Source organism: Paenirhizobium daejeonense (assembly GCF_014280875.1).
Classification (GTDB): Bacteria; Pseudomonadota; Alphaproteobacteria; order Rhizobiales; family Rhizobiaceae; genus Allorhizobium; species Allorhizobium daejeonense.
Genome location: NZ_JACLAL010000001.1, coordinates 568,380 through 681,256, shown reverse-complemented (window position 1 = coordinate 681,256; position 112,877 = coordinate 568,380). Strand labels below are relative to the sequence as shown.

115 protein-coding genes and 1 tRNA gene (1 of these 116 only partly in view) are annotated in these 112,877 nt (G+C 60.5%); 71 read left to right on the top strand and 45 right to left on the bottom strand.

Annotated features, from left to right (window positions below):
* Positions 1-217: 217 nt before the first annotated feature.
* Both fabG and fabD read right to left on the bottom strand, forming a co-directional pair.
* Positions 218-955, bottom strand: coding sequence for a 3-oxoacyl-[acyl-carrier-protein] reductase (gene fabG / locus H4I99_RS03285; protein ID WP_163904535.1), 738 nt, complete (start codon positions 953-955; stop codon positions 218-220).
* Between the two features lie 33 nt (positions 956-988).
* A complete protein-coding gene (gene fabD, locus H4I99_RS03280; RefSeq protein WP_163904534.1) occupies positions 989-1,933 on the bottom strand; it encodes an ACP S-malonyltransferase in 945 nt (314 codons plus the stop codon).
* Between the two features lie 216 nt (positions 1,934-2,149).
* Between fabD and H4I99_RS03275 the strand changes: the two genes are divergently transcribed.
* The 6 genes from H4I99_RS03275 (at position 2,150) to rplI (ending at position 7,083) form a co-directional block, all read left to right on the top strand.
* A complete protein-coding gene (locus H4I99_RS03275) occupies positions 2,150-3,193 on the top strand; it encodes an aldo/keto reductase (RefSeq protein WP_163904533.1) in 1,044 nt (347 codons plus the stop codon).
* Positions 3,194-3,433: 240 nt separating this feature from the next.
* On the top strand, positions 3,434-4,330 hold the full coding sequence (locus H4I99_RS03270; protein WP_163904532.1) for a calcium-binding protein: 897 nt from the start codon (positions 3,434-3,436) through the stop codon (positions 4,328-4,330).
* Positions 4,331-4,621: 291 nt separating this feature from the next.
* Positions 4,622-5,047, top strand: coding sequence for a 30S ribosomal protein S6 (gene rpsF / locus H4I99_RS03265; RefSeq protein ID WP_099057307.1), 426 nt, complete (start codon positions 4,622-4,624; stop codon positions 5,045-5,047).
* Positions 5,048-5,059: 12 nt separating this feature from the next.
* A complete protein-coding gene (rpsR, locus tag H4I99_RS03260; RefSeq protein WP_099057306.1) occupies positions 5,060-5,308 on the top strand; it encodes a 30S ribosomal protein S18 in 249 nt (82 codons plus the stop codon).
* 200 nt (positions 5,309-5,508) lie between these two features.
* Positions 5,509-6,483 carry a DUF2232 domain-containing protein gene (locus H4I99_RS03255; protein ID WP_163904531.1) on the top strand — a complete coding sequence of 325 codons (975 nt, stop codon included), beginning with the start codon at positions 5,509-5,511 and terminating at the stop codon, positions 6,481-6,483.
* A gap of 24 nt (positions 6,484-6,507) precedes the next feature.
* The gene (gene rplI / locus H4I99_RS03250) at positions 6,508-7,083 is read left to right on the top strand and encodes a 50S ribosomal protein L9 (protein ID WP_163904530.1); all 576 of its coding nucleotides are present in this window, start codon (positions 6,508-6,510) and stop codon (positions 7,081-7,083) included.
* An 82-nt stretch (positions 7,084-7,165) separates the two neighbouring features.
* Here rplI and H4I99_RS03245 read toward each other — a convergent pair whose 3' ends face one another.
* From H4I99_RS03245 to H4I99_RS03235, 3 genes are read right to left on the bottom strand one after another with little or no spacing between them, the layout of a single operon-like run.
* Positions 7,166-8,233 (bottom strand): HlyD family secretion protein, encoded by a 1,068-nt coding sequence (locus tag H4I99_RS03245; protein ID WP_163904527.1) that lies wholly within the window; start codon positions 8,231-8,233, stop codon positions 7,166-7,168.
* A gap of 7 nt (positions 8,234-8,240) precedes the next feature.
* A complete protein-coding gene (locus H4I99_RS03240) occupies positions 8,241-9,974 on the bottom strand; it encodes an MFS transporter (RefSeq protein WP_246225582.1) in 1,734 nt (577 codons plus the stop codon).
* Positions 9,967-10,440: a MarR family winged helix-turn-helix transcriptional regulator gene (locus H4I99_RS03235; RefSeq protein WP_163904524.1), complete on the bottom strand. Its 474-nt coding sequence runs from the start codon at positions 10,438-10,440 to the stop codon at positions 9,967-9,969. The genes H4I99_RS03240 and H4I99_RS03235 overlap by 8 nt, the downstream gene beginning before the upstream one ends.
* 336 nt (positions 10,441-10,776) lie before the next feature.
* Here H4I99_RS03235 and H4I99_RS03230 point away from each other — a divergent pair, with 336 nt between their 5' ends.
* Positions 10,777-12,273: a replicative DNA helicase gene (locus H4I99_RS03230; RefSeq protein WP_163904522.1), complete on the top strand. Its 1,497-nt coding sequence runs from the start codon at positions 10,777-10,779 to the stop codon at positions 12,271-12,273.
* 108 nt (positions 12,274-12,381) lie between these two features.
* On the opposite strand, the gene H4I99_RS03225 is transcribed toward H4I99_RS03230, so the two are convergent.
* On the bottom strand, positions 12,382-12,783 hold the full coding sequence (locus tag H4I99_RS03225; protein ID WP_163904520.1) for a rhodanese-like domain-containing protein: 402 nt from the start codon (positions 12,781-12,783) through the stop codon (positions 12,382-12,384).
* 86 nt (positions 12,784-12,869) lie between these two features.
* On the opposite strand from H4I99_RS03225, the gene ftrA reads away from it, so the two are divergent.
* Positions 12,870-13,877: a transcriptional regulator FtrA gene (gene ftrA / locus H4I99_RS03220; protein ID WP_163904518.1), complete on the top strand. Its 1,008-nt coding sequence runs from the start codon at positions 12,870-12,872 to the stop codon at positions 13,875-13,877.
* A 26-nt stretch (positions 13,878-13,903) separates the two neighbouring features.
* On the opposite strand, the gene H4I99_RS03215 is transcribed toward ftrA, so the two are convergent.
* On the bottom strand, positions 13,904-14,761 hold the full coding sequence (locus H4I99_RS03215; RefSeq protein WP_163906220.1) for an AraC family transcriptional regulator: 858 nt from the start codon (positions 14,759-14,761) through the stop codon (positions 13,904-13,906).
* An 89-nt stretch (positions 14,762-14,850) separates the two neighbouring features.
* Here H4I99_RS03215 and alr point away from each other — a divergent pair, with 89 nt between their 5' ends.
* The 6 genes from alr (at position 14,851) to H4I99_RS03185 (ending at position 21,529) form a co-directional block, all read left to right on the top strand.
* A complete protein-coding gene (alr, locus tag H4I99_RS03210) occupies positions 14,851-16,014 on the top strand; it encodes an alanine racemase (RefSeq protein ID WP_163904516.1) in 1,164 nt (387 codons plus the stop codon).
* Between the two features lie 98 nt (positions 16,015-16,112).
* The gene (gene radA / locus H4I99_RS03205) at positions 16,113-17,519 is read left to right on the top strand and encodes a DNA repair protein RadA (protein WP_163904514.1); all 1,407 of its coding nucleotides are present in this window, start codon (positions 16,113-16,115) and stop codon (positions 17,517-17,519) included.
* A 90-nt stretch (positions 17,520-17,609) separates the two neighbouring features.
* Positions 17,610-18,212, top strand: a complete 603-nt coding sequence (locus tag H4I99_RS03200) for a CvpA family protein (protein ID WP_163904512.1) — start codon at positions 17,610-17,612, stop codon at positions 18,210-18,212.
* A gap of 126 nt (positions 18,213-18,338) precedes the next feature.
* Positions 18,339-19,829 (top strand): amidophosphoribosyltransferase, encoded by a 1,491-nt coding sequence (gene purF / locus H4I99_RS03195; protein WP_163904510.1) that lies wholly within the window; start codon positions 18,339-18,341, stop codon positions 19,827-19,829.
* 27 nt (positions 19,830-19,856) lie between these two features.
* Positions 19,857-20,597, top strand: coding sequence for an SDR family NAD(P)-dependent oxidoreductase (locus tag H4I99_RS03190; RefSeq protein WP_163904508.1), 741 nt, complete (start codon positions 19,857-19,859; stop codon positions 20,595-20,597).
* A 44-nt stretch (positions 20,598-20,641) separates the two neighbouring features.
* A complete protein-coding gene (locus H4I99_RS03185; RefSeq protein ID WP_163904506.1) occupies positions 20,642-21,529 on the top strand; it encodes a DMT family transporter in 888 nt (295 codons plus the stop codon).
* A 2-nt stretch (positions 21,530-21,531) separates the two neighbouring features.
* Here the strand turns inward: H4I99_RS03185 and H4I99_RS03180 are convergent, their stop codons facing one another.
* The gene (locus H4I99_RS03180) at positions 21,532-22,284 is read right to left on the bottom strand and encodes a glycoside hydrolase family 25 protein (protein ID WP_163904504.1); all 753 of its coding nucleotides are present in this window, start codon (positions 22,282-22,284) and stop codon (positions 21,532-21,534) included.
* 208 nt (positions 22,285-22,492) lie between these two features.
* Between H4I99_RS03180 and H4I99_RS03175 the strand changes: the two genes are divergently transcribed.
* From H4I99_RS03175 to cimA, 7 genes are all read left to right on the top strand, one after another.
* Positions 22,493-22,897 carry a hypothetical protein gene (locus H4I99_RS03175; RefSeq protein WP_164490792.1) on the top strand — a complete coding sequence of 135 codons (405 nt, stop codon included), beginning with the start codon at positions 22,493-22,495 and terminating at the stop codon, positions 22,895-22,897.
* A gap of 214 nt (positions 22,898-23,111) precedes the next feature.
* On the top strand, positions 23,112-24,533 hold the full coding sequence (gene cysS / locus H4I99_RS03170) for a cysteine--tRNA ligase (RefSeq protein WP_163904502.1): 1,422 nt from the start codon (positions 23,112-23,114) through the stop codon (positions 24,531-24,533).
* The gene (locus tag H4I99_RS03165; protein WP_425314351.1) at positions 24,530-24,925 is read left to right on the top strand and encodes a VOC family protein; all 396 of its coding nucleotides are present in this window, start codon (positions 24,530-24,532) and stop codon (positions 24,923-24,925) included. The genes cysS and H4I99_RS03165 overlap by 4 nt, the downstream gene beginning before the upstream one ends.
* 4 nt (positions 24,926-24,929) lie before the next feature.
* Positions 24,930-25,424 (top strand): GFA family protein, encoded by a 495-nt coding sequence (locus H4I99_RS03160; protein ID WP_163904500.1) that lies wholly within the window; start codon positions 24,930-24,932, stop codon positions 25,422-25,424.
* 125 nt (positions 25,425-25,549) lie between these two features.
* Positions 25,550-26,014, top strand: a complete 465-nt coding sequence (locus H4I99_RS03155) for a GFA family protein (RefSeq protein WP_163904498.1) — start codon at positions 25,550-25,552, stop codon at positions 26,012-26,014.
* 3 nt (positions 26,015-26,017) lie between these two features.
* Entirely contained in the window at positions 26,018-26,977 is a 960-nt protein-coding gene (pip, locus tag H4I99_RS03150) for a prolyl aminopeptidase (RefSeq protein WP_163904495.1), read from the top strand.
* 72 nt (positions 26,978-27,049) lie between these two features.
* Positions 27,050-28,666 carry a citramalate synthase gene (gene cimA, locus H4I99_RS03145; protein ID WP_163904493.1) on the top strand — a complete coding sequence of 539 codons (1,617 nt, stop codon included), beginning with the start codon at positions 27,050-27,052 and terminating at the stop codon, positions 28,664-28,666.
* 24 nt (positions 28,667-28,690) lie between these two features.
* Here the strand turns inward: cimA and H4I99_RS03140 are convergent, their stop codons facing one another.
* Both H4I99_RS03140 and H4I99_RS03135 read right to left on the bottom strand, forming a co-directional pair.
* Positions 28,691-29,725 (bottom strand): aldo/keto reductase, encoded by a 1,035-nt coding sequence (locus H4I99_RS03140; protein WP_163904491.1) that lies wholly within the window; start codon positions 29,723-29,725, stop codon positions 28,691-28,693.
* Between the two features lie 58 nt (positions 29,726-29,783).
* The gene (locus H4I99_RS03135; RefSeq protein WP_163904489.1) at positions 29,784-30,959 is read right to left on the bottom strand and encodes an MFS transporter; all 1,176 of its coding nucleotides are present in this window, start codon (positions 30,957-30,959) and stop codon (positions 29,784-29,786) included.
* 101 nt (positions 30,960-31,060) lie between these two features.
* Here H4I99_RS03135 and H4I99_RS03130 point away from each other — a divergent pair, with 101 nt between their 5' ends.
* Positions 31,061-31,966, top strand: a complete 906-nt coding sequence (locus H4I99_RS03130) for a LysR family transcriptional regulator (protein ID WP_163904488.1) — start codon at positions 31,061-31,063, stop codon at positions 31,964-31,966.
* A 24-nt stretch (positions 31,967-31,990) separates the two neighbouring features.
* On the opposite strand, the gene H4I99_RS03125 is transcribed toward H4I99_RS03130, so the two are convergent.
* On the bottom strand, positions 31,991-32,902 hold the full coding sequence (locus tag H4I99_RS03125; protein ID WP_163904486.1) for a protein-L-isoaspartate O-methyltransferase family protein: 912 nt from the start codon (positions 32,900-32,902) through the stop codon (positions 31,991-31,993).
* A gap of 157 nt (positions 32,903-33,059) precedes the next feature.
* Between H4I99_RS03125 and rarD the strand changes: the two genes are divergently transcribed.
* On the top strand, positions 33,060-33,968 hold the full coding sequence (gene rarD / locus H4I99_RS03120) for an EamA family transporter RarD (RefSeq protein WP_163904484.1): 909 nt from the start codon (positions 33,060-33,062) through the stop codon (positions 33,966-33,968).
* 15 nt (positions 33,969-33,983) lie between these two features.
* On the opposite strand, the gene H4I99_RS03115 is transcribed toward rarD, so the two are convergent.
* The gene (locus H4I99_RS03115; protein ID WP_163904482.1) at positions 33,984-34,604 is read right to left on the bottom strand and encodes an LOG family protein; all 621 of its coding nucleotides are present in this window, start codon (positions 34,602-34,604) and stop codon (positions 33,984-33,986) included.
* Positions 34,605-34,759: 155 nt separating this feature from the next.
* Here H4I99_RS03115 and H4I99_RS03110 point away from each other — a divergent pair, with 155 nt between their 5' ends.
* Together H4I99_RS03110 and H4I99_RS03105 are read left to right on the top strand one after the other, a co-directional pair.
* Positions 34,760-36,736: a LysM peptidoglycan-binding domain-containing protein gene (locus H4I99_RS03110; RefSeq protein ID WP_163904480.1), complete on the top strand. Its 1,977-nt coding sequence runs from the start codon at positions 34,760-34,762 to the stop codon at positions 36,734-36,736.
* Between the two features lie 114 nt (positions 36,737-36,850).
* Positions 36,851-38,737: an ABCB family ABC transporter ATP-binding protein/permease gene (locus H4I99_RS03105; RefSeq protein ID WP_163904478.1), complete on the top strand. Its 1,887-nt coding sequence runs from the start codon at positions 36,851-36,853 to the stop codon at positions 38,735-38,737.
* 19 nt (positions 38,738-38,756) lie between these two features.
* On the opposite strand, the gene H4I99_RS03100 is transcribed toward H4I99_RS03105, so the two are convergent.
* Entirely contained in the window at positions 38,757-39,890 is a 1,134-nt protein-coding gene (locus tag H4I99_RS03100; RefSeq protein ID WP_163904476.1) for a sensor domain-containing diguanylate cyclase, read from the bottom strand.
* A gap of 412 nt (positions 39,891-40,302) precedes the next feature.
* On the opposite strand from H4I99_RS03100, the gene H4I99_RS03095 reads away from it, so the two are divergent.
* From H4I99_RS03095 to H4I99_RS24655, 3 genes are all read left to right on the top strand, one after another.
* The gene (locus H4I99_RS03095) at positions 40,303-41,061 is read left to right on the top strand and encodes a phosphatidylserine decarboxylase (protein WP_280513851.1); all 759 of its coding nucleotides are present in this window, start codon (positions 40,303-40,305) and stop codon (positions 41,059-41,061) included.
* Between the two features lie 23 nt (positions 41,062-41,084).
* Positions 41,085-41,936 carry a CDP-diacylglycerol--serine O-phosphatidyltransferase gene (pssA, locus tag H4I99_RS03090; RefSeq protein ID WP_163904474.1) on the top strand — a complete coding sequence of 284 codons (852 nt, stop codon included), beginning with the start codon at positions 41,085-41,087 and terminating at the stop codon, positions 41,934-41,936.
* Between the two features lie 196 nt (positions 41,937-42,132).
* A complete protein-coding gene (locus H4I99_RS24655) occupies positions 42,133-42,267 on the top strand; it encodes a hypothetical protein (RefSeq protein ID WP_280513849.1) in 135 nt (44 codons plus the stop codon).
* Positions 42,268-42,273: 6 nt separating this feature from the next.
* Here the strand turns inward: H4I99_RS24655 and H4I99_RS03085 are convergent, their stop codons facing one another.
* Entirely contained in the window at positions 42,274-43,038 is a 765-nt protein-coding gene (locus H4I99_RS03085) for an SOS response-associated peptidase (RefSeq protein WP_163906212.1), read from the bottom strand.
* Positions 43,039-43,194: 156 nt separating this feature from the next.
* On the opposite strand from H4I99_RS03085, the gene H4I99_RS03080 reads away from it, so the two are divergent.
* The 9 genes from H4I99_RS03080 to H4I99_RS03040 all read left to right on the top strand — a co-directional run bounded on the left by H4I99_RS03080 (position 43,195) and on the right by H4I99_RS03040 (position 49,338).
* Positions 43,195-43,623, top strand: a complete 429-nt coding sequence (locus H4I99_RS03080) for an NUDIX hydrolase (protein WP_163904472.1) — start codon at positions 43,195-43,197, stop codon at positions 43,621-43,623.
* Entirely contained in the window at positions 43,623-44,120 is a 498-nt protein-coding gene (locus H4I99_RS03075; RefSeq protein WP_163906210.1) for a TIGR02301 family protein, read from the top strand. Before H4I99_RS03080 ends, H4I99_RS03075 begins: the two co-directional genes overlap by 1 nt.
* Positions 44,121-44,212: 92 nt before the next feature.
* Positions 44,213-44,470, top strand: coding sequence for a hypothetical protein (locus tag H4I99_RS03070; RefSeq protein ID WP_099057272.1), 258 nt, complete (start codon positions 44,213-44,215; stop codon positions 44,468-44,470).
* Between the two features lie 21 nt (positions 44,471-44,491).
* A complete protein-coding gene (locus H4I99_RS03065) occupies positions 44,492-45,244 on the top strand; it encodes a hypothetical protein (protein WP_163904470.1) in 753 nt (250 codons plus the stop codon).
* Between the two features lie 188 nt (positions 45,245-45,432).
* Positions 45,433-46,272: a CAF17-like 4Fe-4S cluster assembly/insertion protein YgfZ gene (ygfZ, locus tag H4I99_RS03060; RefSeq protein WP_163904469.1), complete on the top strand. Its 840-nt coding sequence runs from the start codon at positions 45,433-45,435 to the stop codon at positions 46,270-46,272.
* Between the two features lie 2 nt (positions 46,273-46,274).
* Positions 46,275-46,901: an HD domain-containing protein gene (locus H4I99_RS03055; protein WP_163904467.1), complete on the top strand. Its 627-nt coding sequence runs from the start codon at positions 46,275-46,277 to the stop codon at positions 46,899-46,901.
* A complete protein-coding gene (locus H4I99_RS03050) occupies positions 46,898-47,434 on the top strand; it encodes a tyrosine phosphatase family protein (protein ID WP_163904465.1) in 537 nt (178 codons plus the stop codon). Before H4I99_RS03055 ends, H4I99_RS03050 begins: the two co-directional genes overlap by 4 nt.
* Positions 47,431-48,420 (top strand): NUDIX hydrolase, encoded by a 990-nt coding sequence (locus H4I99_RS03045; RefSeq protein ID WP_163904462.1) that lies wholly within the window; start codon positions 47,431-47,433, stop codon positions 48,418-48,420. Before H4I99_RS03050 ends, H4I99_RS03045 begins: the two co-directional genes overlap by 4 nt.
* A gap of 99 nt (positions 48,421-48,519) precedes the next feature.
* Entirely contained in the window at positions 48,520-49,338 is an 819-nt protein-coding gene (locus H4I99_RS03040; RefSeq protein ID WP_163904460.1) for a mechanosensitive ion channel family protein, read from the top strand.
* Between the two features lie 68 nt (positions 49,339-49,406).
* On the opposite strand, the gene H4I99_RS03035 is transcribed toward H4I99_RS03040, so the two are convergent.
* From H4I99_RS03035 to nadA, 4 genes are all read right to left on the bottom strand, one after another.
* Positions 49,407-49,997 carry an EF-hand domain-containing protein gene (locus tag H4I99_RS03035; protein ID WP_163906208.1) on the bottom strand — a complete coding sequence of 197 codons (591 nt, stop codon included), beginning with the start codon at positions 49,995-49,997 and terminating at the stop codon, positions 49,407-49,409.
* A 240-nt stretch (positions 49,998-50,237) separates the two neighbouring features.
* A complete protein-coding gene (gene nadC, locus H4I99_RS03030) occupies positions 50,238-51,143 on the bottom strand; it encodes a carboxylating nicotinate-nucleotide diphosphorylase (protein ID WP_163904458.1) in 906 nt (301 codons plus the stop codon).
* Between the two features lie 17 nt (positions 51,144-51,160).
* On the bottom strand, positions 51,161-52,759 hold the full coding sequence (locus tag H4I99_RS03025; protein ID WP_163904456.1) for an L-aspartate oxidase: 1,599 nt from the start codon (positions 52,757-52,759) through the stop codon (positions 51,161-51,163).
* A 46-nt stretch (positions 52,760-52,805) separates the two neighbouring features.
* Positions 52,806-53,885: a quinolinate synthase NadA gene (gene nadA, locus H4I99_RS03020; protein WP_163904454.1), complete on the bottom strand. Its 1,080-nt coding sequence runs from the start codon at positions 53,883-53,885 to the stop codon at positions 52,806-52,808.
* A 315-nt stretch (positions 53,886-54,200) separates the two neighbouring features.
* On the opposite strand from nadA, the gene H4I99_RS03015 reads away from it, so the two are divergent.
* The 6 genes from H4I99_RS03015 to H4I99_RS02990 all read left to right on the top strand — a co-directional run bounded on the left by H4I99_RS03015 (position 54,201) and on the right by H4I99_RS02990 (position 61,829).
* Complete coding sequence (locus H4I99_RS03015) at positions 54,201-57,005, top strand: DUF2339 domain-containing protein (RefSeq protein ID WP_163904452.1); 2,805 nt, start codon at positions 54,201-54,203, stop codon at positions 57,003-57,005.
* A 176-nt stretch (positions 57,006-57,181) separates the two neighbouring features.
* On the top strand, positions 57,182-58,204 hold the full coding sequence (locus H4I99_RS03010) for an acyltransferase family protein (RefSeq protein WP_163904450.1): 1,023 nt from the start codon (positions 57,182-57,184) through the stop codon (positions 58,202-58,204).
* Between the two features lie 83 nt (positions 58,205-58,287).
* A complete protein-coding gene (locus tag H4I99_RS03005) occupies positions 58,288-58,941 on the top strand; it encodes an HD domain-containing protein (RefSeq protein WP_244624851.1) in 654 nt (217 codons plus the stop codon).
* Between the two features lie 8 nt (positions 58,942-58,949).
* Positions 58,950-59,801 carry an MOSC domain-containing protein gene (locus tag H4I99_RS03000; protein ID WP_163904448.1) on the top strand — a complete coding sequence of 284 codons (852 nt, stop codon included), beginning with the start codon at positions 58,950-58,952 and terminating at the stop codon, positions 59,799-59,801.
* A gap of 158 nt (positions 59,802-59,959) precedes the next feature.
* Entirely contained in the window at positions 59,960-61,183 is a 1,224-nt protein-coding gene (locus H4I99_RS02995; RefSeq protein WP_163904446.1) for an MFS transporter, read from the top strand.
* Positions 61,184-61,577: 394 nt separating this feature from the next.
* Positions 61,578-61,829, top strand: a complete 252-nt coding sequence (locus H4I99_RS02990; protein ID WP_163904444.1) for a hypothetical protein — start codon at positions 61,578-61,580, stop codon at positions 61,827-61,829.
* Here H4I99_RS02990 and recO read toward each other — a convergent pair.
* On the bottom strand, positions 61,757-62,530 hold the full coding sequence (recO, locus tag H4I99_RS02985; RefSeq protein ID WP_163904442.1) for a DNA repair protein RecO: 774 nt from the start codon (positions 62,528-62,530) through the stop codon (positions 61,757-61,759). The genes H4I99_RS02990 and recO overlap by 73 nt on opposite strands.
* Before the next feature lie 155 nt (positions 62,531-62,685).
* Here recO and H4I99_RS02980 point away from each other — a divergent pair, with 155 nt between their 5' ends.
* Positions 62,686-63,786 (top strand): AbrB family protein, encoded by a 1,101-nt coding sequence (locus H4I99_RS02980; RefSeq protein ID WP_163904440.1) that lies wholly within the window; start codon positions 62,686-62,688, stop codon positions 63,784-63,786.
* Between the two features lie 18 nt (positions 63,787-63,804).
* Here H4I99_RS02980 and era read toward each other — a convergent pair whose 3' ends face one another.
* From era to rpoZ, 8 genes are all read right to left on the bottom strand, one after another.
* Complete coding sequence (gene era, locus H4I99_RS02975; protein ID WP_163904438.1) at positions 63,805-64,749, bottom strand: GTPase Era; 945 nt, start codon at positions 64,747-64,749, stop codon at positions 63,805-63,807.
* Positions 64,750-64,758: 9 nt separating this feature from the next.
* The gene (gene rnc / locus H4I99_RS02970) at positions 64,759-65,481 is read right to left on the bottom strand and encodes a ribonuclease III (protein ID WP_163904436.1); all 723 of its coding nucleotides are present in this window, start codon (positions 65,479-65,481) and stop codon (positions 64,759-64,761) included.
* Entirely contained in the window at positions 65,478-66,221 is a 744-nt protein-coding gene (gene lepB, locus H4I99_RS02965) for a signal peptidase I (RefSeq protein ID WP_163904434.1), read from the bottom strand. Before lepB ends, rnc begins: the two co-directional genes overlap by 4 nt.
* A gap of 93 nt (positions 66,222-66,314) precedes the next feature.
* Positions 66,315-66,719 (bottom strand): holo-ACP synthase, encoded by a 405-nt coding sequence (gene acpS, locus H4I99_RS02960; RefSeq protein WP_163904432.1) that lies wholly within the window; start codon positions 66,717-66,719, stop codon positions 66,315-66,317.
* 27 nt (positions 66,720-66,746) lie between these two features.
* On the bottom strand, positions 66,747-67,334 hold the full coding sequence (locus tag H4I99_RS02955) for a DUF2062 domain-containing protein (protein ID WP_163904430.1): 588 nt from the start codon (positions 67,332-67,334) through the stop codon (positions 66,747-66,749).
* A 127-nt stretch (positions 67,335-67,461) separates the two neighbouring features.
* The gene (locus H4I99_RS02950; RefSeq protein ID WP_099057250.1) at positions 67,462-67,614 is read right to left on the bottom strand and encodes a DUF3563 family protein; all 153 of its coding nucleotides are present in this window, start codon (positions 67,612-67,614) and stop codon (positions 67,462-67,464) included.
* A gap of 240 nt (positions 67,615-67,854) precedes the next feature.
* The gene (locus H4I99_RS02945; protein ID WP_163904428.1) at positions 67,855-70,080 is read right to left on the bottom strand and encodes a RelA/SpoT family protein; all 2,226 of its coding nucleotides are present in this window, start codon (positions 70,078-70,080) and stop codon (positions 67,855-67,857) included.
* Between the two features lie 96 nt (positions 70,081-70,176).
* Positions 70,177-70,578: a DNA-directed RNA polymerase subunit omega gene (rpoZ, locus tag H4I99_RS02940; RefSeq protein WP_163904426.1), complete on the bottom strand. Its 402-nt coding sequence runs from the start codon at positions 70,576-70,578 to the stop codon at positions 70,177-70,179.
* A gap of 300 nt (positions 70,579-70,878) precedes the next feature.
* On the opposite strand from rpoZ, the gene H4I99_RS02935 reads away from it, so the two are divergent.
* The 4 genes from H4I99_RS02935 (at position 70,879) to H4I99_RS02920 (ending at position 75,636) form a co-directional block, all read left to right on the top strand.
* Positions 70,879-71,457: a LabA-like NYN domain-containing protein gene (locus H4I99_RS02935; protein ID WP_163904424.1), complete on the top strand. Its 579-nt coding sequence runs from the start codon at positions 70,879-70,881 to the stop codon at positions 71,455-71,457.
* A 355-nt stretch (positions 71,458-71,812) separates the two neighbouring features.
* Positions 71,813-73,327, top strand: coding sequence for a globin-coupled sensor protein (locus H4I99_RS02930; RefSeq protein ID WP_163904422.1), 1,515 nt, complete (start codon positions 71,813-71,815; stop codon positions 73,325-73,327).
* Between the two features lie 98 nt (positions 73,328-73,425).
* A complete protein-coding gene (locus tag H4I99_RS02925; RefSeq protein ID WP_163904421.1) occupies positions 73,426-74,502 on the top strand; it encodes a bifunctional transcriptional activator/DNA repair enzyme AdaA in 1,077 nt (358 codons plus the stop codon).
* Positions 74,503-74,757: 255 nt separating this feature from the next.
* Positions 74,758-75,636, top strand: coding sequence for a LysR family transcriptional regulator (locus H4I99_RS02920; protein ID WP_163904418.1), 879 nt, complete (start codon positions 74,758-74,760; stop codon positions 75,634-75,636).
* 150 nt (positions 75,637-75,786) lie between these two features.
* Here H4I99_RS02920 and smpB read toward each other — a convergent pair whose 3' ends face one another.
* Complete coding sequence (smpB, locus tag H4I99_RS02915; protein ID WP_163904416.1) at positions 75,787-76,266, bottom strand: SsrA-binding protein SmpB; 480 nt, start codon at positions 76,264-76,266, stop codon at positions 75,787-75,789.
* 135 nt (positions 76,267-76,401) lie between these two features.
* Complete coding sequence (gene dapA, locus H4I99_RS02910) at positions 76,402-77,286, bottom strand: 4-hydroxy-tetrahydrodipicolinate synthase (protein ID WP_163904413.1); 885 nt, start codon at positions 77,284-77,286, stop codon at positions 76,402-76,404.
* Positions 77,287-77,505: 219 nt separating this feature from the next.
* Here dapA and H4I99_RS02905 point away from each other — a divergent pair, with 219 nt between their 5' ends.
* A complete protein-coding gene (locus H4I99_RS02905) occupies positions 77,506-79,572 on the top strand; it encodes a lytic transglycosylase domain-containing protein (RefSeq protein WP_244624849.1) in 2,067 nt (688 codons plus the stop codon).
* A gap of 178 nt (positions 79,573-79,750) precedes the next feature.
* Positions 79,751-80,632: an alpha/beta fold hydrolase gene (locus H4I99_RS02900; RefSeq protein ID WP_186663201.1), complete on the top strand. Its 882-nt coding sequence runs from the start codon at positions 79,751-79,753 to the stop codon at positions 80,630-80,632.
* 193 nt (positions 80,633-80,825) lie between these two features.
* On the opposite strand, the gene H4I99_RS02895 is transcribed toward H4I99_RS02900, so the two are convergent.
* Positions 80,826-81,875: a porin gene (locus H4I99_RS02895; protein WP_163904408.1), complete on the bottom strand. Its 1,050-nt coding sequence runs from the start codon at positions 81,873-81,875 to the stop codon at positions 80,826-80,828.
* A gap of 650 nt (positions 81,876-82,525) precedes the next feature.
* Here H4I99_RS02895 and H4I99_RS02890 point away from each other — a divergent pair.
* From H4I99_RS02890 to H4I99_RS02880, 3 genes are all read left to right on the top strand, one after another.
* A tRNA-Ser gene (locus H4I99_RS02890) sits at positions 82,526-82,616 on the top strand.
* Positions 82,617-82,838: 222 nt separating this feature from the next.
* Entirely contained in the window at positions 82,839-83,876 is a 1,038-nt protein-coding gene (locus tag H4I99_RS02885) for a porin (RefSeq protein ID WP_163904406.1), read from the top strand.
* Positions 83,877-84,144: 268 nt separating this feature from the next.
* A complete protein-coding gene (locus tag H4I99_RS02880) occupies positions 84,145-85,071 on the top strand; it encodes a tyrosine-type recombinase/integrase (protein ID WP_163906204.1) in 927 nt (308 codons plus the stop codon).
* Between the two features lie 203 nt (positions 85,072-85,274).
* Here the strand turns inward: H4I99_RS02880 and H4I99_RS02875 are convergent, their stop codons facing one another.
* On the bottom strand, positions 85,275-86,492 hold the full coding sequence (locus H4I99_RS02875; RefSeq protein WP_163904404.1) for an NAD(P)/FAD-dependent oxidoreductase: 1,218 nt from the start codon (positions 86,490-86,492) through the stop codon (positions 85,275-85,277).
* Positions 86,493-86,721: 229 nt separating this feature from the next.
* Entirely contained in the window at positions 86,722-87,165 is a 444-nt protein-coding gene (locus H4I99_RS02870; protein ID WP_163904402.1) for a glyoxalase superfamily protein, read from the bottom strand.
* A gap of 319 nt (positions 87,166-87,484) precedes the next feature.
* Between H4I99_RS02870 and H4I99_RS02865 the strand changes: the two genes are divergently transcribed.
* The gene (locus tag H4I99_RS02865; RefSeq protein ID WP_163904400.1) at positions 87,485-87,838 is read left to right on the top strand and encodes a hypothetical protein; all 354 of its coding nucleotides are present in this window, start codon (positions 87,485-87,487) and stop codon (positions 87,836-87,838) included.
* A gap of 59 nt (positions 87,839-87,897) precedes the next feature.
* Here the strand turns inward: H4I99_RS02865 and H4I99_RS02860 are convergent, their stop codons facing one another.
* Positions 87,898-88,344, bottom strand: coding sequence for a baeRF12 domain-containing protein (locus tag H4I99_RS02860; protein WP_163904398.1), 447 nt, complete (start codon positions 88,342-88,344; stop codon positions 87,898-87,900).
* A gap of 242 nt (positions 88,345-88,586) precedes the next feature.
* Here H4I99_RS02860 and H4I99_RS02855 point away from each other — a divergent pair, with 242 nt between their 5' ends.
* Entirely contained in the window at positions 88,587-88,985 is a 399-nt protein-coding gene (locus H4I99_RS02855) for a PilZ domain-containing protein (RefSeq protein ID WP_425314350.1), read from the top strand.
* Positions 88,986-89,106: 121 nt separating this feature from the next.
* The gene (locus tag H4I99_RS02850; protein WP_163904396.1) at positions 89,107-90,216 is read left to right on the top strand and encodes a pyridoxal phosphate-dependent aminotransferase; all 1,110 of its coding nucleotides are present in this window, start codon (positions 89,107-89,109) and stop codon (positions 90,214-90,216) included.
* Between the two features lie 171 nt (positions 90,217-90,387).
* Here the strand turns inward: H4I99_RS02850 and H4I99_RS02845 are convergent, their stop codons facing one another.
* Positions 90,388-90,654: a sel1 repeat family protein gene (locus tag H4I99_RS02845; protein WP_099057231.1), complete on the bottom strand. Its 267-nt coding sequence runs from the start codon at positions 90,652-90,654 to the stop codon at positions 90,388-90,390.
* 528 nt (positions 90,655-91,182) lie between these two features.
* Between H4I99_RS02845 and H4I99_RS02840 the strand changes: the two genes are divergently transcribed.
* The gene (locus H4I99_RS02840; RefSeq protein WP_163904394.1) at positions 91,183-91,518 is read left to right on the top strand and encodes a DUF2147 domain-containing protein; all 336 of its coding nucleotides are present in this window, start codon (positions 91,183-91,185) and stop codon (positions 91,516-91,518) included.
* A gap of 173 nt (positions 91,519-91,691) precedes the next feature.
* Here the strand turns inward: H4I99_RS02840 and H4I99_RS02835 are convergent, their stop codons facing one another.
* Both H4I99_RS02835 and H4I99_RS02830 read right to left on the bottom strand, forming a co-directional pair.
* Entirely contained in the window at positions 91,692-91,904 is a 213-nt protein-coding gene (locus H4I99_RS02835) for a tautomerase family protein (RefSeq protein ID WP_163904392.1), read from the bottom strand.
* 62 nt (positions 91,905-91,966) lie between these two features.
* Positions 91,967-92,707: an SDR family oxidoreductase gene (locus H4I99_RS02830; protein ID WP_163904390.1), complete on the bottom strand. Its 741-nt coding sequence runs from the start codon at positions 92,705-92,707 to the stop codon at positions 91,967-91,969.
* A 104-nt stretch (positions 92,708-92,811) separates the two neighbouring features.
* On the opposite strand from H4I99_RS02830, the gene H4I99_RS02825 reads away from it, so the two are divergent.
* Entirely contained in the window at positions 92,812-93,705 is an 894-nt protein-coding gene (locus tag H4I99_RS02825; protein ID WP_163904388.1) for a LysR family transcriptional regulator, read from the top strand.
* Between the two features lie 131 nt (positions 93,706-93,836).
* On the opposite strand, the gene H4I99_RS02820 is transcribed toward H4I99_RS02825, so the two are convergent.
* Positions 93,837-94,325, bottom strand: coding sequence for an acyloxyacyl hydrolase (locus H4I99_RS02820; protein WP_163904386.1), 489 nt, complete (start codon positions 94,323-94,325; stop codon positions 93,837-93,839).
* A gap of 277 nt (positions 94,326-94,602) precedes the next feature.
* On the opposite strand from H4I99_RS02820, the gene H4I99_RS02815 reads away from it, so the two are divergent.
* The 3 genes from H4I99_RS02815 (at position 94,603) to H4I99_RS02805 (ending at position 96,601) form a co-directional block, all read left to right on the top strand.
* A complete protein-coding gene (locus H4I99_RS02815) occupies positions 94,603-94,773 on the top strand; it encodes a hypothetical protein (RefSeq protein WP_163904384.1) in 171 nt (56 codons plus the stop codon).
* Between the two features lie 21 nt (positions 94,774-94,794).
* Entirely contained in the window at positions 94,795-94,974 is a 180-nt protein-coding gene (locus tag H4I99_RS02810) for a hypothetical protein (protein ID WP_163904382.1), read from the top strand.
* 124 nt (positions 94,975-95,098) lie between these two features.
* A complete protein-coding gene (locus H4I99_RS02805; protein WP_163904380.1) occupies positions 95,099-96,601 on the top strand; it encodes an AMP nucleosidase in 1,503 nt (500 codons plus the stop codon).
* Positions 96,602-96,634: 33 nt separating this feature from the next.
* Here H4I99_RS02805 and H4I99_RS02800 read toward each other — a convergent pair whose 3' ends face one another.
* Positions 96,635-97,609: a lysylphosphatidylglycerol synthase domain-containing protein gene (locus tag H4I99_RS02800; RefSeq protein ID WP_163904378.1), complete on the bottom strand. Its 975-nt coding sequence runs from the start codon at positions 97,607-97,609 to the stop codon at positions 96,635-96,637.
* A 91-nt stretch (positions 97,610-97,700) separates the two neighbouring features.
* Between H4I99_RS02800 and H4I99_RS02795 the strand changes: the two genes are divergently transcribed.
* Positions 97,701-98,702, top strand: a complete 1,002-nt coding sequence (locus H4I99_RS02795; protein ID WP_342345153.1) for a glycosyltransferase family 2 protein — start codon at positions 97,701-97,703, stop codon at positions 98,700-98,702.
* A complete protein-coding gene (locus H4I99_RS02790) occupies positions 98,699-100,204 on the top strand; it encodes an ArnT family glycosyltransferase (protein WP_163904374.1) in 1,506 nt (501 codons plus the stop codon). Before H4I99_RS02795 ends, H4I99_RS02790 begins: the two co-directional genes overlap by 4 nt.
* 9 nt (positions 100,205-100,213) lie before the next feature.
* On the opposite strand, the gene H4I99_RS02785 is transcribed toward H4I99_RS02790, so the two are convergent.
* On the bottom strand, positions 100,214-100,687 hold the full coding sequence (locus tag H4I99_RS02785) for an OsmC family protein (RefSeq protein WP_163904372.1): 474 nt from the start codon (positions 100,685-100,687) through the stop codon (positions 100,214-100,216).
* A gap of 186 nt (positions 100,688-100,873) precedes the next feature.
* Between H4I99_RS02785 and H4I99_RS02780 the strand changes: the two genes are divergently transcribed.
* Both H4I99_RS02780 and H4I99_RS02775 read left to right on the top strand, forming a co-directional pair.
* Positions 100,874-101,455 (top strand): PadR family transcriptional regulator, encoded by a 582-nt coding sequence (locus H4I99_RS02780; protein WP_163904370.1) that lies wholly within the window; start codon positions 100,874-100,876, stop codon positions 101,453-101,455.
* A 2-nt stretch (positions 101,456-101,457) separates the two neighbouring features.
* Positions 101,458-101,745: a DUF2218 domain-containing protein gene (locus tag H4I99_RS02775; RefSeq protein WP_163904368.1), complete on the top strand. Its 288-nt coding sequence runs from the start codon at positions 101,458-101,460 to the stop codon at positions 101,743-101,745.
* A 59-nt stretch (positions 101,746-101,804) separates the two neighbouring features.
* Here H4I99_RS02775 and H4I99_RS02770 read toward each other — a convergent pair whose 3' ends face one another.
* Positions 101,805-103,175, bottom strand: a complete 1,371-nt coding sequence (locus H4I99_RS02770) for an aspartate aminotransferase family protein (RefSeq protein WP_163904366.1) — start codon at positions 103,173-103,175, stop codon at positions 101,805-101,807.
* 205 nt (positions 103,176-103,380) lie between these two features.
* On the opposite strand from H4I99_RS02770, the gene H4I99_RS02765 reads away from it, so the two are divergent.
* Positions 103,381-104,739 carry a glutamine synthetase family protein gene (locus tag H4I99_RS02765; RefSeq protein ID WP_163904364.1) on the top strand — a complete coding sequence of 453 codons (1,359 nt, stop codon included), beginning with the start codon at positions 103,381-103,383 and terminating at the stop codon, positions 104,737-104,739.
* A gap of 19 nt (positions 104,740-104,758) precedes the next feature.
* On the opposite strand, the gene H4I99_RS02760 is transcribed toward H4I99_RS02765, so the two are convergent.
* A complete protein-coding gene (locus H4I99_RS02760) occupies positions 104,759-105,664 on the bottom strand; it encodes a diacylglycerol/lipid kinase family protein (protein WP_163904362.1) in 906 nt (301 codons plus the stop codon).
* A 339-nt stretch (positions 105,665-106,003) separates the two neighbouring features.
* Here H4I99_RS02760 and H4I99_RS02755 point away from each other — a divergent pair, with 339 nt between their 5' ends.
* On the top strand, positions 106,004-107,176 hold the full coding sequence (locus H4I99_RS02755; protein ID WP_425314355.1) for an MFS transporter: 1,173 nt from the start codon (positions 106,004-106,006) through the stop codon (positions 107,174-107,176).
* An 11-nt stretch (positions 107,177-107,187) separates the two neighbouring features.
* Here H4I99_RS02755 and H4I99_RS02750 read toward each other — a convergent pair whose 3' ends face one another.
* Complete coding sequence (locus H4I99_RS02750; RefSeq protein WP_163904358.1) at positions 107,188-107,610, bottom strand: winged helix-turn-helix transcriptional regulator; 423 nt, start codon at positions 107,608-107,610, stop codon at positions 107,188-107,190.
* Positions 107,611-107,733: 123 nt separating this feature from the next.
* On the opposite strand from H4I99_RS02750, the gene H4I99_RS02745 reads away from it, so the two are divergent.
* Complete coding sequence (locus H4I99_RS02745) at positions 107,734-108,750, top strand: zinc-binding alcohol dehydrogenase family protein (protein ID WP_163904356.1); 1,017 nt, start codon at positions 107,734-107,736, stop codon at positions 108,748-108,750.
* Positions 108,751-108,773: 23 nt separating this feature from the next.
* Here the strand turns inward: H4I99_RS02745 and H4I99_RS02740 are convergent, their stop codons facing one another.
* Positions 108,774-109,250 carry an Lrp/AsnC family transcriptional regulator gene (locus H4I99_RS02740; RefSeq protein WP_163904355.1) on the bottom strand — a complete coding sequence of 159 codons (477 nt, stop codon included), beginning with the start codon at positions 109,248-109,250 and terminating at the stop codon, positions 108,774-108,776.
* Between the two features lie 126 nt (positions 109,251-109,376).
* On the opposite strand from H4I99_RS02740, the gene H4I99_RS02735 reads away from it, so the two are divergent.
* On the top strand, positions 109,377-110,282 hold the full coding sequence (locus H4I99_RS02735) for a DMT family transporter (RefSeq protein WP_163904353.1): 906 nt from the start codon (positions 109,377-109,379) through the stop codon (positions 110,280-110,282).
* Positions 110,283-110,295: 13 nt separating this feature from the next.
* On the opposite strand, the gene H4I99_RS02730 is transcribed toward H4I99_RS02735, so the two are convergent.
* Positions 110,296-110,910, bottom strand: coding sequence for a L,D-transpeptidase (locus tag H4I99_RS02730; protein WP_163904351.1), 615 nt, complete (start codon positions 110,908-110,910; stop codon positions 110,296-110,298).
* A 225-nt stretch (positions 110,911-111,135) separates the two neighbouring features.
* On the opposite strand from H4I99_RS02730, the gene H4I99_RS02725 reads away from it, so the two are divergent.
* On the top strand, positions 111,136-111,531 hold the full coding sequence (locus tag H4I99_RS02725) for a DoxX family protein (RefSeq protein ID WP_163904349.1): 396 nt from the start codon (positions 111,136-111,138) through the stop codon (positions 111,529-111,531).
* Between the two features lie 44 nt (positions 111,532-111,575).
* Here the strand turns inward: H4I99_RS02725 and H4I99_RS02720 are convergent, their stop codons facing one another.
* Entirely contained in the window at positions 111,576-112,508 is a 933-nt protein-coding gene (locus H4I99_RS02720; RefSeq protein WP_244624847.1) for a DMT family transporter, read from the bottom strand.
* Positions 112,509-112,601: 93 nt separating this feature from the next.
* Here H4I99_RS02720 and H4I99_RS02715 point away from each other — a divergent pair, with 93 nt between their 5' ends.
* On the top strand, positions 112,602-112,877 hold the start of the coding sequence (locus H4I99_RS02715; RefSeq protein WP_163904347.1) for an AraC family transcriptional regulator. Its footprint extends 513 nt past the window's final position; the window shows 276 of its 789 coding nt (coding positions 1-276); its start codon is at positions 112,602-112,604; its stop codon lies beyond the right edge, outside the window.

The following is a 112,877-nucleotide window of genomic DNA, read 5'->3' as shown; positions in this document are numbered from 1 at the left end:
ACGGCGTCTTTCTAGCCTGTCGACAAATTTGTTCAGCCCCGTTTCCTTCGACCCAGCCACGCAATCAAAAGCGTGACAGTTTCCCTTTAAAACCGGGCGACTGTTCACAGTCATGGCCCGCTTAACACGGTTTAAGTTCCGCGCAAAGCCTGAAAATCGCCGTCGCCAATTGGTCAACATACAATTGCATGTCGCCGCTTCGCGAGGCGATGCAACATCAGATCATCGCCATACCGCCGTTGACGTGCAAAGTCTGCCCAGTCATGTAGGCAGCTTCCGACGACGCCAGATAGAGAACGGCAGAAGCGACTTCCGCACCCGTTCCCATGCGCTTCATCGGGATCGCCCCCATGATCGCATCCTTCTGCTTGTCGTTCAGCTTGCCGGTCATGGCGCTCTCGATAAAGCCCGGAGCAACACAGTTGACTGTCACGTTGCGGGTGGCGATTTCCTGGGCGAGCGACTTGGTGAACCCGATCATGCCGGCCTTGGAGGCACAGTAATTGGCCTGCCCCGGATTGCCGGTCACGCCGACGATCGAGGTGATGTTGATGATGCGGCCATAACGGCGACGCATCATCGGATGGGTCAGTTCGCGCGTCAGGCGGAAGACGGCAGTGAGGTTGACCTCAAGCACGCTGTCCCAATCGGCATCGCTCATGCGGACGAACAGGCCGTCCTTGGTGATGCCGGCATTGTTGACGAGGATGTCGACGCCTTCGAGCTCAGCCTCGGCCTTTTCGCCAAGAGCCTTGACCTCGTCGCGATCGGAAAGATTGGCCGGGAAGATCTTGACGCGTTCGCCGAGTTCGGAAGCCAGTGCCTCCAGCTTCTCGACGCGGGTGCCGTGCAGGCCAACGGTCGCGCCGCGCGCATGCAGCATACGAGCGATCTCTTCGCCGATGCCGCCGGTTGCACCGGTGACGAGTGCCTTGCGGCCGGTCAGGTCAAACATGATGCGAGTTCCTTGTTCTGATGGTTCCGGATGTCAGCCGAGGAGAGCCGCAATCGCGGCATCAATATCAGCCGGCGTATTGACGGCCACGCCCGTGACATTCTTGTCGATGCGGCGGGCAAGTCCCGTCAGGACCTTGCCCGAACCCAGTTCATAAAGCGTCGTGATACCGTTCCGGCCGAACCACTCGACCGTCTCGCGCCAACGGACCTGGCCGGTGACCTGCTCGACGAGCAGAGTGGCGATCTCATTGGCATCGGTTACGGGAGCGGCGCGCACGTTGGCGATCAGCGGCACGACGGGATTCTTCTTTTCAACGCCGGCAAGCGCCTCGCGCATGGCCTCGGCGGCAGGCGCCATGAGAGCCGAATGGAAGGGTGCGGAAACCGGCAGCATGATGGCGCGCTTGGCACCCTTTTCGCTGGCAAGCGCCGCCGCCTTCTCAACGGCAGCCTTTGCACCGGAAATGACGAGCTGGCCGCCGCCATTGTCGTTAGCGATCTGGCAGGAGCCAAGCGCGGACGCGTCCTTGCAGACGGCTTCAACATCGCCGTGCTCAAGACCGATGATCGCAGCCATGGCGCCTTCGCCGACCGGAACCGCCGCCTGCATGGCATTGCCGCGAATACGGAGAAGCCGGGCAGTATCGGCCAGCGAGAAGGTGCCAGCGGCACAGAGGGCAGAATATTCGCCAAGCGAATGGCCGGCGACGTAGGAGACCTTCGCCTTGAGGTCGAGGCCGCGGGCTTCCAGAACACGAATGACCGCCATGGAAACGGCCATCAGCGCCGGCTGCGCGTTGGCCGTCAGCGTCAGCTTGTCCTCCGGTCCGTCGAACATGGTCGCGGACAGCTTCTCGCCGAGCGCCTCATCGACTTCATCGAATACGGCCTTCGCCTCCGGAAAAGCATCGGCAAGTTCCTTGCCCATACCGACGGCCTGGCTGCCCTGGCCCGGAAACGTAAATGCCAAAGTCATTGGATTATCCTTCCTCGGATCGGGTATTTACCCTTCATTTTTCTTTTCCAATTGACGTTCTTGCCGCATGAGTCAAGTGCGTGAGCCGTCAACGCCGCATACGTCACAGACTTCATTAGCGCCCGCTTTGGGCTTGCACTGCAGCAAAACGGCCCTAGATTTGCCCAGGGCAATCCTCACCCCTCCTCCCGCCTCCTATCGTCCGAGATCATTTTCATGAAGTACAATCAACTGGGCCGCACCGGCATTTCCGTTTCCGAAATCTGCCTGGGCACGATGACCTGGGGCTCGCAGAACAGCGAAGCCGAAGCCTTCGCGCAGATGGACTACGCGCTCGACCACGGCGTCAATTTCTTCGACACCGCCGAACTTTACCCCACCACCCCATTGTCTCCCGAGACATATACGCTAACCGAAACCTATATCGGCGACTGGATCGAAAAGAGCGGCAAGCGCAAGGACGTAATCCTTGCCACCAAGATCGCCGGAGCCGGTCGCCCCTGGATCCGCGAAGGACGGCCGATCAACGGCATCACGATCCGCGAAGCCGTCGACGCCAGCCTCAAGCGCCTCAAGACCGATTACATCGACCTCTACCAGATCCATTGGCCCAATCGCGGGCACTTTCATTTCCGTCAGGCATGGAACTACAACCCCTTCAATCAGGATCGCGAACATACGATCGCCGACATGCTCGAGAAGCTGGAAGCGCTGGATGACTGCGTCAAGGCCGGCAAGATCCGCGCTGTCGGACTCTCGAACGAGACGACCTGGGGCACCCAGAAATACCTGTCACTTGCGGCCGAAAGAGGCCTGCCGCGTGTCGCAACCGTGCAAAACGAATACAATCTCCTCTATCGTCACTTCGATCTCGACATGGCTGAGCTCTCCCGCCATGAAGATGTAGGCCTGCTCGCCTATTCGCCGCTCGCCGCAGGGCTCCTCACCGGCAAATATCTCGGCGGCCAGAAGCCGGCCGGATCCCGCGGCGCGATCAATGGCGACCTCGGTGGGCGGCTGCAGCCGTTGCAAGAACCAGCCGTTCGCGCTTACGTCGACATCGCCCAGAAGCACGGCCTCGATCCGGCACAGATGGCGCTCGCCTTCTGCCTCACCCGCCCGTTCATGGCCTCAGTCATCATCGGCGCGACGAGCATGGAGCAGTTGAAGGCCGATATCGGCGCAGCCGACGTCACGCTCTCCGACGAGATCCTCAAGGAAATTGCCAAGGTCCACCGCCAGTATCCGGCGCCGATCTGACACTGTCGCTGCAACCTGAACAGAGCAAAGAAACGCCACACGGAAGCGGTCCCGACGGGCCGCTCCCGTCGCAATGATATTGGAGTATTTACCTTTCGCTTACCGCCTCCCACGGATCGACTGGCCGGGCGTGATACTTGCGATTAAGTTTAGTTTAAAGCATCGTTCGACATGATGGCGAACACGACATGCCTTACTTTGCGGTCAGCGGAGAAGGCCATGTGAACACAAGGTCCGGACGTGAGCGCCATCAACGCCTTCTATCGTAATTTGAATGTCAGCCAGTATGTCACGCAGTTGTTCACCGCGAACACGCCGCTGACGCCTGGCAAGAACTCGTCCTCACGCGATTGGCAGAACGACGGCGACGGCGGCTATGTCCGAAACGAAGTGGCCGAACGCGCCATGGCGCGGATTATCGAGATCGTCTCGCTTGGCAAGGATACCGGTGGGGCTGAAACCAGCACCACCGTCAGCGAAAGCTTCGGCCATATCACCGGGGCAACCGGGACTTCAGATGCGGACACGCTGACGATGGATACCCGCAGCGTCTACGGAATCGACATGGGCGCTGGCGACGATGTCATCACCGCGAGATCCGACCGGGTTGCGAACATTTCCGGCGGCGCCGGAAATGACACCTTCAATATCTCCACGGATGTCGCCAATGGAATCCATGGCGACGACGGCGACGACACCATCAACATCTCAGGCAAGCTTGTGCTCGACGTCGATGGCGGCAGTGGCGACGACATTATAAAGGTGGCGGCCGACACCATTCGCGGCGTGACCGGCGGGGCCGGCAACGACACCATGACGCTCGAGGGCAACCGCATCTACGCTTCCGGCGGCGCTGGCGACGATACGGTGACGATCACCCAGACCGGCCGTAATGCGGTTGCCGAATACGGCTTTGCCAAGGGCGACGGCTCCGACACAATCACCAGCAACGGCGCCCTGTCGATCCGGTTTTCCGGCCTGATGGACAAGGACGTCGCAATCTCCGTCAGCGGCAATACGCTGACCGCGAAGGTTGCCGGCTCGGACGACCAGATCAGCCTGACGCTGACAAATGGCGACGCCTCGAACTTCAGCTGGACGCTCGACAACAGTAACTATGTCTTGAAGGTCGGCTGAAACAAACCAGACATCGTCGCCATCAAAATACGCTGATGGCCTTGCCTTCCCGGCAAAAATGCGTATAAGCGCGCTGTTCACAACACCCGGTCTCATGGCTGGTGGCTGAACGGAGGGTAGGCTTTCGCAAGATCGCCGCAGGAATCCAAGGGGTTCCGGCCTCCCGTGTCTCCGCTCTCGACCGTCTCGATCAAACGCTTTTCTTGCCTTGGGGATACCCAATCAGGAGCAGTCGTTGAGGCTTAGCGCCGGATCCCGGGTGATGACAACCGCAAGAAAGGCAAGCTTACCATGGCTCTTTACGAACATGTATTCCTTGCCCGGCAGGATATGTCCGCTCAGCAGGTTGACGCCCTCGTAGAACAGTACAAGGGTGTCATCGAAGCTAACGGCGGCAAGGTCGGGCGCATCGAAAACTGGGGCCTCAAGTCCCTGACGTACCGCATCAAGAAGAACCGCAAGGCTCACTACGCCCTCATGGACATCGATGCTCCGGCACCGGCTATCCACGAGATGGAGCGTCAGATGCGCATCAACGAAGACGTACTTCGTTACATGACCATCGCTGTCGAAGCCCATGAAGAAGGCCCGTCGGCAATGATGCAGAAGCGCGACCGTGACGACCGTCCGCGCCGCGAAGGCGACGATCGTGGCCCGCGCCGCGAAGGTGGCTTCGGCGACCGTGGCCCGCGCCGTCCGCGCGAAGACCGTGCATAAGGAGATATGACAATGGCTGACGCTTCTTCCTCCCCGGCACGCCGCCCGTTCCACCGCCGTCGCAAGACGTGCCCCTTCTCCGGCGCAAACGCTCCGAAGATCGACTACAAGGACGTTCGTCTGCTGCAGCGCTACATTTCCGAGCGCGGCAAGATCGTTCCGTCCCGTATCACGGCTGTTTCCCAGAAGAAGCAGCGCGAACTCGCTCAGGCGATCAAGCGCGCCCGCTTCCTCGGCCTGCTGCCGTACGTCGTAGCCTAATACGATTTGCTACCCTCCGGTCCCGCACCGGAGGGTAGTTTCTCCCTTCCGCGTTGGGCGCGGATCGGAACCCATGCCGAAGACATCGGACTTCAAGCGAAGTCTGAAACGTCTTCAGGTTAAATCCCATGTTGGGGCACGGAACTCAGGATCTGAGTCCGGTTTTTCCCCTAACTGCTTGATGTAGCAGGACAGCGAACGTGAAACAGGTGAATGGACAATTGCTGCTGACCGGCATCATTGCCGGTATGACCGCCGCCCTGCTGCTACTGGGCGCGAATGCGCAGCCGTCCCTTTCCGCCGTTCTCTATGCCGCATCAGCACTGCCTATCCTGATTGTCGGGCTGGGCTGGGGCAATATTGCAGCCATCGTCGCGATCGCAGTGGCAGCCTTCGTCGGCGCCGTCGCCGTATCACCGATGTTCGCATTGTTCATGGCAGTGCTGACGCTGCTGCCAGCCGGTTGGCTCGCCCATCTTTCAAACCTCGCCCGTCCGGCTTCCGAAATCGGTGGTCCGGCAAACCTGACGGCGTGGTATCCGCTCTCGGATATCCTGCTGCATTTATGCGGCCTCGTTTCTCTGGCTGTGATCTTTCTCGGCATCATGATCGGTTACGGCCCGGAGCTCACCGATCAGTTCGTCGATATGGTCGCGTCTTCCATGAACGAGCAAAATCCGGCCATGGCGATGGATCCCGCAGCCCTGGAACAATCCAAACGGTTCTTCGTGCTTACGATCCCTGTCGTTCAGGGCGGCACCTGGGTGATGATGCTGTTCGCCGCCCACTATATCGCGACCCGTATCGCCTCCGCTTCCAGCCGGGCGCTTCGTCCGCGCGAAGACATTCCGTCGGCACTCCGGATGAACCGCAACGCGCTGTTTGTCTTTCTCGCCGGTATCCTCGCCTGCTTTGCGGGTGGCACCCCTGCCCTGATCGGTGCGACGGTATGCGGCGCCTTCGGTGCGGGTTTTCTGCTCAGCGGGTTTGCATCGCTGCATCTTCGTACCCGTGGCAAGGACTGGCGCGTACCGGCACTGATCCTAGCCTATCTTTCGACGCTGATGGTCCTTCCGGCCTTCATCGTCCTCGTTTTCGGTCTTGTCGATACGCGGCGGACCGTAGCACTTACGCCGACCGCCTCAGGCACAGGCTCCGACAATTCCAATTCGTAAACTCAAACTGAAAGGAACAATGCAATGGAAGTCATTCTTCTCGAACGCATCGCCAAGCTCGGCCAGATGGGTGAAACCGTAAAGGTCCGCGACGGCTTTGCACGTAACTACCTGCTGCCGCTCGGCAAGGCACTTCGCGCCAATGCAGCCAACAAGACCCGTTTCGAAGCTGAGCGCGCAACGCTCGAAGCTCGTAATCTCGAGCGCAAATCGGAAGCCCAGAAGGTTGCCGAAGTTCTCGACGGCAAGTCCTTCATCATGGTTCGCGCCGCTGGCGAAACCGGTCAGCTCTATGGCTCGGTTGCTGCCCGCGACATCGTCGATGCCCTGGCTGCCGAAGGCTTCAACATCGGCCGCAACCAGGTCGAGCTCAACCACCCGATCAAGACCATCGGCCTGCACAAGGTAACCATGCACCTGCATGCCGAAGTCGAAATCGCCGTTGAAATCAACGTTGCACGTTCTGCCGAAGAAGCTGAACGCCAGTCCAAGGGCGAAAGCCTCACCTCCGCCGACGCCATCTACGGCGTTGACGAAGATGCGCTCCGTCCGGAAGACTTCTTCGATCCGGATGCAGATCGCGACGGCGACGAAGAATAAGCAATTCGCCCTTCAGGGCATTGCGAAACGCCCGGTCCTCACGGACCGGGCGTTTTCTTTTGAGCGGCAGGGAAGGAAAGGCTCAGAGGCTGCCGGTCATGGTGTCATCAGGGGAAAACGACTTGTCGACCTTTACGACCACCGACATGCCCGGCGAAAGATGCGCCCTCTCCTCCTGACCAGGATCGACCTTGATACGGGTTGCAACGCGCTGGGCGATCTTGGTGAAGTTGCCCGTCGCATTGTCGGTCTTGATGACGCTGAACTCTGAACCGGTTGCCGGCGAGAAGCGCTCGATATGCCCATGCAGAACGGTGCCGCCGAGCGCATCGACTGCAAAAACCACGGGCTGACCGGGCTTCAGACCATTGATCTGGGTCTCCTTGAAATTAGCGACGACCCATACATCATTCGGCACGAGCGTGGTCAACTGGGTTCCGGCAGTCACATACTGGCCAAGCCGGACACCGACTTCACCGACCCTGCCGTCGCGCGGAGCAACAATGCGGGTGTTGGCGAGATCGATCTCGGCAAGCTTCACTGTCGCTTCGGCGTTCGCTACGGAGGCTTCCAGCGAATCGCGTGTACCAAGAATGGTCGCGACCTTCTGGCGGGCGACCTCGATTGCGGCCTCAGCCTTGGCCACGCCGGCCCTGGCCTGCGCCAGCGCATAGCGGTCGCTATCCCTTGCGCTTTCGGCCACCACGCCCTTGCCGACAAGCCGCTGACTGCGGTCCCAATTGGCCTCGGCGTTGGCAAGTGCGGCCTGCGTGCTCTTAAGCTCCGCCTCCGCCGAACCGACCGAGGCGCGGGCCGACATCTCGTCCTGATAGGAGTTGGCAAGCGTTGCCTTCTGCATGGCAAGGCTCGCCTTCGCCTGCTCGAGCTTCTGTGTGTAGATCCGGTCATCGATCCTGACCAGCAGGTCGCCCGTCTTCACTTCCTGGAAGTCCTGGACGGCAACCTCGGCGACATCGCCACTGAGCTGCGGCGCGAGCACTGTCACGTAACCGCGGACATAGGCATTGTCGGTGGTTTCGACCAAGGTCCTGAAGGGCGGAAGATGCCACGAATAAAGCGAGAGGGCGACGCCGGACGCACCGACGAAGAGAGCAGCGACTGCAAGGGGGGAACGCAGGATGTTTGTCATGACTGGCTCATTGGGCAACGGCTGGCCGGCGTACGGCGTCCGTGATGTGTTTCTTGGCAAGATTGAAGGAGAGATGGCCGATCAGCGCGATGAGTGCCGCGACAGCAACCACAGAGATCAGGAAGAAGGTATCGTTGTATGCGAGAACGTAGGATTCACGGCTTATCGTCTGGTAGACCGCGGAGATCCCCTGGGAATGGGCGGCAAGCTTGTCGGTGACCACTCGTCCGTAGGCCGTCGCATAGGTCTGCACCCGCGCGGCGACTATAGGGTCGGTGAGCACGAAGTTTTCCAGAAGCGCCTGCAGGTGAACGCGCTGGCGGATCTGCATGAAGGTGCCGAACACCGCCGAGCCGATGAGGCCGCCGATCGACTGCGTGAAAAGGAAGATCACGAGGAAGGTCAGAACGTATTGCGGCCCCTTGACCAGAGCCGTACCGAACCCCTTGGCCATGGCCGTCGGCAGGAACATTGCCGCACCGGCAGCAACCAGGGCCTGGCTTAGATACATCTGCTCCGGACGTGTCAGGCTCGTCGCATGGGAATCCATGAAGGCGCCCAAGGCCATCAGCACGAGAGCGAAGACGTGCGAACCGGCAATCCAGTTCTTCTTGAGGAAGAAACAGCAGCTCCAGGCGCCCGTAAGCCCCGATACGATCATGATGACGTATAGGCGCGGCATCAGATCGTTGGTCAGACCGAGATTGGTGAAGAAATTGACGGCAACGCTGCTCTGTTCAGAAGCAATGACGCGGAAGACCAGCAGCACGAGACCGAGGTGGATGTTGTCGCGGGTCAGAAGCCAGCGCACATCGACCAGCGGTTTTTCGCGCTGGAGCTCGATCAGCACGTGCGCAGTCAGCGCAGCGCAGGCAACGGCTAGCAGAATGCCGATCCACGGCGCCTCGAACCACCAGTAGAGACGGCCGACGGCGAGCGTTACTGCAATACACCCGAATCCAATTCCCAGCAGCGGATAGCTCAAGAAATCGAGCTTCTCGATGACCTTCGCGTGGGGAAGCGGTGTCAGCGGCAGCAGGTAGATGATCGGAAAGGCCATAAGTGCCATGGCGAGTTCGAAGGTATAGAGCCCCTGCCAGCCGCCGAAGTTGATGAGATGTGGAGAAACGAGCTGCGCCAGCGGCGCGGAGATCGAGGTGTTGGCCAGCGCAAGCGGCAGGCCATAGGCAAACTTCCTCTCCCTCGGAAACGGCTCCAGCATATAAAAGAATGCGAGCGAGGACAGAGGCGCAGCCGCCATGCCGCTGATGAAGCGTACGACGATGCCCGAATTCAGGTCATTTACCGCGAGGTTCAGCAAAGAAGCCAACACGAAGACGGCGATGCTGATCTCGGCGAAGCGGCGCAGGCCGAAGTGATTGCGAATACGAACCAGCGCCAGCGACATGCTGGCATAAGGCGCCATGTATGCCGCTGTCAGCCATATGGCTTCGTTGACGGTGACATGAAGCGAGCCCTGCAACTGGTAGAGGTTCACCGAAGCGAAGTTCATGTTCAGGCCCTGCAGCAGGGCGAGCAGCGTGGAGGAAAGGACGTAGGCCAAGGCTCGCGTCTTCGACATGACGAAAAACGGCGTGGGTGCCGGCGCTTCGGCTGGAGGCTGCGCAGTGACAGGCGCGGTCGTTCTGGCGGCATCTGCCGCCTGCGGCGCATCCATAGTGACAGCGCGCATGGCAGAAGCAGACGCTGGCTCGTCGGAAAGGCTTGCGACGCTACTCACTTTCGCCTCCTGCGCTGGCGCCCATTGCCAGCAACCGGGCGAAGAGGTGATGCACCACGGTTTGCGCCACCTTGAGTTCATCATCGTTCAGGCCGACGGTCAGCTCGGAACGGAACTCGTCGGCAAAGAGGTTCATTTCGTCGGCCAGCCGCTCGCCGTCCGGCGTCATGTATATCTGCTTGACCCGGCGGTCCCCTTCCATCGCGCGACGCTCGACAAGGCCGCTCTCCGCCATGGAATCGAGGAGGCGGACAAGGGTTGGCGTCTCGATATCGAGTTCGGCGGCAAGCTCGCTCTGAGTCATGCCCTGGCACACGGAAAGCGCAAACAGCACCCTAGCCCGAGGAAGGGTCAGCCCTTTTTGCCGGACGGCAATATCGAACTGCACCCTCAGCTTGCGGCTGAAGGCTGCCATTTCATGGATCAGCAGGCGCTGGATCCCGGAGCGGTTTAATTGATCGTTCATAATATCATTAGCACCCTAATTATTGTCATACTACATAACTTTAAACCTGACATTTCTCAAGAGTGGAGCCGTGAAATTTCTGCATGGCAGATCTCTTTGCGCGTTATATTTGCCTCCATGTCGTGCTGATTCGCGTCCCGGGCGACGCAAGCGGAATCGGTCATTCGCGAGCCGAATTCCTGTCGCCTGTGGATAAGAGGGACAACCTCCCCGACAGCGCCCGTTCGGCGCTTTGCGCCCGCGTGTTGCCGTGATGTCGTTGACTCTTGGACGAGCACTCGACAAACCGGTTTTTTTGTTGATCGACGTTTCGAAGAGAAAAGACGGTAGCCCGCAATGAACGACACTGCGCGCAAGATTGCTCCCATAAAGCCGGCCGAGCCGCTCTATCGGGAAGCTCCCAACAACATCGAGGCCGAGCAGGCGCTGCTCGGCGCCATCCTCGTCAACAACGACGCCTATTATCGCGTTTCGGACTTTCTGAAAGCGGAGCATCTTTACGAGCCCTTGCACCGCAAGATCTTCGAGGTCGCCTCGGAGATCATTCGTATGGGTAAGACGGCCAACCCCGTCACCATCAAGACCTTCCTGCCATCGGATGAAAAGGTCGGCGACCTGACCGTGGCGCAGTATCTCGCTCGCCTCGCGTCCGAAGCCGTCACCATCATCAACGCCGAGGATTACGGCCGCGCGATCTACGATCTTGCGCTTCGCCGCTCGCTGATCACCATCGGTGAAGACGTCGTCAACATCGCTTATGATGCGCCGCTCGACATGCCGCCGCAGGCGCAGATCGAGGATACGGAACGGCGGCTCTTCGCGCTCGCCGAGAACGGCCGCTACGACGGCGGCTTCCAGTCGTTCAACGACGCCGTGGCTCTCGCCGTCGACATGGCGGGTGCCGCCTTCGAACGCGACGGAAACCTCTCGGGCATCTCCACCGGCATCATGTCGCTCGACGGCAAGATGGGTGGTCTTCAGCGCTCCGACTTGATCATTCTCGCCGGACGTCCGGGCATGGGTAAGACCTCGCTCGCGACCAACATCGCCTGGAACATCGCAGCCGCCTATGAGCCCGAAGTCATGCCCGACGGCAACTTCAAGGCCAAGAACGGCGGCGTCGTGGGCTTCTACTCGCTCGAAATGTCCTCCGAACAGCTCGCCACCCGTATCATGTCGGAGCAGACGGAAGTCTCCTCCTCCAAGATCCGCCGAGGCGATATCACCGAGCATGAGTTCGAAAAGCTGGTCGGCTTCTCGCAGACGATGCAGAAGGTGCCGCTCTTCATCGACCAGACCGGCGGTATCTCGATTGCGCAGCTTGCAGCGCGTGCGCGCCGCCTGAAGCGTCAGCGCGGGCTCGATTGCCTGGTGGTCGACTACGTTCAGCTGATGACCGGCACCGGCAAATCCGGCGAGAATCGCGTTCAGGAAATCACTGCCATCACCACGGGCCTGAAGGCGCTGGGCAAGGAACTGAACGTTCCGATCATCGCGCTCTCACAGCTCTCCCGTCAGGTGGAAAGCCGCGACGACAAGCGCCCGCAACTCTCCGACCTTCGTGAATCCGGCTCGATCGAACAGGACGCCGATGTGGTGCTCTTCGTGTTCCGCGAAGAGTACTATGTGAAGAACATGGAACCGCGCGACCCCGCCGACCCGAAATATGCCGAGTGGGAAGCCAACATGGAAAAGGTCAAAGGCACGGCGGACGTCATCATCGCCAAGCAGCGTCACGGACCGACCGGCACCGTGAAACTCGCCTTCCAGGCGGAGTTCACCCGCTTTGCCGACCTCGCCGAACCGAGCTTCACCCAGTACGAAGAGCCCTGAGGCGGGGCTGAGCGGCAACCTCTTCTCCCCCCGCCCTTCCCGGCAAGATCGACACTCAGTAAAGAGGCGCCAACAGGCGCCTCTCTCTGTTTTGAGACCGAAACAGCATCAAGCCTCCGCAGCGCTTGCCAGCTCGAACCCCTCGTCGAGCCAGCCAGTTATGCCGCCTGCCATGATCTTCACGGGACGTCCGAGTTCAGCGAGCCGCAATGCGCCACGGGCGGCACCGTTGCAGTGGGGGCCAGCGCAATAGGTCACGAAGATCGTATCGTCAGGCCATTGCGACATGCGATGGGCGGTGATCTTGCCATGCGGCAGGCTGATCGCACCGGCAACATGCCCCTTCGCATAAAGTGCCGGACCGCGAACGTCGAGCAGCACGAAATCCGCTCCTTTCGCAATGCTGTCATGGACATCCCAGCAATCGGTTTCAAAGGAAAACTCGGCAGCGAAGTGCTCTCGGGCGGTGTCGCTCGGCGCGGGTTTTACGGCGGTTACGGCGGTGGTCATCGGTATGGTCTCCCTTTCGATGCGGCAAACATCGAACAGAAGCCCGCCGTTGCAAACTGGCGAGATTGACAATAAGCGTAAAGATCATGACAAACCCTGCGCAAATAACCGCTCCCCTCGGCGGCCCTCTCGTCGTTGCCCTCGTCTATGACGGGTTGTGCACCTTCGAGTTCGGCATCGTAACCGAAATCTTCGGCCTCAGTCGCCCGGAGATGGGACCGGGCTGGTACCGCTTTTCCAGTTGCGCCGTGGATGAAGGCCCGATGCGCGCCCATGGCGGATTGGTGGTAACGGCGGATGCGGGGCCGGAACTGCTGGAAGAAGCCGATATCATTGTCGTGCCGGGCTGGCGGGGTATCGACAGCGCCGTTTCGGACGGGCTGTGCGAACGGCTTCGCGCCTCCCATGCGCGCGGCGCACGCCTTGTGTCGCTCTGCTCCGGCGCCTTCGTTCTCGCCGCAACGGGCTTGCTGGACAATGGCGTGGCGACAACCCACTGGCGTTATGCGGATGCGCTACGGACCCGATATCCCGCATTGACTGTCGACGAAGCTTCGCTCTACCGGTCCCATGACGGCATCTTCACGGCGGCGGGGAGCGCTGCCGGCATCGATCTGCTGATCGAGATCGTCAGGCGCGACTTCGGTGCAGTCGCGGCAAATTCGGTTGCCCGCCGGCTCGTCATGCCGGCTCATCGGACGGGTGGGCAGGCGCAGTTTCTGGAACGACCGGTCGCCCGGCGCGAAGGCAGCGAAATCGCTCCCCTGCTCGATACGATCAGGGCATCGCTCATCCGCGATTGGACGATCGATGACATGGCGAAAGAGTGCCGCATGAGCAGCCGGACATTTCTTCGCCGCTTTACCGAGGCGACCGGCGCGACACCCGGCGACTGGATCATCGCCGAACGGGTTGCCGCCGCAAGACAGCTTCTCTGCCAGGGGGCGGCGCGCACGGAGGACATCGCATGCGCCGTCGGCTTCGGCTCGGCCCACACGCTCCGCCACCATTTCAGGAGAAAGCTCGGCCTCAGTCCGACCGAATATCGCGCCCGTTTCATCGAGGAGAACAGCCAGAAGCCAGAAGCCGCCTGACCGCTCACCGAAACACTTTCGGCGCGTCAGGCCACACGGAACTGGCCGGGAGTGACGCCGATGCGGGATTTGAAATGCCGGCTGAAGTGGGCCTGATCGGCAAAGCCGCAATCAAAGGCGACCTCGGCTATGGGACGGCCGAGCCTGAGCAGCATGCGCGCCTGACGGACGCGGACATCCGTCAGGAAAGCATGAGGTGTGATGTGAAACTCCTTGCGGAAAGCCCGGATCAGATGCGCCCTCGATAGCCCGGCAACCTCGGCCACCTCTTCCAGCCCGATATCGGAAGCGAAATTCTCGATGAGATAATCGCGGGCGCGCGATATCGCGCTCCGTTCACGCGTGTCGATCATGGTAATGCTGTGGCCGCCGTAGCGGGCGAAGATCGTGGCCAGCATTCGGAACATCCCCTCCTCCGCCTCCAGTGCGCCGGATTTTTCCTCCAGCCCCCGGTGAGCCTCGTTGAAGGCCTGCGCCAGTTCCCCGTCAAACGGCAATTCCCGGGAGAAGGCCGGCGTAGTGTGGCAGGCCCTGCCCGTCACGTCTTCCAACACCTCGCGAAACAGCGCCTCGTCCGGATAGATCATACGGTAGCGATAGCCGCTATGTCCCGGCACGCCATCGTGAACGACTTCCGGGTTGATGAGATACAGGTGGCCGGGGCCGGTCTCTTCCCTGCTGCCCCTGATACGGGCAATCTGGCTACCGGCCTCGATGGCACCGATCGAGAAGGTCTCGTGGGAATGCGGCGCGTATTCGTGGGTCTGGAAGGTGGCGGTCAGGCATTCCATGTCGCCAAATCGCTCGTCGCGCCAGAAGCGCGTCGCCTCGACCATCGTCAGCGGCATGTCGTTGACGGCTTGTGCCTGAGAGATATTGTGCATCGCCAAATATTAGCGCCTTCGGCCGTTCCAGTCTTGAATAAAAGTGATAGGGTCCCGCCACCCCCTCAACAGACATGCATTTTTCAAAAATGACCGACGCCTTTGACCTTTCCGAAGCCTCCGACGAATTTCTTGCCGCGCCCGCGCGCCTGACCATCGACCTTACTGCCGTTGCCAACAACTGGCGCGACATGGCGAAGAGATCCGGCAAGGCGCGCGCCGCCGCCGTGGTCAAGGCTGACGCTTACGGGCTCGGCATCGAGGATGTCGGCCGCACCCTGTATCACGCCGGCGCGCGTGATTTCTTCGTGGCCGTACCGGCGGAAGGCGCCACGCTCCGGGCCTATGCTCCGGAAGCCCGGATCTTCGTGCTGTCCGGCATCTGGCCCGGCGCCGAACACTTCTTCTTCGATTACGATCTCGTGCCGGTTCTCGCATCGGAAGAACAGCTCGCCTTCTGGATGTCCGCCGTGGCGGAGCATGGCGATCACCCCTGCGCGCTGCATGTCGACACGGGCTTCAACCGTCTCGGCCTGTCCATCGAGGAAGCGTTGGCGCTCGCCGACGACGTATCCCGGCCGGCGAGTTTCTCGCCGGTGCTTGTGCTGAGCCACCTCGCCTGCGCGGACGATCCGTCCTCTCCGATGAACCGCCAACAGCTTGAATCATTCCGGCGGGTTAGCGCAGCTTTCGAAGGCATCGATTCAAGCCTTTCAGCTTCTGCTGGAATCTTCCTCGGCCCCGAATACCACTTCGACCTCACCCGTCCCGGCATCGCCATCTATGGCGGCGAGGCGGTCAACGGCGTGCCCAATCCCATGCGCCCGACAATCAAGGCGGAAGCCCGTATCCTGCAGATCCGCGAGGCCAAGGCGGGCGAGAGCGTGAGCTATGGCGCGAGCCTGAAGCTTGCCCGCGACAGCCGCCTTGCCATCGCTTCCGCCGGCTATGCGGACGGCTACCAGCGCTCGGTCTCGGGCAGCGGGGTCGGCCTGCGCCAGACCGGCATTGCCGGAGCCCACGGCTTCATCGCCGGCCACAAGGTCCCGGTTGCCGGACGCGTGACCATGGACCTCACGATCTTCGACGTGACGGACGTTCCAGCCAATGCAATTGCCGCCGGCGATTATATCGAACTCTTCGGCCCCAACATGCCGCTCGACGACGTGGCGCGTGCAGCCGGCACGATCGGTTACGAACTTTTGACCTCCGTTGGCCTGCGCTACGAGCGTCATTATAACGAAACGGAGTGATCACTACCGGGTGACTTGTATCTTTCCGTCGCTTGCCCTAACTGGATAACGAATATTCACTCTTTGTTCTCTTCAAGCAAGACGCGGGAAGCTTCCTGATGGCGAAGGCCAAGACTCAATTTATCTGCCAGAATTGCGGCACCGTTCATAGCCGCTGGGCCGGCAAGTGCGACGGCTGCGGCGAGTGGAACACCATCGTCGAGGAAGATCCGATGGGCGGCATCGGCTCGGGGCCCGGCAAGGCGCCGAAGAAGGGCCGCCCGGTGACGCTCACTTCTCTTTCCGGTGAGATCGAGGAAGCGCCCCGCATTCCGACCGGCATGAGCGAACTCGACCGCGCCACCGGCGGCGGTTTCGTGCGCGGTTCGGCCGTGCTGATCGGCGGCGATCCCGGCATCGGCAAGTCGACGCTTCTCATGCAGGCGGCCGCCGCGCTCTCGCGCAAGGGCCATCGCGTCATCTATGTTTCGGGTGAAGAAGCGGTCGCGCAGGTCAGGCTTCGTGCGCAGCGCCTTGACGCGGCGCAGACGGATGTGCTGCTTGCGGCGGAGACCAATGTCGAGGACATTCTCGCAACGATATCAGAGGGTAAACGCCCGGATCTCGTCATCATCGATTCCATCCAGACCCTGTGGAGCGACACGGCCGAATCGGCTCCCGGCACAGTGACGCAGGTCCGCACGGGCGTGCAGGCGATGATCCGCTTCGCCAAGCAGACGGGCGCAACCATGGTACTCGTCGGCCATGTCACCAAAGACGGCCAGATCGCCGGCCCGCGCGTCGTCGAGCACATGGTCGATGCCGTTCTCTATTTCGAGGGCGACCGCGGTCACCATTATCGCATACTGCGTACGGTGAAGAACCGCTTCGGCCCGACCGATGAAATCGGCGTGTTCGAGATGTCAGACAAGGGGCTGCGCGAAGTCGCCAATCCGTCCGAGCTCTTCCTCGGCGAGCGCAACGAGAAGGCCCCGGGGGCGGCGGTCTTCGCCGGCATGGAAGGCACGCGTCCCGTGCTGGTCGAGGTGCAGGCGCTGGTCGCTCCGACGACGCTCGGCACCCCGCGCCGCGCGGTCGTCGGCTGGGACAGTTCGCGGCTTGCCATGATCCTCGCCGTGCTGGAAGCGCATTGCGGCGTGCGGCTCGGTCAACATGACGTGTACTTGAATATTGCCGGCGGATACCGCATCTCAGAGCCTGCTGCGGATATGGCGATCGCCTCTGCGCTGGTTTCCTCGCTGGCCGGTCTTGCCCTTCCGGCCGATTGCGTCTATTTCGGCGAAGTCAGCCTGTCGGGTGCCGTCAGGCCGGTTGCGCATACGGCTCAGCGACTGAAAGAAGCGGAAAAGCTCGGCTTCTCGACTGCTGTTCTGCCCACGGCCTCGTCCGAACTGCCGAAAGGTGGGGCGGGAAAGTGGAAAGAGGTGGAAAGCCTGCCGGATCTCGTGGCGCGGATCGCCGGTTCCCGGCTGAAGGCCCGCCAGGAGCAGAAGGACGGCGACTGACTGAATGGGGCAGACATGCCTTTGGTGCCGAAGACGGTGATGACGGTGACTTGAAGCAGGCTCGGCCTGCAACTCTTGGAGTTGGTATTTATGCCCATTACGATTTTCGACGGTATTGTCATCGGCGTCGTTCTGTTTTCAGCCGTGCTCGCCATGGTGCGCGGTTTTTCACGCGAAGTGCTCTCGATCGCGAGCTGGGCGGGTGCAGTAGCCGCCGCCTACTATCTCTATCCGATCCTGGTGCCCTACGTTAAGAACTACACCAGCGACGATCGTATCGCGATTGCCGGTTCTGCGGGCGCAATTTTCCTGATCGCGCTGATCGTGATTTCGTTCATCACTACCCGGATTGCCGACTTCATCATCGATAGCCGTATCGGCGCGCTTGACCGAACGCTCGGCTTTCTCTTCGGCGCCGCACGCGGTATTCTGTTGCTGGTCGTCGCGGTCGCCTTTTGGAACTGGCTGGTCGATGTGAAGCACCGGCCCGACTGGGTCAACAATGCCAAGACGAAGCCGTTCCTCGATGGCCTCGTTGGGAAACTTGAAGCAGTATTGCCGGAAGATATCGAGCCGCAGATCCGCGCGCGCATCCTCGGCAAGGAAGAACCTGCGGGCGAGCCGCCGGCAGGGCAGGCTCCGGGCGAACAGGCACCCGCCGAAGACGCTCCGGCCCCCGCTAACAACAACTGATAATGGCGCGGCTATCGGCCGCGCAAGAATTCGCATGACGGAGGCAGCCGGATCGGGACAGACCGGTGCCGCCGTGGTAACGCATTCCAGATTGCAGCTGTCCCGTGCGAGCAAAGGCGAGCTTCGATGATCCAGTCTACCCATTCCGATTTCGCATTCGGTCTCGACGACGACACCCTGCATGAAGAGTGCGGGGTGTTCGGCATTTTGGGACATCCCGACGCGGCGACCCTGACGGCGCTGGGCCTGCACGCCCTGCAGCACCGAGGGCAGGAGGCCGCTGGTATCGTTTCCTTCGACGGCAAGCGCTTCCACCAGGAACGTCATATGGGCCTCGTCGGCGACCACTACACCAATCCGGCAACGCTCGCCCGCCTGCCCGGCAGCATGTCCATCGGCCATACGCGCTACTCCACGACCGGCGAAGTCGCCATGCGCAACGTGCAGCCGCTGTTCGCCGAGCTGGAAGAAGGCGGCATCGCCATCGCCCACAACGGCAACTTCACAAACGGCCTGACGCTGCGCCGCCAGATCATCGCCACCGGCGCCATCTGTCAGTCAACCTCTGACACGGAAGTCGTGCTTCACCTGATCGCCCGCTCACGCCACTCCTCCACATCGGACCGCTTCATCGACGCCATCCGTCAGATGGAAGGCGGCTATTCCATGCTGGCGATGACGCGCACCAAACTCATCGCCGCCCGCGATCCGATCGGCATCCGTCCCCTCGTCATGGGCGAACTCGACGGCAAGCCGATCTTCTGCTCGGAAACCTGTGCGCTGGACATCATCGGCGCCAAGTTCATCCGTGACGTCGAAAACGGCGAAGTCATCATCTGCGAGATACAGCCAGACGGCTCGATTACCGTCGATGCCCGCAAGCCGAGCAAGACCCAGCCGGAGCGCCTCTGCCTGTTCGAATATGTCTACTTCGCCCGGCCGGACTCGGTCGTCGGCGGCCGCAACGTCTACACGACGCGCAAGAACATGGGCATCAACCTCGCCAAGGAATCCCCGGTCGAGGGGGATGTCGTCGTGCCGGTTCCCGATGGCGGCACACCGGCGGCACTCGGCTACGCCCAGCAGAGCGGTATTCCGTTCGAATACGGCATCATCCGCAACCATTATGTGGGTCGCACCTTCATCGAACCGACCCAACAGATCCGCGCCTTCGGCGTGAAGCTGAAGCATTCGGCGAACCGCGCGATGATCGAAGGCAAGCGCGTGGTGCTGGTGGACGACAGCATCGTGCGCGGCACGACCTCGCTCAAGATCGTGCAGATGATCCGCGAAGCCGGTGCAAAGGAAGTGCATCTGCGCGTCGCCTCGCCGATGATCTTCTATCCCGACTTTTACGGCATCGACACGCCGGATGCGGACAAGCTGCTCGCCAACCAGTATGCGGACGTCGCAGCCATGGCGAAATATATCGGCGTCGATTCGCTCGCCTTCCTGTCGATCAACGGCCTCTACCGCGCCGTCGGCGGCGAGGATCGCAATGCGGCCCGGCCGCAGTTCACCGATCATTATTTCACCGGCGACTATCCGACGCGCCTTCTCGACAAGAACGGCGAAGCGATGGGCAACAAGCTCTCGATGCTCGCCAGCAACGGCTGAACGCCAGAGACAAGAGACAGGCATATCATGACAGTTGACCTGAAGGGCCGTATCGCGCTCGTCACCGGCGCCTCGCGCGGCATCGGCTACTTTACCGCGCTCGAACTGGCAAAAGCCGGTGCGCATGTCATCGCCTGCGCGCGCACCGTCGGCGGGCTGGAAGAACTCGACGACGCAATCAAGAAGGCCGGCGGATCGGCCACGCTCGCGCCCTTCGATCTCGCTGACATGAACGCAATCGATGCACTCGGTGGTTCGATCCATGAACGTTGGGGCAAGCTCGACATTCTCATCGCCAATGCCGGCGTGCTCGGCGTCATCTCGCCAGTCGATCACATCGAGGCCAAGGTGTTCGAAAAGGTGATGAACATCAACGTTACTGCGACATGGCGGCTGATCCGGTCGGTCGCTCCGCTGATCAGCAAGTCCGATGCCGGCCGCGCGCTGATCCTGTCTTCCGGTGCGGCCCATAAGTGCCGCCCGTTCTGGGGCGCCTATTCGGCATCGAAGGCCGCCGTCGAGGCGCTTGCCCGCACCTGGGCGGCCGAGACCCAGCGGTTGCCGCTGCGCATCCTCTCGATCGACCCCGGCGCAACCCGCACTGCGATGCGTGCCCAGGCCGTTCCAGGCGAAGATCCGGAAACCCTGCCGCATCCCTCCGAGGTCGCAGCGAAGCTCCTGCCGCTTTGCGGACCGGATCAGACGGAAACCGGCAAGCTTTTTGTCGTCCGCGAGAACAGGATCGTCGACTACCGCCTGCCGGACTGAGCCACAGCTTGCCCGGCGGCTATTATCCTTTTTCAGAGTGCCCTATGCGTCCCAGAGATATCGCAGCCTACAGCTTCCTCGCGTTTGCCTGGGGCTTGTCGTTTCTGCTGCTGCTGAAGGTCGTCCATGCCTTCGGCTGGATCGGCGCGGTCACGTTCCGCTGCTTTCTTGCTGGCCTCATACTGCTCATTGCGGCCAAGCTCACCCGACGCAAGCTGGATTTCAGCGCCGGCTGGCTGCCGCTTTTGATCGTCGGCGCGACTACGGTTGCGGGACAGCTCATCGGTCTTTCCTATTCCACGCCGCTGATCGGCACCGCGATGGCCGCGATCTTCGTTGCCGCCATTCCCCTTTTCTCGATGATTATCGGACAGCTCTGGGGCATCGAACGGATCACGCCGCCGCGTGTCATCGGTCTGCTGCTCGGCACGATCGGCATCGTCATGCTGGTCGGCTTCCCGGCGGTTCCAATCGATGCCTCCTTCCTGCTCGGCTGCGTCGGGATGCTGTTTTCGACTTTCTCTGCCGCGTTCGGCAGCAATTATGCCAGCCGCTACCTCCGCAACACCGGCGCATGGGAGGTCACCATCGGCTCGTTCCTCTGGGGCGGGCTGCTGACGTTGCCGCTGATCTATTTCGTACCGGTGCCCGCCTCGCCCGCCGCAATCGATTACCTCTATATCGTTGTGCTCGCCGGGGTCATGAGTTCGCTCACCTATGTCGTCTATTTCGGCCTAGTCAGCCGCATCGGCGCCACCCGCACGATCAGCGTCGAGTTTGCAGTGACTGTCGTTGCCGTCCTCATTGGCGCACTGGTGCTTGGCGAACAACTGACGGCGATGCAGCTTGTCGGGGCGGCGATCATCATCGCCGGCTGTTCGCTTGTGCTTGGCTTGCTGCCGCTGAAACCCAAGACGCAGGTGGCGAACTGATCTCAGTTCTTCGCCACAACAGGCGCGAAGAGACGGGAGAAGCCGTTTTCCGAGGGGCATAGGACATTCAGGTCAACCGGTCCCTCTATGCCATCGAGCATGCCGTTATCGGCGAACTGCCAGATGGACCATTCCTTGCAACCCTCCTGCTCCAGCGGCCGGGAAATACTCCGCAGCCAGAGATAATGCTCGGGAAAGAGCGTTTCGTTACCCTTGAGATACTGGTCGTAGAACTCCTGCGTCACATAGAAGATCGGCTTTTGCGGGGACACGCCTGAAAACTCGGTCAGGAAGGCGTTCAGTTCGCCCGCCAGTTCGTCGACCGTCGGCACCTTGTCGCAATTTCCATGAAACTCGATGTCGACCGCGATCGGCAGCGTCCCCTCCTCCCTTGGAACCGTGGCGATGACGTTCCGGGCCTGATCCCGGCCCGGACGGCAGAAGGTGAAGAAATGATAGGCGCCCCGAACGAGGCCGGCATCCTTCGCCTGCCTCCAGTTTTCCGCGAACCTGCGATCCCTGAAATCGCCGCCCTCGGTCGCCTTCATGATGGCAAAGCGGACATTGGGAAGGGCCGCGACCTTCCGCCAGTCGATTTCGCCCTGATGATGGCTGACGTCGATGCCCTGGATCGGGAAGTCTTCAAGCGATGGAGGAGTGAAACGAACCATGGCGCGATCATAAAGGAGAGAGCCAGCGATTGCAGCCGCAAGCACGACCGATCCGACCAACCAGACGCCTGTCGTCCTCTTCATCCGCAGTTCTCCTCCCTCGCCTGATCACGATCCGGGCTAGGGAAACTTTGCGCCGGGAGTGTGACGCATTCGAATACCCTCCCCTGCGGCCGCGGCACCGCGCTCGACCATTCTTGGTATCGACGGCGAAAGCCATGCTTGTTCCCTTCCCTTTGCCAATGGTTGCGATAGGTTCCCGCCCATTCTGGAAAAGGAAAGCAGAGCCTCGATGTCGATCCTGAAATACGCAGCGGTTGCCTTTTGCCTCGTCTCCACCCCGGCCCTCGCCGACGACCTGGTCGCGCTTAGCACCACAGCCACGTCGATCACCGGTGACATCAGCTTCGATGACTTTGAAATCGTCTTCGAAAACGGCAAGAAGCTGGTGTTCGATGAACTGATCGCGGACAACTTTATTGTCAATGGCAAGAAGGTTCCGGCATCCGTTTACAGCGTCAAGGGAACCGCAAATCCGAAGCTCCTGAACGGCAATCGCCTATGCGGCACAAGCCCCGTTACCTATCTCGCCTCGTGGCTCGACGACGACGTCACCATGATCGCGGTGTTCGAAACGCAGGACGCTCCGCAGAGTGACGAAGACATGTGCGCGCTCTACACCTATGTCTATCCCTGACGGGTGTCAGGGACACTCGCGAGCGGCGATCACGAGCACTTGACCTCGCGCCTGAGCCGCGCCATAACACCGCGCATGAAAACGAGCATCTGCATTATTTGCGGGACTATTATTCGCTAGCGCAAACGCTGGCCCGGCCGTTTTCGTCTCCTGTTCAAGTCCCAGATGACAAACGCTCCGGTCCAGCCGGGCAATTGCATTCCGGGAGACAGACATGGCCGCAGGCCTCAAGCTTTACAACACGCTGACACGCGAGAAGATCGATTTCGTACCGATCGATCGGAACAATGTCCGCATGTATGTCTGCGGCCCCACCGTCTATGACTACGCCCATATCGGCAATGCCCGCCCGGTCATCGTCTTCGACGTACTCTACCGGCTGCTGCGCCACATCTACGGCAAGGATCACGTCACCTATGTGCGCAACATCACGGACGTCGACGACAAGATCAACGCGCGTGCGCTGCGCGACTATCCGAACCTGCCGCTGAACGAGGCGATCCGCGCGGTTACGGAAAAGACCGAGGACCAGTTTCACGCCGATGTGGCGGCCCTCGGCTGCCTGTCGCCGGATGTGGAACCGCGCGCGACCGACAATATCGCGCAGATGATCGAGATCATCCAGAAACTCCTCGATAAAGGACACGCCTATGTGGCGACAGGTTCCGAGGGCCAGGAAGTGCTGTTTTCCACCACGTCGATGGCGGACTACGGCCAGCTTTCCAAGCGCAAGCTCGAGGATCAGCAGGCAGGCGCGCGCGTTGCCGTCGAGGTCCACAAGAAGAACCCCGCCGACTTCGTTCTCTGGAAGGCGTCTGCGGCGACGGAGCCCGGCTGGCCAGCCGATTTCACCATCGACGGCGGCAAGGTCGCGATCTACGGCCGTCCCGGCTGGCATATCGAATGCTCGGCCATGTCCGGTCGCTATCTCGGCGATGTGTTCGACATTCACGGCGGCGGGCTGGACCTGATCTTCCCCCACCATGAAAACGAGATCGCCCAGTCGCGTTGCGCCCACGGCACCCATGTCATGGCGAATGTGTGGATGCATAACGGCTTCGTGCAGGTCGAAGGCCGCAAGATGTCGAAGTCGGAAGGCAACTTCGTCACCATCCACGAATTGCTGGCAACTGAGAAATTCGGTGGCCGCAAATGGCCGGGCGAAGTGCTCAGGCTCGCCATGCTGATGACCCATTACCGCGAGCCGATCGACTTTTCCGTCAAGCGGCTGGAGGAAGCCGAACGCCTGCTCGCCAAGTGGCCTGTTGCCGATGTTGGCGATGTCGCACCGGATGCGACCGTCATCGAGGCGCTAGGCGACGACCTGAACACGGTTTCGGCCGTGCAGGCGCTGCATGCCCTTGCGCAGGCCGCCAATGCGGACCCGTCGAAGCTTGGCGTTTTCGCGGCGAGCGCAGCACTTCTCGGGGTGACGCCGAAGAAGGCCGAAGTAAGCGACGATCTCTCGGCCGCGGTCGAGGCCCTCGTCCAGATGCGGCTTGAAATGCTGAAGGCGAAGAACTTCGCCGAGGCCGACAAGATCCGCGACGACCTCGCCGCCCGGGGCATCCAGCTCAAGGACGGCAAGGACAAGGAGACCGGAGAACGGGTCACCACATGGGAGGTCAAGCGATGAGCGAACGCATGATGGACCACATGTCCCTGCATGTGGAAGACCTTCCGGCGATGAGGGTCTTCTATGAAAAGGCCTGTGCGCCGCTCGGCATCTCCGTCGTCATGCAGGTGACGAAGGAAATGACCGGCTATGCCGACATGGCTGGTTTCGGCGGCCACAAGCCGTTCCTCTGGCTGGTCGGCACCGAGAAGACCACGCCTCCCCTGCACATGGCACTTAAAGCCGAGACCCGCGCCGAGGTCGATGCCTTCTACGCCGCAGCGATTGCCGCAGGTGGGCGGGACAACGGCAGGCCCGGCATCCGCGAACATTACCACCCCAACTATTACGCCGCCTTCGTCATCGACCCGGAAGGGCACAATCTCGAAGCCGTCTGCCAGAAGCCGGAGTGAAGCCATGAGCGCCGCATTAAAACCGACCTATACCGGCGGCTGTCAGTGCGGTGCGGTGCGTTTTCGCGTCACCGGGGCGCTCACCGATTCCTCGATCTGCCATTGTCGCATGTGCCAGAAGGCTTTCGGCGCCTATTACGCGCCGCTGGTCTCCACCCGCGGGGCGAAGCTCGAATGGACCCGCGGCGAACCGAAGCGTTTCCGCTCCTCCAACTTCGCGCTGCGCGGCTTCTGCGAGAATTGCGGCACGCCACTGACCTATGAAGCCCCTGACGGCATAGCGGTCGCGGCCGGCGCTTTCGACGATCCGTCGCTTTTGCCGCCGACCGTACAGTTCGGGACGGAAGGCAAGATCGGCTTCGTCGATCACCTGCACGAACTGCCGGGGCATCGCACCGAAGAGGATGCGGAAGCCGCACCCTTCGTGCTGGAGATCGTTTCCTACCAGCATCCCGACCACGACACCGATGGCGACTGGCCGAGGGAGGAAACCCGATGAGTGAGAAGAACCCCAATACCCAGATGCCGAAATGGCTGCTCTACGGCCTGATCGGCAAGGGTGTGCTCGTTGCCGTCATCACCATCGGCGTCGTCGCCTATGTGGCCTTGCGCTAGGAGAAGAACATGGAAGGCGTATTTACCGGTGGATGCCAGTGTGGCGCGGTGCGGTTTCGGGCGGAAAAGCTGGGGCGGCCGTCGATCTGCCATTGCCGCATGTGCCAGAAGGCGTTCGGCGGCTTTTTCGGTGCGCTCGTCACAGCAGACCACGCGCATCTGACATGGACGCGCGGCCAACCCACCCTCTTCCGTTCGTCGGCCAAGGTGAAGCGCGGCTTCTGCCAGAAATGCGGCACCCCGCTTTCCTACCATGCGGGAGAGGGCATCGAGCTTGCCATCGGCGCCTTCGATCACCCGGAACTGCTGGAGCCGCAGGTACAGGTCAACCATGACAAGCGCCTGCCGTGGATCGATCACCTTTTCGAGAAGCCCGCCGTGAAAACGCCTGAGATGGAGGCCTTCTTCGCATCCGTGGTTTCAAACCAGCATCCCGACCATGATACGGCGGTCTGGCCGCCGGAAGAGGATTGATCGATGACCAGCCAATTGCGCGGCTTCTACCCCGAAATCGAACCCTACGAGACCGGATTTCTCGACGTCGGTGACGGCCACACCATCTATTGGGAACGCGTCGGCACGAAGGGCGGCAAGCCCGCCGTCTTCCTGCATGGTGGCCCGGGTGGCGGATCGAGCCCGACCCAGCGCCGCCTCTTCGACCCGGCGGTCTATGACCTGCTGCTGTTCGACCAGCGCGGTTGCGGCAAGTCCACCCCGCATGCCTCGCTGGAAGCCAACACCACGTGGCATCTGGTGGCCGATATCGAGCGCCTGCGCGAGATGGTCGGCGTCGACCAGTGGCTGGTGTTCGGCGGCTCCTGGGGCTCGACGCTGGGGCTCGCCTATGCCGAAACCCATCCTGATCGGGTTTCCGAACTGGTGCTGCGCGGCATCTATACGCTGACCACGCCCGAGCTCCTCTGGTACTACCAGTTCGGCGTGTCGGAAATGTTCCCGGACCGCTGGGAGATGTTCCAGGCCCCCATCCCGGAAGGCGAGCGCCACGACATGATGGGCGCCTACCGCAAATACCTTACCGGCAGCGACCGCAAGAAGCAGCTCGAATGTGCGATCGCCTGGAGCACGTGGGAGGGCGCGACCATCACGCTTTTGCCAAACCCGGATTATGCCGCCCATTTCGGCGAGGACGACTATGCGATCGCGTTTGCGCGCATCGAGAACCACTTCTTCGTCCATGCCGGCTGGATGGAGGAAGGCCAATTGCTGCGCGATGCCCACAAGCTTCAGGATATTCCGGGCGTCATCGTCCATGGACGTTACGACATGCCCTGCCCGGCCAAATATGCCTGGCAGCTTCACAAGGCCTGGCCGAAGGCGGACTTCCATCTGATCGAAGGCGCCGGCCATGCCTTTCTGGAACCCGGCATTCTCGACCAGCTCATCCGCGCGACCGACAGGTTTGCCGGGAAAGATTGAACAAAGGAATCCCCCTTTGGCCGGCAAGCCAGAGGGGGGAAATAGACGACGACTGCCTGGGGAGGCGAACACATGACACGCGAGAAAATCTATCTCTTCGACACGACATTGCGCGATGGCCAACAGACACCGGGCATCGACTTTTCGGTCGAGGACAAGATTGCGATTGCGGCCATGCTGGATGAGTTCGGGCTTGATTATGTCGAAGGCGGCTATCCCGGCGCCAATCCGACCGACACGGCCTTCTTTACGAAGAAACGCACCGAGCGCGCCGGCTTCGTCGCCTTCGGCATGACCAAGCGCGCCGGTGTTTCGGTCTCAAACGATCCGGGCATCTCGCAGCTTCTGCAGGCGAAGGCCGACGCCGTCTGCTTCGTCGCCAAGAGCTGGGACTACCACGTCAAGGTGGCGCTCGGCTGCACCAATGAGGAAAATCTCGATGCGATCCGCGAGAGCGTCGAGGCGGCCATCGGGGCCGGCAAGACCGCCATGGTCGATTGCGAGCATTTCTTCGATGGCTACAAGGCCAATCCGCAATATGCGCTCGCCTGCGCCCGCACCGCCTATGATGCCGGTGCCCGCTGGGTGGTGCTGTGCGACACCAATGGTGGAACGCAGCCGCCCGAGATCCGCGACATCATCGCCGCCGTCATTGCGGCCGGCGTGCCCGGCTCCTCGCTCGGCATCCATGCCCATAACGACACCGGACAGGCGGTCGCCAATTCGCTTGCCGCCGTCGAGGCCGGCGTGCGGCAGATTCAGGGAACGCTGAACGGCATCGGCGAACGCTGCGGCAACGCAAATCTGGTAACGATCATCCCGACGCTCTGTCTGAAGGAAACCTATGCGTCGCGGTTCACCACCGCGATCGATACCGAAAAGCTAGTGGAGCTGACCCGTCTCTCGCATTCCTTCGACGAGCTGCTGAACCGCTCCCCGGATCATCAGGCACCCTATGTCGGCGCGTCCGCCTTCGCCACCAAGGCCGGCATCCATGCCTCCGCCCTGCTCAAGGATCCGAAGACCTACGAGCATGTCGAGCCGCAGAGCGTCGGCAACTTCCGCAAGGTCATGGTGTCAGATCAGGGCGGGAAGGCCAATTTCATCAACGAGTTGAAACGCCGCGGCATCGCCGTTGAAAAGGACGATCCGAAGCTCGATCAGCTCATCTCCATCGTCAAGGAACGAGAAGCCTCCGGCTATGCCTATGAGGGCGCCGATGCGAGCTTCGAGCTTCTCGCCCGCCGCACGCTCGGCACCGTGCCGAGTTTCTTTTCTGTCGAAGGCTTCCGGGTGATGGTCGAGCGGCGCTTCGACGCCAACGGTCATCTGAAGACCATTTCCGAAGCGGTCGTAAAGCTCGCCATCGACGGCAACAGGGTCATGTCGGTGGCGGAAGGCGACGGCCCGGTCAACGCGCTCGACCTCGCGCTGCGCAAGGATCTCGGCAAGTATCAGACCGAGATCGACGATCTCGAACTGGTCGACTTCAAGGTGCGCATCCTCAATGGCGGCACGGAGGCCATCACCCGGGTCCTGATCGAATCCACCGATAATACCGGCATGCGCTGGTGGACGGTCGGCGTTTCGGAAAACATCATCGATGCCTCGTTCCAGGCGCTGATGGATTCTGTCGTATACAAGCTGATGAAGAACCGGCAGCTTGCAGGAAAGATCGCCGCCGAATGATCGGCGGCGACCGTAACGGACGCGTCAAACGGCCGGCGGGTTGAGGCGGGCAAAGCCCTCCTGCCGGAAGTAGGGGAAATGCGGATAGGATGCGTCGGTGACGCTTGCCGCATCGAGCACCGCAATCTGCTCCGCCGTCAGGCTCCAGCCGACAGCGCCGAGGTTCTGACGCAACTGCTCCTCATTGCGCGCGCCGATGATGACCGATGAGACGGTCGGACGCGACAGGAGCCAGTTCAGCGCGATCTGCGGTACGGTCTTGCCGGTTTCCCCGGCGATTGCCTCAAGAGCGTCGACGACGCGATAGAGCCGCTCGTCATCCACCGGCGGTCCGAAGGCCGCGGTTTCGTGCAGACGGCTCTTTTCCGGGAGGGGTGCGCCGCGGCGGATCTTGCCGGTGAGACGGCCCCAGCCGAGCGGGCTCCAGACCATGGCGCCCACGCCCTGATCGAGACCAAGCGGCATCAGGTCCCATTCGTAGTCGCGGCCGACCAGCGAATAATAGACCTGGTTCGCCACGTAGCGCGGCCAGCCATGACGGTCGGCGGCAGCGAGCGACTTCATGATCTGCCAGCCGGCGAAATTGGAGACGCCGACGTAACGGACCTTGCCGGCATTCACGAGACGGTCGAGCGTCGACAGCACTTCTTCGACCGGCGTGGAGGCATCGAAGGCGTGAAGCTGCAGCAGGTCGATGTAATCAGTGCCGAGCCGGCGGAGAGCGCCATCGACGCTGGTCACCAGGCGAGCGGAAGACGTGCCCCATTCTGCAGGACCGTCACCCATCGGCAGGCCGGTCTTGGTGGAAATCAGCACCTCGCCGCGCCGGCCCTTGATCGCCTGACCGAGCACTTCCTCCGACGCGCCGGCGGAATAGACGTCCGCGGTATCGAAGAGGTTCACGCCCGCATCGAGGCAGATATCCACCAGACGGCGGGCCTCGGCGGCATCGGAGTTGCCCCAGGCACCGAATAGCGGGCCGGAGCCGCCGAAGGTGCCGCAGCCGAAGCTCAGGGCCGGAACGCGGAGACCCGAGGCTCCCAGACGACGATATTCCATATGACTATCCTTTCCTTGTGGATCGATGGAAACGAGAAGAAAGAGGGCGCGCGCCCTTTCAGACGTGAGCCGGTTCTGCAGCCGGTCGCCTTGCTTCGCGGCGCATGGCAATGACGGCCAGCAACAAGCCTGCTGCCGGGAAGACGGCGGCAACGAGCGGCAGATGGGCAAGGCCCGGACCGTGGTCGATGGAGAGCCCGCCGACCCAGGCGCCGATGGCGTTGCCGAGATTGAAGGCGGCAATGTTAAGACTGGATGCGAGCGCCTGTCCCACGCCTTCGGCCTTCTGCAGGATGCGAAGCTGAAGCGGGGCGACCGTTGCGAAACCTGCCGCACCGAGCAGGCCGACCATGACGGCAGCAACCGGCTGGATTCCCATCAGGAACTCCATGGCGATGAGAACGACGCCGAGGGCACCAAGCGAGAGCAAAAGCGCGCGATCGAGATTACGGTCCGCCAGACGACCGCCGAGAAGGTTGCCGACGATCAGTCCGCCGCCGAAGAGCAGCAGGATCGGTGAAACCGCCGCTTCGCTGAAGCCGCTGATCTGGGTCAGGATCGGAGCAATGAAGGTGAAGACGGCGAAGACCGCGGCGAAACCCAGTACCGTCATGGCAAGGCTGGTCACGACCGGCTCGCTGAAGAGCACCGAGAGCGTGCCGGCTTCTTCCTGCTTGTTGGCGGAGGTTTCTTCATTGGGCAGGAAAAGGGCAAGGACTGCGACCGCGATGACGCCGACGACGGCGACGGCCCAGAAGGTCATGCGCCAACCATATTCCTGTCCGAGCCAGGTTCCGAACGGAACGCCGGCGATATTGGCGACCGTCAGGCCGGTGAACATGACGGCGATGGCCGAGGCCCGACGATCTTCCGTAACCAGTCCGGTGGCGACGACGGAGCCGACGCCGAAGAAGGTACCGTGAGCAAGCGCCGTCACCAGACGGGCGACCATCAGCGCCTCGAAGGTCGGGGCGAGCGCACAGGCGATGTTTCCGATGGTGAAAATCACCATGAGCATGAGCAATGTGGTGCGGGGCTTCATCCGGCCGGAAAAGGCCGTCAGAACCGGCGCACCGACAACGACGCCGAGCGCATAGCCGGAGATCAGCAGGCCGGCGGTCGCGATGGAAATGCCGAGATCGCGGCTCACGTCGATCAACAATCCCATGATGACGAATTCCGTGACACCGATGCCAAAGGCTCCGGCTGTCAGTGCATAGAGGGCAAGAGGCATTGGATCATCCTTTCTGATGCCGAGTGCCCTTCAGATAGACAAGAGAGCTTCAGTGAAATAGTCTGCCTTGAAGAACAATATCTATGAGATGAATTCACAAAGTGGCCAGACAGGACATCAACAGGTCCGGCGAGATGGAAGTCTTCGTGCAGGTGGTGGAGCGTGGCGGCTTTTCCGCCGCCGCCCGTGTCAGCCGCATGACGCCATCGGCAGTGAGCAAGCTGGTTGCCCGCCTGGAAACCCGGCTTGGCACCCGCCTCGTCAACCGCTCGACCCGCAAGCTGCTGCTGACGCCGGAAGGCCGCGCCTTCTACGAGCGTTCCGTGCGTATTCTCGCGGACATGGACGAGGCTGAGCGAAGCGCTGCCTCGCTCGACAATCCGCGCGGGCTGATCCGCATCAACACCAGCGCCGCCTACGGCACCCATGTACTCTCCCGCATTCTGTCACGCTTTCTCTGTGATTATCCCGGCATTTCCGTGGAAATCGTACAGACGGACCTCGTGGTCGATCTTCTGGCCGAGCGGGCGGATATCGCTGTCCGCGCCGGACCGATGACCAGTTCCAGCCTCATTGCCCGCAAACTCGGCGATACCCAATTGATGATCGTCGCGTCCCCGGACTATCTGGCACGCCACGGAACTCCTGTTACGGCTAACGATCTGGAACATCATTGCCGGCTGGGCTTCGGCTATGTCAGGGCCTTCTCGGACTGGGATGTTCCACAGGGCGACGGGATCGTCTCCGTTCCGGTTGCTGGACGCGTCAGCGCCAGCGATGGCGAAGCGCTCCGGCATCTGGCAATCGGCGGTACCGGCCTTGCGCGGCTTGCCGCCTTCACCGTGCGCGAGGATATCGCCGCCGGACGTCTCGTGCAGGTGCTCGATGACCCGCGAACCCGCCGCATCGAGGCCTTTCATGCGGTCTATGTCGGTCAGGGCGGGCATCTGCCGGCGCGCATCCGCGTGATGCTGGATTTTCTCTCCGAGCATGGCCGGGTATCCTGACACCGCTATATCCCAGCCCGGATGCTACCCGCCTTCCACGCTGACGGTTTCACCCACTGCTCCTCCGGGCGGATCGGTCGACAGCCCCCAGTCGGCCTCGGAATACCATTCTCCCGGCTCTTCCGGCTGGCGCCAGCGCAGGCTGCGCACCGCGCGCCAATTACCCCTGAAGGCGGTGCGAAGCCGGGCGTGGCTCGCCCAGTCGGAAAACTGCGCGCCTTCGGCCCAGATGAAGGACACGCTCTCGATGAAGTGCGCGGCGTAGCCCCCCTCCTCGCGACGGATGAGGAGATAACCAGCCATGCCGGAATAGACCGGTCCCTTATCCCTTTTCTCGAAAATCGGGACACCGAGCGGAAAGAGTAGCCGGCCGCCGGGTTTCAGCCGGTCAATCCATGGGCCAGCAGGCTGATCGACGGCGAAATTGACATAGACTATATCGACGTCCTCCCGCGGCCATTCCAGCCCGTTTCCTCTGACAACCTCGACATTCTCCCGCCCTCTCAGGCAGGCCTCGGCGCGGCCGGCAAGTTCATCGTCATATTCGATCGCCCTGACGTGCCCGGCGGCACCGACGAGCTCGGCGAGGATGGCGCTGTAATAGCCCGTGCCAGCGCCAATGTGAAAGATCCGTTCGCCTGGCTTCGGCGCAAGGGCGTGAATTCCCAGAGCATGCAGCGACGGGCTGCCATTGTTGACGCCGCGCGGCGCATCGAGGGCTATCAACACGTCATCATAGAGAAGGGCGACATCATTGGATGGCGCTTCACCATAGCCGCCCTGGTTGGAGACCATCCAGGGCGGTGGCCCGACGAAATCCTCGCGGGGAACTTGGGTGAAGGCACGAAGCAAGGCGGCGTCCGACGAAACGCCGGCCTTTTCCAGCATCCGTATCGCGTAATGACGCCGTTGTTCCACGGTTGAACCCTGCAGCATCTCCTGCCTCGTCAACAATGCCCCATCGCCCTACCCGACAGCCTGCCGCAGCGGTGGTTCAGATGCAATCAGCCATTGTTCACCGGAATGAATTTGTTCATTCGCAAACCTTCAGGTAACCGGGTGGGTCAAAAAGAAAAACTCGGGCGGAAATACCATGACGGACCCAGTTGCTCCGGCAATGAAGAATGAAGATAGCGCGCGAGGCTTTGCCTTCGCGCTGACGGCCTATGTCATCTGGGGCTTCCTGCCCCTGTTCATGAAGGCCGTCGCCCACATCCCACCAACGGAGGTGATCGCGCACCGGATTATCTGGTCGGTTCCGATCGCTGCCGGCGTGCTGCTCATCCTCCGGCGGACAGACGATCTGAAAGTGGCCCTTCGCTCGCCGCGCATCATTATGATGGCAGCGCTGACCGCGACACTGATCAGTATCAACTGGGGCCTCTACGTCTGGGCGATCGGCGCCGGCCGCGCGCTCGACACCGCGCTCGGCTATTTCATCAACCCACTGTTCTCTGTGTTTCTCGGAGCTGTGATGCTAAAAGAGAAACTCAAACCCGCGCAGATCGCGGCCATCGCACTCGCCGCCATCGCAGTGGCGATCCTGACCATCGAGGCAGGGTCGCTTCCCTGGGTGTCGCTCGGACTGACGGTGACCTGGGGCTTCTATGCTTTCTTCCGCAAGACGCTGCCAGTTGGTCCCAATCAGGGCTTTCTGCTGGAAGTGCTGCTGCTCAGCCTCCCTGCGCTCGGCTACATGGTCTATCTCGGGTTGTCCGGCCAGAGCCATTTCTTCACGACCAGCTCAACCGACACGCTGCTTTTGCTTTCGAGCGGTTTTGTCACCGCCTGCCCGCTGATCATCTATGCGAACGGCGCGAAGCTTCTCAGGCTCTCGACCATCGGCATCATGCAGTACATCGCGCCGACAATGATCTTCCTGATTGCCGTCTTCGTGTTCAAGGAACCGCTGGGCGCGGCACGCACGATCGCGTTCCCGTTGATCTGGGCTGCGCTCGTACTCTATTCGCTGCCGATGATCCGGGATTATCGCCGGCGCTGAAGCGCCGGCCTCACCTTAAAGTTTGGAAATCACTTCGCCGGCGCCGCCGGTATTGGCGGCAGCATCGAGCCGGTCGAGGATCGTCGGCACAACCTCCTCGACATCTGCGATGACGAGCGGCTGAACGCGGTGGCCGGTGTGGATGAAGCCCTGGTCGCGCATGTGACGGATGAGTTCCAGCATGGGGTCCCAGAAGCCGTTGACGTTGACGAAGACCATCGGTTTTTCATGGCGTCCGAGCTGGGCCCAAGTCATGATCTCTACGATTTCCTCAAGCGTGCCAATGCCACCCGGAAGCGTCACGAAGGCATCGGCGCGCTCGAACATCGCATGCTTGCGCGCATGCATGTCCGGCGTGATAATCAGGTCATCGAGCTGACCGAGGGAATGGCGTGTCGCCTCCATGTCGATAAGGAATTCCGGGATGATGCCGGTCACCTTGCCGCCGTTAGAGAGAACGCCACTTGCAACCGCCCCCATGATGCCCTTGGTGCCGCCGCCATAGACGAGACGCATCCCATGCGTGGCAATGGAACGGCCAAGCGCACGGCCGGCTTCAATGTAAGCGGGATCGCGTCCGGGCTGTGAGCCGCAGTAGACGCAGACGGATCGAATCGGAAATTTGTTTTCGGTCATGCCCCAAAAAACTATGCAGGGACCATGAGGTCAACAAAATAGACTGAAAGCGGTGTGCGGAAACCCGGAATCCCTTGAGAACGCTTGTGAAAACGGACAGATAACGCTAGCAATTTCCTTGGGGTCATGGCGGTTTATCCGCCCGGAGAGAAAGAATGATGAAAAACCGCACCGGATGGGTCGCTTTGTTGGTGCTGGGCGTGGCGACTCTGCTGATGGTGTTCTTCGTGTTGCCGCGGATTTCCGAGACCGGCAAGGAAGCCGAGAAGCCGACGACGACAGCCGCCGACACAACCAAGGATACGGCAGCGAAGGCGGAAACGACGCTTGCCGAAGCCGGCAAGGCCGCAGCCGAGAAGATGGATCGCCTGAAGGCAGATGCGACGACCGCCGTACAAGGCCTATCGGCCCTGTTTGCCGACGGCAAGACACCGGCGATCGAGGCATTCACCTCGGCGAAGACGGCCGCTCGAAGTGCACTTTCGGCGCTGTCGGCGCTTGAAATCCCGCAATTGCCCGACACAACCGCAATCGATACGCTGAAGAGTGCTCGCGACAATGCCGCCAAGGCTCTGGCGCTCCTTGAAGCGCTGCCGCAGGATCCGTCCGCAGCCGGCACCCTTTTGGGACCGATCGAGCACGCCCTCAAGGGCACGATGGCTCCGGCCGCACCGGCAACGGAGGCACCTGCAGCAGCCACTCCGGCGGCACCTGCCGACCAAAGCGCCTCGATGCTGCCACGCTTCGACGTTCTGCGCGTCGAGCCCGATGGCTCGACGGTGATTGCCGGCAGTGCAGAGCCCGGCGCCAAGCTCGACATCGTCAGCGGCGACAAGACTGTTACCTCGGTGCAGGTCGAACCGAACGGCGATTTCGTGGCCGTGCTGGACCAGCCGCTTCCGCCCGGCGATCACGTGCTGGCGCTACGCGTCACCGGCAAGGACGGAAAGACCGCCACTTCAGAAGAGATGGCCACGGTCTCCGTCCCCAACTCGGCTGACGGCAAGCTGCTTGCCATGGTCACCAAACCCGGCGAAGCAAGCCGCATGATTACCCTGCCGGAAACGGTGAATTCCGAGACCAAGCAAAGCCGGGTTGCAGCGGAAACTGCTGTGGCAGAGCCCAACGATGCCGCGACACCGACTGCCCCGGCCGTAAAGGCTGAAATCCAGGTCAGCGCCGTTGAGATCGAAGGCAAGCGCATCTTCGTGGCCGGTGAAGCGCCCGCAGCAAGCACCGTGCGTGCGATGGCGGACGAAACGCGGATAGGAGAAACCAAGACCGACGCAACCGGCCATTTCGTGGTCGAGGGCACCATCGACCTGCCGGTCGGCAGCCATATCATTACCGTCGAACTGCTGGATGAGAACGGCAACGTCAAGGTGAAGGCCTCCGTACCGTTCGACCGCCCGGCCGGCGATCAGGTCTCCGTCGTCGCTCAGGCCTCCGGCGAAGCAGGCGCCCTTGTTCCACTGGAACAGGTCTCCTTCGAAAAGCAGCGCGATGCGCTCTCCAAGGCTTTCGCTATCCTCAAGGGTCTCTACGCCGACGGCAAGACACCCGCTATCGAGGAACTGGCCGCCGCCCGTTCCGCCACGGAAATCGGCCTCCAGTCTATTGCGGACTTTCGTCTGCCGTCTTCAACGGGTCAGGCGTTGATCGATTTCATCTCGCAAGCGACAAGCGGCGCAAAGACAGCGCTTTCTACGCTGCGTGCGGTTCCGGCTGGCGACGTCCAGGCGATGGGCGCCGCCGTGCCCAAGCTTGCCAGCCTGATTGACGCGATCCTGGCCCCTGCAGCGCCCGCGCCTGCCGTTGCCGTTCAGGAGCAGAGCCCTTCAAGGCAGGGCACGACGGAAACTGCGACCGCCGAACCGAAGACGATCACACAGGCTCCGCTGCAGGAAAGCCGCAACAGCGTCATCATCCGGCGCGGAGATACGCTGTGGCAGATTTCGCGCCGCGTCTATGGTCAGGGCGTCCGTTACACCACGATCTATCTGGCGAACGCCAAGCAGATCGCCAATCCGGACAAGATCGAACCGGGCCAGATTTTTTCCGTGCCGGACGAGGCATTACCGAATGCGGAAGAACTGCATCGCAAGAGACTGCATGGCGAAAAGCTGAACTGACGATCAAAAAACGCCCATTGCAATAGCTGGGGCTAGACCCTATTTGCCGAGGGGCGGCGGGCCGAACAGGTCTGCCGCCTTTTATGATTTTGCGCAAGAACAGGGCCGGTATTCATGGCTGACAGAAAGAAGACGGTTTCTGCCGACAGCAGCAACCCGATGGAGACGCTGGTCAATCTGTGGCCCTACATGTGGCCCGCCGACCGGCGCGATCTCAAAATGCGGGTCGTCTGGGCAACCGTTTTCCTGATCGTCTCCAAATTCGTATTGATCCTCGTCCCCTATTTCTTCAAGTGGGCAACGGATGCGCTTAACGGCAAGCTCGACATGGTCGGGCTGCTTCCCGCCTTCCTGCTTGGCGCGGTGGTGCTCGTCATCGCATATAACGTCGTCCGCATTGCCCAGGTCGGCCTCAACCAGCTGCGTGACGCGCTATTTGCCAGCGTAGGGCAGTATGCGGTGCGCCAGCTCGCCTACAAGACCTTCGTTCACATGCACCGTCTTTCCCTGCGTTTCCATCTGGAGCGCAAGACCGGCGGCCTTTCGCGCATCATCGAGCGCGGCACCAAGGGCATCGAAACGATCGTACGCTTCACCATTCTCAATTCCGTTCCGACGCTCATCGAATTCCTGCTGACGGCAGTGATCTTCTGGTGGGGCTACGGCTTCTCGTATCTGGCAGTGACGGCCATTACCGTCTGGGCCTATATCTGGTTCACAATCAAGGCCAGCGACTGGCGCATCAACATTCGTCGCGCGATGAACGACAGCGATACCGACGCCAACACCAAGGCAATCGACTCGCTCCTGAACTTCGAGACCGTCAAGTATTTCGGCAACGAGGAGATGGAGGCCAAACGATTCGACGGGTCGATGGCGCGTTATGAAAAAGCCGCGACCGAAGTCTGGACCTCGCTCGGCTGGCTCAACTTCGGCCAGGGTGTGATCTTCGGCCTCGGCACGGCCGTCATGATGGTTATGTCTGCACTCGCGGTGCAGCGCGGCGAGCAGACCATCGGCGATTTCGTCTTCATCAACGCGATGCTGATGCAGCTTTCGATTCCGCTCAACTTCATCGGCTTTGTTTACCGCGAGATCCGGCAGGGTCTCACCGACATCGAACAGATGTTCGACCTCCTCGAAGTTCAAGCGGAAGTGAACGACAAGCCCGGCGCACCGGCGCTTGCAATTGCTCAGGGCAGCATCGCGTTCAAGGATGTCCACTTCGCCTACGACCCGCAGCGTCCGATCCTCAAGGGCATTTCCTTCGAGGTGCCGGCCGGCAAAACGGTTGCCGTGGTCGGTCCCTCCGGCGCGGGCAAGTCTACCATCTCGCGTCTGCTCTATCGTTTCTACGATATTCAGCAGGGTTCGATCACCATCGACGGCCAGGATGTGCGTGACGTCACCCAGCAGAGCCTGCGCAAGGTGATCGGCATGGTTCCGCAGGATACCGTGCTGTTCAACGATAGCATCGCCTATAACATTCGCTACGGACGACCCAGCGCGACCGATGCGGAAATCGTACAGGCTGCGGATGTCGCGCAAATCAGCCATTTCATCAGCGATCTGCCGGATGGCTTCCAGACAATGGTCGGCGAGCGCGGACTGAAGCTTTCCGGCGGAGAGAAGCAGCGCGTGGCGATTGCCCGCACGGTGCTGAAGGCGCCCCCGATCCTGATTCTCGATGAGGCGACCTCGGCACTCGACACCACCACCGAGCACGAGATTCAGGCGGCCCTCGACATCGTTTCAAGAAACCGCACGACGCTGGTCATCGCGCATCGCCTCTCGACGGTAGTCGGAGCGGACGAGATCATCGTCCTGAAGGGCGGAGAGATCGCCGAACGCGGAACGCATTCCGCACTTCTGGAAAAGAACGGGCTCTACGCCTCGATGTGGAACCGCCAGCGCGAAGCGACACAGGCGGAAGAACATCTCAGGCAGGTACGCGAGAGCGACGAATTCGGCGTGGTGGTGCGCAAGGCGCCGGCAAACTGATGGCTGCCAATACGGCGCGTCAGAGGGCTAAGCGGAGGCAGTTTCTGCCCTCGCGCTTGGCGAGATAAAGGGCGGAATCGGCACGTTTCAGCGCGTCATCGAGACTTTCAGACTTCGGATCGAACTGGGCTAGACCGACGCTGACAGTTCCGGCGACCGCCGACAGTCCATCGACCCGACAGAAACGCTCGACCTCGCGGCGCATTTCGTCTGCTATCGTCGCAGCAGCCTTGAGAGATACTCCCGGAAACAGCGCATAGAACTCCTCGCCGCCGGCGCGGGCAACGATATTGTCCTCACCGCTGGTCGCTTCCAGCACTTGCGAAACCGTGCAAAGCACGTTGTCCCCCTCAGAATGACCGAGACGGTCGTTGATAAGTTTGAACTGGTCGACGTCGATGACGGCCACAGAGACCGGCCTTGGCCCATTCCGCGCCCATTCGCTGACATCTTCGGCAAGCTGGAAGAACTTGCGACGATTATAGGCATTGGTCAGGGGATCGCGCTCGGCGGCGTCGATCAGCTGCATCTCCAGGCGCTTGCGATCGGTAATGTCGAGGATCGCTCCGGCGATGCCGTAAACGCCCTGATTCCTGCTCTTGATGACCGCCTTCTGGAATTCGACAAATCGCATGTCGCCGTTGGAATGGCAGACCTTGCTTTCGTAGACCTGCGCCCCGCCGCTATCGAACAGCGCGTCGTCGGCAGCCTGGTAACGCCTCGCGATCTCCGGAGGAGCGATATCATAGACGGATGCCCCGAGAATCGTCTCGAGCGGTCGCCCCAGATATTCAGCGAAGGCGCCATTGCAACCGACATATATGCCTTCCACATTCTTGAAAAAGATCGGCGTCGGCAGATGATCGATGCAAGCTTGAAGATAGTCGCGTTCAAGGGTGACTTGGCCCACCTCGTCTTCAACCCGCCGCACCCGCTCAAGCCCTTTGCGGGCGCGAGACAGACAGCGGGCAACCTCGGCCTCGTCGATATCCGTCAATACATCGTCCGCACCCAGATCGAGAGCGCGCTCGAACCAGTCAGGGCCAAGCTTCTCCTCAACGACAGCGACAAGGTAGGCACTTTCACCGAGGGTGCGGCGCAGATCCCGGATACCGACACCTAGGCTTTCCCGGGCAAGGGGGAAGAATACCACGGCGGGACCAGCAATCCTTCCTGGCTCCTGCCTTGCGATCACACCGGCCTTAAGCAAGGCAGTCGGAACAGAACGCTCGGGGCCAGCGATCCAGAGCAAATCGCTGCGCTCGCTATGCCATTGTTTATCGTCGTCAGAAGTCTTTCCAGCCCTACGCACTCGTTCGTCCAGTTTATTGCGCGGGAAAGAAGGCTCCGCACTTCACGGCCTGCAATGCATACCCACCATTTTTAGCGGGTAATCGTTGACGGAAGGTGCACGAATCTTCAATTTTGCGGCGGCGCAGCATGGAATATCCGGCACTTCTCACGTAGGGGACCGAATGTCGCGTAAACAGCCTTTGAAGGCCGCAAGCATTGCCCCGGAAGCGCTTTCGGGTTAGTCAGCAGCCACCAATTAGAAGTTCCTACCCTTGCTTCAAGCGCGTGGGTATGGACTTCAAGACCCGAAACAGCAACGACGCGAGGTAATCATGGATCTGTTCGATAGCATTCGTAAGTCCATCGTGCCGGTGCACAAGGAAGGCTATCCCTTCGTTGCCGCATTCTTCGTGGCATCCCTCATTCTTGGCTGGATCTTCGAACCGCTCTTTTGGATCGGTTTTGTTCTGACGCTCTGGTGCGCCTACTTCTTCCGAGATCCCGAACGCGTCACCCCGCAGGACGACGATCTGGTCATCAGCCCGGCCGACGGCCGCGTATCGGCCATCCAGATGGTCGCACCGCCGGAAGAGCTTGGCCTCGGCAGCGATCCGATGCTGCGCATCTCGATCTTTATGAATGTGTTCAACTGCCATGTGAATCGTGCTCCGGTGCGTGGCCGCGTCATCAACGTCGCCTATCGCGAAGGCAGCTTCCTCAACGCCGAACTCGACAAGGCCAGCCAGGAAAACGAGCGTAACGGCATCGTGATCGAAAGCACCCATGGTGAAATCGGCGTTGTGCAGATCGCCGGCCTCGTCGCACGCCGCATCGTCTGCTGGACCCATACCAACGAACCGCTGGATGCCGGCGAACGTTTCGGCCTGATCCGTTTCGGTTCGCGCCTCGACGTGTTCCTTCCGGCAGGTGCCGAGCCGCGCGTTTCCCTTGGCCAGACGGCCATTGCGGGGGAAACCGTGATTGCCGAATTCGGCTCCTCCAAAGGTCCGGTCGTCAGCCGTCGAAGCTGAGCGCGTCGCGGGAGCAAGGCAAAATGCAGACAGCACAGCAGCAGCCCGAAGGCACAGCCAAGGATGACGGTTCGCGGGGCCCAAGGCTTCGGGAGATCCCGTTACGGCTGGTCGTTCCTAACCTGATCACCGTGTTGGCCATCTGCGCCGGCCTGACCGGCATTCGGCTCGCCTTCGAAAACCGTTACGAACTGGCGGTGATGATGGTGCTGGCTGCGGCATTCCTCGACGGGATCGACGGGCGGATCGCCCGCATGATGAAGGCGACGTCCAAGTTCGGCGCCCAGATGGATTCGCTGGCCGATATCGTCAACTTCGGCGTTGCCCCTGCGCTTGTGCTCTATGCCTTCATCCTAGATCAGGCCCGCTCGCTCGGCTGGATCGCTGCCCTGCTCTATGCGATTGCCGCCGGCCTGAGGCTCGCCCGCTTCAATGTCATGGCGGATCGCGAGACCAAGGCTCCCTGGCAATCGGAATATTTCGTCGGCGTGCCGGCACCTGCAGGGGCCATGCTGGTGCTGCTGCCGGTGTATCTCGGATTTCTTGGCGTGCCGCCGACGGCACCTGTCGCCTATGCGGGATCGCTTTATACGGTCCTGATCGGTTATCTGCTGGTCAGCCGCCTGCCGGTCTGGTCCGGCAAGTCGGAAACGAGCCGCATCCGTCGCGATCTCGTGTTGCCGATGATTCTCGGTGTCGTTCTTTATGTCGCCCTGCTCATGAGCTTCACCTTCGAAGTTCTGTCGTTCACCGTGCTCGCCTATCTCCTCTCGCTGCCCTTCGGCGCACGCACCTGGCGTCGTCGCTACGGCACGCTGACCATCGGAGAAGAGGGACACGAGAACGGGTTGACCGAGATCGACCGCGGTCTCTGAGCCGCTCTGGCCTCCTGTCTTCATCTCTTTCGGGGTGCCCCTACGCTTTCGCCGCACCGCTTGATCGCGGATTATGGTCGATATTGACTAAATTTGATTTGCGTCATGGAAAGCGTCACGTTTTTGTCATGATCTGCTCAGACAGAGCGAAAAATAAAAAGACGACGACGCCAGGAAACACCCACAGGAGCATGACATGCAGAAGAAGAATTCCGCCGAGGGGAAGCCGGCAAGCAATAATCTTGCCTCCCATTACAGGCCTCTCGGATTGAAGGCTGTATTGGCAGCCGCGCTGATGTTGAAGCGCAAGCCTGCCAAGCAGATCGCCTGAACAAGCTCAGAATAGACTGAGCTGACCGCCATCCGTCTTACCGACCGGCGCTTTCGCCGGCGGAAGGCTATTGCCAACCGGTTCCTGGATCTCAGGACCGGTGTTGGCAACCTTGTTGACGAGGTTGGAGACAGGCACGGCCTCGAAGAAATCCTCCTCCGCCGGCACCATGAGATCCGCGACGTCGCGTGGTTCGCCCGATTTGCAATCGAGCCAGCGGGTATAATCCTCCGGCTTGATGACGACCGGCATCCGGTCGTGAATACGACCGATCGTGCGATTGGCTGATACCGTCAGGATAGCGCCGGTATCCACCTCCGAACCATCGGCGGAAGACCAGGTTTCCATCAATCCCGCGAAAGCGACGATCCGGCCATGCCGCGGACGGATCCAATAGGCCTGCGACGCCTCACCGCTTTCTTTATCGGGACGGTGCCATTCGTAGAAACCCGAAGCAGGCACAAGCACGCGGCGATGGCGCATCGCGGCGCGAAACGAGGCCTTGCCGATGGCGGTTTCCGACCGGGCATTGATGAGCAGAGGAAAGTCGCGCGGATCTTTGACCCACCCCGGCAGAAAACCCCACCGCACAAGAACGGCCTGGCGCTCCGGCAGGTTACTGCCCGGTTCGCGCCTGTCGCTGGAGACGACGACCAGGATCGGCTGAGTCGGCGCAATGTTGTAGCGGGCCGGAAAGCCCTCAAGCTCCACGAGCCCGAAAGTCTCCCGCACCTCATCCGGCGTTACCGTTAGTGAAAAGCGTCCGCACATGGATGGATCCATGCCAGCCGGCATCCGGGCGGTCAAGCAGAGGCCAACGCGGCTGAGCAGCAATTCCCTTGCGGTTGCGAGCGAATAACCCGATATTCGCCCCAAAACACCGCGTCGACGAATCCGGATCGCCAGCGGCCCATTTTCAGAGACCTCATGCAGACATACAGCCAACCCCGCCTCGCCTCATCCGCCATCGTCGAACGTGACGGCCGCTTTCTGCTGGTCAAACGGATGAACCCGCCGGCGGCTGATCTCTACGCCTTTCCAGGTGGCAGAGCCGAACCGGGCGAGACGCCGGCAGAGACGGCCATTCGCGAACTTCTCGAAGAAACCGGCATTCTGGGCAGCAATCCCAGGCTTTTCGAGGAGGTTGAGCTCCTGCCGGAAGAAGGCGTGGCCGGTAGCCACTTCCTTCTATCCGTCTTCCGTCTCGATGCCGACACGGAGACGGTGGTGCGCGCCGACAGCGACGCCGCGGAGGCCGGATGGTTCCTGCCGGAAGAGATCTATGCCTTGCCCGTTCCGCCAAGTGTCCGTGCCTGCGTGGAAAGACTTGCGAAAGCACCGGAGACGCACGCATGATGAAGGCCCGCCTTGCTTGCGCAGACAGTTTCGACCTGCATTTTCAGCGCGAGCGCGGTCGACTCCGCTTCAAGGCTCTCGTCTGCGGGCTGCTGACTGCCGCCGCCATCGGCTGTGCGGCCTTGCCAACAAGGGCACAGGACAAGGCTGCGAAGAATGCGCCAGTCGAGACGGTTGCACCGGAAGAAAAACCGGCGCCTTACGACGATCGTCTTGCCCGGCTCTCCGAGATAATGGGCGCGGTTCATTACCTGCGCAATCTCTGTGTCGCCGGTGGCGAACCGGAATGGCGCGATGCCATCCAAAAACTTATCGATTCGGAGACGGCGAACGAACCGAAGCGCAAGGCGCGAATGATCGCGGCCTACAACCGAGGTTACCGCTCTTTTGCCTCGGTTTACACCACCTGCACCCCGGCAGCGGCGACCGCGGAAGAGAATTACCGTAACGAAGGCGCAACACTCGCTGTTGAAATTGCCTCCCGCTTCGGAAATTAACGATAAATTAACCTGTTTTGCCTTGCAGCCGTGTCGTTTCGGCAAAAGGCTGCTAAAGTTGTTAACAGCTGAGTAAGGACTAGAGTAAGCCCATGGAACCGCGCCGCAACGAAATCGACGACATGATCGTACACGAGAAGATGCAGGCTGCGCTGGAATATCAGAACGAGGCCTGGGCCGACGGCATGGCCGACGGCATCGAACCGGAGATCATCGCGGATGCCGCCTTTGCGCTGGCCATGCGCGAGACTATCCGCATCCATGGCGAGGATGGCGCCGAGGCAATTCTCGAAGCCTTGCGGACCCGCATGCTGGCCGGCGAATTTTCTCCCGAGCGGCGCGTACAGTAACAGAATACCAAAGGACGGACGATGCACATCGGACGTAGATTCAGGCGTAACGGCCTTGCGGCCATGATTGCCGTGTCGACAGCTTTCTCGGCAGCGACATTGTGGGAAAATGCAGCCTTTGCACTTTCCGACATCAAGCAGCTGCCGGCCCCGCATAGCGAAGAGCAGCCCGAAGAAAACCAGACCTCGCCGGAAGAGACGCCGGAAACGGAAGCTCCCGCCGACGAAGCGCTGCCGGGCATACCCTCCCCCGATCCGCTGATCAACAAGCCGCAGCAGGACAAGGCTGCCGAGGCGGAAGAGCCGCCGCCGGAAGTCATCTACGACATCAGCAAGGCGCCGGAAGCCGTGCGTCATCTGCGCGAACAGCTGATCGAAGCTGCCGCATCCGGCGACATCGAGCGGCTTCGCCCCTTCCTCAATCCCGGCCCCGACCAGACGGAGATCCTGATGGATGCCGAGGAGGCTGATCCGGTCACGACGCTGAAGGGCCTTTCCGGTGATGACGACGGGATCGAAATCCTGGCGATCCTCATTGACGTGCTCTCTACCGGCTTTGTCCATGTCGATATCGGCACGCCGGAAGAGGCCTATGTCTGGCCCTACTTTGCCGAGAAGTCGCTGACATCGCTGACGCCGCCTGAAAAGGTTGAGCTGCTCCGAATCGTCACTGCTGGCGACTATGCTGACATGCAGGAGCAGGGAAACTACAACTTCTTCCGCGTCGGCATTTCCCCCGATGGAAAGTGGAAGTTCTTCACCGCCGGCGACTGAGAAATTTGGGCAAAGACGGAAGCTTTTTTCGTCAGACCACAGAAGCAGAGCCACGCTCTGCGTCTCACTTGCGGCTCCCCATGCGCCATTCCCGTGGATCGTTTCGATTGGGACCAATCGAAACGATTCCCTTTTGCAGCCCGATGCTCTACAGCATCGGGTAACGAGCAACCGGGATTGGGACGACGATGCCAGCCGCCTTCTTGCAAGACCGCTCCCTCATCCGCGTCAGCGGAGCGGACGCCGAGCACTTCCTTCAGAACCTCATCACCACTGATATCGAAGCCATGCCGATCGGTGAAGCAAGGCCGGGCGCCCTGCTGACGCCGCAGGGCAAGATCCTCTTCGATTTCCTGATCTGGCGCGAAGACAGCTCCTTCGTTCTGGAGACGGCCTCTTCCCAGCAGGAAGGCCTGATAAAGCGTCTTTCCATGTACAAGCTCAGGGCTGCGGTCGTGATCGCGGCAGAAGCGCAAGCGGGCGTAACCGTTTCATGGGGTGAGGATATCGCCAGCGAAGGCGTTTCCGACTTCCGCTTTGCCCGCGCCGAGGTGGCACTGAAGCGTCAGCCGGGCGAGCACGGCGCACACAATACGGCCGGTTACGATGCGCTGCGGGTTCTCTCCGGCGTTGTGGAATCAGGCCGTGATTACGCCCTTCAGGAAGCCTTCCCGCATGACATCCTGCTCGATCTTTCGGGTGGCGTCTCCTTCAAGAAGGGCTGTTATGTCGGACAGGAAGTGGTGTCGCGCATGCAGCATCGTGGCACCGCCCGCCGCCGCGTGGTGATCGTCACGGCGGAAGAAAGCCTGCCACCGACGGGAACGGAACTCACCGCGCAGGGCAAACCGATCGGCGCACTCGGCACCGTAACGGGCAATCGCGGCCTCGCCATCGTGCGCATCGACCGCGCCGGCGAAGCAATGAGCGCCGATGCCGCCATCTCTGCAGCCGACGTTCCCGTTGCGCTTGCATTGCCCGTCTGGAGTGGCCTCAGTTTTCCGACAAGCGCCTCGGAGGAGGCCTGAGAATGGCAGTCGGCGACAATTCGGGCCGCGCCTGGCAGCGCATGCTGTCCGGTCGCCGGCTCGATCTTCTCGACCCGTCGCCGCTGGATGTGGAGATCACGGATATCGCCCATGGGCTGGCGCGCGTCGCCCGCTGGAACGGCCAGACCTCCGGCGACCATGCCTTTTCCGTCGCCCAGCACAGCCTGATCGTCGAGGATGTCTTCAGCCGCTGTAACCCCAGAGCGACGGCGGACGAGCAATTGATGGCTTTGCTGCATGACGCGCCGGAATATGTGATCGGTGACATGATTTCTCCGTTCAAGGCGGTGGTCGGCGGCGGTTACGAGACCGTGGAAAAAAGGCTGGAGGCGGCTATCCACCTGCGCTTCGCGCTTTCCCCGCACCCCTCGGCGGACTTGAAGAGCCAGATCAAAAAAGCCGACCGTGTCTCCGCCTATTTCGAGGCGACGGAACTCGCTGGCTTTTCCCAAAGCGAGGCAAAGAAGTTCTTCGGCCAGCCGCGTGGTATCAGCCGCGACAGCCTGTCGATGGAACCGCTTCCGGCATTCAGGGCACAAGCGCTGTTCCTTCGGCGTTTCGAGGAGATCGAATCTGCTCGCAGGCCCGGCGCGAAGGTGGCCCCATGAGCTATATCGTCGTTGCGCCGCTCTCCCGTATTGCCGAGATGGCCGTCCGTCACAAATCGCGTGAAATGGTCAGCCTGATTGCCGAGGGGCAGGATTTTCATCGCCCGGCGGTGATTGCCGCCGAACGGCATTTGAAGCTCAAGATGAACGACATCAGCTTTGCGGGCACCGGCAATCTGATCGCGCCGCAGGAAGCCCATGTACGGGAAATCATCGATTTCGCCCTTTCGTGGGACCGCGCCGCACCTCTGCTCATCCATTGCTGGATGGGTGTATCCCGCTCACCGGCCGCAGCCCTGATCGCAAGCCTCGCCGTTTCGCCCGATGAAGCAGACGATATCCTGGCAAAGCGGCTGCGCGCGGCCTCTCCGTATGCCACACCGAATACCCGACTGATCGAGATCGGCGACGCTCTCCTTGGACGCGGCGGCGCGCTGGTTCGCGCAGTCAAGGCGATCGGACGCGGTGCGGATGCCGATGGCAATGCGCCGTTCACCCTTGCCTTGCCGGAACAGGCGGACAGGGTGCCATGACCGAAAAACCGATCAACGAACGACCCGCGGCAATCGAGATCGGCCTTAACGCGGCCATCGTTGCGGTGGCGGACCGCAGTCCTCGCCTGCTCGTCGTTAGTGATCCCGCAAGCCCGCTGGAGGCCCTGCCCTTCGGTCCCTTCGACCCATCGCGCCACCGCACGATGGAAGTGTCGCTGCGCACCACCGTCACCGCCCAGACGGCGCTGCATATGGGCTATATCGAACAGCTCTACACCTTCGGCGATCAGGGGCGGCACAAGATGCCGGGCGACAGCGGCATGCATGTCGTATCTGTCGGTTATCTGGCTCTGACCCGCATGGATCCCGCCCGCCACGACAGCCTGCATGCCGCCGGCGTTCACTGGCGGGACTGGTACGGCTACCTACCGTGGGAAGACTGGCGTCGCGGACGCCCTGCCATCCTCGATCAGGTGATCTTGCCTGCCCTTTCCGTGTGGGCCGAGGAAGCGCCGGTGGAAGACAGCGACACCATGCGTCCTTCCCGCAAATCCCGCCTGAAGCTCGCCTTTGGCCTCGATGATTTCCCGTTCGACGAGGAGCGGGTTCTGGAGCGCTACGAACTGCTTTACGAGGCAGGACTGATCGAGGAGGCGGTTCTGGACGAACGAGTCGCATCCCGTCGTGTTGCCGTTCCTCTCGGTACGCCGATGCGTTTCGATCATCGCCGGATTGCGGCGACGGCGCTCGCGAGGCTGCGCAGCAAGATCAAGTACCGGCCGGTGGTGTTCGAACTCATGCCGCCGGAATTTACCCTGACGGACCTGCAGGCAACCGTCGAGGCGATCTCCGGGCGGCACCTGCACAAGCAGAATTTCCGTCGTCTGGTCGAGGGCGCCGAACTGGTCGAGCCGACGGGCGGAACGCAGGCAGCCACGGGTGGCCGTCCCGCGGCCCTTTTCCGTTTCCGCCGGCAGATCCTCGAGGAGCGTCCGGCTCCGGGGCTGAAGGTCGGTGGCCGCTGAGTCAATCTGCCAGCCGCCATGACACTGACAAAAGCTTGACCTGATAATCCTGCGCTCCATGTAGCCCCTTTGAATAGGCAAAAAGGAGCGACCCGGGCGATGGAACAACAGGCTTCGGAGGTCATTCTCGCAACGCAAGCGGCCCTCAGTCAGGCGAGCCAGCTGGCGGTGCAATATTCATTCTCCATTGTTGGAGCCCTGCTTCTCCTGATCCTCGGCTGGACGCTTGCATCGGCACTCAGCGGCTGGGCTCTTACCGGATTGCGGCATGTGCGCGGCATCGACGAGACGCTTGCAAGCTTCTTCGCGAACGTCCTGCGTTATGCCCTGCTGTTGCTGGTGTTCGTGACGGTGCTCGGCCAGTTCGGAGTGCAGACGGCATCGATCATCGCTGCGATCGGTGCTGCGGGGCTCGCCATCGGCCTGGCCTTGCAGGGCACGCTGCAGAACATCGCCGCGGGCATCATGCTTCTGGTACTCAGGCCGTTTCGTGTCGGGGAATATATCGAGACCAGCACTCTTTCCGGGGTGGTTCTGGAGATCGGCCTCTTCGCCACGGAACTGAAAACGCCCGATGGGCTTTACCGGCTTGCGCCGAACTCGACCCTCTGGAACGTGCCGATCACCAATTTCAGCAGGATGCCGACCCGGCGTTTCGAGTTGAAGATCGGCATAGGCTATGACGACGATGTAGAGCTTGCCGAAAAGATCATGCGCGGCCACGCAGAAGGCGACAGACGCGTCCTGTCCACTCCAAAGGTGGAGACCTTCGTCAGCGAACTCAACGATACGTCCGTCGTGGTCGGAATGCGGTACTGGACGCAGGCGCCGGACTTCTGGCCGGTCTCACGCGAAATCATAAGGCAGGTCAGGCAATCACTCAAGGATAATGGCCTGAAATCTGGCCCCAACAGCTGACCTGCCACGTCGCTCGGCCCGTATCGACGAGCTGGAGCACGGTGTTACTAAACCAGTTTACCCAACGTTCAGACGGTGGCCCGCACGGTCGTTTCCGTATCGTCGATATCGCCCGCAGCATTGGCCTGATAGGCAGCGATGACTGACTGCATCTCCGCGAGAACATCCAGCAGGCTGACAGTGTCGCCATCCTCGTCTTCCGCAGCGGACGAGACGCCTACCGTCCGATTGGCTTCCATTGCCGTGACGAACTGGCTCTCGCTCAGTGATCCGGTCCCCTCGGGGTCGAGTTCGGCGAAGAGCGCAGCGGCGTCCTCCTCGCTCATGTCGCCGGGGCGAGCCGCGACGTATTCGGCCTGCGTCACGGAGCCATCGCCATCGGCATCGATTGCTGCAAAGAGTTCCTTCGGGGAGGGCTTTTCTGCGAAACCGCCGTCCTCCGATCCCGCCAGCAGCATCGCCATCACGCCTCCGGTCACCTGGGACGACACCCCGGTTGCGGCATTTTCATTTTCCACTGTGGGATCCTGCGTGCGCTTGCTCTCGGAAGCGGCTGCGACCTCATCGGCGCTCACCACGCCATCGCCATTGGTATCGAGATAACCAAGTGAAGTAGAATATGCGCTTGCCCCGCTAACGGGCAAAGAAATACTGGTCATACAAACCTCCACAATATTACTGGAAAATGTCTGTATCCACAGCACACAATACAAAACCGCAGGATGATTACGGGGTAGGAGATTCGTTTCAGAAGGTCAAAAACCAATAATTATCTACAACAAGTAGCTTGCGAACTTTCGTAGGAACTTCAACGCATTGAAAGCTCTTCAAGATTTCGCAGCTGCTAACAGGTTTTCCCAAGACGAGTGACGACGATCGTCACGAAAAATTATCAATTATCAGAGGATTTCCACATCCAGACCGATATCAAGCGTCGGTGCGGCCATGGTTATCTTCGAGGTGGAGATGAAATCGACCCCTGTTTCGGCGATTGCGCGGATGGTCTGAAGATTGACGTTGCCGGATGCTTCCAGAATCACGCGCCCCGGAGCGGCCGCATAATCAGCCGGCGAAAAGCCGCCATGGGTGCGGTTGATTTCCACGGCTTCGCGCAACAGATCGGGACCCATGTTGTCGAGCAATATGGCGTCCGGCCGTGCGGTAAGCGCTTCCTTCATCTGATCGAGATTATCGACCTCCACCTCAATCCGGACGAGATGGCCGGCATAGGCTCGAGCCGCCAGGATCGCCTGAGCGACACCGCCTGCAACTGCGATGTGGTTGTCCTTGATGAGGATGGCATCATCCAGGCCGAAACGGTGGTTGGAACCGCCGCCGAGCCGGACAGCGTATTTTTCCACGGCGCGCAGACCCGGCAGCGTCTTGCGGGTGCAGGTGACGCGCACGGAGGTATGTGCAATCTCGTCGGCAAAGCGCGCGGTGTAGGATGCGACACCGGAAAGATGCATCAGGAAATTCAGCGCCACGCGCTCCGCCGAAAGAATGGAGCGAGCTGCCCCCTCGACACGGATCAACGGCGTGCCCGCTGTCGCCCGGTCACCATCGGCCACCAGTGCATGGAAAACAACGGAGGGATCCACGAGGCGGAAGGCCGTGCGGGCAAGCTCCATACCGGCGATGACACCATCCTCACGGCTGTTGAGGGCGGCCTTGGCAGTCTTCTCCGGGCCGATGGTCGCGTAGGTGGTGATGTCGCCTGCGCGTCCGAGATCCTCCAGCAGCGCTGTCTTGACGATATCCTCCGCCATCAGCGGCGAGAGGACGGGGCGAAAGGGTTGGGTCATGGCAATATCCTCAGGGCTCAGCCGGCGAGTTCGGCAGCGATACGGTCGGCATCCTTCAGCGTTATGAAGGTCCGGTGGCGGAAGTCCTCGCGCGGCTCTGGGCAATCCGAACGGTAATGCCCGCCCCGGCTCTCCTCGCGCAGATAGGCCGCGGTGGCGATCAGCTTTGCGGTTGTCGCCATGTTGGCAAAGCGGACGCGGGTTCGCCCCCGCTCCTCTTCCAGCGCAACGATTTCGCGGATGAGCGTCTTCAGCCCCTCGCCCGTGCGGATAACGCCGGCATTGGCGGACATCAGCCGCCGCAGCTTCATGAGCTGCGGGCTGTCTTCCAGCGTCACCAGATCGTCGCTTTCGCCAGCGCTCTTCGGCCATTCATAGAGCCGCGGCTCCGGCATCATGCCCTTGATGTTCTCGGCGATCCGCGCTGCGAAGACCACGGCTTCCAGCAGTGAATTCGAGGCGAGTCGATTGGCGCCGTGAACGCCGGTTGACGTCACTTCGCCGGCGGCCCAAAGGCCGTCGATGCTGGTTCGGCCATCGGCATCCACCAGAACGCCGCCCATGTGATAATGCACCGCGGGTGCGACCGGGATGGGCTGCGTCGCGGGATCGATGCCCGCCTCCATGCAGGACGCGTAGACGGTCGGGAAAAGCTCCGGGAAATGCGCGCCGACCGCCTTCGTGCAATCGAGGAAAGCGCCGCGGCCTGCCTGAACCTCGGCAAAGACGCCGCGCGCCACGACATCGCGAGGGGCAAGTTCAGCGTCGGGATGCAGATCGGTCATGAATCGGTGACCGGCTCGATTGACCAGCGTTGCGCCGTCGCCGCGCAGCGCCTCGGTCGCGAGCGGGGCCGGATCGCGGCCGATGTCGATCGCGGTCGGGTGGAACTGCACGAATTCGGGGTCGGCAATCACGGCACCGATCCGTGCCGCCATACCGACGCCCGCGCCGCGCGCTTCCGTCGGATTGGTGGTGACCTGATAGAGATGGCCGACGCCACCGGAGCACAACACCACGGCACGTGCGGGAAAGGCGACGCGGGTCTTGGACTGGCCGGCATCCGGGCGGGCGATGACACCGGAGACAAAGCGGCCCTCAGAGATCAGCTCCTCGACTACATAACCTTCCATCACACGGATCGACGGCGTCCTGCGCACGGTGGCGATAAGAGCCTCCATGATCGCCTTGCCGGCGCGATCCCCCTTCACCCGCACGATGCGGCGCTCGGAATGGGCGGCCTCTCGCGACAGCAGGAGCTGGCCTTCAAGGTCTCTGTCGAAGGGAACGCCATAGGCGAGAAGATCGCGAATGCGGTCCGGCCCTTCCGAAATCATCAGGCGGGCCATCTTCTCATCGACCGTTCCGGCACCTGCAACGACCGTATCGGCCAGATGCTTGTCGAACGTATCGCCCTCGCTCATGGCCGCGGCAATGCCGCCTTGCGCCCAGGCGGACGAGGCGCCAAAGCCGATCGGGGCGGCGGCCAGAACCGTCACTGGACGTGGCGCGAGCTTCAGCGCGCAGAACAGGCCGGCAAGTCCGCCGCCGATGATGACGATATCGTCTATGCCCTGCCAGGATTGCGGGCGGATGGATTCGGTATTGCTGGGCATGCGGCACATTTCTCCGGCCTGCGCCGGCCTTACTGTCTCGTGGGACCTACTGCTTCAAGTTCACCATGCGCTCGACCGCGAGACGCGCACGGTCCGCGATTGCCGGATCGACGAGCACCTCTTCCGTCATGAACAGAAGGCTGTCGAGGATCTTGGGCAGAGTGATCCGCTTCATGTGCGGACAGAGATTGCAGGGTTTGACGAAATTGACGTCCGGCACCTCAGCCTGAATGTTGGAGGCCATGGAGCATTCAGTGACCAGCAACACGCGCCCCGGCCGCTTCGTCTTCACGTAGTCGATCATGCCCGACGTCGAGCCGGCATAGTCGGATACGGCCAGCACACTCGGATGGCATTCCGGATGGGCGACGATCTCGATGGAGGGATCGGCGGCCTTGTATTCCAGAAGCTCCTCGGCGGTGAAGCGCTCATGTACCTCGCAATGTCCCTTCCAGGTGAGGATCTTCTTGTTCGTCTTCTTGGCAACGTTCATCGCCAGATATTCATCGGGGATGCAAAGCACCGTGTCCGACTCGAGGCTGTCGACTACCGCCACGGCGTTGGACGAGGTGCAGCAGATATCGGTTTCAGCCTTCACATCCGCAGAGGTGTTGACGTAGGTCACAACCGGCACGCCGGGATAGCGTTCCTTCAGGGCGCGGACATCAGCGCCGGTGATCGATTCCGACAGCGAGCATCCGGCAAGACCGTCGGGGATCAGCACCGTTTTCTGCGGATTGAGCAGCTTGGAGGTCTCGGCCATGAAGTGCACGCCGCACTGAACGATGATCTCCGCATCGACGCGAGTGGCATCGCGCGCCAGCTGCAAGGAGTCACCGGTGATGTCGGCCACGCAATGGAAGATCTCGGGCGTCTGGTAGTTATGCGCCAGAATGACCGCGCCGCGCTCCTTCTTGAGCCGGTTGATGGCGTGGATGTAAGGCGCAAAAACCGGCCATTCGATTGCCGGGATGAAATCCTTCACACGCTCGTAGAGATGCGCCGTCTCCTTTGCGAGAGCCGTGGTGTAGGTGAGATCAGGCCGCTCCAGCACGCCGAAGCGCTCCGCCGCCGTCTGCAAGGAAAGCGCCTTGCCCGCGTTTCCGGGTTGCGTGACATGCTGCATTTCGACCTCCCCGCCGCATCAACGGCATTATGCTCATTTTGAGCATAAATATTCCCAAAGAAAACCGGCGATTGCCGGTGGTGTTGATTTAGAAAGTTTTGTGACGGATTGCAAGCGTATCCACAGGCGAGACGGAACTCATTCTTCATCTTCTGGCTCAGCGGAAATACCGCTGAAGGCGCTTATAATCAGGGAAAAGCAAAAGCTTGCATTCACAACTTGATATCCTGATTCCGGTGAAGTGATGCCTCCCTCTTTCGTCACGGACGAAAAACGCTAGTCTCCTTGGTCCGGATAGAGGCGCGGGGAGGTCCCATGTTCGAAGTCGTGCTGCTGATTCTGCTGGTGGTCCTGTTTGCGGTGGGCCGCGGAACAGGCAATCGGATCGACAGGCTGGAAAAGGAAGTGGCAAAGCTTTCCGAACAGCTCCAGATGCTTCGGCAATCTCCCGATGCTGTGCCAGCCTCTTCCATCCAATCTGCGACAGGCGAGGATGCGGCAGCAATCCCGACACCGGGAGAAGCGGCGGGATCACAGCAGCCGGAGGAAGCGACGCCCGCCCTGGCGGCCATGGATGCGCCGCAAGTCGTCGCCGATGGTGATGCCGTTGCGGCTGCAGAAATAGCAGACATGGAAACCCTTACCCCGGCAGCGCCCGCCCCTGCTCCGGCCAAGGAAAGCCTTGAGAGCTATCTCGGCGCACGCTGGGCGGTATGGACCGGCGGTCTGGCACTGGCGCTCGGCGGTCTTTTTCTGGTGCGCTATTCCATCGAAAGCGGTCTGCTCGGCCCCGGCGTGCGCCTGATCCTTGCGAGCCTCTTCGGCCTTGCCCTGATCGGCGCCGGCGAAGCGATCCGCCGCAAGGCGTTGCCGGGCATTGCGGCGCTTTACTCCAACGCGATGATCCCGGGCATCCTGACCGCCGCCGGGTCGCTTTCCCTGTTCGGGGCGATCTACGCCGCCCACGGCGTATACGGCTTCATCGGCGCGACAGCGGCCTTCACACTTCTCGCACTCGTTGCCTTCGCGACCCTCGGCCTCTCGCTCATGCACGGGCAGGCTCTCGCCGGCCTCGGACTTGCCGGCTCGATGATCACGCCGCTTCTCGTCTCCAGCACATCGCCCAGTCCGTGGACGCTGTTCGGATTCCTCACCCTGTCGCTCGTCGCGACATCCGCCGCCTCTCGGCTTCGTAGCTGGCGCATCGTGCCGGCGCTTGCCAATCTCGGGCTCGGCGGCTGGGCCTTTGTCTATGTGGCCGCGGCTTCCCCCACTGAGCTGACGCCGGTTACGCTTGCGCTGCTCGCCATGCTCGCGGCCTCCGCCTTCATCTGGCCGGCCAAGGCATTCGAGAGCGTCCCGCAGGGGGAGCAGCCTTCGCCCGGCGCGTTTCTGCGGGTTCTCACCCGACCGCCGCTTAGCATGGCCAAGACGCTTTCCTTCGCCACTGTCCTGCCCGCTCTCGCCATGCTCATCGCCGCTGTCGGCAGCGATATCAACCCCTTCTATGTCATGGCGGCGCTTACCGCTGCACTTGCCGGCGTCGGCGCAGGCAGACATTCGATGGTCTGGCCAGCGCTCTTCGCCGCAATCGGCGCAATCCTCGGTACGGCATTGCAGGTCCAGATTGCCGAAAGCCTGCTCGCCATGCTCGGCAACTCCATGGACGATGCCGTTGCCATTCCCGGGATTGCGTTCAACGTCATGCCGATCTCACTTGGCCTCGGCGCTTTCTTCGTTTTCGCCGGCCTGTTTTTCCTGCAGCGAAAAGGAGGCGGCGATCCGCTGCTTGCGACGATATGGGCCGGCATCATGGCAACGGCTCCGCTTGCCATCGCCGCCATCAGCTATTTCGGCTATGGCGACTACGGCAGGGACTGGGCGCATGGCCTCTATGGCATCGCCCTTGCGGCAGCGCTTCTGGTCTCTGCGGAGATGCAGGTTCGTGGCGGGCGGCGCGACAGCCTGACACTCGCCATCGATCTGCTTGTCGCCGGCTCCTTCCTCGCCCTTGCCTTCGGGCTGAAGGCGCTGACCTCTGGCCTGACACTGACACTGCTTCTTGCCGCAGCCGGCTTCGCCTATGTGCTGGCGACACGCCTGCGCGACTGGCGCGCCCTGCCATGGATGATGGTTGCGGCATCGTTTGGCGTTCTCGCCCGCATCGCATGGGAACCGACCATCGTCGGGCCGCTGTCGCTCGGCAAGACGCCCGTCTTCAACGCCCTGCTGCCGGGCTATGGCATCCCGGCCCTGCTCGCCATCCTCTCCGCCTATCTGTTGCGGAACTGGCCGGGCGTCAGGGTGCGCAATGCCCTGCAGGCGCTGGCCAGCCTGATGGGCCTCCTGACCGTCGCTATCCTCGTACGCCACGCGATGAATGGCGGCGTGCTGACCGAGAGCGTACCGACGCTTGGCGAGCAATCCATCTACACGCTGCTGCTGACCGGCCTTTCCGGCGTGTTGATGACGCTGGACCTCAAATCACCAAGCCCGGTTTTCCGCTACGGCTCGATGATCGCCGGCTGCATCGCGGCACTGAACGTGCTCTTCCTGCATCTCGGCGTGCTCAACCCCTACTTCAGCGGAGAGAGCACCGGCTCGTGGCCATTCTTCAACCTGCTGCTGATCGGCTATCTGCTGCCGGCCGCCGCCTATGCCGGGCTTGCCTATTACGCCCGCGACAAGCGCCCGCAGCCCTATGTCATCATGCTTGCGGTGACAGGCTCCGTTCTCGCCTTCGCATGGGCGACGCTATCCGTCCGCCGCTTCTGGCAGGGCGAATTCATCTCCGACTGGAAGGGCTTCCTGCAGGGCGAGACCTACAGCTATTCGGTGGTCTGGCTTGCGATCGGCGTCGGCCTTCTGGCCCTTGGTTCCCGCTTCGAGGCGAAGAGCATCAGGCTCGCCTCGGCGGCGCTGGTGCTGATTTCCGTCGCCAAGGCCTTCCTCATCGACATGAGCCACCTCGAAGGGGTGCTGAGGGCGCTTTCCTTCATCGGCCTCGGCTTCGTGCTGATCGGCATCGGGTTGTTCTACCAGAAGATCCTGAGCAACAGCCGGAAGACGGAACAGGCAGGTAACGAGGTGACGCCGGGTTCCGGTCCGGACCCGGCCTGACGACGAAACACCCGCCAAGGAACATTTCCGCCGGGCAGCCGATGGTTGCCCGGGCTTAACCATGCGCACCGGTTTTCAGGCTGTTTCCGGGCGGTTTCGTTGACAAAGCACGCATGCGCGCGCCCTAGTCTGGCACCAAGGAAACAGAAAAAGCCCCATACTGGGACGGAAAACCGATGCAGCAACCGCAGCATATCCGCAGCCTCGACGGCCTTAGAGGCATTGCCTCCTTCGCCGTCGTCCTTTCCCATATCATCCTCCTTTTCCCCGGGGAGACATGGGCCGGAGCACTGGTGTTCGGCAATGAAGCGGTGGCGCTGTTCTTCTGCCTGTCCGGCTTCCTGATGGCCTATCTCTATGGCGGCAAGACCCTCAGCCGCCGCTCGGCGACCGACTATCTGGTTCACCGCTTCACGCGCATCTATCCCGTCTATTTCGTCGCGGTGATTTCGGTGGCGCTGCTTTCGATGGTTCCGGGGCTTGATTATCCGCAGCCGCTCGCAGGTTCCGTCGAGATCATCCGCCACATAGTCCTTCTCGGCTCGACCGGCGTCTTCTGGTCAATCCCGCCGGAGATCCAGTTCTACGTCTTCTTCCTCGTGCTCTGGTTCTGGTTCGAAAAGCCCAGGGACCGCCTTCCGCTCGGCGTCGCCATCGCCATCGGCTTCATTATGCTTGCCTATCTCGGCTTTCCGGGACCGGGCATCCTGCTGCCATCGAAGATCTCCTATTTCCTGTTCGGAGCGCTCGCCGGCCGGCTCTTCGCGCTGACGGGGCGTCTCAACGGCGGGCATGCAGTCGGCTTCCTGACGCTTGCGGCGCTTGCCTTCTTCCTCGCGAGCCGGGCGATATTCCACACGGAAGAGAGCTTCTGGGGCGTGACCTCGGCGTTGGCCGCCGCCGTCATCGTCTTCCTCACCGCCACCGAATCCGGCGTTCTTGCACCGCTGCTCGGCTCGGCGCCGCTTCGGCACATCGGCAAGATCAGCTTCTCGCTCTATCTTTTCCATATGCCCGTGATGTTCCTGGCTTCGAAGTTACTGCCGGAAAGCCTGCCGGTCGGGCTGACGATCGCGCTCTGCATCGTCGCGGCGATGGTCTTTGCCGATATCAGCTACCGCGTCGTCGAGGCACCGTCGCGCACAGTGCTGATAGGAGCATGGAAAAGACGCACGCTTTCCACACCCCTGCCGGCCTGACGCCCCCCTCTTCTTGCAATCTTTCTCAAGGCCATTACTAAGGGCCGCCTGATCGACAGCTGTCAGGACAGGAGGAATGCAAGATGGATCGCAGCGGAATGAGCGCCGCATTTTCACCGGAAGAAAAGCTTGCGGAAGCCCTCCTTCCCCACGCGACCGAGGGAAATGACGGCTCGCACGATATCGTCCATATCCTGCGCGTCTTCCGCAATGCCATGCGTATCCACGCCATCGAGGGCGGCGACCGGGAGATCCTCGCCGCCGCCGTGCTGCTGCATGATTGCGTTTCGGTGGAAAAGAACTCCGCGCTTCGCGCCCAGGCCTCGAAACTTGCGGCCGACAAGGCGTCGGATATCCTTCGGGACCTCGTCTGGCCGCAGGAGCGGATCGAGGCCGTGGCCCACGCCATCCTCACGCATAGCTTTTCCGCCAACATCGCCCCAGAGACTCTTGAAGCGAAAATCCTGCAGGACGCCGACCGGCTCGACGCCATCGGCATGGTGGGCGCGGCGCGTTGCTTTTATACGGCAGGCCGCATGGGCTCCGCGCTCTACGATCCCGTCGATCCCTTTGCCGAAAAACGCCCTCTTGACGACAGGGCCTTCGCCATTGACCATTTCGCTGCAAAACTGTTCAAGCTCTCTGACAATTTCCAGACAGCAGCCGGAAGCGTCATCGCCCGAGAAAGGCATGCGCGTCTGGAGCAGGTTCTCGAACTCTTGACCGACGAAATCTGAGGCAGGCCATGAAGGTTACCGAACTCGCCATCTATCCCCTGAAGAGCGCCCGCGTCATCCCCTTGCAGACGGCCCGCATCGAGGCCCGGGGGCTCGCCGGCGACCGGTGGATGATGATTACGGACCCGACCGGCCGCTTCATAACCCAGCGGGAGTTGCCGGCGCTTGCCGGTCTTACCGCCCTGCCCTCCGCCACCCATCTCAAGCTTTCGCTGGATGACGGTCGCGAGATGATGGTCGCGCCGCCCCATCCTGACAACCGCATGGACGTCGATATCTGGAAATCGATCGTCAGCGCCGCCGTGGCCGATGACAGCGTCAATGCCAAGCTTTCCGAATGGTTCGGCCGGGAGATGAAGCTTGTCTTCTTCGATGGCGAGGCCAGCCGCGAAGCCAGCGTCGACTGGGCCGGCCCCGACACTCCGGTCGGCTTTTCCGACGGCTACCAGGTTCTGGTCACCACCACGGGTTCGCTGAAGGCCATCAACGACGACATGGCCGCCCATGGCGAGGGTTCGATAGGCATGGAGCGCTTCCGCCCGAACATCGTCGTCGATTGCGACGAAGCATGGGCCGAAGACGGCTGGGCGGCCATAGAGATCGGCGGCATCCGCTTCGATCTGGTCAAGCCCTGCGCACGCTGCATCATGACGACCCAGGACCAGATCACCGGATCACGCGAGGTCGCAAGTCCAATGGCGGCCATGGGCCGCATCCGCATGTCAGGCGACCGGCGCGTGCCGGGACCGCTTTTCGGCTGGAACGCGGTTCCTCGCGGGGAAGGCCCGATCACGGTTGGCGACGACGTAAAGGTCATCGAGGTTCGTCCCGAGGGCTGGCCGATCAAGCGGCGCGACTGAGCCGTCCCCCGTTCCGGCCGCGACCATCCGGCAGGAAGCGCAACCGCCTCCTGCGCCCCGCCTGACCGTTATCAATTCCTTTGATTAGAACTTCACGAAAAGGCGCTTGGCCACGGGAAGACGGCTTACTATTCTCCGGCTTTCCGGAGGAGAATTTCATGTCCGCATCGACTGCCCGTCCCGCCATGCCATGGCTGATCATCATTGCCGGTTCGCTGGTGGCCATGCTGACATTCGGGCCGCGCTCGGCCATGGGCTTCTTCCAGCTTCCCATGCTCAACGATACCGGCTGGGATCGCTCCACCTTCGGGCTCGCCATGGCCATCCAGAATCTCTGCTGGGGTCTCGGGCAGCCGATCTTCGGGGCGCTCGCCGATAAATACGGTACCGGCCGGATGCTGACGCTGTCCGGCGTGCTCTATGCGCTCGGACTCTTCGTCATGGCTCATGCCGATGCGCCGGTCTGGCTGCATATCGGCGGCGGCGTGCTCGTCGGTCTCGGCGTGGCGTCCGGCTCCTTCGGCATCATCCTTTCGGCCTTTGCGCGCAACGTGACGCCGGAGCAGCGTTCGCTTGCCTTCGGCATCGGCACTGCCGCGGGTTCTGCGGGCATGTTCCTGTTCGCACCGCTCAGCCAGGGGCTCATCTCGGCCTTCGGCTGGTCCGACAGTCTCGTCTATCTCGGCCTGATGATGCTGATCGTTCCCCTGCTCGCGTGGCCACTGCGCGGCAACGCAAAATCCGGGACCCAGTCGCGGAGCGAGGTCGAGCAGAGCGTGGGCCATGCGCTGCGAGAAGCCTTCGCCCACAAAAGCTATCTGCTTCTGGCCAGCGGCTTCTTCGTCTGTGGCTTCCAGGTGGCGTTCATCACCGCCCATTTCCCGGCTTATCTCGGTGATATCGGTATCGATGCCCGCTACGCCGTGATCGCCATGGCGCTGATCGGCTTCTTCAACGTCATCGGCTCGCTCGCCTCGGGCGTGATCGGCCAGCGCTATTCGAAACCGTATTTCCTGGCATGGATCTATCTTGCCCGGTCGCTCGCGGTCACGCTGTTCCTGGTCCTGCCGCAGTCGCCGACGTCGGTGATCGCATTTGCCATCGTCATGGGGCTTCTCTGGCTATCGACCGTGCCGCCGACCAATGCGCTGGTGGCAATCATGTTCGGTACACGCCATCTCGGACTGCTGGGAGGCATCGTCTTCTTGTCCCATCAGGTCGGCTCATTCCTCGGCGTGTGGATGGGCGGTTATCTGTATGACAAATTTGGCAGCTATGATGTCGTCTGGTGGTTCGGCGTGGCGCTCGGTATTTTTGCCGCAATCGTTCATTGGCCGATCCGAGAAAGCGCGGTCGAACGCGGTCTTCCCGCGGCGGCCTAAGGTCGCAGTGCGACAGGATGTCATTTTAACAAATGCGGCATCAGCGATGATTTTTTGCCGCAATGCACCCACATTCGGAGCATGAAAGAATTTTATTTTATTTTTCTTTCTACACCTGTTGACGGGAGAATGTTCGACACCTACCTTTGTCGCATCGGTAAGAGACCGACGCACCAAAGATGAAACCGGCTTCACAGGAAGCCTTTGCCAACAAGGAGGTCAGCGAATGAATATTTCCCTTTATGCCGCCCGCCCTTGGCATAAATCCCCGCTAGACGTGGCGAAATACAATTGCCGACGCTGCTTCTGTCGAATGTGACGCTGAATAAGCACTGAATCCTACAATCGACGCATTTATTTAAGTCTGCGCAAGCGCGCAGGCGGGGAAACCATTATGGAAAAGCAAGTCATCGAATACGCCGGCGTACCCGTCGGCATCACCGTCCCCGAAGGAGATCGGGTCAAGTTCATCGCCGTCAAGTTCCCGGTCATCGATCTGGATGGCGGCACCTATCGCAATGTCAGCGAACTGCAGAATGCCATTCATCGGCATATGCAGAATTCACCTGGTGATCAGGCACTGTTTGCACACGTCGCCAATAGCGCGGGCTTTACGCCGGAACGTAAAGTCTTCAATGCAGCCTGACAGAACCCTTCGCGAGCCGCGCCGGCCTCAAGGCCACGCGGCTCGTAGACGTGTCTGTTGAGGAAAAAGCCAGTCAGGCGGAAGGCTTCCGCCAGACTTTCCTCGTCCGCCGACGCAGCGGCACCAGCCAGAAGAAATCCCGGAAGTGCCAGCATTCTACCCGCATAGGGCAGACCCGCGGCACGACAGACCGCCCTGCCCGATTTCGGCGAGACATAAGCGAGATCGTCCCGAGCTCCGGTCGCCGCACACTGTTCGAGGTCGAGACCGAAACCAAGATCGTTCAGTACTGCCAGTTCGAAACGTACGAAAAGCTCACCCGCAGACGCAGCGTCATCGAGATGATCAAGGATCACGTCCAGCGCCTCAAAAAGATGCGGATGCGGATCCCGTTCCGGCAATAAACGCAGAAGCGCTCCAAGTGCCTGAACACCATAAACGGCGGTCGCACTTTCCATCAGCTTCGCCGCCCTGAGCCTCACCGGCTCGACCCGGTATTCCCCGAGATGTTCATCAAGCCGCGCCCGCCACGTCACTTCAAGCCGGTTTCCCGGCTGCAGCACCGGCTGCATGCTGCGCGAACGTCCTCCGCGCACCATTCCCAGATGACGGCCACGACCTTTCGTCATCATCTCTGCGATAACGCTGGTTTCGCCGTGGCGTCGTGCACCGAGCAATATTGCTTCGTCCGTCCATTCCATAGCGTCATTCTAAAGCGCTTCACGCGTAAATGAAATCGTTCAGTGCTCGGCTGGTCGACCGCATTTAATTTTCCCGGCAAGGGCAGTCCGGCATTCCAGTGCTGCCGGAATTGTTATACTTCCGACGCATCCCCTCCAGACGGGAAGGTTACGATATGGCCCCCGCCTCCCAAGGCCTCGACGAGCAGCAACCAGAACCCGGCAGACTGACGGCATTGCCTCAACCCGTCCGCTGGCTGATTCTGACGTTGCTGTCCCTCGTCCTTGCCGGCCTGCTGACGATGGTGCACATCCCGGCAGCACTTTTGCTCGGCCCCATGGTCGCGGCCATCCTCATGGCAACCAACGGCGCGCGGCTCTCCACGCCACTCCTGCCCTATCTCGCGGCCCATTCGCTGATCGGCTGCATCATCGCCCGCTCCATCGACGCCGATATCGTGACGACCTTCGCCGCCGACTGGCCGATCTTTCTGTCCATCGTGCTTGCCGTCATCGCTTCGAGCACACTGATCGGCTACATCATGGCCCGCAACGCCGTGCTTCCCGGAACGACAGCGGTCTGGGGCACATCGGCGGGTGCCGCCTCCGCCATGCTGGTACTTGCGGAAGCCTATGGCGCGGATGCGCGGCTCGTCGCCTTCATGCAATATCTCAGGGTGGTTTGCGTCGCTTCGGCCGCTTCCATCATCGCGGCTCTGGTCTTCCATGCATCCGGGGGTGCCGCGCCTGAAATCGTCTGGTTCCCACCTGTCGACTGGCTGGAACTTTCAAAGACGCTCGTCGTGGCCTTCACGGCCTGTGCCGTCGGCGCCTATTTCCGCATTCCGGCCGGAACCATGTTCCTGCCGATGCTGGCGACTGCGCTGCTGCATGGCCTCGGCCTCATCACCATCAACCTGCCGCCGTGGCTTCTGGCCTTCGCCTATGCGCTACTGGGCTGGAAGATCGGCCTCGGCTTCACCCGCCGCATCCTTCGGCATGCAGCCTATGCGCTGCCGCAGATCATGCTTTCGATCGTGGTGCTGATCACATTCTGCGGCGGGCTCGCCATGCTGTTGTGGCGTTTTCTCGGGATCGACCCGCTGACCGCCTATCTCGCGACAAGCCCGGGCGGACTCGATTCGGTCGCGATCATTGCGGCCTCAACGCCGGTCGACCTGCCCTTCGTCATGGCGCTGCAGACCGCACGTTTTCTGCTGGTATTGCTGCTCGGCGGGCCAATATCCAAGGCGGTGGCCCGCCTGATCGATCGCTGACAGGCTCAATTCCCGCGACTATTCGCGCGGGAATTCGAGGCCCATTTCGCGGAAGCGCTCGGGATCGTTGCCCCAGTTTTCGCGCACCTTCACGAACAGGAAGAGATGGACCGTCTGCTCGAGGATTTCGGACAGTTCCTTGCGGGAAGCGGTAGAGATCGACTTGATCGCCTCGCCGGCCTTGCCGAGCACGATCTTCTTCTGGCTGTCGCGCTCGACATAGATGACCTGCTCGATTCGAACCGAGCCATCCTTGCGCTCTTCCCACTTTTCGGTCTCGACATGCGAGGAATAGGGGATTTCCTGATGCAGGCGCAGGAACAGCTTCTCGCGGGTAATCTCGGCCGCAAGCTGGCGCATGGGCAGATCGGAAATCTGGTCCTCGGGATAATACCACGGCCCCTCGGGAAGCGTCTTCGCCAGGTAATCCATGACATCGTCGCAGCCGGAACCGGTGGTCGCGGAAATCATGAAGGTGCGTTCGAACTTCACCGCCTCGTTGGCGGCGGAAGCAAGCTTCAGGAGATCCTCCGGCTTCACCCGATCGACCTTGTTCAGTACCAGGATCTTCGGCTGATGCACGTCCTTCAGCCCTTCGAGGATCGCCTCGGCATCGCCGCGCAGGCCGCGCTCGCTATCGATCAAGAGAAGGATGAGATCGGCGTCCTTGGCTCCGCCCCAGGCGGACGTCACCATGGCGCGATCAAGCTTGCGGCGCGGCTTGAAGATGCCAGGCGTGTCCATGAAGACAATCTGGGCGTTGTCATGGATCGCAATGCCGCGCATGACCGCGCGGGTCGTCTGCACCTTGTGGCTGACGATCGAAACCTTGGCGCCGACGAAGCGGTTCACCAGCGTCGACTTGCCGGCATTCGTCGGACCGATCAGGGCCACGAAGCCGGAATGGGTCGGGTTGTCGCCAGCAGCAGCAGTGTCGGCGGAAGTGTTTTCGGGTTCTGTCATCGGTTCCAATCAGCCTGCGTCGTTGGCTTTCTGCCAGACGCCTTCGCGTTCGAGAAGCCTCGTTGCGGCCACCTGCTCGGCGGCGCGTTTCGAGCGCTCGGTTCCAGTTTCCGGCGCAACGCCGGGAATTTCGACGATCACCGTGAAGCGGGGATCATGATCCGGTCCGGAGCGTTCCGCAATCCGGTAACTCGGAGTAACCGCATGCTTTGCATGCGCCCATTCCTGCAATTCTGTCTTGGCATCGCGCCGCGCGCCATCGGCGCGGGTGGCGCGGCTCTGCCAGAAACGCATGATGAACGCCCGGGCGGCTTCCAGCCCAGCATCGAGATAGATCGCGGCAATCAGGCTTTCGACCACATCGGCCCGAACGTTCAGCATATGCTTGCCGGTCAGTTTTTTGACATCGGCGCCGGTTCGGATGAAGCGATGCAGTTCAAGCTGGTCGGCAATCTCGGCGCAGGCGTCAGCGCTGACCAACTGGTTGAAGCGCACGGAAAGTTCACCCTCGGAGGCGGTCTTGTAGGTCTTGAACAAAAGCTCTGCGACGCAAAGGCCGAGCACCCGGTCACCCAGAAACTCCAGGCGCTCGTAATCGCCCCCCTTCGCGCCGGCCTTGGCGCTCGAATGGGTAAGCGCCCGGTCAAGGCGCTCCTTCTCGACAAAGTGATGACCGATCGCGGATTCGAGCCACGACCGGTCCTCTTCTCTCAGGCCTTTCGGCTTTTTCATTCAACCACCTTGAACAGACGGTCCCAACGCATGTTGGACGGCCACTTCCAGATTTCGCGGAACGAGGTGTCGTTGCCGAGCGAGAAGAAGATGACGGAAGCCTTGCCGATCAGGTTTTCTGCCGGCACGAAGCCAACGTCGAAGCGGCTGTCGAGCGAGTTGTCGCGGTTGTCACCCATCATGAAGTAATGGCCTTCCGGGACGATAAATTCGCGGGTGTTGTCACCGCGGGAATCCGGAGACTGGTCCAGCGTGTCATAGGTTACACCGTTGTCCATCGTTTCGCGGAATACCGGGACGTCGGTGCCCGGATCGAGACGGTAATCGGAGGTAAAGCTGCCATCGGGTTCCTTCGGAACCGGCTTGCCGTTGATGTTCAGCACGCCATTGATGACCTGGATATGATCGCCCGGCAGGCCGACCAGACGCTTGATGTAATCGATCTGCGGGTTCGGCGGGAAGCGGAAAACGACGATATCGCCGCGCTTCGGTTCGCTCGCAAAGATGCGGCCTTCGAAGAGGTCCGGCGAGAAGGGCAGCGAATACTTCGAATAGCCGTAGGAGAACTTGTTGACGAAGATGTAGTCGCCCACCAAGAGCGTCGGCATCATGGAGCCGGACGGAATGGTAAAAGGCTGGAACAACACCGTCCTGATCACCATCGCCAGCAGAAGCGCCTGGATGACAACCTTTATGTTCTCCCAGAGGGCATTCTGCTTTTTTTCTACTCGATCGGTCACGCCGTCTCTTCCTTCTCTGAAATTCTGCACTGTCTAGACGTTTCGAGCGTCGGCGGCAACGGCGCTGGCGCGCATTTGGATGCCCGTTCGGGCTCAACCATGGCCGGGCAAGGCCTCGATAATCACAAAAGCCTGAGCCAGCGGATGGTCGTCGGTGATCGTCAGGTGGATCACCGCATGATGATCTGATGGTAGCATGCTCCGCAATCGAGCAGCAGCACCGCCGGTCAACTGCATGGTCGGCTTGCCCGAGGGCAAATTGACGACCCCCATGTCCTTCCAGAACACACCCTGCGCCATGCCTGTTCCGAGCGCCTTGGACATTGCTTCCTTCGCGGCGAAACGCTTGGCATAAGACGCCGCACGATTCTTGCGGCCGTCGGACTTGCGCCGCTCGACATCAGTGAAACAGCGGTTGGTGAAGCGTTCGCCGAAACGTTCGAGCGACTGCTCAACGCGACGGATATCAATGAGGTCGCTGCCGATGCCGATGATCATGGTTTTCCCTGCCCTACAACGCCGACATCAAACGCTCACGCTGCCCTCAATCGCCTCGGCGAGACGGGTTCTGGCGCGGAGCGAAAGCCTCGCCCGACGACGAGACTGAAAACCACTGACTGCATAGAAGGTCAGGCCATAGACAAGGAAGCCCGTCACCAGCGCCGGCGGGATAGCGCCGATCAGCATCGGCTCAAGCACCGGGCGCCACAACTGCGACATTTCGAAATTGCTGAAGAGATGATGAAGGTCGATATGACGCCCAATACTGGAGTCGCCACCTCCAAGGATCAGCGTCCCAATTTCCCAGGTCGCCGCCCAGATGAAGGGAAAGGTCAGCGGATTGCCGAACGCGGTGCCAAGCGCCGCCGCAACCATGTTTCCCGCAATGACATAAGCCAGCGCGAAGGAAACAACGAAATGCAGGCCGATGAAGGGCGTCCATGACGACGCAATGCCAGCCGCAAATCCAGCCGCCACCGCATGCGGCGAAGCGGCCAGACGGACGATACGCATGCGGAAATACCGGAACGGACGCACGAAACCCTTCGGCGACCAGAAGAGGGCGCGCAACCTTTCGGCTAGTCTTGCGGGTTTACGTCGGCGAAACAGCATGGGGCACATTTAATCGAGAGCCCCGGTGTCTACAAGACCGGCCGAGAGCCTGTTTATATTCGCCATTGCTCTCGGCGAAATTAAGGCGTGGAGCAAGCCGCCGCACGCCTTCGGACGGCAGGTGGGCTTAGAAGCCGCGACGGAACATGCCGCGATCGATCTGACGCTGGCGGAACTCCAGGTCAACCATGTCACGGGCGCCGTTCAGGTATGCCATTTCGCGATCGGCAACGCTCGGTACGCGAAGGGCCTTGGCCAGCTTGCGGATAGGTTCAAACATTTCTCTGTCCTCGTTCTTTCTCTCTTATGTGAGGACAATGTAATTGTGCGACGCAAAAACCACCAGTTCCGATAAATGGCTTCAGCCATGCATAAAACGCATGACTTGCGCTTCAACTGGCCAATGGGTGCCCATATCGGAGGCATTTTGTCGCAGAAGCGCATAACCAGCGGGCAAAACTTGCCCGCGCGCCGGCGACCGACGATGGCATGGTTACCGCATTGCTAACGCAAGCACTCGTCAGTCGTAGACGCGCCGTATCGTGGAAATGCAGTCGAGAGCCTTCAGTTCGGAAATCAACTGATTCAACTGCCGAAGGTCCCAGACTTCAAGATCGATCGCCATTTCGGTGAAATCGGTCGCTACTCTTGTCATGCTGAGAGTGCGGATGTTGATGTCGAGGCGAGCAATCGTCTGGGCGACGGTTGCAAGGGTCCCGGGCTCATTGAGGGCGTTGATCATGATGCGGGCAACGAAGCGCGACTTGTTCGCCTCGTCGAGATCCCACCGCACATCGATCCAGCGCTCCGGTTCATCATCGAAGCGCTGCAGGCTCGACGCCTGGATCGGATAGATGGTGATGCCCTTGCCGTCTTCCATGATACCAACGATGCGGTCGCCCGGAACGGCACCGGCCGGCCCGAAATGCACCTCGGCACTACCCGAAAGTCCGCGGATCGGCAGGGGTTCCGGCCCTTCGGCAGCATTATCGCCTTCCGCAGCGCGTGCCTTGCCCGGAATCTTGAAAACCATGCCACTCGCCGTGCTCATGGCGAACCAGCCCTCGTCGCTCGACGGCTTCACCGTGACGCGCTCATCCTGATAGTCGGGATAGACGGCGCGCAGGACATCAAGCGATGAGATTTCGCCGCGACCGACGGCGGCGATCGCATCCTCGACATCGCGCTGCCCAAGGCGATGCAAGACCGGACGCAGGCCGTCACGCGAAAACACCTTGCCGGCGCGCTCAAAAGTGCGCTCGAGGATGCGATAGCCGAGGCCGGAATACTGCTTGCGGATCGCCATGCGGGTTGCCCGGCGGATGGCCGCACGGGCCTTGCCGGTGACCACGATCTCTTCCCATGCGGCAGGCGGCACCTGCACGCCAGAGCGGATGATCTCCACTTCATCACCGTTCGACAGCCGGGTGACCAGCGGCATGATAGAGCCGTTGATCTTGGCACCGACACAGGTGTCGCCGATGTTCGTGTGAACGGCATAGGCGAAATCGATCGGGGTCGCTCCGCGCGGCAGCGCGATCAGCTTACCCTTCGGCGTGAAGCAGAACACCTGATCCTGGAAAAGCTCGAGCTTGGTGTGCTCGAGGAATTCTTCCGGATTGTCGCCTTCCGCCAGTGCCTCGATGGTGTGACGAAGCCAGGAATAAGCGTTGCTCTCGCGCGAAAGGAGTTCGCCCGGCTCTCCGTTTTCGCCATCCTTGTAGAGCGCATGGGCGGCGATACCAAATTCGGCGATCTCATGCATGCGGCGTGTGCGGATCTGTAGTTCGATACGCTGGCGCGAGGGACCGACGATCGTGGTGTGGATCGAACGATAGTCATTCTGCTTCGGGGTCGAGATATAGTCCTTGAAGCGACCGGGAACCACGCGCCAACGGGAATGCACGATGCCGAGCGCGCGATAACAGCCGGGGATATCGTCCACCAGAATACGGAAGCCATAGACGTCGGAGAGCTGCTCGAAAGAGAGTGACTTCGACTGCATCTTGCGGAAGACAGAATAGGGCTTCTTCTGCCGTCCCTTTACGGACGCCTTGACGAGGCCGTTGGCGACCAGCAACTCGCGCAGTTCGTCCTCGATCTTCTTGATCAGGCCTTCATTGCGCTGGGAAAGCTCGGCCAGCCGCTGCGTGACGGTCTCATAGGCTTCCGGATTGATATAGCGGAAGGACAGGTCCTCCAGCTCGTCACGCATGTCCTGCATACCCATGCGGCCGGCGAGCGGAGCATAGATTTCCATGGTCTCTTCGGAAATGCGGGCGCGCTTGTCGTCGCGCATATGCTCGAGCGTGCGCATGTTGTGCAGACGGTCGGCAAGCTTGACCAGTAGGACGCGCACGTCATCGGAAATGGCAAGCAGCAGCTTTCGAAGATTCTCCGCCTGCTTCGCTTTCTTGGTGACGAGATCGAGCTTCTTGAGCTTGGTCAGCCCCTCGACCAGCCGGCCGATATCCTCGCCGAACAGTTCGTCGATTTCCGCGCGGGTCGCGGTGGTGTCCTCGATCGTGTCGTGTAGCAGCGCGACCGCGATGGTCGACTCGTCGAGATGCATGTCGGTAAGGATGGCGGCGACTTCGAGCGGATGCGAGATATAAGGATCGCCGCTGGCGCGCTTCTGCTTGCCATGTTTTTGCATGGCATAGACATAGGCCTTGTTGAGGAGGGCTTCGTTGGCATCGGGCTTGTACTTCTGAACCCGCTCAACGAGCTCGTATTGCCGCATCATGCAAAGCTGCTCCACAAAAGAAAAGCGCGCCAATCAGCACGATTGGCGCACGCAATTAAATCATATCCGCCAGATTATGACGGAACAAATTGACGATTAGTAATCGTCACTCTTTTCCGGCGGAACGAGGCCTTCGATGCCGGCCAACAATTCTTCTTCCGACATCTGGTCGAAAGTAAGGGTTTCGGGCAGCTCGTCTTCGTCGTCACCCTTTGCGGCGGCAACGGTGTTGGAGATCATCGAACCGGCTTCCTGCTCGGGCTCGTCAACCTCGACATGCTTCTGCAGCGAGTGGATCAGGTCTTCCTTGAGATCGTCGGGCGAGAGGGTCTCGTCGGCGATTTCGCGCAGAGCCACGACGGGGTTCTTGTCCTTGTCGCGGTCAATGGTGATCGGTGCGCCCTGCGAGATCTGGCGCGCCCGGTGGCTTGCGAGCAGTACAAGCTCGAAGCGGTTGTCTACTTTGTCGATGCAATCTTCAACGGTGACGCGGGCCATTGCCTGTCCTTTGCGGTCGTGAACTTTTCAGGAATTAACAGCCCGATACAGCCAATGGAAGGCAAATTCAAGTTTTTCGTCACCGCGCCGGTGTCCGCCTGTGCGCTGGACACAAAAAAGCCAGGCTCATTGCGGACATTTCAACCTAGGCGTGCTTGGAATATTGCGAATCGTGCCCTAAATCATTCTTATATGAATAGTTCATAATTTACAGGGACTATCCATTGGCGTGCAGGCAAGGTTCTGTTTTGATTATCATTTGCCAGACAACTCATATTCCTCTTCAAGGATAATTGCGCGATGTTCGACCCACGGGAAAAAATAGCTCTCTTCATCGACGGCGCGAACCTGTACGCAGCCTCGAAGAGCTTGGGCTTTGACATCGACTATCGCAAATTGCTCAAGGCGTTTCAGAAACGTGGCTATCTTCTCAGGGCATATTACTACACTGCCCTGATCGAAGATCAGGAATATTCTTCCATTCGCCCCCTGATCGACTGGCTGGACTACAACGGCTACAAGGTCGTCACCAAGCCCGCCAAGGAATTCACGGACTCCATGGGCCGCCGCAAGGTAAAGGGTAACATGGATATCGAACTGGCCATCGATGCTATGGAACAGTCTGAAACTGTCGATCATCTGGTGATCTTCTCCGGCGACGGCGACTTCACGACGCTTGTCGAAGCCCTTCAACGCAAGGGACGCAAGGTTTCCGTTGTCTCCACCATGGCCACCCAGCCGCCGATGATCGCCGACGACCTGCGCCGTCAGGCCGACTATTTCATCGATCTCGTTTCGCTCAAGGGCGAAATCGGAAGAGACCCGAGCGAACGTCCGCAGCGTCCCCTGGATCCCCTGCCGGCCACCGACGCGGAATAAGTCCCGCCGCGAACAGGGGGCACATCGTTCAAAATCGCTTCAACGAAGTGAGCGTCTGGCTTTGAGCCGGTGCGTATAGCGACTGCGAAATTGACAGAATTCAATATTCAGTAAATCCAATATTACTCTGGATGCGCAAAAGTGCGCCTGGAGCAAGCTTTGTCGCATTTTTGAGACAGTTTTTCCAAATCGCTTTGAGCTTAACTATTATCATTCCATTAAGGCATTCGGGCTAAATTCATCATGCGGCGTTGACCAAACCTCGCATATATATGAATGCGGCACCTCAGTTTACCCGGACAGAATACAGCCTTCCCACGTCCGGACTTCTTCTCTTACATTATAGGCTTTTGATATGGGCAACTTTCACAGGGACCCGTCCCAACTGAACGACCGATTGAATTTCCTCGATCTGGGCGCAAAACAGAAAGAGACGCTGGCCACACTGAAGCCCATCATCGAGGCCGCGATCGGCCCGGCCCTTGATGCATTCTACCGCCGTGCGAAGGCGCATCCCGAGACAGCTCGCTTCTTTTCCAGTGAAGCCCACATCCAGCATGCCAAGAGCAGACAGGAAAGCCACTGGGCCTTGATCTCCTCCGGTCGTTTCGACAACGACTATGTCGATGCCGTATCGGCCATTGGCCGCACTCATGCGCGGCTCGGCCTGGAGCCGCGCTGGTACATCGGTGGTTATGCGCTGATTCTGGACGGGATCATCGAGCGCGTCGTCGGCGAAGAACTCAATGGTTTCGGCCAGTCCCGCAAGGCGAAGCGCCTTGCCGCCAGCATCAGCGCGATCATGAAGGCCGCAATGCTGGACATGGATTACTCCATTTCCGTTTATCTCGAAGCTCTTGCCGACGAGCGGGCTCGTGCTGAAGAGGAGCGCAATCGCCTCGAAGCCGAGCAGGAAGATGCTCTGAAAGCGCTGGACGGCGCTCTTGAGCATCTCAGTTCTGGCGACCTGACGGCAACGATCGAACACGACCTTGCTCCGAAGTTCGACGGCCTGCGGATCAACTACAACAAGGCCATTTCCTCGCTCGCCACGGCTTTCGGCGAAATCGTCCAGGAAGCGGATCGCGTCACGTCCAACAGTCGCGAACTGACCACGGCCACCGACGAAATGGCAAAGCGCACCGAACAGCAGGCGGCGGCGCTTGAAGAGACTGCCGCGGCGCTGGAGGAAATCACCACCGTTTCCAAGCAGGCAGCGACGCGGACCCAGGAAGCCCGCATGGCGGCTCGGACATCCGCCGAAGAGGCCGTTCGCTCCGGCGAGATCGTCTCAGAAGCCGTCGAAGCCATGGGTGACATCGAGGAGTCCTCGCGCAAGATCACCCACATCATCAGCGTGATCGACGAGATCTCCTTCCAGACCAACCTTCTGGCGCTCAATGCCGGGGTCGAAGCTGCCCGCGCGGGAGAAAGCGGGCGCGGATTTGCGGTCGTCGCTCAGGAAGTTCGCGAACTCGCCCAGCGTTCGGCTGCGGCGGCCAAGGAGATCAAGGCGCTGATCGATCGTTCGTCGCAAGACGTCGCTCGTGGCGTCTCGCTGGTGAACCGCACCGGCGACGCGTTGAGAACCATCGGCGAGCAGGTTCATGCAATCAACGAGCATATCGCCGCCATTGCCACATCATCACAGGAACAGTCGACCGGTATCGCCGAGATCAACACCGCGATCACCAGTATGGACCGTATGACCCAGCAGAATGCAGCGATGGTCGAGGAAACGAATGCCTCGACCCATACGCTGATGGATGTTTCCACTCACCTCACGCGACTGGTTTCCCGCTTCTCGGTTTCCCGCTCCTATCGTGCCGCGACAGGCTCGTCCGAATATCGTCCGCGCTACGCAGCCTGATCACGCTTTTTTTGAAGTACACTGCCCTGCCGCCGGAGAAAGACATCCATGCTCTTTTTCTGGCGGCAGCGTTTCCCCGGTCGGGCTAAAACGGTGTCATGCTGTTCACTCGCCCCACCGATGAAGTTCTCTATGACGCGCTGATCGCCCGCGATCCGGCCTATGACGGGTTCGCCTATGTCTGCGTCACCTCCACCCGCATCTTTTGCCGGTTGACCTGCCCCGCGCGCAAACCGAAGCCGGAAAACTGCGTCTTTCAGGACAACGTGGCGGCCTGCCTCGAAGCAGGCTTTCGTCCCTGCAAGCGCTGCCGTCCGCTGCTCAAATACAAGGATCAGGATCCTACGGTCAGCGCCTTGCTCGACGCTCTGGAAAAGGAGCCGGCGCGACGCTGGTGCGAGGATGACCTGAGGGCCGCAGGATATGATCTCTCGACCGTTCGCCGCGCCTTCAAGCGCCAGTTCGGCATGAGCTTCCTCGAAATGGCGCGTCTGCGGCGAGTCGGTCAGGCTGCCGAAACGCTTGCCGAAGGCGGCCGGGTCATCGATGCGCAGATCGACGCAGGTTTTGAGTCGGGTAGCGGCTTTCGCGCCGCCATCAACGCGCTCGTCGGCGAGGCCCCGGCAGGGCTTCGCGGCCAGACGCTGCTCAAGGCCGACTGGCTTGCAACACCGCTCGGCCCGATGATGGCCATCGTCGACGATCACGCGCTGCATCTTCTGGAATTTGCCGACCGCCCTGCTTTGCCTAACGAGATCCGTCACCTGAAGGAAAGGTCGCGAATGTCCATCGCCAGCGGACGCACGCCGGTGACGGACATACTGGCCGCAGTGCTGGATCGCTATTTTTCAGGGGAAAGTTCCGAGTTCGGCATCCGCATCGCCGGCCATGGAACGGGGTTCGAACGCGACGTATGGACAGCCCTGCAGGCAATCCCCGCAGGCGAGACGATGAGCTATTCCGAACTCGCCAGAAAGATGGGCCGAGAATCAGCCGTTCGCGCCATCGCGCGGGCCAACGGAGCAAACCGGATCGCCATACTCATTCCCTGCCACCGGGTTCTCGGCGCCGATGGCAGCCTGACCGGCTATGGAGGCGGCCTCTGGCGCAAGCGCTGGCTCATCGAGCATGAGCGGCGCATGGCCGCGAACCGCAAAAGTTCTGTTGCAGGCTAAGGCCACCTGCACTCCTCTACAAAATCCGGACCAACAGGCAGAGCAAACGGATAACCCATTCCCTGTCCTGCCATTCCGTTCGCTCCAGCGGATCGGCAAACGGATGCTGGCGAAACCGATTTGGCCTTGCCGCCTGAAAAAGACGAAGCCAGTTGAGCCGCATGGCATTTTCCTCCAGACTGTTGTCGCCCCCCTCTCTGTTAAGCCCTTGGTTTTTCAGGGTGTAGATGCGGAAATGAACGGAGCGTTTCAGCCATGAAAGACGAGAACTGGGATGATCTCAGGCTTTTCCTGCAGGTAGCGCAGGCAGGCGGGCTCGTCGGTGCGGCCGAACGCACGGGCATCAGCGCGCCGACAATCGGCCGTCGGATGCTGGCGCTCGAAAGGGCGACGGGCCACAGTCTCTTCATTCGCCACAGCAAGGGTTATGGCCTCGCGCCGGATGGCGAAGTCCTGCTGCAGCATGTGCAGCGGATGGAGGCGGAAGCGGTCGCCATTCGCCGCTGGAACGAGAACGGCTACTGCCTGCCCATCGTTTCCGTTGCCGGCAACAGCTGGCTGTCGATGTTCCTCGCCCGCCACCTATCCGCGATCTGGAGCCCGCAGGATCCCTTCCGGCTCTGCATCAAGGCGAGCGATGCCGGCGTGGACCTGATCTTCCGCGAAGCCGAAATCGAACTCACACACCAGCGACCTGCCGCGGGCAATCTGGCGGCACGTCAGTCCGTCCGTATCTGCTACGCCGCCTATGCGACGCGGAAAGTTGCGGAAGAAGATCAGGAAAGATGGGTTTCGATCGGCCGCGAACAGGCAACGGCTCCCGCCGACAAGTGGATTTCCCGCCAGCCTGACAAATGGATCAGCATCTGGACAACGACGCCGCCTGCCCTTCTTGAACTGGTTCGTTCAGGCGGCGGCCGGGCAATCCTGCCCTGTTTCATCGGCGAGCGGGAAGACGGATTAGTCAGGATCGGGGAACCGGTCGCGGCGCTGACAGCTGATCTATGGATCACCATGCATGACGACGACCGCAGCCGACCGGAGGTTCGCCTGATGATCGACAGGCTGGCGAAACTGCTTCAGACCCACTCGGCACTCTTTACCGGTCCGGAACAAGTCGCGGCAGCGGAGTGAATTCGCAGCAGGGGGGAGAACACGTGAACATCCCGAATTTTGCAGGAATTGAAAAGCCTTGCTTCGTGAGGGTTTTAAGGGCTTTGCAATGCCGAGGCCGACAGTGAGGTCACCATCCGGACCTGACTATCGGCAACTTGCGGGAAACAATCAGCCGCCCGTCTTAAGAAGACGCGACTTCTGGCGATTCCAGTCCCGTTCCTTCGACGTCTCGCGCTTGTCGTGCAGCTTCTTGCCCTTGGCGAGCGCCAGTTCCAGCTTCGCCCGGCCCTTCTCGTTGAAGTAGATCTTCAACGGCACGAGCGTCATGCCTTCTCGATTGATGGCCGCGCGCATGCGGTTGATCTCACGCTTGTTCAGGAGCAGTTTACGACGACGGCGGGTCTCATGATTGAAGCGGTTGGCCTGCAGATATTCCGGCAAATAGGAGTTGATCAGCCAGATCTCGTCCCCTTCGTCCGAGGCATAGGATTCCGCGATGTTCGCCTTGCCTTCACGCAACGATTTGACCTCGGTGCCGGTCAGGACAAGACCGGCCTCGTAGGTGTCAAGGATCTCGTAGTTAAAGCGGGCCTTGCGGTTTTCCGCAACGACCTTGTTGACGACGCGTTGGCTGCCTCGGGGTGCCATGATGAAAAGTCCGTTCCGCCCGGGATGCTTGTTATCGTGCGGACGGCGGGCATCCCGTCCGGCTTTTGTCGTCTCTATGTAATATAGCGATCGCCGGAAGGGAAGAAGCCGGGCGGCGGACGCCCGGCCCGTCGGTCAGTTGATCAGGCCGGCATGTACCAGTGCCGCGTCGATGGCGGCTTCGGTCGCCGGTTCCAGCGTCGGCAGGAGCGGCAGGCGCACATGGCGGCTCATGCGGCCAAGCTTCGCCAGCGCATATTTGACCCCGCAAAGGCCAGGCTCCATAAAGATCGCCTTGTGCAGCGGCATCAGGCGATCCTGGTAGGCAAGCGCCGTCTTGTAATCCCCGGCGAGCGTAGCCGCCTGAAATTCGGCGCAAAGCTTTGGAGCGGCATTGGCCGTGACCGAAATACAGCCGACGCCACCATGTGCGTTGAAGCCGAGAGCCGTGCCATCCTCGCCGGAAAGCTGGATGAAATCCGGTCCGCAGGTAATGCGCTGGTCGGAAACACGTTCGAGCTTGCCTGTCGCATCCTTCACGCCGACAATGTTCTTGTGCGCCTTTGCCAGCGCGCCCATGGTCTCAGGCGACATATCGATCACAGAACGGCCGGGAATGTTGTAGATGAAGATCGGCAGTTTCACCGTTTCGGCAATGGCAGCGAAATGGGCGAACAGGCCTTTCTGCGTCGGCTTGTTATAATAAGGAGTGACGACCAGCAGGGCATCCGCACCGACGCTTTCCGCATGAAGGGCCAGTTCGATCGCTTCGCGGGTGTTGTTCGAGCCGGCGCCAGCGATGACGGGCACGCGCTTGGCCGCCACCTCGACACAGAGCTCCACAACCCGTTTGTGCTCGCCATGGGAAAGGGTCGGAGATTCACCGGTGGTGCCGACCGGCACGAGGCCGGTGCTTCCCTCGGCGATCTGCCATTCCACATGGGCGGCAAAGACGGCTTCGTCAACGGCGCCCGTATCAGTGAACGGCGTGACGAGAGCGGGAATGGATCCCTGGAACATACAATAGACTCCTGACGGCCAGCGCTCACGCTTCGGCCGTATTCCTCGATTAAGACGCCGGCACATTACTTTGCAGAATGAAGCGCGACAAGCGGAACGCTGACGGTTTTGTGACGGATTTAGGCTGGCGGAACATCGAATTTCTGGCTTTTCGGAAAGGTTTCGTTAATCTGCCGGATGGCTAATGGATGCGATACACAGTGTTCCATGAGTAGCGGGATGAGACGGGTCGGACTTTCGATATCCATCTTCGGACTTGGGCTTGCCGTACTGGCCAGCAACGGCTTCTCTGTGCTTGCCGAATCCATACCCACGCCTTCTCCCAAACCAGCCCGGCAGGATATGGCAGCAGTTATACCGCCCTCCTCCGAGGTCACCGGAGCGATCCCGCGCACAGCACGCGTCGGCGCGGCAAATCCTTTGCTCAGGAGCGGTCTCGACGCACTCTCCAACAAGAAGGGTGCCGACGCACTCGCCATCCGCGACCGGATGCCGGAGGGCCTCGACCGACATATGCTCACATGGTCCATCGCCATGTCCGGCCTGCCCGGCATACCCTCGGCTGAAATCGCAGCTGCGCAGAACGAACTGAAGGGATGGCCCGGCCTCGCCGCTTTCCGCGCTAATTCCGAGCTCGCGCTCTATCGCGAAAACCCTCGGGCTGCGGAGGTTCTCTCCGCATTCGGCACCACCGCGCCTGAAACGGCGGAAGGCGCCATCATTCTCGCCCGCGCGCTTGTGGCGAGCGGTGACACCGCTGCGGCAACCAAGGTGCTGCGCAAAATATGGCGGGAACAGGCGCTGGACACGTCTCTTGAGGACAAGGTCATCGCCGAGTTTCCGACACTTCTGACGCCAGCGGACCACAAGGCCCGCATGGATTACCTGATGTACCGGAGCCGGATCAACCAGGCCAAGCGCTTCTCGAGCCTCGGTCAGGCGCAATCGCTTTATAATGCGTGGGCTGCGGTGCTGAACCGTTCCGCGCAGGCGCCTGCCCTGCTGAAGGCGGTGGATGCCAAGTGGGCTTCCGACCCGGCGTTTCTGTTTGCCCGCATCGAGAACCTGAGGCGGCAGGAAAAATACGAAGATGCCGCCAAGCTGCTGGCGCAGGCGCCACGCGAAGCCTCGAAACTCGTCAACACCACGGAATGGTGGAACGAACAGCGGATCGTTGCGCGCGGGCTTGCCGATCTCGGCAAGTTCAAGGCTGCCTACCAGATCGTCTCCCGTCACTCCGCCACCGAAACGGTGGATGTGGTGGATGCGGAATTTCACGCCGGTTTCTTTGCGCTGCGCGGCCTACAGGACGGGCAGACAGCGGCGAACCACTTCCGCAAGATCCTTCAGGTTTCCGAACGGCCGCTCTCGGCATCGCGCGCATGGTACTGGCTTGGCCGCGCGTCCGAAGTGAGCCGGGACGGCAAGGCGCAGGAATATTTTGCCAAGGCAGCCCGTTTCCCGAGTACCTTCTACGGGCAACTGGCCAGCGCTCGCGTGACGAGCGGCGGCCTGCAATTCCCCTATCCGCAGCCGAGCAACGAGGAGCGGCAACGCTTCGCCAATCGCGAGGCGGTGCAGGCCATTGCGCGGTTTGAGGCAGCGGGCCATGGCTGGCGTGGCGACAGTCTTTACCGGGCGCTTGCGCAACAGCTCGACAGCCCAGGCGAACTGGCACTACTTACGTCAAAGGCGGAAAAGGCCGGCAATCATCAACTATCCCTGCAGATCGGCAAGACGGCCTATGCGAGAGGTATCGACGTGCCGGCGCTCGCTTTCCCGATCGGCGTCATTCCGGCCAATGCCAATATAGAAGGGTCCGGCAAAGCGCTTGCCTATGCCATTGCCCGGCAGGAAAGCGCCTTCAATCCGGCCGCGGTCTCCCCCGCCAATGCGCGCGGCCTGCTGCAACTTCTTCCGACGACAGCGAAGGGCGTTGCGGCGCGTCACGGGCTCGCCTATTCGCAGGAAAAGCTGACGAGCGACGCGGGGTATAACGCCACGCTCGGCGCGCACTATCTCGGTGAGCAGATCGACGCCTTCGGCGGCTCTTATATTCTGACCTTCGTCGCCTATAATGCCGGACCGAAGCGTGTGCCCGAATGGCTCGATCGCTACGGCGATCCGCGCGGACGCCCGATCGACGAGGTGGTCGACTGGATCGAACGCATCCCCTTCCCCGAGACACGCAATTACGTGCAGCGGGTGATGGAAAACTACCAAATCTACAAGAGCAGGCTCGGGCAGAAGACCGACATCGTTCACGATCTGCGTTACGGCCGCTGACGGATCAGCGAGCGCTTTTGGGCTTCTGGGTGATCGGCGCTTCCGACATCCAGCGTCGCTGAATGTGTCTCGTTGCCCTCTCGCGAAACTTGCCGTGTCCCCGCCCCCCCCCCCCCCGCACACTTTTGCGCGATATGCTTTAGACTGCCTCTCACACCATTTCAGGGAGGCTTCAAAGGTGAATGACTATACCGACGGGTTCGACAGCCACCACATTGCGGTTCCGGATGGACTGAAGCTTCATGCGCGGATCTACGGTCCCGGAAATGAGGGGTTGCCCATCATATGCCTTCCGGGGTTGTCACGTAATTCACGTGACTTCCATCAACTGGCGCTTCAGCTGTCGACTGCGCCCACCGCTCCTTTCCGGGTTATCACAATAGATTCTCGCGGGCGTGGCCTATCCGAGTACGACGAGAAGAAGGAACGCTATTCGATACCCACCGAAGCTCACGACGTGATTTCCGTTCTCAATCACTTTGGCATAGAGCGCGCAATTTTTATCGGAACCTCACGCGGGGGTCTGATCCTGCATATCCTGGCGGCGACACATCCTGAGCGGCTGGCTGGCGTCTTACTCAACGATATTGGACCCGTGATCGAGATCGAGGGGCTGAAGCAGATCCAGGATTATCTCGGTCGCGAACGCCGACCCAAGAATTTCGACGATGCTGCGGCGATTCTCAAGGAGACCCACGGCGAGAGCTTTCCGGCTCTCGCCGGTGCGGACTGGCGGGACATGGCCCACGCCATCTATCGGGAAATCGACGGAATCCTGATTGCGGATTTCGATCCTGCGATTGCCGAACTGTTTCGCGTCGCCGATCTGAGAGAACCCATTCCAGACCTTTGGGCGCAGTTCGATCTGTTCCGTGCGTTGCCGCTCATGACGATACGAGGAGAAAACTCGCGATTATTGTCGAAGAAAACCACGGAAATCATGGCCGAACGGCATCCAGGAATGCAGCAACTGACAGCCTTGGGTCAGGGTCACGCCCCTATCCTGCATCTCGGCGATGTTCCGGCGGAGATACAGAGATTTCTCGCGGGCATCCGGTAATGCCGGGCGGTCCAATATTCGTCTTCAGGCAAATCAGGTGAAAAACAGCATTCGACATCAACTTATACGAAGTCTTGCCCGGTATGGCGAATAAGACCTCAAGCGCATTCTGCGTGGCACCCAAAAACGAATGACCACAACGAAAAAGCCCGGTCCTGCGACCGGGCTTTCCCTATAAGATCTGGAGATCTTATTAGAACGAACGCTGGAGACGTACGAAACCAGCCCACGAAGAGTCGACGTCTTCAACGTCGGTGTACTGGACGCTAGCCTTGGTGGTGAGACCTTCAGCAAGCTTGTAGTCCAGGGTTACGCCAGCGCGCCATGCGTTCGGGCCGTAGTAGTCGCCGTCTGCATCATAGAAGACGTTGTCCCAGTACTGGACGCCGGGGGTGATCTTGAACTTTTCGGTTACAGCAACTTCGTACGAAGCAGCGACCGACCATTCAGAGAAGTCCCAGTAACGGCTTGCACCGGAAGACCATACAGCAGCGAAGCCGAGCTTGCCCGGGCCGAGGTCAGCAGACAGCATGCCGCGAATTGCGCCGTCTTCGGTACCGAAGTCGTAACCACCGTTAAGGGTGACGTTGACCGGGCCGAACGTTGCGCCAACCTTGGCTTCAACGCCAACGTCATCGCCGTCCGTCTTCCAACCGGTTTCCTGATCGAAGTTCTGCACAGCAGCGCCAACGATGAAGGAGTCGGTTTCGTAGGTGTAACGGATACCGTCGTTCAGGGTGTTGCCACCGATGTACGAAACCAGGCCACCAACAACCGGCGACAGCGGGCCGTCGTCGAACATGTCGGTTTCGCCGTTCAGGCCGTCATCCCAGTAGTTGTAGAAGTAACCAACTTCCAGACCGCCAACCGTGATTACAGCGCCGTCAAGGAAGGTGTGGGTGTCGGAACGGGAATCCGTTTCGAGGTTGATGATTGCGCCGATCGGGCCGAGCTCAGAGTCGCTCTTGGCTTCGAAGGTCAGGTAACCGCGGGTGTTGGTGCGGTATGCGCCGTCCAAGAAGTCGTTTTCGCCACGAACGTCAACCTGTGCACGAACGTAACCGCTGATCTTGAGGCAGGTTTCGGTGCCCGGGATGTAGAAGTAGCCGGTGCCGAAAGCGTCGCAAACGCGAACGTATTCAACCGGCTCGGGCTCGGCAGCAACGATAGCGTCAGCAGCCTGAGCGCCGGATACTACTGCGAGAGCAGCAGCGGAGCCGAGAAGAAGGCTCTTGATGTTCATATTGACCTCCAGTCAAGTTTCGTATGGGTCTGGGTTCTTTGGCTGAAGGACAGCATTCCCTGCCCCATCCCCGTCGGTTTCAGAAGACGGACGATCCACCGCCTCGCTTCCGAGATTGAAAATACAAAACGCCGCCCGTCATGCAATCACCAAACAGGAGAAAGGAAGGTTTCCATGTAGCCTTCCCAAATGGCTGTTGCTGAAAGGACACAAAGTCGCCATCGGACCACCCCTTCCATTTACCCTCTGTTAAGAAAGTCGTTATGAAAGACGGACTTAGGCGGAATTTTCCGGGAAAACGGCAATGTTTAAAATGCCGATTTTTCCCAAAAGACGACAGATTTTGACCATGATCACACGCTCATTAGGAATCGCTCACGCACGTTTAGGGCTTCAGTCATGATGAAGGATGGCCGCTCCTGGCATCGAATCGTGCCTCGTTGTGGCCTGCGACTCGCAGCGATCAGGGGTTCGCACGCGTAATCACCGTCCTTTCGATTCGAGCGGGAAACGAAAGCCGCCGGCCTCCCGCCTAACCAATAGGGAGTGCACCATTTCAGCCGACCGACCGTCGACAACCTTGGAAATTGTCACGAGACAGCGGAAAAGGCCTTGCATTCGACCAACCAAGCAAATAATCAGGCCGGACCGGAGAGGTGGCCGAGTGGTCGAAGGCGCTCCCCTGCTAAGGGAGTATACGTCAAAAGCGTATCGAGGGTTCGAATCCCTTCCTCTCCGCCATCAGATTTTTTCACACACATTGCTGTCCATCTTAAACTCCAGGCTCGGGTTGCTTTGTCGTTCGCCCAGCTGCGTTTCAACGCGCCTCGCGGTGTAACCAGACATGCCAGACGACGCATTTTCAATGACGCCCAAAAAGCAAAATTCACACAAGATATTGAAATTAATAGACAAAAATACGCATACGCCTCCGTCTAAGTTTATAATTGACTGGAGGTCAATATGAACATCAAGAGCCTTCTTCTCGGCTCCGCTGCTGCTCTCGCAGTAGTATCCGGCGCTCAGGCTGCTGACGCTATCGTTGCTGCCGAGCCCGAGCCGGTTGAATACGTTCGCGTTTGCGACGCTTTCGGCACCGGCTACTTCTACATCCCGGGCACCGAAACCTGCCTCAAGATCAGCGGTTACGTTCGTACCGAACTGCAGTGGTCCAGCCGTGACCGTGGTCCGGGCGTGGATGATTTCGACTGGAACGCTCGTACCCGCGCCAAGGTCAACTTCGAAGCCAAGAACGACTCCGAACTCGGCACGATCGGTTCGTACATCGCCGTCCGCACCTGGGCTGAAGGCGACTACGACGGTGGTTCGCTCGAAATCGACGAAGCCTACATCACTGTTGGCGGCTTCAAGGTCGGTTACATGTACAACTACTGGGATAACGACCTGTCCGGCGAAACCGACGACCTGGGTTCGAACCGTCTGAACTCGATCGGTTACGAATACGCAACCGACGCGTTCAAGGTCGGTGCATTCGTTGACGAACTGACCAAGACCTACTCCGAAACCTACGACTTCTACGGCGACAACGACAACGTCGGTGTCGAAGCTCAGATCGCAGCGACTTTCGGCGTTGTTACCGGCGAATTGCTCGGTTCCTATGACTTCGCAGCTGAAAACGGTGCAGTTCGCGCCAAGCTGCTTGCTGACGTCGGCCCGGGCACCCTCGGCCTCGCAGCTATCTACTCCACCGGCGCAAACGCCTACTACGACCTCGCAGAATGGACCGTTGCTGCTCAGTACGAAGCCAAGCTGACCGACAAGATCAGCCTGACCCCCGGCTTCCAGTACTGGTGGAACTACGGCCTCGTTTCCGCTGACGAATTCGACGGCGACAACGATGCCTGGAAGGCTGGCGTAACCCTCGACTACAAGCTGGCCCAGGGTCTCACCACCAAGGTTTCGGTTCAGTACTTCGACGAAGACAAGGCTGACAGCGACGGTGCATGGGAAGGCTTCGTACGCCTCCAGCGTTCGTTCTAATCCGATTTATCGGACCAGGGATCCGGTCTTGCGGCCGGATCCCACCACAAAAGCCCTGCAAACCGGGGTTTTGAATGTGAAAAATCAGGAATGCTTAGGGCTGGCCGGTTGGTAAGACTGTTGCCGGCTAGCAACGTTATTTGAGGAAAACTCAATCTTCCGCGGTGTTGCGCCACTTATAATATATACTTTTTATAACTCATAACCATATTCAGTCCCGCAAGGCCCACCAGGGGGCCGGGATCGTAGTGAGGCAAGCGTGAACAGGATGGTATCGGAAGAGAGGGGGGCATTCGACGCTGGCGTCGACGTGCCTTTTTATTCCGTTCATTATCAATACGGATCCACGAACAAATTAAATGAAGTTCGTGACACTTCTCTCCGTGCCCTGTTTGCAAAATATGGTGACATCCTCTGGCTGAATGGCAGCCACAAATACAACGTCACCAATTTCATCGCCGAACTCCACGATATGCTGGATTGCCCGAGCTTCTCGACCTTCTCTGACGATATGCTCGACGAACTCATTGGAAAGTTGCGCAAACGCGGTAACAGCAACGCCACCATCAACAGAAAGATGGCGGCCTTAAGCAAACTACTGCGAAAGGCGTTCAAGATGGGAGACGTACACAGCTTACCTGAATTCAGACGTCAGAAAGAGAAGGCGGGACGTATCCGTTTTCTCGACAAGGACGAGGAAAATGCGCTCTTCAATGAAATGAGGGCCCATTCCGATCTCTACTACCGATTCTGCATATTCCTCGTCGATACAGGCGCCCGCCTGAGCGAGGGCCTGAACCTGCGCTGGGGCGATATGAACTCCACGCGCGTCACCTTCTGGGTCACGAAATCCGGACGTAGCCGCTCGGTTCCCCTCACCCACCGCGCCTTCGAGGCTATCAATCGTTCCAGCAAGCGCCAGCCCGGCCCCTTCTGTGAAATCGATCAGCAGCGTTTCCGTATCGTCTGGCACCAGGCAAAGGAAGCGGTTGGCCTCGGGGATGACAAGGATGTGGTTCCGCACGTCCTACGGCACACCTGCGCATCGCGTCTGGTTCAGGGCGGGATCGATATTCGACGCGTCCAGATGTGGCTCGGTCACCAAACCCTGTCGATGACTATGCGTTACGCACATCTTGCATCACATGACCTGGATATGTGCGTCCCTGTACTGGAGCGCGCTGCCGCTTGCTGATTGCCCTTTTTTTTGAGGGGTAAATGTTAGCGCTAACATTCTTTTGACCAAACCGTGACCACAGGGTCAAAGAAGTGTCATATTCACAAACACAGAGGCCGGACCCTTTCGGATCCGGCCTCTGTGTTTGTGTCTCTATATATGAAGCAAGCGGCGGTCGTCATTCGGGACGATAACGGACGCTGGTCCGCCCGAGCCGTTGATCAGGCCAGAAGAACTTTCAGATCTGCAGAAGGATCGGCGATCACCGCCTTGTCGATGCTTCGCCCGAGTTCCAGCAGCTTCTTGCCGGTGACATAGGCCTTTGCGTCGTTGATTGCATCGACCGCGATGAATTCCCCGCCGGCGAAGTACCAGATGGAAAGGCTTCCCTCCCGGGCACCGGGCCTCACGACCGTGTCGTCGTAACCGAGATTGAAACCGGCGATCTGCAGTTTGACATCATACTGGTCGGACCAGAACCAAGGCTTCGGTCGATAGGGTTCGTCGCCTCCCGCCATCACCGCTGCGGCGACTTCCGCCTGATCGACGGCGTTCTGTACCGATTCCAGCCGAATCTTCTGTCCCTTCCAGTCGAAGACGGCGCAATCTCCCATGGCGAAAACCGCGGGATCGGAGGTGCGGGCGAACGCGTCGACGAGAATGCCATTGGCGGTTTCGATGCCGGCATCAACCGCAAGCCGGTCATTCGGCGTGACACCGATCCCGGCAATAACGATATCGACATCAATGACCGAACCATCCGACAGTTCGGCGCCCGTCACCCGGCCATCCCGCCCGATCAGGCGAACAAGGCCGGTCTTTTCGCGGATGACAACATCGTGAGACTGATGGATCGCGCGCATCGCGTCGGCCGTCGCGGCAGCTGCTACGCGCGCAAGAATGCGATCGGCCATCTCGATCAGGGTCACCTCCAATCCGAGATGACGCGCGACAGCGGCTGCCTCGAGGCCAATATAGCCACCACCGACGATCAACAACCGCCGACCGGGCTTCATTTCCCCTGCCAGCCTGTCGGCATCCGCCTTGTCACGAACGGTATAAACGCCGCCGAGATCGCCCCCGATCGTTGCTGGCAAGTGGCGCGGCGTCGAGCCGGTGGCGATCGCCAGTGTCTCGTAAGCCAGAGTGGAACCATCGAACAGACGAACCGTCTTGCTCGCCCGGTCGATTTCCTCCACGGGCGTCGACAGGCGAACCTCGACATCGTTTTCACCGTACCAGGCTTCAGGCCGGTAGAGCAGCCGGTCAAAACTCATCTCGCCCAGCAGATATTTCTTGGAAAGCGGCGGACGCTGGTACGGCAGCGTATCTTCCGCGCCGAGAATGGTGATGGGTCTGGTGTCCTTCAGAGCCCGAAGCTTTGCCGCAAGGGCAAAACCAGCCTGTCCTGCCCCGATGATGACCAGCCTGCCCGTCACGTCAGTCTCCCGATACCTTGGTTTCTTAGCATGCCGTGACCGCAAAACCATTGTCCGGTTCGCGCGACATACGTGTCTGGAAGATCGCGCCCATGGCCGCCGTGGCCTGCGCGGAAGGATGGCGAAAGGGGTAGCGCGGCGGCACCGACCCGTCAAGCAGTCTGGCAGTCTGGCTTGCGGCTGAGGTACTCCGATCCCCGCAAACACTGGGGATCGGAGTATGTCCTTATTATTGCAGATCGAGTACCAGATAAGAGCGCCCGTTCGAGGTGTGGCGCGGGGACACGCCATTGCCGTCTATGGTGGCGTTCACCCGGCTGCGGAATGCCGAAAAGCTGTCGAATGTCACGACATCCACCGGCTCGTCGAAATGCAGAGTGATCGCGTAATAGCTGCTCTGCGAGAGCCGCGACAGAGCGAGAACGCGACCAGTGAAACGCTGGCCGAGATATTCGCCGCTCACCTGCTCCCCCACAGCAACTGGTGCGACTTCGGCATTATCACTACGGGCCGCAATGGCCGAAAGCGTGTTCCAGTCGCGCACGCCGTGGCTCTTCGCCACCAATTCCAACGCCGTGCTATGGCTAACAGGCGCGCCGTTGCCGGCCATGGCGTCTCGCAAGCGCTTAGCCTGGGATTTAAGTTCATCAATCGTCAATTGGGCCATGGACATGGCAACCTCTCTCTTTTCACCGCATGCAAAAATCGAAGGGGGCCCGCATTGCCCCTGCCATGCATGCGCAAGACGAGGGTTATCCATGTGTCAGGAGGACTTCACCAAGGGCTGTTGCCCGCGGGCGGCCGGCGCCTCCAACCGGGGGCAGATATGGAAAGTCCGGCCGCCGCTGTCAAGGCCTTCAATGGCAGAGCAGACCCGAAGCCCGGCGCGCGGCGGAACGGCGCACAATCCTCGGATTTTATGCGTAGCGTTGAGGAAGCATAAGGGAAGTTGCATTATATTGAGACCAAAAGATAATCGAGGGAGGGTAATCATGCCCTTACAGGCAACACCGGACGCCAAGCAGAACATACCGCCGGACCGTGTCTACGAGAAGTTCACGATCGACCGGCCGGGTAAGATCATCTTTGTCGGCCGCCATCTGAGTACGAAGACCAAGCTGCGCTGCCTTATCCGCAACATCTCCCTCTATGGCGCGGAAATCGAGGTAAGTCCGCACGTCGTACTGCCCGATCATTTCTTCCTGGAAATCCTCGGCATACACGACGAAATCGGCTGCACACTGATCCGCCGGGAAGCCGAGAAGGTAACTGTCGGCTTCAACATGCTGATCAATGCGGAATTCCTCCACCATGTCGTCCGCCTGTCCTTCGAACTCGGCCAGTAACCACCTCTTCCCGACCGCACGGGCGGACTGGCTTCTTTCCTTGAGTGCCGCCGAACCGACTAAGCGGTAAGATGCTTCTCGATATCTGGAACAGGCATCTTCACATAGTCCTTAGCGAGCTCGGCGCGGACAACGCTCGCAGCCTCGTCGCTCAACTGAGCACGAAGAATTCCAAGTGCCTTCGGAGGAGCCACCAGCACCGCATTCTCGATTACACCGCTTCGGGCCATACGGCCGAGCTTTTCCGCGACATCTTTCAGGAATGAGGCCTCTGCCTGTTCGTGCCAGTCGGTATCTTCCATGGAGCTGCGCGCCTCACCTACCGACTGGTAGACCCGGCCCGGACGGTCCGCCCCCTGCTCCCGGCTGGGCTCATCGGTTTGGGTCAGCGTTTCCATCACCTTGAGATTTAACGCCTGTGAGTCACCGGCGTTCTGCAGAAACAGCGCTTTTGCGCCGTCACAGACCACAACCCAGGACTTCGACGCAATAAGAATGCGCTCCATGACTTCCTCCGTTTCTGCGGCTTACCGCCCCTCCGTCCGTGTGACGAGCATTTAATTAATTATAGCACCAACGGGGCGAAATTCATGAGCTGGATCAAAAAATAGCTGGTGGGACCACGTTTGTGCAAAAAAATCAGGGCAAAACCACATGGTCGGTAAAACTGTAACCATCGTTTTGACTCGGCCACAATTGTTTTCGCGGACACTCCTTCTCATAGCCGTTACCGAGGAGGCAGGAGCAGATGGAGAATGTACAGGGGCAGATGCTGGGTGCGACGCATCTGGCGTCGGTCAGGTCGGAAATGTACGAGCGCAAGTGGGAGCGCTTCTATGTGCGCCGGCCGGCCCGCATCATGGCCGTCAGCCCGGGCCTCAGCGGCATTACGATGCGTAGCTGTGAGGTCGTCGATATCTCGCAGGGCGGCGCAGCCCTTGAGATCACCACCACCATTGGCCTTTCCTCTCATTATTACCTGCAGGTCCTCGGTCTTGCCGATCGCATTGGCTGCGCGGAGGTCTATCGCAACGGCAGCCGTGTTGGCGTGAAGTTCATCGCGATCATTCCCGAGCCCTTGCTGCACACGATCGTTCGCGCCGACTTCATGATGGGTGAAAAGATCGAAAAACCGAAGCGTCGTTGATCATCTGCGGCGCCAATTTCCCTCTCCTCATCACCACATAGCGAAGAGCTTGCCCTTGCGCCTTCAGCGCAAGGCCTTATGTTGGGCCGACTTTCAAGACTGCCCAGGACACCCATTCAGAATGCCAGGTTTTTCGCGCTTCACGTCGCTTGTCGATGCCCTTCCCGCAACCGTTCCCTTTGTCGGCCCCGAGGCCATCGAGCGAGGCCGCGGCCTCGCAGTCAAGGCCCGTATCGGCGCCAATGAGAGCAGCTTCGGTCCGGCTCCCTCCGTCCTTGCCGCCATCCGTGAAAAGGCCGGGGACATCTGGCAATACAACGATCCGGAGAACTTCGCTCTCAAGGCAGCACTTGCCGCCCATCACGGTCTTTCGCCAGCCAATATCGCAGTCGGTGAGGGTGTGGACGACCTGCTCGGCCTTATCGTTCGCCTCGTGATCGAACCGGGCATGCCGGTCGTCACTTCGTTCGGCGGCTATCCGACCTTCAATTTCCATGTCAGCGGCTTCGGCGGCAGGTTGGTCACTGTGCCCTACACCGGAGACCGGGAGGATATGGACGGTCTACTGGCCGCAGCGAAGCGAGAAAACGCACCACTTGTCTATTTCGCCAATCCCGACAATCCGATGGGAAGCTGGTGGGACGCCGAAAGCGTCGTCGCCTTTGCGCGCGCCCTGCCCGAGACCACACTTCTCGTTCTTGACGAAGCCTATAGCGAATGCGGTCCGGCTGGTTCGACGCCGGTTTCCGACGCGCTGATAGACCTGCCCAACGTGATCCGCACACGCACCTTTTCCAAGGCTTATGGCCTTGCCGGCGCCCGCGTCGGCTACGCCTTCGGTACGCCGGAAACGATCGTCGCCTTCGACAAGATCCGCAACCATTTCGGCATGCCCCGGCTTTCCACCGAGGCCGCACTGGCTGCGCTTGCAGACCAAGCCTATTTGAAGGAAGTCGTCGGGAAGATCGGCGCCGCGAGGGAGCGGATTGCGGCAATCGCGGTTGCAAACGGCCTTCAGCCCCTGCCCTCGGCCACGAACTTCGTCGCCATCGATTGCGGACGTGATGGAACCTATGCGCGCTCGATCGTCGACGGACTGATGCAGCACGGCGTTTTCATCCGCATGCCGGGCGTGGCGCCGCTCAATCGCTGCATCCGCGTATCGACCGGCCAGCCGGAGGCGCTCGATCTTTTCGAGGAAGCCTTGCCGAAGGTGCTCGCTTCCCTCTGAAATTCTGCAGTCAGCACAATAAAAAGAACCGCGCCGGCCTTGTTCCCTGCCGGTCGCGGTTCTCATGTGTTGGCATCGGCCCCGTCCAAAAGACCCCGCCACTTTCCCCTCTCCCAGGGTTTTTCTTGTTGCCCCCGGCCGGCATTGTGCCGGCTCTGGTATTTAAATTTGTCAGTGCATCGTCATCCATTCGCGGGCGGCGCGAAGGGCTTCCGCCAGCTGGGGCTTGCTCATCGTCTGGGCCAGATCGGCGCGCAGTTCAGCGGCGCGTTCGCAGCCCTTGATGGCGGCGATGTTCAGCCACTTGTGCGCCGAGACGAGATCGATGGAGCAACCGCGGCCGGTTGCATACATCAGACCCATGTCGCAGAAGACATCGGCGCGAGTTTCGCCACCCATCGTGGCCATTCCGGAATTATGCATTTCAAAGCGTGCCATCGTTTTTGTCCCTGTCTAGCCTAACGGTTTGTACTGTCCCTGTTTTGCCCCTTTAGGAGCCCCTTCCGGATCCCTGCCGTCTCATTCGCGGCGTTGTTAAGATCCGTCCGGCCGGCGGGTTATTCCCTGCTCGTTTGATGACCCCAATATGCCAAAAGCCTTTCAACATGCGCTTAAAATGCATGCTTAATTTGCTGAAAACAAAGTACAAACGCTTGGTAAACTTGGGTTTTTGTTAAACATCACTTCGCCTGCATATTAAGGACTTTCGCGTAAAATTTACGAAAGATTCACGCTCGGCTTTAAACCGAAAGCTAACCATGAAAATCGTCTGCCTGTTCTTGATCACGCCAAAAGAGGCGTGCGCCACTGGTCTTCATGGCGCAGAAGCACTATTTACCTTTACGTCCGCGTAAGATAATTTCCCCTCGTTGATCGAGCCCGCCTGGGGGACAAGACTGTCCGGCCGGCGAGGAAGGCAAAGGGTTCCGTCAATATTCACGCTTGTTTCGGGAGGAAGACATCAACATGCGTTCCATTATCATCGCAGCAGCATTGGCCCTTACGGCCGTCACGGCCCAGGCAGCAGAGCCTATCGAGGGCAACTGGAAGACCGCCAGCGGAGCAACCGCGGAAATCGCTCCCTGCGGCGGCAGCTTCTGCGTCACGCTGAAATCGGGCAAGCATGCCGGCAAGCAGATCGGCAAGATGGCCGGTACCGGTGGCTCCTACAAGGGCGAGATCACCGATCCGGAAGCAGACAAGACCTACTCCGGCTCGGGCACTGTTTCCGGCGACTCGCTGAAGATGAAGGGCTGCGTTCTGGCAGTCCTCTGCAAGTCGCAGACCTGGACCCGGCTTTGAACCCAGGGGTGGGGCGGAGCGGCTGAGCCTCTGGCTCGCCGCTCCGAAATAAGGAGCCTTGAACAGGACACTGCGCGCCCGCTGGCCTCGACCAGCGGGCGGTCACCCCTCGATCCTCTACTTTACTGTATGTCGTTGCCGCGAAATCGCGGCACAGTTTTGCGCGAGATGCTTCAGTCCTTCGCCCGGTAGGCTTCCGGGATCACGAAGACTTCGTCGGCGCGGGCATAGCCGCCATCGGGAATTTCCTCGATCAGCACCATGGTATGCGGCCGAGCGGCCTCGCTGAAATACTCCACCAGCATGTCCGTGGTGCGGTGGACGATCTCTTCCTTTTGCTTTCTCGACAGGGCGCCCTCGGGCGTTTTGATGTTCACGAACGGCATGACGTTCTCCTTTCACATTAAGATGGGATAGACAGCGAAACGGGATTACGTTTGTCCTTGCCTCACACCACGCCGCCATTGGCGCGGATGATCTGACCGTTGACCCAGCCGCCATCCGGTCCGGCGAGGAAGGAGACGACCGCGGCGATATCCTCCGGCTGGCCGAGACGCTTTAGCGGGTTCATGCCGACGATGGTCTTCACGAGATCTTCCGACTTGCCTTTCATGAAGAGGTCCGTCTCGACCGGCCCCGGCGCCACTGCATTGACCGTGATGCTTCTCGGTCCCAGTTCCTTGGCGAGGATATGGGTCATTGCTTCCACCGCCGCCTTGGTTGCCGCGTAAACTCCATAGGCCGGCTGGTAGAGGCCAACGACGCTCGATGAGAAATTGACGATGCGGCCACCGTCGCGCAGTCGCCGTGCCGCCTCGCGAACGCAACGGAAGACACCGCCGAGATTGATGGCGACCTGCCGCTCGAAAGCCTCGTCCGTGGTATCGGCAATCGGTGATAGCTGCATGATGCCGGCATTGTTGACCAGCACATCGACCGCGCCGAAAGCCTGTTCGGCAGCATAGAACAACGTCTTCATGCCTTCGGCCGCGGCAATGTCGGCCTGAACGGCGATGGCGCGTCCGCCGGCATTCTCGATTTCCTTGACGACGATTGCCGCAGCTTCCGCACCGCTTGCATAATTGACGATGACGGCAAAGCCATCCGCGGCGAGACGACGGGCGATGGCCGCGCCGATGCCCTTGGATGAACCGGTTACGATGGCTGCCCTGTTGATGTTTCCTGTCATGGTGACACTCCTTGTTTCCGTCTGAAGGAAAAATCGCGATTTCGGCACGAGAAAACAATCATCGGATAATTGACATCTGAATTCGCCCATGGCGAACAATCCATATGGATCGTCTGGACCGCATGCAGCTCTTCATCCGTGTCGTGGAACGCCGAAGCTTTTCAGCGGCGGCGTCCGATCTCGGCCTTTCACGGTCCACGGCGACCGAGGCGATCAAGCAGCTGGAAACGGATCTCGGCGTGCGGCTGCTGGAGCGCACGACGCGCCATGTCACGACGACGCTGGACGGCAGCGCCTATTACGAGCGCTGTGTGGGAATTCTTGCCGAGGTGGAGGAAGCCGACAACGCCTTTCGCGACGCCCGACCGCGCGGACTGTTGCGGATCGATGCGCATCCGCTACTGACCCGTACATTCCTGCTGCCGCATCTGCCGGATTTTCTGGCCCGCTACCCGGAACTCGATCTGCATATCGGACAGGGAGACCGTCTGGTCGACCTCGTGCGCGAAGGTGTCGATTGCGCGATCCGGGCGGGCGCGCTTCCCGATAGCGGCATGATCGCCCGAAGGCTCACCTTCCTTTCGGAAATCACCTGCGCCAGCCCTGATTACATCGCCCGGTATGGAATGCCGCCATCCCCACGGGATCTGGAAGGACATGTCAGTGTGGGCTTCGTCTCGTCGCGCACCGGAGAAGCGATGCCGCTCGAATTCATGGTCGGCGGAGCGTCGCAACTGGTGCCCCTTCCAAGCCGGATCACCGTCAATGATTCCGATACCATGGCCGATCTCGCTCGCCTCGGCTTCGGCCTGATACAGGCTCCACGGTACCGTCTGGAACCGGATCTGAAAAAGGGCACACTCGTCGAGGTGCTGCCGGACTTCCCGCCCTCGCCTACCCCGCTTTCGGCGCTCTATCCGCAGAACCGACACACATCGGCAAGAGTTCGGGTATTCCTCGACTGGCTGTCGGAAATCTTCGCCACGGCGCTTATTTGAGGTTTTTTCAGGAGACAAAGCATCCCGACAGGATCGTGCGGCACCTTGGTGCGAAGAAACGCATATGCACAGTCAAAAGGAAGATGTGAAGACAGCAGGCTCCGGGGTTAACCGGCAACCCGGTGATCTACCTACCAGGTGATCGGCTTTGAAATCCTAAATTGCAACGTTTCCATGCCGGGATTCTTCTTACCCAGATCGGCATTCGATCGATGGTCGTAAAGAACGGAGAACTGCCAATCGTTGGGCGCCCTCCAGCCAAGTTCGACGCCGGATCGGAATTCGATCGGGTGGCCAAGATCCACCTCGTCGCCACGCATATAAAGACCGGGGGCGAAGGAGAAACCGGCGAAAAGGTCTATATCGTTGATAGAAAAGTCGATCTGTTGGTAAAAACCAGCCCCGATCCAGGTGCCGCCGGAACTCGTGACCGAGAGATCGATCATCGGATGCAAGCGGTCGAATAACTTTTCGCCATATATATAGGAAAGACGGGTTTCGAAGCTCTTGGCCTCGTCCTGATAGAGCGTGGTTCCCATCGACACCGCGAGACGGTCGGTCAACTCCGGACGATGGATCGAGAACTTATCGCCCTGAACCTCGGCGGATGGCAGGCTCATCAACCAAAACAAAACAGCTAGCCGTCCGTCCATCAGCCCCCCGTTCGCGGCTCTTCATGCACCGCTTGCTAACACGCGCCTCAAAAATGCAACCATAGATCCAGACTCGCCTTAAGACGGCAGTAAAGTTCACGGGAGCGTGAATGTCCAGTGTCCGGAGGGACACACATGCTGACTATCGTTAACTCAAATGAACGATGGATGAACCCGTATCTCAGGCGCCATTCAGGGCGTTGCCGTCATAAAGACAGCAACGCAGCAGGAAAGGGCGACGGAAATGGCAAAGCTTTCGAGACGCATCACCATCATGACGCTGGTCATGGCTATCTTCGCCATCCTGCTTGCCCAACTCGTGATCTCGACCAGCGAGAACCCCCGCCGCATGCAGGTCGGCGTCGCCTCCGGCTGTATCAATCCGGCAAGCCCGCTCTGCATGGCAACACTCTGAACAACAGGAAAGGACGATCCGATGGCTGCATCCATGAATATCCTGACGTCGTCCATCCTGCACACGGCTTTGGCCGGCACACTGATGCTCGGGCCGGTTCTGGCACTGGGTGTCGCGCATTCGTCGCAGGAGTTCCGCATGGAGAAGCGCGGCGCAGGCCTCGTGCTTTTCGTCAGCCTGCAGCGCCAATCGTTGAGCTGAAAGTATATTCCCTCAATTACCCCCGCCCAAGGATCCGCTGAACCCGGCCGGATGGCAGCATTTTTTCGGGTCTGGCGCGTATTCACGTCGTTTGCTTGTCAAGCAAGCTCCACTATAATGAAGCATGAACAAGCGAATCCATATTCAGTCACCCGTCAATTTCATCCTGCCCGAGTCGTACGAACCCAGGGTCTTCACCGAGGCAGAGCCTGCGGTGGATGCGTTGATCGAGCTCTACGAGCGGAACACCTCCTTCCTGATTGACGCCTTTTCCGGGCTCGCCAGGGGGGCTCCGATCACCGGGCGCTACAGGGCCTTCTATCCGCAGGTCGGCATCGAAACCACGAGCTTCGGCCATATCGATTCGCGTCTCTCCTATGGTCATGTCACCTCGCCTGGCCTTTACACGACGACGGTCACGAAGCCTCAACTCTTCCGCCACTATCTCGTGGAACAGCTTAACCTGCTGATGCGCAATCATCAGGTACCTGTGGTGGTTTCGGTGTCGGAAACTCCGATCCCGCTGCATTTTGCCTTCGGCGAAGGCGCGCATGTGGAAGCTGCCGCAAGCGGACTCGTCGACATGCCGCTCCGCGATCTCTTCGATACGCCCGATCTCACCACCACCGACGACGAGATCGCCAATGGAGAATACGAGCCGCGCCCCGGTGAGCCGCATCCGCTGGCAGCCTTCACGGCCCAGCGCATCGATTATTCGCTGGCTCGCCTTTCGCACTACACCGCGACGAGTGCCGCACATTTCCAGAATTTCGTGCTGTTCACGAACTATCAGTTCTACATCGACGAATTCTGCGCCTATGCCCGCAAGCTGATGGCGGATGGCGGCGGCGGTTATTCCGCTTTCGTCGAACCTGGCAATGTCGTCACGCTTCCCGGACACAGCGAGCCCGAGGGCGGCGCGTCGGTGGGGCGCCTGCCGCAAATGCCGGCCTATCACCTGAAGATGAAGGGGCACGCCGGCATCACCATGGTGAATATCGGCGTCGGCCCGTCCAACGCCAAGACGATCACCGACCACATCGCAGTTCTCAGGCCTCATGCCTGGTTGATGCTCGGCCATTGTGCCGGCCTGCGCAACAGCCAACGTCTCGGCGACTACGTGCTGGCGCACGCCTACATGCGCGAGGACCACGTACTCGACGACGATCTGCCGGTCTGGGTGCCGATCCCCGCACTTGCCGAAGTGCAACTGGCTCTCGAGGATGCCGTCGAGGAAATCACCGGTTACGAAGGCTTCGAGTTGAAGCGGATCATGCGCACCGGCACCGTCGCCACGATCGACAACCGCAACTGGGAACTTCGCGACCAGCGTGGACCGGTCAAGCGGCTCTCGCAAGCCCGCGCCATCGCGCTCGACATGGAATCGGCGACGATTGCGGCAAACGGTTTCCGATTCCGCGTTCCTTACGGCACGCTGCTGTGCGTTTCCGACAAGCCGCTGCATGGCGAACTGAAACTGCCGGGAATGGCGACGGCCTTCTACAAGACGCAGGTTCGTCAGCATCTGCAGATCGGTATCCGCGCCCTGCAGAAGCTTGGCGCCATGCCGAAGGAAACGCTGCATTCGCGCAAACTGCGCAGCTTCTTCGAAACCGCGTTCCAGTAAGGCCTATCAGGCAAATAAACGCCGGCTGCGATCTCAGCGGCCGGCAACCAGCTTGCGAAGGCCATTCAGCAACAGCGAGACCGCAGCGCCGATCAGGGCCGACAGCATGATGATCAGGTGCATGTTGACCGCTGCCTTGCCGAGCAATTCAACCGCGGCCTTTCCGGCCGGAGCACCCAGCGCAAGCGCCCCGGCGACGATGCCTGCCGGATAGGTACCGACACCCGCCGGAGCGTGAAAGGGGAGAACCGAAGAAAGCTCTCCGCCAAGCGCGCCGCCGAAGCTCGCGGCAATCGGCGCGACGCCCATCAGGCCAAGCGCCCATGCGAACACCGCCACCTTGACACCCCAGTTGATCACCGTGACGACCCAAGCGCGCAAAAGCCCCGCAAGCGTTGCAGGCAAACCGTCTTCGATACCCTCAAGAATACGGCCGATTTTACCCTTGAGCTTCGGCTTCAGCAGCCGGAGGACCGGCCCTTTGGCCAGATAGGCCGGAATGGGGGCAAGCAGGAAGGCGAGCCATGTCAGCGCCGGCCACAGCTTGTTTTCGGACTCCAGAACCAGCCCTAAGCCACCCGCCGCCAGAAGGGCATGCAGGTCCAGAAGCCGCATGACCATCAGCGCCGAGGTTCCGTGCAGCAGCGGCACGCCGAATTCGGTGCGCATCAACAGCGGAAAACTGGTCTCGCCGCTGCGGAAGGGAAGCATGATGTTCAGGAGGTTGTGCACCTGGGCAAGATGGAAGAGTTCGATAAAACGCCCACCCGTCTGCCTCGGAAAGTAATCGTAAAGCCGCCAGGCGCGGACGAAATAGGTCGACACAAGGAGCCCGATGGCGAGTGCTACGGTGCCATATCCGATCCCCCGCCATTCGGCGAAAATCGTCGACCAGCCCCAGATGTAATGCACGAAGACGGCATAGGCGAGAATGGCGGCCAGCGCGATCAGCGTAAGCCGATGACGGGCGAATGCCGAAGGGCGGCGCATGGCCGCATCGCTCTGCATGGCGGTATTAAAAGTTCCGAATTGCGCTCAATGCGTAGTTCCTATAACAAACGGCCCAGCAAAAGCCAGCAATTTCCGGAGTCCTTTCCCAGTGTCGTTCGAACGCCTCTCCCAGCCTATTGAAGACGGTGCCACCTACGAGGTCGAGTTGTCGCTCGTCGTGCCCGTCATGAACGAAGAGGAGAGCCTTGGCCCGCTGATCGACCGCATCTGCGACGCGATGAAGGGCTTCGACAAGAGCTGGGAACTCATCCTGATCGATGACGGCTCGACGGATCGCACGCTTTCCTATGCGCGTTCCTACCTCGACCGCGAGGGCCTCGACCTGCGCATCGTCGAATTCCAGCGCAATTTCGGCAAGGCTTCGGGTCTGCAGGCCGGTTTCGACGCCTCGCGCGGCCGACTGATCGCGACGCTCGACGGCGACCTGCAGAACGACCCCTACGACATTCCGTCCATGGTGGCAGAACTGAACGCCCGCGACCTCGATCTTCTCTGCGGCTGGCGCAAGGCACGACAGGACGCACTGGTTTTGCGCAAGATCCCTTCCTGGTGCGCCAACTATCTCATCGGCTCCGCTACTGGCGTTAAGATCCATGACAACGGCTGTGGATTGAAACTCTATCGCTCGGCGGTCATCAAGCAGGTCCGCATCCTCGGCGGCATGCACCGATTCATTCCGGCCTGGGTGGCCTCGGTTGTGCCCAGCTCGCGGATCGGGGAAGTGGTCGTCACGCACCATGCCCGCCAGTTCGGTGAATCCAAGTACGGCATCTCGCGTACCATCCGCGTGTTTCTCGACCTTCTGTCGGTGCTGTTCTTCATGCGTTTCAAGCAGCGGCCCGGCCACTTCTTCGGCACGATCGGCCTCATCATCGGCGCCATCAGCTCGCTGATCCTGCTTTATCTCTTCTGGGTGAAGTTCGGTCTCGGCGAGAGCATCGGCACGCGTCCGCTGCTGCTGATCGGCGTCATGCTTTTCCTAACCTCCATCCAGATGATCACCACCGGCATTCTCGCCGAGATGCTGACGCGCTCCTCGGATACGCAGAAGAACTACGTGGTACGCAAGACCTATCAGAAGGACGCGTGAGCGTGGTCGCCGCGCTTCGGCAGCGGCCGCAGCTTCTCTTCCTGCTGCTTGCGGTCTATTTCATCGCGAACGTCGCCGTGCGGCTCGTTCTTCCGCATGAGCTGGAACTCGACGAGGGGCAGCAGCTGTTCCTCGCCCAGTGGCTTGCCGTCGGATATGACAGCCAGCCACCACTCTACAACTGGCTGCAATATGGTGCAGAGCAGGTTCTGGGGCCGACGCTTGCGTCCCTCTCCGTTCTGAAGAACCTCATCCTGTTTGCCTCCTATTCGCTGTTTGCCCTGACAGCAGCGATGGTCCTGCGCTCGCGCGATCTGGTCATTGTGGCGACCCTCGGTCTCCTGACCATGCCGCAGGTCAGCTTCGAGGCACAGCGCGACCTCACCCACACCGTCGCGGTGATATTTGCGGCCTGCCTGTTCTTCTTCGCACTGATCCGGGCGATCAAGTCGCCGAACATCCTGAACTATGCTTTGACCGGCGTTGCGATCGGCCTCGGCTTCATCGCCAAGTACAATTTCGTGCTCCTGCCGGCAGCTGCCGCGCTGGCCATGCTGATGGATCCGGAGTTCCGTCGTCGCGTGCTCGACTGGCGCGTTCTCGTCATGGTCGCGGTCGCCGCCCTTGTCGCGCTACCGCACGGGCTCTGGTTCCTCGACAATCTCGATGTAGCAACCGGACGCACGATCGGAAAACTGACGTCAACGGGCGCGACCAGCAAGCTGGGACAGATCAATACGGGGCTGTTTTCGCTGGTGGCCGCCGCCGTCGGCTTCTCCATCATTACGCTGGTGGTGTTCGCCATCGCCTTTGGGCGCGACTTGACCCGTGCACTCTCGGCATCCAGCCCATGGAGCCGTATGATCGGGCGCATCATGCTGATTACGGCTGCTGCTATCGTGCTGCTTATCGTCTTCGGTGGTGCAACACAGATCAAGGATCGTTGGCTGACGCCGTTCTTCATCGTGCTGCCGCTGTACCTCTGCCTGAAGCTGGAAGCGGCCGGCGTTGCAAATGAACGCCTCCTCCCGCGCTTCATGCCGATCGGTATCGGCGCGATGGTGATAATCCCGCTCATCCTGCTGGTCCGCATTCCGATCCATGGCATGACGGGGCGCTATGAAAAGAATAACGTGCCTTATGGTCAGGCCGTGCAGGAAATCATCGCGAGCGGTCCGAACAAGCCCTCGCTGATCCTTACCTCAGACCAGCAGATGGCCGGCAATATACGCCTGCAGGAACCTGACGTTCCTGTGATGCTGCCAGGATACGAAGCCTTCCTCAGGCCTTTCGCCTTTGACAGCACACATCCGATTCTGGTTGTCTGGCGCAATCGCGGCAAGGCAGACCTGCCCTTGCCGGATGGCCTTGCCGCTTGGCTATCCGAACATGGCGGGCTCGCCGTTTCTGGTATCAAAACGGTTGCCCTGCCCTATCATTTCAGCCGGAACGGCGATCTCTATCATTTCGCCTATAGCTACATCTATCCCAAGGCAGAGTGAGAGGTTTCCTCACTCCTCGCTGATGACCGGTTCACACCGCACCGGGAAATTCACCGAATTGGCGATGAAACACTTCTCATGAGCATCGCCGTGCAGTTCGGCTGCGAGCTGTGGATAGGTACCGGCCTTGATCGTCACCCGAGGTTTCAGGATGACTTCGGTGAAGCGGCCGGCCCCATCCTCATCCATCACCATCGTGCCTTCGGCGTGATCCTCGTAGGCGATCACGATAACGCCGGATACCGCGCAGAAATGCAGGTACCAGAGTTTATGACAGGCTGACAGCGAGGCAACCAGCAAGTCCTCGGGGTTCCAGCGAGCCCCATCGCCGCGGAAAGCCGGATCGGAAGATCCGGGAATGTCCGGCTTACCGTCCGCCGAGATCACATGGTCCCGACCGTATTCGCGATAACCAGACGTACCGGTCCCCATATTTCCCTGCCAGGTCACCGTCACACGGTATTCGTGCTGCTTGCCAGCCATGTCGTTCAATGCCTTCCTGATGCCTCGATGCGGCCGACGATACGCCAACGCGCTCACACCTCCAAGGGCCGTATTGCTCCCACTTGCCAATCCCCGCATCGGAAAAAATTCGACGGGCCTCTTGCATAGATAGACTTACGATATATCTTAGATGCAATTAAACACAGTCAAAAGGAACTGATCACCATGAGACACTTTCATTTTGGACGAAACGGACACGAACATGATCACGGCTGGCACGCCGTGCGGCACGGTTTCTTCGGCGGTGGCCCGGAAGGCCCTCGGGGACGCGGTCGGGGCGGTGAACGCCGCCGCATGTTCGAGGGCGGCGAGCTGCGGCTCGTGCTCCTGAAACTCATCGAGGAACAGCCCCGCCATGGCTACGACCTGATCCGCGAGATAGAGAACCGCTCTGGCGGCGCCTATGCGCCGAGCCCGGGCGTGGTCTACCCCACCATGACGCTGCTCCTCGACATGGGGCTAGCAGAAGAGGAAGCTAGCGAAGGCCCGCGCAAGCTGCTTGCCATCACCGAAGCCGGGCGTCAGCATCTGGCGGAACGGGCGGAAGAGGTCAAGGTCGCCATGGCTCGTCTCGAGGCGCTTGCCAAGGTCAGCGAACGCACGGACGCAGCTCCGGTGCGCCGCGCCATGCAAAACCTCAAGGCAGCCCTCCAGGACCGCCTCTCGCAGGATGGCGTCAGCCGCGAAACACAGCTTGAAGTCGCCCGCATTCTCGACGAAGCGGCCAGCAAGATCGAAAGGATCTGAACATGACCAAGGCAATCGCCATCGTGCCGACAGAAAGCGGCTGGAAATACCTGCAGCAGCTTTGCAAGCACTGGTCACACAAGCTCGAGGTCGAACTCGGAGAGAAGAGCGGTATCGTCCGCTTTTCCGAAGCGGTCGCCACGATGAGCGCCGATGAAACCGCGCTGACGGTGGAAGTCGAAGCGGTTTCCCAGGAAGTTCTGGAGCGGATGAAGGGCGTCGTATCGAGCCATCTCGACCGCTTCGCCTTCCGCGAGGCACCGCTTCCGTTCGACTGGAAGGCCGCCTGAACGATCAGTGGCCAGCAAAATGAAAAGGCCGGCGAAACGCCGGCCTTTTTGCTATCAGCCTATTCCTTGTGGTTGTCCTTCAACCAGTCGAGGCCCTTACGCAGCGTGTCGACCGCCTGGTCGATCTCCGAGCGAGAGATGACGAGCGGCGGCGAGAACAGCATGCGGTCGCCGGTGGCGCGCAGGATGACGCCGTCGGCAACGCATTGGTTACGCACAAGCGTGCCGACATCATCAGGCTTGGAGTAGCGACGGCGGGTCGACTTGTCGGCTGCGATCTGAACCGCGCCCATGAGGCCGACGCTGACGGCTTCGCCGACGAGGTCGTGATCGGCGAGCGAGGCAAGCGCCTGCGCAAGATAGGGACCGACGTCATCGCGCACACGTTCGACCAGCCGTTCTTCCTCGATGATACGCAGGTTCTCGATGGCCGCGGCGGCGGAAACCGGATGACCGGAATAGGTGTAGCCGTGATAGAAATCGCCCAGTTCCTCGACCATCACCTTTGCAACGCGGTCGGAGACGAGCACACCACCGATCGGCAGGTAGCCGGAAGACAGGCCCTTGGCAATCGGGGCAAGATCGGGCTCGAAATCGTAATACTGGTGACCGAACCAGGTGCCGAGACGACCGAAGCCGCAGATGACTTCATCGGCGACGAGCAGGATGTTGTACTTCTTGGCGATACGCTTGATTTCCGGCCAATAGGTCGACGGCGGAACGATGACGCCGCCCGCGCCCTGGATCGGCTCGGCAACGAAAGCGGCGACGTTTTCTTCGCCGAGTTCGAGGATCTTGTCCTCAAGTTCCTTGGCAACCTTGAGGCCGAATTCCTCCGGTGAAAGATCGCCACCCTCTGCATACCAATAGGGCTGGTTGATATGGGCGATGCCGGGGATCGGCAGGTTGCCCTGCTCATGCATCCACTTCATGCCGCCGAGCGAAGCGCCGGCAACCGTCGAGCCGTGATAGGCGTTCTTGCGGGCGATCACCATCGTCTTGGTCTCATGGCCCAGCGCCTTCCAGTAGACGCGCGCCATGCGGAACCACGTATCGGAAGCCTCGGAACCGGAGTTGGTGAAAAAGACATGTTTCAGCGTCGGACCGGTAAAGCTCGCGATCTTCTGGGCAAGCAGCGTGGTCGGCGGCGTCGTGGTGCCGAAAAAAGTGTTGTAATAAGGCAGTTCCTGCATCTGGGCATAGGCTGCCTCGGCAATGGAGTTCCTGCCATAGCCGACGTTCACGCACCACAGGCCGGCGAAAGCGTCGAGATACTGCTTGCCATTCGAATCCCAGATGTGCACGCCTTCAGCCCGGTTGATGATCTTGGTACCGGCTGCATTCAGCTTCTTCATGTCGGAGAATGGATGCAGGTGATGGGCGGCGTCGATGGCGGCGAGATTGGAAAGGACAGCGGCAGTTGTCGTCATTGCGTTATTCCCCGGAGCAAGGGCGAACGACGGAGCTGGATGAGCCCGTAAAGGCCGGTCCGCGGGGTCGTCTACCTTGCCTGATTGAAAGGCGGAAGTTTATCGGCTACGAACATGACCTTCCAAAATGCGTTTGGCAAGGGCGTCGATTTCCCACTTCCTGCGGCCAAATCGCCCCTCAATTCGCCAGCGAGAAGCATTTTTCATGACTGATTTGTCCAAGGCCGCCTCAAACTCCGCAGCCGATCCGTCTGCGCGCATCGAAGTTCTGCTCGTCGGCATGAACGGCGACCTGCGCGGCAAGATGGTCCCAATAAAGGCCGAGGACAAAGTCTGGAAAAATGCGGTCCGCCTTCCGGCCTCCACACAGTCGCTCGACATCTGGGGCGACGACAATGACGACATCACCCGCATCTCACTGACCCTTGGCGATCCCGATGGCATTTGTGTTGCCGACAAGCGCTCGCTGACCACCCTTCCCTGGGGCCCGGCCGGTTCGAAGCAGGTACTGGCCACCATGCATACGCTGGACGGCAACCCGCATTACATCTGCCCGCGCGCAATCCTCGCCAACGTGCTGAAGCGCTACGAGGAACGTGGCCTTACCCCCGTTGTGGCCACGGAGCTTGAATTCTACGTCGTGCAGCCGGACTTCCGGGAAACCGGCAAGCCGATGCCGCCGAAGGAACTGGTGATGCAAGGTGAAGCCGAAGGCTTCCAGCTCTACGACATGCGCGCAACCGCCGCGATGGAAGCCTATCTCGATACGGTGCGCCGCTACTGCGACGAGATGGAACTGCCGGCCGATGCCACCACCGCCGAATTCGGCCCCGGCCAGTTCGAGGTCAACCTCCTGCACCGGCCTGATGCGCTGGCGGCGGCCGACGACTGCATCTACCTGAAGCGGGTGGTCGATTTCGCCGCGCGCCGTCATGGCCTGAAAGCCACCTGCATGGCAAAGCCGTATGGCGATCAGGCGGGCTCCGGCCTGCACGTGCATGCGTCGATCATCGATAAAGACGGCAAGAATATCCTCGACGCCAAGGGCGGCGATCCGGTGAAGCTGAAGTCGATCACCGCCGGCATGTTGAAGACCATGCAGGAAGCCCAGCTCGTCTTCGCTCCCTTCGCCAACTCGTTCCGCCGCTTCCAGCCGGGTTCGTTTGCGCCCGACAAGATCGACTGGGGTTTCGGCAATCGAGGCACGGCAATCCGCATCCCGGATAAGGATGGTCCCGCCGCTCGCATCGAGCACCGCGTCGCCGGTGCGGATGCCAACCCCTATCTGCTGCTTGCGGCAATCCTCGGCGGCATGCTGCTCGGCCTCGACGAAACACTCGATCCGGGTCCGGTCACCAGCCCTGACACCGCGCCGGAAAATCCTGAGATCCTAACCCACGACTTCCTGACGGCGGTCGACCGTTTCAGGGCTTCGTCGTTCATCGCGGATATCTTCGGCGCCGAATACCAGCGGATCTACGGCGATACCAAGCGCAAGGAAGCTATCGCCTTCCTGCGCACCGTCTCGAGTTTCGACTACCAGACCTACCTGCCGCGCATCTGAGGACCGGACAGATAACTGCTCACATACTCGGGACGAGTACCTTCAACTCGCCGGGGTGCTGTCGCAGTTCGACGTCGCGCGGCATATGCAGGAGTTCGCCGTCCATGACGCATAGCGCGCCATGGCGACGTTTGGGAAAATGCAGCCTCACGACCTCGGCGGTCGCGGCGGTGACGGACTCGTTATCCTTCAGCCGCCCGCGCAGGATATCGACCGCCAGTCTGACGACGCCCGCCGTCTCCAAAGGATCGGTGAGATAAACGCCGAGCTTGCCGCTCGTCAGATCGTCTGCAAAGAACAGTGGATTCTTGCCGAAGGGATTGTTGGAGACCGAGATCGCCGACACCACGCGATGCTCGCCGCGACCATCGTGATCCATGTCGAAGATCACTTCAAATCGAGGAGGCTTCAGCATGACACCGAAAGCCGCACGCACGTTTGCCCGCATCTTTCCCAAGCGGGAAGCATAGTTCATCGAGTCTCGCATACGCACCATGCGTGCATGCATGCCTGCGGAAAACTGGTGAACGAATGGCTTTCCGTTAGCGGTCGAAATATCGACCGGCTGAACAGTTCCAGTCGCCAGCGCAGGGAGCGCGGCGTGAATATCAAGCGGTATCTTCAGCGATCGGGCAAAGAGATTCATCGTGCCGGCGGGGATGACGCCGAGCGGAAGGCCTTCCTTCCAGGCAATCCCAGCCGCCGTCGAAACTGTACCGTCGCCGCCGCCTGCAACCAGCGCTTCCACCCCGGGTTCGCCGGCGGCGCTTTGCAGGGCCTTCAGTATTTCCGATCCGGCAACGACGGTACATTTGACTTCGTGTCCCGCGGCACGAAACGCCTCAGTCGCGCGGGCACAATACTCTTTCATGTCGGTCGTCTTAAACGTACCGCCATCCCGATTGAAAACCGCCCTGACCTTCATTTTCCCTCGATCACCGTGTCGCCCGGCATGCTGCGCCGCCGTTGGGATGCAACGCCCATGCGGGCCAATGGTTTCTTCCAGACGAGAAATCGTGAGACGGCGGGCAAAATTCAAGCGACAGCGTGAAAGCCCTTTGCGGCAACGCACAAATGCATGATAAGTGTCAAATCATACTTCGCAGAGAAGTGTCGTATTTCCCGGCAATCTCTCACCCTCCAGTTTCATATCCGTTGACAGGACCGCGACGCGTCGTCCGTTGAAGGTGGTTCCATGACCGACTGTACCGCCCTGCCCTCCTCGTCATCGGACCGCGATCAGGCCTCGCCTGCGCTGACGCCGATGATGGTGCTGCTGATCGAGATTGCGCTTGCCGCAGGCGGCTTCGGCATCGGCACCGGCGAATTCGTCATCATGGGCCTGCTGCCGGATGTGGCGACCACCTACGGCGTCAGCGTTCCCGATGCAGGCACGGTCATTACCGCCTATGCGCTGGGCGTCGTCGTCGGCGCACCGATCATCGCGGTACTGGCGGCGAAACTGCCTCGCAAGACGTTGCTTCTCGCCCTGATGGGTGTCTTTGCCCTCGGCAACATCCTGTCGGCGCTGGCTCCGGGTTTCTGGAGCTTCACGGCGCTGCGCTTCATCACCGGGTTGCCCCACGGCGCTTATTTTGGCGTGGCAGCCCTTGTTGCGGCCTCCATGGTGCCCCCGCATAGGCGCGCGCGCGCCGTCGGACGCGTCATGCTCGGCCTCACCATCGCCACCCTGATCGGTACGCCGATCGCGACCTTTATCGGCCAGCAGATGAGTTGGCGCTCTGCCTTCTTCATGGTCGGCGCCATCGGCGCGCTGACAGTGTTGCTGATCGCGCTCTACCTACCCAAGGACAAGGTGGCGGAAGGCGCGAGCATCCGACGTGAACTCGGCGCATTCGCCCGACTGCAGGTCTGGCTGACGCTCGCGGTGGCAGCCGTTGGCTTCGGCGGCATGTTCTCGATCTTCAGCTATATCGCCAAGACCACCACCGATACCGCCGGCATGCCGGCCAGCATGGTGGCGATCGTCCTGGCGCTGTTCGGGATCGGCATGAATGTCGGAAACGTCGTCGGGTCGCGCATGGCGGACTATTCGTTGAAGGGCACGATCGGCTGCATGCTGGCATTCAACGTCGTGCTTATGGCGATCTTCTCTCTGACGGCGGCCGATCCGGTTATGTTGTGCATCTGCGTCTTCCTCACCGGCTGCGGCTTTGCCGCCTGCCCTGCCGTACAGACCCGGCTGATGGACGTCGCGGCCGATGCCCAGACACTTGCCGCCGCGTCCAACCACTCCGCCTTCAACATCGCCAACGCGCTTGGCGCATGGCTCGGCGGCCTCGTGATCGCCAATGGCTATGGTTACGGCGCCACCGGATATGTCGGCTCGGCGCTGTCGCTTCTCGGTCTCGTGGTCTTCCTGATCTCGATTGCGCTTGAGCGGAAGGCACCGGCGACTGCGCAGGCGAACGCCTGACTGCAGCGCGATCAGGCGGCGGTCAGTTCCTCAGGCCGCTTCAATTCCACTTCCTTTGACGGATCGTCCGGCGCGACCGCGTATTTCGCGCCGTTGCGGCAGACGACGTGGCGCTGCCCCCATTGCTCGAGCGCCAGGATGACCGGCTCCAGGCTAAGGCCGAGCGACGTCAGGCTGTAATCGACCCGCGGCGGCACGACCGGGAAAACCGTGCGCGTAACGATGCCGCTATCTTCCAGCTCCCTCAACTGCTTGGTCAGCATGCGTTGGGTGATGCTCTGCAGCTTGCGCTGCAGTTCCGAGAAGCGCAGCGTGCCACAGGTGATCAGGTGGTAGAGGATCACGCCCTTCCATTTTCCATCCAGAAAACTGAGCGTGGATTCCACGGGGCAGCCGGGAAAATTGTTCGTGAGCTTGGCGCGAGGTCGGGACATTTACAGTATCCTTTTTGATACTACATACATTTTATGTCGCTACGGACAGAAAATGTGCATTCTTGCGAAGTCGCAACATATGTATCAATTGGATGGCGTGCTAACAATCCCAAGGAGATTTCCATGCGCGCAGTCGGTTATCTGAAGTCTGGCCCCATCTCGGCCGACGTTTCCCTTCTCGACATTACCCTGCCCGAACCCGTCGCGGCCGGTCATGACCTGCTGATCGAGGTCAAGGCTGTGTCCGTCAATCCGGTCGACACCAAGGTCCGCGCAGGCGCTACGCCGCCGGAAGGCGAATACCGCATCCTCGGCTTCGATGCCGCAGGCATCGTCAAGGCGGCCGGAGAAATGGTCACGCTGTTCAAGCCGGGCGACAAGGTGTTCTATGCCGGCGCCATCAACCGGCCCGGCACCGACAGCGAGTTTCATCTGGTCGATGAACGGATCGTTGGGCGGATGCCCTCCTCGCTTGGCTTTGCCGAAGCGGCCGCCCTGCCGCTTACCGCAATCACGGCCTATGAGTCTATCTTTCACCGGCTGAAGGTTTCCGACAAGGTACCCGGCGTCAACAATGCCATCCTGATTACCGGCGGTGCCGGCGGGGTCGGCTCGATCGCCATCCAGCTTGCCCGCACCCTGACGGACCTGACTGTAATCGCCACCGCGTCGCGGCCGGAATCCGCCGAATGGGCAAAGGCGCTCGGCGCCCATCATGTGATCGACCATTCGAAGCCGCTCGCCGCCGAATATGCGGCGCTTGGTATCGGCGCCCCGGCCTTCGTGTTCTCCGTCGCCGGCAGCGCGCAGCACCGGCTGCAGATCGCCGAACTGATCGCCCCGCAGGGCCGCGTGGTGCTGATCGACGACATGAAGGACGGCTACGACATCATGCCCTTCAAGGGCAAGGCGGTCTCCATCCACTGGGAGATGATGTTCGCCCGTCCCGTCCACCAGACCGCCGACATGATCGAGCAGCACAAGCTCCTCAACCACGTCGCCGATCTCGTCGACGCGGGCAAGATCCGCACGACCCTGTCGCAGACGCTCGGGACCATCAACGCCGAAAACCTCAAGAAGGCCCATGCGCTCATCGAAAGCGGCCGCACCACCGGCAAGGTCGTTCTTGAAGGCTTTTGAGGCAAGATACCTCGGCGGCGGAGCTAACCCTTCGCCGCCGGCAGTTTCAGCGGTCCGCTCGTCTTGACGCTGCGGATCGCGAAATTCGACTGGATGTCGGTGACATGCGGCAGAACTAGCAGCTTGTCGGTCAGCAGTGCCTCATAGGCCGCGAGGTTTTCGACCACCACTTCCGCAAGAAAATCGGAATTCCCGGAGATCATGTAGCAGCCGACGACTTCGGGCAGCGCCTGGAGCGCCTGCTGAAAGGCATGGGCGTGTTCCCGCGTGTGATGGGCGACCTTGAAGGTCACGAAGACCGTGAGATCCAACCCGACCGTTCCGCGATCGATATCTGCACGGTAGCCACGAATGACGCCGCTCTCTTCCAGCAACCGTATCCGGCGAAGGCAGGGCGATGGCGAAAGGTTCACCCGCTCGGCAATCTCGACATTGGTCGCGCGGGCGTCCTGCTGGAGGGCTTCAAGGATTGCCAGATCGAATTTGTCGAGTTTTGGCATATTTATCACCACTATAGTTTCATAGCGCAATTTTCTGCCAATATAGTGGACTCCACAAGCACAAATGGCAAGGACACGCCCGTCCATCTGGCGCTATCCTCATGCATCCCATCAGGAGAGTCCACCATGACCACCGTCAGCACCACCACCCGACCTCCGCTTTCAGCCGGCCTCGGAGCCATATCGGCGCTGTCAGTGGTCCTGATATGGGCTGCGTGGCTGATTTCGACGCGCCACAGTGTCGGCACTTCGCTTTCCTCCGTCGATCTCAGCCTGCTGCGATACGGCATACCGACTCTGGTGCTTGCCCCTGTCTGGTTGAAGACGGGGCTCTGGCCGAAAAAGACGCCCAAGCTGCCGTTGATCCTGATGGTTCTGGGCTCCGGCGCACCATTCTTTCAGGTGGTCGCCTTCGGCATGAAGGCAACGCCTGCATCGGCCGCGGGTGTCCTGCTGCCGGGCGTCATGCCTCTCGCGGTCGCGCTAATCGGCATCGTATTGCTTGGAGAAAGACCGGACCGCATGCGCCGGCTTGGCATGGCAGCCATCTTCTGCGGCGGTGTGCTTTTGCTGCTTGGCAGTCTTTCTACCGGCGCGTTGAGCTGGAAGAGCTATGTCATCCTGCCAATCGGTGCAGTGCTCTGGGCTGTCTACACCCATGCCTTCCGGCACTCGGGGCTTTCCGCCTATGAGGGGGGTGCGCTGATCTGCGTCTGGTCGACGATCATCAACCTCGCGCTCATCCCCTTTTTCGGTACGCATCTGCTGGAGGCTCCAATAAGCGAGACCGGCCTGCAGGTGGTGACGCAGGGCCTATTGTCAGGTCTGCTGGCAACAATTTTCTACGGCAATGCCGTCAGGGCACTCGGCGGCACGCAGGCTGCCGCCTATACCGCCGTCACGCCGGTTGCGGCAGCACTTGGCGGCGCTGTCCTGCTGGACGAGCCTCTCGGGGTGATGACGATTGCGGCAACACTGGTTACGGGAGCCGGTGTGCTTCTTTCCACCGGCATCCTCTCCCGTCGCTCCTGATACCTTCAGGTCCTCAGGCCTGCATGACGACGACTCGTCCGCCGACCTTGACGCGTTCGTAAAGATCGATGACATCGTGGTTCATCATGCGCACGCAACCGGACGACATCGCCTCGCCGATCGACCATGGCTGGTTGGTGCCGTGGAGGCGGAACATGGTGTCGTTACCGCCGCGGTAAAGATAGATGGCGCGAGCGCCGAGCGGATTATTGATGCCGCCCGGCAGGCCGCCGGCATATTTCATGTTCTTTTCCGGATCACGGCGAAGCATGTTGGCGGTCGGAGTCCATGTCGGCCATTCGGCCTTGCGGCCGATATAGGCAGTACCGGCCAGCGCATAGCCATTACGGCCAACGCCGACGCCGTAGCGCATGGCGCGCCCCTCGCCCAGAACGTAATACAGACGACGAGCCGGCGTATCGACCACAACGGTGCCTGCGGCTTCGGTGGTCGCGTAGGCCACTTCCTGCCGGCGCAATTCCGGCTTGATCTTGTCGATCGGGATCTGCTTCAGTGGATGAGGCTCTTCCGGACGATCTCCATACATCGCCTTCTGGTTCGGAACCGACTGGCAACCAGCCACGAACAGCGGCAATCCAATCAGCAGACCGCGGCGTGAAATCGTCATTTTAATGTCCTCAATGTGTTCGTCGAATGACGGCAAATTAAGGAAATCATGGTTAATGCGGAGTTAAGCGAAAGATATAACGGAGCGCTGGGATCAGCCCCAGCACGCATTTTCATACGATACCGCACGAATAGCCCGAAAACCCCTGAGAGCACATCCATTGTGACTATTGTCAACCGTCGAAACTCGGTCACACTCGGACACTGTTCATGCGGGGGACTCAAGATGAACAGTGTCATTACATCGCTGACCGCGAGCACATGGTTCGGCTATGTCGCTCGCATCCTGTTGACCTACATATTCTGGGCCAGCGGCATATCCAAGCTTGTCGACTTCCCTGCCGCCGTTTCGGAGATGCAGCATTTCGACCTCAACCCTCCGGCCAGCTTCGCCATCGCCACCATATTCGTGCAGCTCGCCGGCTCCCTTCTGGTCATCCTCAATCGCTGGACATGGCTCGGTGCCGGCGCGCTCGGCGTCTTCACCGCACTCACCATTCCGATAGCCCACACATTCTGGAACATGGAAGAGCCGTTGAAGACCGTCGAGTTCTACGTCGTGATGGAGCATATCACCGTGATCGGCGGCCTAATGGTTGCAGCGTGGAAAGCAGGCAAGTGAGGCTGGCGGGCGGGAAACTGGGGGCTTCCCCAACAGGTCAATAGCTACGCGCCGGCTGCAAGCCGTCCTGCAGGCTGGCGAAGTCCAATCAGCACACCGGCAAGGGCAAGGCCTCCACCGATGTAGTGGAAGCTTTCCAACCGCTCCCCGAGCAGGATCATCGCCAGAACAGCGACAAGCACCGGAAAGAGATTGAAGAACATCGACGACCGGGCCGCACCGAGTTCGCGCACTGCGATCATCCACATGAACGGCCCGAGCAGCGATGTCGGCAATGCCGCATAAAGAACCAGCGGCAGGTTTTCCACCGTCAACTGGCTTTTCTCGCTCATCAGCCAGAACGGCAGAAGGATGACCACAGCCGCTCCGATCTGCCACCAGAGTTGGAGCCAGGTGGAAATCGGAATGCGCCAGCGCTTGAGCAGCACGCCGTAAAGCGCGCTGGAGAAGACCGCGACAAGCATCAAGGCATCGCCGACATGCACGCCACCGCTCGTGAGGGTCGTCAGATTTCCCCGCGCCGTCAGATAGAGAAGACCGACGAAGGACACGATGCCGCCGAGAATACGGGCCGCGGTTAGCCTCTCGTTCGCGATAAGCGCGGCCAGAAAGGTCGATACAAGGGGAATGAGGCCGATGAGCACGCCCATGTTGACGGCAGTCGTGGTCTTCGCCGCCTCGTAGGCGAGGCTCTGATAGGCAACCATGCCCATCAATCCGAGGAATGCCAGTTTCGGAGCGTAGCGCAGGGTGATTTCGCGTTCGTTCCAAGCGGAGCGCAGCACGAAGGGCATCAGCACCAGAAAGGCGATCACCCAGCGATAGAGAGAGATCGAGGCCGGATGAATGACATCGATGGCCGCCTTGCTGACAATGGTGTTGCCAGACCAGATGATGACTGTGGCAAGCGCCAGCATCACAGGCACCGCCGGCAACCCACTGCGTGCTTCACTTACCTGTCGCTGAAACTTCGCCATGACTGCCTCGCATTCTTCCGCTCGGCTTTCTCTAGCAAATGTCAAAATATCGCAATATAACGAATATCAGCCAATCAATTGCGAGGAGACGCCATGCCCGTCCAGTATGGCCATATCGACGGGGAGCCGCCGCGGCCGGTCTTCCTGCGTACGGAATATTATCGCGCGGGAACCATCTTCCCCTCGCGCCGTCAGTCCTGGGCCGAACTGAACTACGCACTGGAAGGCGTCTCTGAAATCACCATCGAAGGGGTCCCGTTTCTCTCGCCGCCCCATTATGCCATCTGGATTCCGCCGGGCTTCCGCCATGAGGCCCTCAATCGTCACGATATCCGTTATGTCACGGCCTACATCGAGGCGACGCTTTGC

Coding starts and splice junctions, on each gene's coding strand:
- H4I99_RS02930 (WP_163904422.1), top strand. CDS start 71,813: ATGGGCAACTTTCACAGGGACCCGTCCCAACTGAACGACCGATTGAAT.
- pip (WP_163904495.1), top strand. CDS start 26,018: ATGACCAGCCAATTGCGCGGCTTCTACCCCGAAATCGAACCCTACGAG.
- H4I99_RS03135 (WP_163904489.1), bottom strand. CDS start 30,959: ATGCCTCTTGCCCTCTATGCACTGACAGCCGGAGCCTTTGGCATCGGT.
- nadA (WP_163904454.1), bottom strand. CDS start 53,885: ATGCAGCATGTCACGCAACCCGGAAACGCGGGCAAGGCGCTTTCCTTG.
- H4I99_RS03035 (WP_163906208.1), bottom strand. CDS start 49,997: ATGACCAGTATTTCTTTGCCCGTTAGCGGGGCAAGCGCATATTCTACT.
- H4I99_RS03225 (WP_163904520.1), bottom strand. CDS start 12,783: ATGACCACCGCCGTAACCGCCGTAAAACCCGCGCCGAGCGACACCGCC.
- H4I99_RS02935 (WP_163904424.1), top strand. CDS start 70,879: ATGTTCGACCCACGGGAAAAAATAGCTCTCTTCATCGACGGCGCGAAC.
- H4I99_RS03075 (WP_163906210.1), top strand. CDS start 43,623: ATGAAGGCCCGCCTTGCTTGCGCAGACAGTTTCGACCTGCATTTTCAG.
- H4I99_RS02880 (WP_163906204.1), top strand. CDS start 84,145: ATGGTATCGGAAGAGAGGGGGGCATTCGACGCTGGCGTCGACGTGCCT.
- rpoZ (WP_163904426.1), bottom strand. CDS start 70,578: ATGGCCCGCGTCACCGTTGAAGATTGCATCGACAAAGTAGACAACCGC.
- cysS (WP_163904502.1), top strand. CDS start 23,112: ATGGCCGCAGGCCTCAAGCTTTACAACACGCTGACACGCGAGAAGATC.
- rnc (WP_163904436.1), bottom strand. CDS start 65,481: ATGAAAAAGCCGAAAGGCCTGAGAGAAGAGGACCGGTCGTGGCTCGAA.
- H4I99_RS03160 (WP_163904500.1), top strand. CDS start 24,930: ATGAGCGCCGCATTAAAACCGACCTATACCGGCGGCTGTCAGTGCGGT.
- H4I99_RS02775 (WP_163904368.1), top strand. CDS start 101,458: ATGACCAAGGCAATCGCCATCGTGCCGACAGAAAGCGGCTGGAAATAC.
- H4I99_RS02865 (WP_163904400.1), top strand. CDS start 87,485: ATGCCCTTACAGGCAACACCGGACGCCAAGCAGAACATACCGCCGGAC.
- radA (WP_163904514.1), top strand. CDS start 16,113: ATGGCGAAGGCCAAGACTCAATTTATCTGCCAGAATTGCGGCACCGTT.
- H4I99_RS02860 (WP_163904398.1), bottom strand. CDS start 88,344: ATGGAGCGCATTCTTATTGCGTCGAAGTCCTGGGTTGTGGTCTGTGAC.
- ygfZ (WP_163904469.1), top strand. CDS start 45,433: ATGCCAGCCGCCTTCTTGCAAGACCGCTCCCTCATCCGCGTCAGCGGA.
- rpsF (WP_099057307.1), top strand. CDS start 4,622: ATGGCTCTTTACGAACATGTATTCCTTGCCCGGCAGGATATGTCCGCT.
- H4I99_RS03005 (WP_244624851.1), top strand. CDS start 58,288: ATGGATCGCAGCGGAATGAGCGCCGCATTTTCACCGGAAGAAAAGCTT.
- H4I99_RS03065 (WP_163904470.1), top strand. CDS start 44,492: ATGCACATCGGACGTAGATTCAGGCGTAACGGCCTTGCGGCCATGATT.
- H4I99_RS02980 (WP_163904440.1), top strand. CDS start 62,686: ATGGCCCCCGCCTCCCAAGGCCTCGACGAGCAGCAACCAGAACCCGGC.
- H4I99_RS02720 (WP_244624847.1), bottom strand. CDS start 112,508: ATGGCGAAGTTTCAGCGACAGGTAAGTGAAGCACGCAGTGGGTTGCCG.
- pssA (WP_163904474.1), top strand. CDS start 41,085: ATGCAGACAGCACAGCAGCAGCCCGAAGGCACAGCCAAGGATGACGGT.
- H4I99_RS24655 (WP_280513849.1), top strand. CDS start 42,133: ATGCAGAAGAAGAATTCCGCCGAGGGGAAGCCGGCAAGCAATAATCTT.
- H4I99_RS03010 (WP_163904450.1), top strand. CDS start 57,182: ATGCAGCAACCGCAGCATATCCGCAGCCTCGACGGCCTTAGAGGCATT.
- H4I99_RS03040 (WP_163904460.1), top strand. CDS start 48,520: ATGGAACAACAGGCTTCGGAGGTCATTCTCGCAACGCAAGCGGCCCTC.
- H4I99_RS03180 (WP_163904504.1), bottom strand. CDS start 22,284: ATGAAGAGGACGACAGGCGTCTGGTTGGTCGGATCGGTCGTGCTTGCG.
- fabG (WP_163904535.1), bottom strand. CDS start 955: ATGTTTGACCTGACCGGCCGCAAGGCACTCGTCACCGGTGCAACCGGC.
- H4I99_RS03125 (WP_163904486.1), bottom strand. CDS start 32,902: ATGCTGCAGGGTTCAACCGTGGAACAACGGCGTCATTACGCGATACGG.
- H4I99_RS03235 (WP_163904524.1), bottom strand. CDS start 10,440: ATGAACGATCAATTAAACCGCTCCGGGATCCAGCGCCTGCTGATCCAT.
- H4I99_RS02905 (WP_244624849.1), top strand. CDS start 77,506: ATGAGACGGGTCGGACTTTCGATATCCATCTTCGGACTTGGGCTTGCC.
- H4I99_RS03070 (WP_099057272.1), top strand. CDS start 44,213: ATGGAACCGCGCCGCAACGAAATCGACGACATGATCGTACACGAGAAG.
- H4I99_RS02870 (WP_163904402.1), bottom strand. CDS start 87,165: ATGTCCATGGCCCAATTGACGATTGATGAACTTAAATCCCAGGCTAAG.
- era (WP_163904438.1), bottom strand. CDS start 64,749: ATGACAGAACCCGAAAACACTTCCGCCGACACTGCTGCTGCTGGCGAC.
- H4I99_RS03245 (WP_163904527.1), bottom strand. CDS start 8,233: ATGACAAACATCCTGCGTTCCCCCCTTGCAGTCGCTGCTCTCTTCGTC.
- H4I99_RS02945 (WP_163904428.1), bottom strand. CDS start 70,080: ATGATGCGGCAATACGAGCTCGTTGAGCGGGTTCAGAAGTACAAGCCC.
- rarD (WP_163904484.1), top strand. CDS start 33,060: ATGACGGACCCAGTTGCTCCGGCAATGAAGAATGAAGATAGCGCGCGA.
- H4I99_RS02850 (WP_163904396.1), top strand. CDS start 89,107: ATGCCAGGTTTTTCGCGCTTCACGTCGCTTGTCGATGCCCTTCCCGCA.
- H4I99_RS02785 (WP_163904372.1), bottom strand. CDS start 100,687: ATGGCTGGCAAGCAGCACGAATACCGTGTGACGGTGACCTGGCAGGGA.
- H4I99_RS03155 (WP_163904498.1), top strand. CDS start 25,550: ATGGAAGGCGTATTTACCGGTGGATGCCAGTGTGGCGCGGTGCGGTTT.
- recO (WP_163904442.1), bottom strand. CDS start 62,530: ATGGAATGGACGGACGAAGCAATATTGCTCGGTGCACGACGCCACGGC.
- H4I99_RS02725 (WP_163904349.1), top strand. CDS start 111,136: ATGAACAGTGTCATTACATCGCTGACCGCGAGCACATGGTTCGGCTAT.
- H4I99_RS02750 (WP_163904358.1), bottom strand. CDS start 107,610: ATGTCCCGACCTCGCGCCAAGCTCACGAACAATTTTCCCGGCTGCCCC.
- H4I99_RS03185 (WP_163904506.1), top strand. CDS start 20,642: ATGCGTCCCAGAGATATCGCAGCCTACAGCTTCCTCGCGTTTGCCTGG.
- H4I99_RS03215 (WP_163906220.1), bottom strand. CDS start 14,761: ATGCACAATATCTCTCAGGCACAAGCCGTCAACGACATGCCGCTGACG.
- H4I99_RS03045 (WP_163904462.1), top strand. CDS start 47,431: ATGACCGAAAAACCGATCAACGAACGACCCGCGGCAATCGAGATCGGC.
- H4I99_RS02835 (WP_163904392.1), bottom strand. CDS start 91,904: ATGCCGTTCGTGAACATCAAAACGCCCGAGGGCGCCCTGTCGAGAAAG.
- ftrA (WP_163904518.1), top strand. CDS start 12,870: ATGACAAACCCTGCGCAAATAACCGCTCCCCTCGGCGGCCCTCTCGTC.
- H4I99_RS02800 (WP_163904378.1), bottom strand. CDS start 97,609: ATGCAGAGCGATGCGGCCATGCGCCGCCCTTCGGCATTCGCCCGTCAT.
- H4I99_RS02845 (WP_099057231.1), bottom strand. CDS start 90,654: ATGGCACGCTTTGAAATGCATAATTCCGGAATGGCCACGATGGGTGGC.
- H4I99_RS02990 (WP_163904444.1), top strand. CDS start 61,578: ATGGAAAAGCAAGTCATCGAATACGCCGGCGTACCCGTCGGCATCACC.
- H4I99_RS02755 (WP_425314355.1), top strand. CDS start 106,004: ATGATGGTGCTGCTGATCGAGATTGCGCTTGCCGCAGGCGGCTTCGGC.
- H4I99_RS02920 (WP_163904418.1), top strand. CDS start 74,758: ATGAAAGACGAGAACTGGGATGATCTCAGGCTTTTCCTGCAGGTAGCG.
- H4I99_RS03015 (WP_163904452.1), top strand. CDS start 54,201: ATGTTCGAAGTCGTGCTGCTGATTCTGCTGGTGGTCCTGTTTGCGGTG.
- H4I99_RS03025 (WP_163904456.1), bottom strand. CDS start 52,759: ATGCCCAGCAATACCGAATCCATCCGCCCGCAATCCTGGCAGGGCATA.
- dapA (WP_163904413.1), bottom strand. CDS start 77,286: ATGTTCCAGGGATCCATTCCCGCTCTCGTCACGCCGTTCACTGATACG.
- H4I99_RS03055 (WP_163904467.1), top strand. CDS start 46,275: ATGGCAGTCGGCGACAATTCGGGCCGCGCCTGGCAGCGCATGCTGTCC.
- H4I99_RS02885 (WP_163904406.1), top strand. CDS start 82,839: ATGAACATCAAGAGCCTTCTTCTCGGCTCCGCTGCTGCTCTCGCAGTA.
- H4I99_RS02805 (WP_163904380.1), top strand. CDS start 95,099: ATGAACAAGCGAATCCATATTCAGTCACCCGTCAATTTCATCCTGCCC.
- H4I99_RS03230 (WP_163904522.1), top strand. CDS start 10,777: ATGAACGACACTGCGCGCAAGATTGCTCCCATAAAGCCGGCCGAGCCG.
- H4I99_RS02855 (WP_425314350.1), top strand. CDS start 88,587: ATGGAGAATGTACAGGGGCAGATGCTGGGTGCGACGCATCTGGCGTCG.
- H4I99_RS03140 (WP_163904491.1), bottom strand. CDS start 29,725: ATGGAATATCGTCGTCTGGGAGCCTCGGGTCTCCGCGTTCCGGCCCTG.
- H4I99_RS03050 (WP_163904465.1), top strand. CDS start 46,898: ATGAGCTATATCGTCGTTGCGCCGCTCTCCCGTATTGCCGAGATGGCC.
- alr (WP_163904516.1), top strand. CDS start 14,851: ATGACCGACGCCTTTGACCTTTCCGAAGCCTCCGACGAATTTCTTGCC.
- H4I99_RS03275 (WP_163904533.1), top strand. CDS start 2,150: ATGAAGTACAATCAACTGGGCCGCACCGGCATTTCCGTTTCCGAAATC.
- H4I99_RS02995 (WP_163904446.1), top strand. CDS start 59,960: ATGTCCGCATCGACTGCCCGTCCCGCCATGCCATGGCTGATCATCATT.
- H4I99_RS02815 (WP_163904384.1), top strand. CDS start 94,603: ATGGCAAAGCTTTCGAGACGCATCACCATCATGACGCTGGTCATGGCT.
- H4I99_RS02745 (WP_163904356.1), top strand. CDS start 107,734: ATGCGCGCAGTCGGTTATCTGAAGTCTGGCCCCATCTCGGCCGACGTT.
- H4I99_RS02730 (WP_163904351.1), bottom strand. CDS start 110,910: ATGACGATTTCACGCCGCGGTCTGCTGATTGGATTGCCGCTGTTCGTG.
- H4I99_RS03085 (WP_163906212.1), bottom strand. CDS start 43,038: ATGTGCGGACGCTTTTCACTAACGGTAACGCCGGATGAGGTGCGGGAG.
- H4I99_RS03190 (WP_163904508.1), top strand. CDS start 19,857: ATGACAGTTGACCTGAAGGGCCGTATCGCGCTCGTCACCGGCGCCTCG.
- fabD (WP_163904534.1), bottom strand. CDS start 1,933: ATGACTTTGGCATTTACGTTTCCGGGCCAGGGCAGCCAGGCCGTCGGT.
- H4I99_RS03000 (WP_163904448.1), top strand. CDS start 58,950: ATGAAGGTTACCGAACTCGCCATCTATCCCCTGAAGAGCGCCCGCGTC.
- H4I99_RS02810 (WP_163904382.1), top strand. CDS start 94,795: ATGGCTGCATCCATGAATATCCTGACGTCGTCCATCCTGCACACGGCT.
- purF (WP_163904510.1), top strand. CDS start 18,339: ATGATCCAGTCTACCCATTCCGATTTCGCATTCGGTCTCGACGACGAC.
- H4I99_RS02840 (WP_163904394.1), top strand. CDS start 91,183: ATGCGTTCCATTATCATCGCAGCAGCATTGGCCCTTACGGCCGTCACG.
- H4I99_RS02925 (WP_163904421.1), top strand. CDS start 73,426: ATGCTGTTCACTCGCCCCACCGATGAAGTTCTCTATGACGCGCTGATC.
- H4I99_RS03175 (WP_164490792.1), top strand. CDS start 22,493: ATGTCGATCCTGAAATACGCAGCGGTTGCCTTTTGCCTCGTCTCCACC.
- acpS (WP_163904432.1), bottom strand. CDS start 66,719: ATGATCATCGGCATCGGCAGCGACCTCATTGATATCCGTCGCGTTGAG.
- H4I99_RS02770 (WP_163904366.1), bottom strand. CDS start 103,175: ATGACGACAACTGCCGCTGTCCTTTCCAATCTCGCCGCCATCGACGCC.
- H4I99_RS03105 (WP_163904478.1), top strand. CDS start 36,851: ATGGCTGACAGAAAGAAGACGGTTTCTGCCGACAGCAGCAACCCGATG.
- H4I99_RS03115 (WP_163904482.1), bottom strand. CDS start 34,604: ATGACCGAAAACAAATTTCCGATTCGATCCGTCTGCGTCTACTGCGGC.
- rpsR (WP_099057306.1), top strand. CDS start 5,060: ATGGCTGACGCTTCTTCCTCCCCGGCACGCCGCCCGTTCCACCGCCGT.
- H4I99_RS03080 (WP_163904472.1), top strand. CDS start 43,195: ATGCAGACATACAGCCAACCCCGCCTCGCCTCATCCGCCATCGTCGAA.
- H4I99_RS03165 (WP_425314351.1), top strand. CDS start 24,530: ATGAGCGAACGCATGATGGACCACATGTCCCTGCATGTGGAAGACCTT.
- cimA (WP_163904493.1), top strand. CDS start 27,050: ATGACACGCGAGAAAATCTATCTCTTCGACACGACATTGCGCGATGGC.
- H4I99_RS02820 (WP_163904386.1), bottom strand. CDS start 94,325: ATGAGCCTGCCATCCGCCGAGGTTCAGGGCGATAAGTTCTCGATCCAT.
- smpB (WP_163904416.1), bottom strand. CDS start 76,266: ATGGCACCCCGAGGCAGCCAACGCGTCGTCAACAAGGTCGTTGCGGAA.
- H4I99_RS02760 (WP_163904362.1), bottom strand. CDS start 105,664: ATGAAGGTCAGGGCGGTTTTCAATCGGGATGGCGGTACGTTTAAGACG.
- H4I99_RS02895 (WP_163904408.1), bottom strand. CDS start 81,875: ATGAACATCAAGAGCCTTCTTCTCGGCTCCGCTGCTGCTCTCGCAGTA.
- H4I99_RS02950 (WP_099057250.1), bottom strand. CDS start 67,614: ATGTTTGAACCTATCCGCAAGCTGGCCAAGGCCCTTCGCGTACCGAGC.
- H4I99_RS02830 (WP_163904390.1), bottom strand. CDS start 92,707: ATGACAGGAAACATCAACAGGGCAGCCATCGTAACCGGTTCATCCAAG.
- H4I99_RS02825 (WP_163904388.1), top strand. CDS start 92,812: ATGGATCGTCTGGACCGCATGCAGCTCTTCATCCGTGTCGTGGAACGC.
- H4I99_RS03110 (WP_163904480.1), top strand. CDS start 34,760: ATGATGAAAAACCGCACCGGATGGGTCGCTTTGTTGGTGCTGGGCGTG.
- H4I99_RS02780 (WP_163904370.1), top strand. CDS start 100,874: ATGAGACACTTTCATTTTGGACGAAACGGACACGAACATGATCACGGC.
- H4I99_RS02955 (WP_163904430.1), bottom strand. CDS start 67,334: ATGCTGTTTCGCCGACGTAAACCCGCAAGACTAGCCGAAAGGTTGCGC.
- H4I99_RS02735 (WP_163904353.1), top strand. CDS start 109,377: ATGACCACCGTCAGCACCACCACCCGACCTCCGCTTTCAGCCGGCCTC.
- H4I99_RS03200 (WP_163904512.1), top strand. CDS start 17,610: ATGCCCATTACGATTTTCGACGGTATTGTCATCGGCGTCGTTCTGTTT.
- rplI (WP_163904530.1), top strand. CDS start 6,508: ATGGAAGTCATTCTTCTCGAACGCATCGCCAAGCTCGGCCAGATGGGT.
- H4I99_RS02740 (WP_163904355.1), bottom strand. CDS start 109,250: ATGCCAAAACTCGACAAATTCGATCTGGCAATCCTTGAAGCCCTCCAG.
- nadC (WP_163904458.1), bottom strand. CDS start 51,143: ATGACCCAACCCTTTCGCCCCGTCCTCTCGCCGCTGATGGCGGAGGAT.
- H4I99_RS02765 (WP_163904364.1), top strand. CDS start 103,381: ATGACTGATTTGTCCAAGGCCGCCTCAAACTCCGCAGCCGATCCGTCT.